Genomic DNA, 111,690 nt, shown 5'->3' with positions numbered 1-111,690 from the left:
TACGGCGATAACGATTCGGTCTGGCCGGGCGATCTCGCGTCGCAGATGTACACGGCGTTCGTCTCGCACGGCGCGCGGTCGAACATGGTCGACTTCGGCACCTACAAGAACGACGCGCACCGGCTCGTCGGCGATCGCGACGGCGTGCAGATCTGGTGGCCGCGCGTGAAGGCGTTCCTCGCGCAAGTCGGCATGCCGACCTCCGTGCAGTATCAGGTCGCCGAGCCGCACGCGCCGAACGCCACGGATTTCGCGAGCCTCGACGCCGTGCAGTCGGTTCCGTTCGTCGATGAAGCCGGCCGCGCCGGGTATCGCAATTTCCTGAGCCAGTATTCGAGCCGCGCGTTCGCCGTGTCCGACTCGGGCGCGTGGTCGTGGGCCGAAGGCGGCGACGATCCGATGGCCGTGGCCATTGCCGGCTGCCAGAAGCAGAGCAGCGATCCGTGCCGCCTCTACGCGGTCGATAACGCGGTGGTCTGGAAGAACAACAGCGCGGACACGCAGACGGCCTCGCGCTGAACGCGCAGTTCACGCTTCCAACGACGCCGGCCGCTGCGCCGGCGTTTTTGCATCTTGAGGCGGCTATCCTACGATTAGCCGTCGCGTTCGGCGAAGTTGCGTGCGAAAGCGCGTTTTCGCACGTCGCATGCGCGCGGCTGCATCGTCCAAATGGTGGGCGAAAAGCGAAGGCCGCGCGCATTTTCGGGATAATTGGAGCGCGCGAAACTCTCGCGCAGTTTCCTCGAAAAGCGCAGGCCGCCGCGCCTGCCCGATGTGCCGGCTCGCGTTCGCGCGGGCCTGGGAGCCGTTTTGAACACAGAAGCCAATCAAGACTGGGTCGCGCGTTCGCTCGCCGCCGTGTGGCACCCGTGTACCCAGATGAAGCATCACGAGCGCATGCCGCTCGTGCCGATCGCACGCGGCAAGGGCGCGTGGCTCTACGATCCGGCGGGCAACCGCTATCTCGACGCCATCAGTTCGTGGTGGGTCAATCTCTTCGGCCACGCGAATCCCGATATCAACCGCGCGCTCAAGGATCAGCTCGACACGCTCGAACACGCGATGCTCGCGGGCTGCACGCACGCGAGCGCCGTCGAACTGGCGGAGCGTCTTTCGGCGCTCACGCAGAAGACGCTCGGCCACGCGTTCTTCGCCTCCGATGGCGCTTCGGCGGTAGAAATCGCGCTGAAGATGAGCTTTCACTTCTGGCGCAATCGCGGCCAGAGCGAGAAGCGCGAGTTCGCGTGTCTCGCGAACAGCTATCACGGCGAGACCATCGGCGCGCTCGGCGTGACGGATGTCGCGCTGTTCAAGGACGCGTACGATCCGCTGATTCGCCACGCGCATGTGGTCGCATCGCCGGCGTCGGCGGGCGTGGATGCGGCGATCGACGCGATGCGCGCGCTCTTCGCCGAACGCGCGGCGCGTCTCGCCGCCGTGATCGTCGAGCCGCTCGTGCAGTGCGCGGCCGGCATGGCGATGTACGACGCGTCGTATCTCACGCGCCTGCGCGCGCTCTGCGACGAGTTCGGCGTGCATCTGATCGCCGATGAGATCGCGGTCGGCTGCGGGCGCACCGGCACCTTCTTCGCGTGCGAGCAGGCGGGCGTGTGGCCGGATTTCGTGTGCCTGTCTAAGGGCATCAGCGGCGGCTATCTGCCGCTTTCGCTCGTGCTCACGCGCGACGAAATCTACGCCGCCTTCTACGACGACGACATCACGCGCGGCTTTCTGCATTCGCATTCGTACACGGGCAATCCGCTCGCGTGCCGCGCGGCGCTTGCAACGCTCGATCTCTTCGAAAGCGCGAACGTGCTCGCCGAAAACCGACGCAAGTCGGCGTTGCTGCGCGAAGCATTGCAGCCGCTCGCGAAGCACGCGCGCACGCGCAACTTCCGTGAGCGCGGCACGATCTTCGCGTTCGACGTCGATACAGAAGATGCCGCGTTCTCGCGCCGCTTCTTTGCCAACGCGTTGCAGCGCGAACTGCTGATGCGTCCCATCGGCAAGACGGTGTACATGATGCCGCCGTACATCCTCTCGGACGACGAACTCGCGCTGCTCGCGCGGCGCACGCTCGATACGCTCGACGCCACGCTCGCGGAGTGCGCCGCATGAACGACACCACGCAGGCGCTCTACGAGACGCTGAATCAGGGTCTCGCTGATATCGACGCGCGCGGCTTGCGCCGCCGTCGCAGGATCATCGACGGCGCGAATTCCGCGCATATGACCGTCGATGGCCGCGCGATGATCGGCTTCGCGAGCAACGACTATCTCGGCCTCGCGGCGCACGAAGCGATCCGCGCGGCGCTCGCCGAAGGCGCTGCGCTTTACGGCGCGGGTAGCGGCGGTTCGCATCTGCTGGGCGGCCATTCGCGGGCTCATGCCCAACTCGAAGACCATCTGGCCGCGTTCTCGGGCGGCTTCGTCGACGATCCTCGCGCGCTCTACTTCAGCACCGGCTACATGGCAAATCTCGCCGTGCTCACGACGCTGGCCGGGCGCGGCACGCTCGTGTTTTCCGACGCGCTGAATCACGCTTCGCTGATCGACGGCGTGCGGCTTTCCCGCGCGCAGACGCAGATTTATCCGCATGCGGACCTCGCCGCGCTCGACGCCATGCTGGATGCCTCGCGCGACGAGACCGCGACGAAACTCATCGTCACCGACACGGTCTTCAGCATGGACGGCGATATCGCGCCGCTCGCGGGTCTCGTCGAACTGGCGGAGAAGTACGGCGCGTGGCTCGTCGTCGACGATGCGCACGGCTTCGGCGTGCTCGGCCCGCAAGGTCGCGGCGCGCTCGCGCACTTCGCGCTGCGCTCGCCGCATCTCGTCTATGTCGGCACGCTCGGCAAGGCGGCGGGCGTCGCGGGCGCGTTCGTCGCGGCGCACGCCACGGTCGTCGAATGGCTCGTGCAGCGCGCGCGTCCGTATATCTTCACGACGGCCGCGCCGCCTGCGGTCGCGCATGCGGTATCGGCGAGCATCGCGCTCATTGCGGGCGATGAAGGCGACGCGCGACGCGCGCATCTCGCTACGCTCATCGACACCACGCGCGCCATGCTCAAGCGCACGCGCTGGCTTCCGGTGGATTCGCAAACGGCGGTGCAGCCGCTCGTGATCGGCGGCAACGACGAGACGCTCGCCATCGCCGCCGCGCTCGACGCACAGGGCCTTTGGGTGCCCGCCATTCGACCGCCGACGGTTCCGTCCGGCACGTCGCGCCTGCGCATTTCGCTTTCCGCCGCGCATAGTCGCGAAGACCTCGACCGTCTCGGCCACGCTTTGAATACGCTTTGAACACGCTATGACCGCTTTATCACTTTTCGTCGCCGGCACCGATACGGAGATCGGCAAGACCTTCGTCTCCTGCGCGCTGCTTCACGGCTTCGCTCGCACGGGCCTTCGCGCCGCCGCGATGAAGCCGATCGCGTCGGGCGCCGTCATGCGCGACGGCATGCTGCACAACGAAGACGCCGATCAACTGGACGCCGCCGCGAGCGTCGCGCTGCCGCCCGACATGCGCACGCCGTTCATGATGCGCGAGCCGATCGCGCCGCATATCGCGGCGGCGCGCGAAGGCATCGCGCTGGATATCGGGCGCATCGTGGATGCGCACCGCGAGGCTTCGACGCGCGCGGATATCGTCGTGGTGGAAGGCGTCGGCGGCTTTCGCGTGCCGCTCGACGAGACGCACGACACCGCCGATCTCGCCGTCGCGCTGAATGTGCCGGTGGTGCTCGTCGTCGGCATGCGGCTCGGCTGCATCAGCCATGCGCTCTTGACCGCCGAAGCGATTGCTGCGCGCGGGCTGACGCTCGCGGGCTGGGTGGCCAATCGCGTCGATCCGACTATGCTGTATCCCGACGAAAACATCGCCACGCTCAAGCAACGCATTGCCGCGCCGCTTCTGGGCGTGATTCCGCATCTCACGTCGCGCGATGCGGCGCGCGCCGCCGATCATCTCGACGTGCCCGCGCTGCTCGACACGCTTCATCTCAAGGACTGAACTCACATGACGCAGACTCTCACTGCCGGCACGGCTCAACACGCCCAAGCACACACGCCGACGCAAGCGCCCGCGCGCTGGCGCGTCGCCGATGTCGTCGCGCTCTACGAACTGCCGTTCAACGATTTGCTGTATCGCGCGCAGACCGTGCATCGCGAGCACTTCGATCCGAACGCCGTGCAGCTTTCCACGCTGTTGTCGATCAAGACGGGCGGCTGCGAGGAAGACTGCGCGTACTGCCCGCAGTCCGTGCATCACGACACGGGCGTGAAGGCCGACAAGCTGATGGAAGTCGATGCCGTGCTGAAGGCCGCCGAAACCGCGAAGGCCAACGGCGCGACGCGCTTTTGCATGGGCGCGGCGTGGCGCAATCCGAAGGACCGTCATCTGGAGCCGATCAAGGAAATGATTCGCGGCGTGAAGGCGATGGGCTTGGAGACGTGCGTGACGCTCGGCATGCTGGAGTCGCATCAGGCGCAGGCGCTGCGCGATGCGGGCCTCGATTACTACAACCACAACCTCGACACGTCGCCGGAGTTCTACGGCCAGATCATCTCGACGCGCACGTATCAGGACCGCCTCGATACGCTGGAGCATGTGCGCGATGCGGGCATCAACGTGTGTTGCGGCGGGATCGTGGGCATGGGCGAATCGCGTCGCGAGCGCGCGGGTCTGATTTCGCAGCTCGCGAACATGGAGCCGTATCCGGAGTCGGTGCCGATCAACAATCTCGTGCAGGTGGCGGGCACGCCGCTGACCGGCACCGAGGCGCTCGATCCGTTCGAGTTCGTGCGCACGATCGCGGTGGCGCGCATCACGATGCCGAAGGCGATGGTGCGTCTGTCGGCTGGCCGCGAGCAGATGAACGAGGCGTTGCAGGCGCTTTGCTTCGCGGCGGGCGCGAATTCGATCTTCTACGGCGATCAACTGTTGACGACGAGTAATCCGCAGGCGGAAGCGGACCGGAAGCTCATCGAGCGGCTGGGAATGCGGGCGGAAGCGGCGCACGAAACGGCGGCGCGGCACTGCGGGGATTGAGCGTTAAGCGCGGGGCTTGCGTCGGTGCTCGCGAGCCCCGCGGGGGTTTTATTTTTTGTCGGCGACGATCTGATCAAACGTCCCGCCGTCCGCAAAATGCGTCTGCTGCGCCTTCTGCCAGCTTCCAAAAACCTGCTCCACCGTAAACGTCTTCAGCGGCTTGAACTCGCTCGCATGCTTTGCGAGCACGTCCGCGTTACGCGGCCGCAGATGATGCTGCGCGATGATCTCCTGCGCCTGCGGCGTGTACAGGAAGTCGAGATACGCCTGTGCCTCCTTGCGCGTGCCCCGCTTGTCCACCACCTTATCGACGATCGAAACCGGCGGCTCCGCGAGCAAGCTCGACGACGGATACACGGCGTCGAAATCCTTCGCGCCCGCGCCCGCTTCTATCAGCCCCACTTCGTTTTCGAACGTCACGAGCACATCGCCGATGCCGCGCTGCGTGAACGTCGTCGTCGCGCCGCGTCCGCCCGTGTCGAGCACCGGCACGTTCGCGAAGATCGCCTTCTCGAAGTCCTGCGCCTGCGCGTCGGTCGCGCCCTGCTGCTTCTTGTAGCCCCACGCCGCGAGATACGTGTAGCGTCCGTTACCCGATGTCTTCGGATTGGCGATGACCGCCTGCACGCCGGGCCGCGCCAGATCGCTCCAGTCCTTGATGTGCTTCGGATTGCCGTGGCGCACGAGGAACACCATCGTGGTGGTGTACGGCGCGCTCCCGTTCGGCAGGCGCGTGCGCCAGTTGGCCGGCACAAGCTGAGCGCGCTCGGCGAGCAGGTCGATGTCGTTCGGCTGGTTCATCGTCACCACGTCCGCCTGCAAGCCCTGCATCACCGACAACGCCTGCGCGCTCGACGCGCCATGCGACTGCCTCACCGATACGGTCTCGCCGGTGCGCTTTTTGTAGTCCGCGACGAAGGCCGCGTCGATGTCCTTGTATAGCTCGCGCGTCACGTCGTAGGAGACGTTGAGCAGCGTGGTGTCCGCGTGCGCGACGCCCGTCGCCATCATCAATGTCGCGAGCGCGATTTGCCTGAATGCCGCCATGATTTCCCCGTAATCAGAAAGCGAAAGGCCGCTCGAAGGCGGCCATGTATGTTATCGGATGCGCTTAAGCAGCATCAGCCATACGCATGTTCACGCTGCAATCGCTCGCGCTCGGCGTTCGCCTCGGGCGGCGCGTAATGCGCGAGCGTATCGACGAGATACTTCGCGTGCGGCCACGGACCGAAGCCCGCCGCCGTGTTGATGTGCCCGGCATCGCCGAAATTCACGAACGCGCTGCCCAGATGCTGCGCGAGATTGCGCGCCCGGTCGATCGGCATCCACGGGTCCGTCTCGCTGCCGACCACGATCGACGGCACGGCAAGTCGCTGTGGCTCGAACCGGCCCGCGAGCCGGAACTTGTCGGGGCTTGCCGGCGCGACCAGCAACACGCCGGTCACCCGCGAGAGTGCGCGGCTACGCGCACGCCTGAACGCATGCGCGACCGCCAGACAGCCGAAGCTGTGCGCGGCGAGCACGGCGGGCCGCTGCAACGCGTCGAGCCGCGCTTCGACGGCGCTTGCCCACTCGTCGAGATGCGGCGCGTCCCAGTCGGCCTGCTCGACGCGCGATGCTTCCATGTATTGCCGCTCCAGCCAGCTCTGCCAGTGCGCGCCTTCGCTGCCGTGCAGTCCGGGCACGGTCACGAGCACAGGCCGCCGCAAGGGTTCGTCGTTCATGTTCATGCGTGCCTCGGCTGCATTCGGTTCAGGCTTCATTCTCGCGTGATGCAGCGCGGCCGCGAACGATTCAATCGTCATTTGGTTATTCGCAGCCGCACGCCGAGCGCGCCGTCACCGTAAAATGTCCCGAATCGCCGCATCGTCGCCACAGGGAGGCCGTATGTCCGATCTACCCGATGAATCCGCCGGCCGCTTCGAGCACGCGGACCATTCGAGGACGCAACGCACGCTGCAGCCGTTCCATCTCGCCTTTCCCGTCACCAGTCTAGAGAACGCCCGCGCGTTCTACGGCGAGTTGCTCGGCTGTCCCGAAGGACGCAGTTCGCCCGAGTGGGTGGATTTCGATTTCTTCGGGCATCAACTGGTCGCGCACCTTTCGCCCGACGAGGCACGCCCCGCCGCGAAGAACGCCGTCGATGGCGACGCCGTGCCGGTGCGCCACTTCGGCGTCGTGCTCTCGATGAGCGACTGGCACGCGCTCGCCGAGCGTCTGAAGGGCGTGGGGACGAAGTTCATCATCGAGCCGCATATCCGCTTCAAAGGCGAAGTCGGCGAGCAGGCCACGATGTTCTTCCTCGATCCGTGCGGCAACGCGCTCGAATTCAAGGCGTTCAACGACATCGGCCAGTTGTTCGCCAAGTGAGCCGCATGAAGATCATCTTCTACGAGCAACACACGGACACGGACGCCTGGCTGCGCGACTTCGCGCGCGAACTGCCGGAAGCGGACGTGCGCGTCTGGCAACCGGGCGACACCGCGCACGCCGACTATGCGGTCGTGTGGCGCGCGCCGCGCGAGCTCTTCGCCGATCGTCCGGATCTGAAGGCCGTGTTCAATCTCGGCGCGGGCGTCGATGCCATCCTCGATGTCGAGCGCAAGGAGCCGGGCACGCTGCCGCCCAACGCCATGCTCGTGCGTCTGGAAGACACCGGCATGGCGCAGCAGATGGTCGAATACGCGACCTATGCCGTGCTGCGCTTCATGCGCCGCTTCGACGAATACGACGCGCTGCAACGCGAAGGCCGCTGGCAGAAACTGCCGCAGCATGCGCGCAAGACCTTCACGGTCGGCGTGCTGGGCTTGGGCGTGCTCGGCGCTGAAGTGGCGCGTGCGCTGGTCGGTCTGGGCGTGCCGGTGCGCGGCTACAGCCGCACGCCGAAGGTCATCGCTGGCGTCGAAGTTTTCGCCGGCCCCCAGCGATTCGATGCCTTTCTCGACGGCGCGAAGGTGCTCATCAACCTGCTGCCGCATACGCCGGATACCGAAGGCATCCTGAATGCTCGCGCGTTCGGCAAGCTCGCGCGCGGCGCGTATCTGGTGAACGTGGCGCGCGGTCCGCATGTCGTCGACGCCGACTTGCTCGCCGCGCTCGACAGCGGGCAGTTGTCCCGCGCGATGCTCGACGTGTTCCATGCCGAGCCGCTGCCCGCCGATCATCCGTTCTGGCGGCATCCGCGCGTCAGCATCACGCCGCACATCTCGGCGGAGACGTTGCGCGAGGAAAGCGTCGTGCAGATCGCCGCGAAGATTCGGGCGCTCGCGCGTGGCGAAGCGATCAGCGGCATCGTGGATTTCGAGCGCGGTTACTGAATCGCGCGAGGGCTTATAACGGAGACAGCCATGCTTCCCACCAAAGTGAAAATCGTCGAAGTCGGACCGCGCGACGGTCTGCAGAACGAGAAGGAATTCGTCTCGACGGAAACAAAGGTCGAGCTCGTGAACCGGCTCGCGCGCGCGGGCGTCGTGAATGTCGAGGCGACGTCGTTCGTATCCGCGAAGTGGGTGCCGCAAATGGCCGACGCCGCCGGCGTCATGGCCCGCATCGAGCGCCGGCCGGGCACCATCTACTCCGTGCTCACGCCGAACATGCGCGGCTTCGAGGGCGCGCTCGAAGCGAAGGCCGACGAAGTCGTCATCTTCGGCGCGGCGAGCGAGGCGTTCTCGCAGAAGAACATCAATTGCAGCATCGCGGAGAGCATCGCGCGTTTCGAGCCGGTCGCGAAAGCCGCGAAGGAAGCCGGCATGCGGCTGCGCGCGAGCATTTCGTGCGCGCTCGGCTGTCCGTATCAGGGCGAAGTGAGCGTGGCGTCCGTAGTGGATGTGGTCGAGCGGATGAAGGCGCTCGGCTGCGACGAGATCGATATCGCCGATACCATCGGCGTCGCCACGCCGAAGCGCACGCGTGAAGTGGTCGCGGCGGCATCGAAGGTGTTTCCGCGCGAGCGTCTGTCGGGCCACTTTCACGATACGTACGGCCAGGCCATCGGCAACATCTATGCGGCGCTGCTCGAAGGCATCGAGATTTTTCATGCGTCGGTGGCGGGGCTCGGCGGCTGTCCGTACGCGAAGGGCGCGACGGGTAATGTGGCGACCGAAGACGTCGTGTATCTGATGAACGGGCTCGGCATCGAGACCGGCGTGAATCTCGATGAACTCGTCGAGATCGGCGATTTCATTTCGCGCGCAATCGGCAAGCCGAGCGCCTCGCGCGCCGGCCGCGCGTTGCTGGCGAAGAAAAAGAGCGGCGAAGTCTGCGTCTAAGCGTGTCACGAAGAGAAACTCCATGATCGAACCGACTCCTATCGAAGCCCTGCCCGACTCCGCGCGCCGCGTCGCGTTGCTGTTGCAGGAGCGCGGTCATCCGCATCCGGTCGTGATGCTGCCCGAGACCGGCAAGACATCGGCGGAAGCGGCGGCCGGGCTCGACTGCTCGATCGCGCAGATCGCCAAGTCGATTCTTTTTCGCCGCCGCGAAGACGATGCGCCCGTGCTCGTGATCGCGAGCGGCGCGAATCGCGTGGACGAAGCGAAAGTCGCGGCGCGCGTCGGCGCACTCGCCCGCGCGGACGCCAAGTTCGTGCGCGAAAAGACCGGCTACGCGATCGGCGGCGTGTGCCCGATCGGGCATGCGGTCGAGCCGGTCACGTTGATCGACGAAGACCTGCTCGCGCTCGACAGCCTGTGGGCCGCGGCCGGGCATCCGCATGCGGTCTTCAACCTGTCGCCGCAAGAGTTGATCGATCTGACGGGCGCGCCGGTCGCCGATGTCGCGCTGCGCGAGACGGCGGCGCAATGAACGGCGTGCCGTCGCCGTGCGTCGACGTCTGCCGCATGAACGCGCAAACGGGCTTTTGCGATGGCTGCTTTCGCACCATCGACGAGATCGCCGAATGGAGCGCGTATGACGACGCCGCGAAACGCGGCGTGCTCGCGCGCATCCCGAGCCGCAGGCAAGGCGCGCGCGTCGTGATGCTGGGCGAATCGTTCGAGGCGACGCTCGCGCTGCCGGCCGATTCCATCCGCGAATTCGCGGCGCTCGTCAACGATACGAACCCGCTGCATCACGACGAAGCCTATGCGCGCGCGAGCCGCTTCGGCGCGCTGATCGCGTCCGGCACGCAGCCGACCGCGCATCTCATGGCGATGATCGCCGACCACTTCGCGCGATATGCGCAGCCGCTCGGCCTCGAATTCGGCATCAAGTTGACGCGCGCCGTGAAAGCCGGCGACGTGCTCACCATGCGCTGGCAAGTCATTGAAGCGAAGTGGAAAGCGAGCCTCGGCGGCGACCTGACGAAGCTCGAAGGCGGCGCCCGCAATCAACTCGGCGAAACCGTGATGAAGGCGACGGCGACCATCGTCGTCATGCCGAAGGAGACCGCGCCTTGAACGCGCTACCCGACTCCATGACCGTTTTCGAGCGCGGCTGGCTCTCGTCGAACAATGTGCTGTTCGTCGGCGACGAAGGCGCGGCGCTCGTCGATACCGGCTACGTTTCGCATGCGCCGCAAACGTTAGCGCTCGTCAGGCAAAAGCTCGGTCCGCGCCGCCAGCTCGATCTGATCGTGAATACGCATCTGCATTCGGACCATTGCGGCGGCAACGCGCTGCTTCAGCAAACGTATGCGTGCGACACGCTGATCCCCGCGAGCGAAGCCGACGCCGTGCGCGAATGGGACGAGCACGCGCTCAGTTTCAACGCCACCGGCCAGCGGTGCGACCGCTTCGGCTTCACGGGCACCATCGCGACGGGCGCGACGCTCATGCTCGGCGGACTCGCATGGTCCGTGCTCGGCGCGCCGGGACATGACCCGCACTCGCTGATGCTCTACTGCGCCGAGACGCGCGTGCTCATCAGCGCCGACGCGCTGTGGGAGAACGGCTTCGGCGTGATCTTTCCGGAGCTCGAAGGCGCAAGCGGTTTCGCCGAAGAACGCGCGGTGCTCGAACTCATCGCGCGGCTCGACGTCGGTCTCGTGATTCCCGGCCACGGCGCGCCGTTCACGGACGTGGCGCGCGCGCTCGATGTCGCCTCGTCGCGGCTCGACTACTTGCAGGCCGATCCCGCCCGCAACGCGAAGAACGCGCTGAAGGTGCTGATCGTCTTCAAGCTGATGGAAGTGCGCGCGATGAGCTTCGACGCGCTCTTTGCGACCACTGCAACGGCGCGCGCCATGCGCGCCGCCGCGAATGCGCTTGCCGCGCCGGGCGAGCGCCGCGCGTTGCTGGAGAGAATCGTCGGGGAACTCGCGCAGGCGGGCGCGGTGAAGGTGAACGCGGGCGTGGTGGCCCTCGCGTGATAAATGCGCGGGCAAAAAGAAAGCCGCTTGTCAGCTACGGCAAGCGGCGAACATAGACGTGATCAACGTCGAGTCGATCGTAACCCGACGATATACCCCGTGCATCGGTGCTTTCCCTACAGATGGTTGACGCTCGCTCGTCATGCGTCTGTGTCGAAAAACGCGAGCATCTCGTCGATCAACGCATCCGGCTGCTCCTCGGGAATGTAATGCCCGCACGGCAGCGCGCGGCCGCTCACGTCGCGGGCCACGCGCCGCCATTCGGCGAGCGCGTCGAAGCATCGCTCGATCACGCCCTGTTCGCCCCACAGCACGCGCAGCGGACACGCGATCTTGAGCCCGCGCTCGCGATCGGCGCGATCGTGTTCCAGGTCGATGCTCGCGGACGCGCGATAGTCCTCGCACATCGCGTAGACCGCGCCCGGCTGCGCGAGCGCATCGCGGTACGCCTGCAACGCATGCGGCGCGAACGGCGCGAGGCCCGCATGGCGATTGCCCATCACGCGGTCGATATACGCGTTCGGATTGCCGCCGATCAGCAGTTCCGGCAGCGGCGACGGCTGAATCAACAGGAACCAGTGGAAATACGCGGTCGCGAACTCGCGGTCGGTCGCTTCGTACATGGCGAGCGTCGGCGCGATGTCGAGCAGCATCAGGCGATCGACGACGCCGGGAAAATCCATCGCCATGCGATGCGCGACGCGCGCGCCGCGATCATGCGCGCACACGAGAAAGCGCTCGTAGCCGAAGTGCCGCATGACGGCGACCTGATCGGCGGCCATCGCGCGCTTCGAATACGGCGCGTGCTGGTCGTCGCTCTCGGGTTTCGCCGACGCGCCGTAGCCGCGCAGATCCGTCGCGATCACCGTGAAGTGGCGCGCGAGAACGTCGGCGCACTTGTGCCAGATCTCGTGCGTCTGCGGATGGCCGTGCAGAAGCAGAAGCGGCGGACCGTTGCCGCCCTTCACGCCCGCGATCGCGACGCCCGCGGCGTCGACGCTAAACGGCTCGTAGGCTGCGAATGACATGGTGAGTTCTTGTTGTCGCGGTGCAGGTCATTGTAGGCGTGGCGCTTGGAATGCTCACTCGACGAACGCCCGAATTGCCTGAAAACCGAGGATTCACTCGGATTTGCCCCGATCAAAAGCAAGCTCGCGCTGCCTATAATCGAACGATCGTTCCTATTCATCGCTTCGAGGCATGCTTACGCTAGCGTCGAACGAGATGACACATCAGGAGACTCGTCTCATGGCCCTTCCCGCCGTCCTGCAGAATCTCGCGCTTCCCGTCATCGGCTCGCCGATGTTCATCGTCAGTTACCCCGAACTCGTGCTCGCGCAATGCAAGGCGGGTATCGTCGGCTCGTTTCCCGCGCTGAACGCGCGGCCGGCCGAACTACTCGACGAATGGCTCACGCAGATTCAGGCGTCGCTCGCCGAGCACAAGGCGGCGAATCCGGATGCAGTGGTCGGACCGATCGCGGTGAACCAGATCGTGCATCAGTCGAACGCGCGGCTCGAACATGACGTGCGCGTGTGCGTCGAGCACAAGGTGCCGATCTTCATCACGAGCCTGCGCGCGCCGGTCAAAGAGATGATCGACGCCGTGCATTCGTATGGCGGCATCGTGTTGCACGACGTCATCAATCTGCGGCACGCGCAAAAGGCGCTGGACGCGGGCGTCGACGGGCTGATTCTCGTCGCGGCGGGCGCGGGCGGGCACGCGGGCACCACGTCGCCGTTCGCGCTCGTCGGCGAAGTGCGGCGCATTTTCGATGGACCGATCGTGCTGTCGGGATCGATCGCCAACGGCGGCTCGATTCTCGCTGCGCAGGCGATGGGCGCGGACCTCGCTTACATGGGCACGCGCTTCATCGCAACGCGCGAGGCGCATGCGCTCGACAGCTACAAGCAGGCAATCGTCGATTCGACCGCGGCGGACATCATCTACACGAATCTTTTCACGGGCGTGCACGGCAACTACATTCGCCGGAGCATCCTGAACGCGGGGCTGGACCCGGACGCGCTGCCCGAATCCGACAAGACCGCGATGAATTTCGGCGATGGATCGAGCAAGGCGAAGGCGTGGAAGGACATCTGGGGCGCGGGCCAGGGCGTCGGCCTGATGCACGACACGCCGAGCGTCGCCGAACTGGTCGCGCGGCTGAAAGAAGAGTATGAGGAGGCGAAGAGGCGGCTGGCGATTCGTTGATTCTCCGCTTCTGGGGTCGTCTGCAAAAAAACACCGCGCACTCGGCGCGGTGTTTTCTTTTGCGGCCTTGGCGCTCCGCTTAAAACTTCGCGCGGATGCCGACGCCGAACGTATCGCCCGAAGACATGCCGGTGTACTTGTCGTTCAGGTACGCGGCGTACACGTCGGTGCGCTTCGAGAGCGGATAGTCGTAGCCGACTGCCCAGCTCTTGTGCGTCTGGTCGAGACCGCCGTTGCTGCGCGAGTACGCGTACGACGCCATCACCGTGCCGGGGCCGACCGGCACCGTCACGCCGCCCTGCCCCGTGTTGACGTGAAACGAGGTCGGTTCGATGTCGTTCTTCGTGTACATGTACTGCGCGAAGAACTTCACGTACTTCATGTCGAACGACGCCCCCAGTTGCCCGACGCTCTGGCTCTTGAAGCCGGGAATCGTGAAGGCATTGGACGTCGGCAGATCGCCCGGCGTGTTGTTGAAGTTCACGTACTGATAGACGCCGGTCGCCGCGAACGGGCCGTGGAAGTACAGGAACTGCGCGCTGTACTTCTTCGAGCGGTTGTCGCCGGCGCTGTTGCCGAACGCGTACATCGCGCTGCCGGAGAGGCCGTTGAAGTCAGGCGTCGTGTACTGCACGGCGTTGTTCCAGCCGGAGTCGCCCGTCACGCCCTGATCCGTCGTGTAGGTCGGGAACGTACCCTGGCCGAGGAAGACGTGAGCGACCATCGGCGAGAACACGTACGAGTCGACGAACGGGTTGAACAGAATCGTCGAGACGAAGAGTTGCGTGGTCAGGCGGCCAGCGGTGAACGTACCGATCGGACCTTGAATGCCGACATACGAGTTACGGGCGAAGAACGTGTCGCCGTCGAAGCGGCCGTAGCGACCGTTCTGCGCGCGGAAGAAGCTCTCGAGCGTGAAGATCGCCTTGTAGCCGTTGCCCAGGTCTTCGGCGCCCTTCATGCCCCAGTACGACGTCGACATGCCGCCGCCGCTGACGTTCCACGCGCGCTGGCCGCCGGGAAACTTGGTGGCGCCGACCCATTCGTCGACCTGGCCGTACAGCGACACGCTGGATTGCGCGTGAGCAGCGCCCGCGGCGAAAAAGCCGATCATCGCTGCGACTGCGGTGGCCCTGACCGCCGCTTTCAGCGTGTTGCGCGGCGCACGGTTGACGGTTGGCATCTTGAACTCTCCTGTCTTTGTCGAAAATTAAAAGCGTGGCGGGCGAGGAACCTGGGGCTCACCTCGTCTGACCGGCGTAATGGGCTTCTGACGAGAGGCATCGCGTGTGGAGCGGCACCATCTTTACGGACCATTTCTCCGGTCAAAAATGTTTATCGTTATTGCGGGTATAGCGTTTCGAGTACTCCGTCATGCGAGCGTCGATCGCGACGCTCATGCTTTTCGCACGCCGCCCGCATCGCACGGCTGCGAACCACGCGATGCGACCCACCGGAAAGCAGGCGCGGCGCGCCTTCCGACGCGATGAAAGGAGTTTCGAAACAAAGGGAAGCGCGCAATGAGCCGAAGGCCGCATTGTCCTTGCGCGGAAAAAAGAGGGGAACGTCTGACAGGAAAAGTGACGCCTTATTGTGGCGAGATTACGTCACCGCGACATGCGGGCTGGACGCGCCAATTGTTTTTCGTTAACCAGGACGAAACAAGACGAGGCATCGGGCCGCGCGATCGAGAGACGCGCGTGGGCGGGGCGGGCCGCTCAGTTGCGGAAGTTCGACGCGGCAGGCGTGCGGCCGTCGTCCGACGGGCGGCCCTGCGGACGGGGCACGTTGCGTTCTTCGTTATAGCGCGTGATGTCGGCGCGGATGGAGCCTGTGCCGTGGAACGGCGCGGCCTGCTCGCCGCGCGGCGTCGGGCGCATCTCGGCGCTCACGGGGGTCAGCCCTTCCTTGGCGGCGATCGGCGTGGCATGCAGAGACTGGCGGCTCGCGGCCGAATCCTCGAACACGGCCGACGACAGCCATTCCGCACGCGGCCCCGCCAGCGCGAGCGATCCTGCCGCCGCGAGCCCAATCAGCGCGGTGGAAGCGAGAAACCGAGTCGTCTTGCGAAAGCCTGTGGGCGCCATGTCAGAACTGCCTGCATCCAGCACGAGTATTCATCCGTTCGAGCGCAGCCATAGCCGCTTACGGAGGCGCGAGCCGTCGTCGATGTCTGCACACCACTATCGACGCGAACGATGAGCCCATCGCCCGACCAGCGCATCCAATAATTTATTAACCTTCGCGCGAGCCGTCGAGCCAAAAAGTGTTAGGTCCGCGCGATGGTTGTAACACCATGTTACGTCAGAGTTTTTTCGCTTCGCCGTCCTTATTTGCGAGCAGATTCATAGGACGATAGCGCCGTTCTCTGCGAGCAGGCGCGGCCTGAAAGTTGCTGCGCTTCGCCACGGCTTCGCCCGTTTTCATGCGAAAGCGGAATCAATCGATCGAAGAAATGAATTTGCCAATTCAATCGACCGCAGGCGAAAATCATGGTTTTCCCTGACGCGACGTTAGCCGGCCAGACTGTCCGGCGCGCCCGAGTGCGAGACTTCCTAGATGGCACGGCCCAAACTCCTTCCTGACAACTTCACGCTTGCGCTGATCGGCACCGTCATCATCGCCAGCTTGCTGCCGTGCCGCGGCAGTGCGGCGGTCGCGTTCAACTGGATCACCGACATCGCCATCGGGCTGCTGTTCTTCCTGCACGGCGCGAAGCTTTCCCGGGAGGCGATCGTCGCCGGCGCGACGCACTGGCGTCTGCATTTGCTCGTGCTGCTCAGTACCTTCGTGATGTTCCCGCTGCTGGCCGTCGCGCTCAAGCCTGTTCTCAGTCCGCTCGTCACCCCGGCGCTGTACACCGGCATCCTCTTTCTCTGCACGTTGCCGTCCACGGTGCAGTCCTCCATCGCATTCACTTCGATGGCGAAGGGCAACGTGCCGGCCGCCGTGTGCAGCGCGTCGGCCTCCAGCCTGCTCGGCATTTTCATTACGCCCGCGCTCGTCGGCGTGCTCGTCAGCAATCACGGCGCAACCACCGGCTCGCCCTGGCACACCGTCGGCAATATCGTGCTGCAACTGCTCGTGCCGTTCATCGCCGGGCAATTGCTGCGTCCGGCCATCGGCAAATGGGTGGACCGCCACAAGCCGGTGCTGAAGTTCGTCGATCAGGGCTCGATCCTGCTGGTCGTCTACGTCGCATTCAGCGAAGCGGTGAACGAAGGCATCTGGCATTCGATTCCTGTCTCGGCGCTGGCGGGCCTGCTCGTCGTGAACATCGTCCTGCTTGCGGCCGCGCTCTTCATCACCGCGTTGAGCGCGAAACGGCTGGGCTTCGGCCGCGCGGACCAGATCACCATCATCTTCTGCGGCTCGAAGAAGAGTCTGGCGTCCGGCATTCCGATGGCGAAGGTCATCTTCGCCTCCCACGCCGTGGGTGCGGTGGTACTGCCGTTGATGCTCTTCCACCAGATCCAGCTGATGGTGTGCGCCGTACTCGCGCAGCGTTGGGGCTCGCGCAGGACTGCCGCCGAGCCCGTGCGCGAAGGCAAAACCGTCGGGGCGCCCGCCCGCCGTTGACCGCTGCATCGTCTTTCTCCGCTTCGAACAGGCCGCCTCGTGCGGCCTCTTTGTCATTTGAGCCGAAGCCTCCTTCGACGTCGACTCGGCCGAACGGCATAGGCAAAACAACCTGATCGTTGGCAGCATCACGCGACAGTCGAATGCCCGAAGTCCGGCGCTTTTGCCTATGCCATTCGGCCGAGTGTCAATCGGGTACATGACTTGCCACACTGCGGTCATAACTCGCATAGGCGAGCACGGGGAAAGCCATGAACAGCACATCACTTATCCATGAACTTCTGCTGCAAGGAGCCGGTTATCGCGGCGATCCGGCATTGCGCGGTCGTGCGCGTCGTCGGGCTCTGTCCGCGCGTCGCATGCCGCGGCTGCGGTGAAGCTGCGCGCGAATGGATAGGGAGAGCATTGAATGGCCGCGCTCAAGACTCGCGTTTCGCCGTCGCAGCACAGCGAGCCCTCCGCTCAAGGCACGCCGGAAGCCACATGGCAGAGTTGGGGACGGCTCGGCGCATTGCCGGAAGTGCATCCGAGCGATCTCGTGCCGCCCGGCGCACGCGCAGTCGTCGTTGCGCCGCATCCTGACGCAGAAGTTCTCGGAACAGGCGGATTGCTCGCGCAGCTATCGGAGACCAGCAGGCACCTTCTGATCGTCGCGGTCACGGACGGTACCGCAAGCCACCCGAATTCCACCGAATGGACGCCGGAGCGCCTCGCCGCCGTTCGCCCGATGGAAACGCGCGAAGCGTTGCAGCGGCTGCATCTGCGAAACGTGCAGGTAGCGAGGCTCGGCCTGCAGCATGGCAGCGCGCAGCACATGGAGCCGGGTTTGTCGGGTTATCTCGCCAGCCACTTGCAACCGGACGACATCGTCTTCGCGACGTGGCGTCACGACGGCCATCCGGATCACGAGGCGGTGGGACGTGCCGCGTTCTCGGCCGCCACGGCGCTCGGCTTGCCCTTCGTGGAAGTGCCGCTTTGCACGTGGGACTGGGCGTCCCCCGACGATACCCGCGTACCGTGGAGCCGTGCCCGCAAGATCGTGCTCGACGAAGCAACGCTTGCGCGGAAGCTGCGAGCGGTGCAGGCTTTCCGCAGCCAACTGGAACCGGATACGGCGACAGGACAGGCGGCGGTGCTACCGGAACATGTGCTTGCGCGGCTGACGCGGCCTTATGAGGTCGTGCTGATTTGAGCGGCACGCGACGGTGCGGAGTTGCGCGAGTCGGGAATCTTGAGCTAACACGACGGATCAGGGCACTCAGGCTGCGCCGCTTTCGACGGCAAGCTCGAGATCGCGTCTTTCGCTCGATCCGGGCGTGGTCAGCGGTCAATGCTGACCTGCGAGCGAGCTTTACGCAGCCCGCTCGGACCGAATGCGGCGCCGACGCAGGCGACGGTTTCGCCGGCACTGTGCCTGCGGCTTGGGGAGCCGTGAACTCATATGGGTCTGACCCGCGCGACGCGTCCGCGAGCAACGCAGGCACGTTCGGATGCCGCGACAAGTCCGCGGTTGCGTCCGTTCGTTCGTACAGCCAAGGCATGACGGCGACTAATGCGCTCACAAGTTGGGTCCGACACGACGCGCGCCACGATGCTGTGTCGCCGGCGAACCGGACATCATGAGCGAACGCGCAGCGCAGAGCACGTCATCGCTGCCGCGTTCAAGGAGCCCTGCAGGCTGACGCGGGCCGCGCGCGACGGTACCGACCCGCAAGCGCACCGCACGCCGCGCCACGCGGTCCGACGACCAAAAACGCTCGCCCTTTTACTAAACAACCCCTTCAACCCCAACGCCCTTTCCCACAAGCCTTAGTGGTTTCCTCTAAGCGCTCCCGCACGCGTCGCGCGGGCACTTTTACTATACAATCCGCCCCCACAAGCGCCGCATATGCCGCGCGCTCTCGCCTCATCCTAGAGAACAACACGATGGCCACTACCATCCGCGATGTCGCACGCGCGGCGAGCGTCTCCATCGGGACGGTTTCGCGTGCGCTGAAGAACCAGCCGGGTTTATCGGAGGCTACCCGCGTGCGCGTCGTCGAAGTCGCGCAACGCCTCGGCTACGATTCCGCGCAGTTGCGCACGCGCATCCGTCGCGTGACCTTTCTGCTGCATCGGCAGCACAACAATTTCGCCGTCAGCCCGTTCTTCTCGCAAGTGCTCCACGGCTTCGAAGAAGCGTGCCGCGAGCGTCGTCTCGTGCCGTCCGTGCTCACCGCCGGACCGACGCAAGACCTCGCGCAGCAAATGCGGCTGCACGCGCCGGACGCCATCGCGGTCGCGGGCTTCGTCGAACCGGAACTGCTCGCGCATCTGCAGTCGCTCGCGCGTCCCATCGTGCTCATCGACTTGCGCGCGCCCGGCTTTCGTTCAGTCGACATCGACAACGCGAAGGGCGCGGCGCTCGCCATGCAGCATCTGTTCGCGCTCGGACGGCGGCGCGTCGCGTTTATCGGCGGGTCGCTCGCGCATCACAGTATCGCGCAGCGGGCGCTCGGCTATCGCAAGGCGTATTTCGACGCGGGCCTGCTCTTCGATCCGACGCTCGAAATCACCGCGCAGGCCGGCGTGCCCGCCGATGTCGCCGCAGCCGACGCGATGGAGCGCCTGATCGCCGAGACGCGCGCAAAATCGAGTGCGCTGCCGGACGCGGTTTTCGCCTATAACGATGCAGCGGCCCTCGCGGCCATGCGCGTCTGTCTCGCGCACGGTTTGCGCGTGCCGGACGACATCGCGTTCGTCGGCTTCGACGACATTCCCGCCGCCGCTCACAGCGCGCCGCCGCTATCGACGGTCGCCGTGGACAAGGAAGCGCTCGGGCGGCGAGGCGTCGAGTTGCTGCTCGACGATCATTCGACCTCGCCGGATCAGGCCGACTCGCTGATGAGCGTGGAATTCATCGCCCGCGCGAGTTCGGGCGCGAAAGAGGAGCACCGCACGCCATGAACATGACCGCTTCAGCCGCCGTCGCCGCCGTCGTCTCGGGCGAAGCGCCGGAAGGTGGAATCGACTTCCGCAGCCGCGACTTCCTGCTTTCGCACGTCCGCGACACGCTGGCCTTCTACGCGCCGACCGGCCGCGATCCGTCCGGCGGCTTCTTCCACTTCTTCAAGGACGACGGCACCGTCTACGACCGCACGACGCGCCATCTCGTCAGCAGCACGCGCTTCGTCTTCAACTACGCGATGGCGTATCGCCACTTCGGCGATGCGCAATTCCTCGACGACGCCCGCCACGCGTTCCGTTTCCTGCGCGACGCGCACTGGGACACCGCGCACGAGGGCTACGACTGGGAAATCGAGTGGCGCGACGGCCAGAAACGCACGCTCGACGGCACGCGGCATTGCTACGGGATGGCGTTCGTGCTGCTCGCGTGCGCGCATGCGGCCATGGCGGGCATCGACGAAGCGCGGCCCATGATCGACGAAACGTTCGCCCTGATGGAACGCCGCTTCTGGGACGCCGAAGCCGGTCTCTACGCAGACGAAGCCACGCCCGACTGGCACCTTTCGGACTACCGCGGGCAGAACGCGAACATGCACGCGACCGAAGCCTTGCTCGCCGCGTACGAGGCGACCGGCCACGTGCTGTACCTCGACCGCGCCGAGAAGATCGCGGGCAACGTCACGCTGCGGCAGGCGCGGCTGTCGAACGGCCTCGTGTGGGAGCATTTTCACCGCGACTGGTCGGTGGACTGGCATTACAACGAATCGGACAGCTCGAACATCTTCCGGCCGTGGGGCTTTCAGGCGGGGCATCAGACTGAATGGGCGAAGCTGCTGCTCATTCTGGAACGGCATCGCGCGCTGCCGTGGCTCGCGCCGCGCGCCATCGAGCTGTTCGACGCGGGCTTTTCCCGCGCATGGGACGACCAGCACGGCGGCCTCTACTACGGCTTCGGCCCCGACGACAGCATCTGCGATCACGACAAGTACTTCTGGGTGCAGGCCGAGAGCTTCGCGGCGGCGGCGCTCCTCGGCGCGCGAACCGGCAGCGAACGCTTCTGGGACTGCTACGACGAACTCTGGCGCTATAGCTGGGCGCATTTCGTCGATCACCGCTACGGCGCGTGGTATCGCATACTGACCTGCGACAACCGCAAGTACGGCGACGAAAAAAGTCCCGCCGGCAAGACCGACTACCACACGATGGGCGCGTGCTACGAAGTGCTGAACGCGCTCGCCTCGCCGCACAACTCACGGTAAGCACGATGGCAACCGATCACACCACTTTTCCGCAGTTCGTCTCGGCCGGCGACATTCTCACTGACCTCATCCGCACCGGCGAGTCGAGCTGGCTGTCGCGCCCGGGCGGCGCGGGCTGGAACGTCGCGCGCGCCGTCGCCCGGCTCGGCCTGCCGACCGCATGCGCAGGCTCGCTCGGCACCGACAATTTCTCCGACGACCTCTGGCAGGCGAGCGTCGCCGCGGGCCTCGACATGCGCTTCATGCAGCGCGTCGAGCGTCCGCCGCTGCTCGCCATCGTCCACAAGACGCAGCCGCCGACCTACTACTTCATGGGCGAAAACGGCGCGGATCTCGCCTTCGATCCCGAGAAGCTGCCGCAAGGCTGGATGGAGCGCGTGAAGTGGGCGCACTTCGGCTGCATCAGCCTCGTGCGCCAGCCGCTCGGCGCGACGCTCGCCGCGCTCGCCGCGAAACTGCGCGAGCACGGCGTGAAGATCAGCTTCGATCCGAACTACCGGAACCTGATGGAGCACGGCTACGAGCCGATCCTGCGCAACATGGCGGGCCTCGCCGATCTCATCAAGGTGTCGGACGAAGACCTGCACATGCTGTTTCGCGGCATTCCCGAGGAAGACGCGCTCGCCCAACTGCGCGCGATGAATCCGCAAGCCACCGTGCTCGTCACCCGCGGCTCGTCGGAGGCGACGCTCTATGCCGGCGATGAAGCGTTCAACGCGCGTCCGCCGGTCATCGAGGTGGCGGATACGGTCGGCGCGGGCGATGCGTCCATCGGCGGGCTGCTCTATAGCCTGATGGCGCGTCACGGCGGCTGGCCCGAGCATCTCAAGTTCGCGCTCGCGGCGGGCGCGGCGGCGTGCCGTCATTCGGGCGCGCATTCGCCGTCGCTCGACGAGGTCGAGGAATTGCTCGGCTAAGGACTCAAGCGCGGACTCAAGCGCAGATTCGGGCGCGCCGCGGTCACACGCGGCGCATGACCGCGTGCTAGCATGAATTTCATGCTTAAGTCCTTGGGCCAGAGGCGAATCCATCATGGAAGACACGACCTACACGAAAGGCATCTACACCGCGACGATCGGCGTGCGCGCCATCGACGGCGGCAAGTTCCAGGGGCTCGTCTCCCTCTCGCGCGACGACGGCGAGCAGCCCGACGCGACGCTCTACGAAGTGGAAGCGGCATCGGAGAACGAGCACGAAGCACTCGACGAAGCGCGCGCGCTTGCGCACCGCATCCTCGGGGAAATCGAACTGTAGCTGGCAGAAAGACGGCGCGGGCGCGCCGTACACTGCATCGGAGGGCGACATGCCGGACCAGGTCTTCCTATATGGCGTCTATTCCATCCACGTGCGGCCGATCGAGCTTCAGGGCCCGCGCTGGGACGCCGAGTACGAGATTCGCCATCTGGACAAAGCCGTGCAGGACTGGAAGACAGTCGGCGGCGACGACGGGCTCCCGACGTCCAACGAAGCCATTCAGCTCGCGCACCTGCGCGCGGTCGCGGACATCGACGCCGGCGCGGGCATTCCGAAGCCCCGCGCGTTTCCCTGACTCTCCGCTCAATCCACCGGCATTTTCGGGTGCGGCCTGAGTCCGAGGCGCTCGGCCTCGCGATGATCGATTGCGGCCGCGCGTTCGTAGCCTTCGCGCGCCACCGCCCGTTCGACGTAATCGAAGAGCACGCCTTGCGGCTCGATCAGCCTCGCGACGAAAGCGATCTGCAACGTACTCGCGAGCAGTATGTCGGCGGCGGTGAACGGCTCGCCGAGCAGCCACGGCCCTTCTTCGAGCGCGCTTTCGATTGCGTGTTCGACGCGCGAAAGATCGCCCCAGCCGAAGCTGAAGGTGTTGCCCTGCGCGCCGGTCAAGCGCTCGGCCATCGCCGGTTCCAGGCATGAGCCGGTGAAGAACATCCATTGCAGGAACCGGCCGCGCGCCGGGTCCGAAAGCGGCGCGCCCAGACGCGCGTCCGGAAAGCGGTCGGCAAGATAGAGCAGCACCGCGCCGGATTCGGCCACGCGCACGCCGCCGTCGTCGAGCGCGGGGAGCTTCGACATCGGGTTCACGCGACTGAACGCGGCTTCGTTCTGCGCGCCCGCGCGGATATTCACGAACGCCAGTTCATACGGCTCGCGCAGTTCTTCGAGCATCCACAGCGCGCGAAACGCGCGCGTCTTCGGCCAGTAGAAGAGTTTCATCGGCGTCGGCCTTCTCTTGTTTTCGGAGCGTTCAGGTTAGTCCTAATCAGCGCCGCCACGCGAGCCGCACGGCTGCGGGTTTACGCCGACGCGCGCCCGGATCGAGCAGATTTCTCCCATTTATCTCGAAAAAGCCTGCGTGGTTTCTCAACGTCTGCCGATTTGCAGCGAGTGCGCAAAAACATTCCGCTTTCGGTGACAAAAAATGACGTATTGCCTCACATACAAAGAACGAGACAACCATGAACGCACGCGTCCCCGCCGATGCCCTGTCGCCTCGCCTCAACGAACCCGCGCTGTCCGACTATCAACTCGCCGACAACCTGAGCGCCACGCGCGGCCGAATCTTCCTGACGGGCACGCAGGCGCTGGTGCGTCTCGTGTTGATGCAGCGCGCGCTCGACCGCGCCGCGCATCTGAACACGGCCGGCTTTATCAGCGGCTATCGCGGCTCGCCGCTCGGCATGGTGGATCAACAACTGTGGAAGGCGAAAAAGCTGCTCGCGTCGCACGACGTGCGCTTTCTCCCCGCGATCAACGAAGAACTCGGCGGCACCGCCGTGCTCGGCACGCAGCGCGTGGAGAGCGACCCGGAGCGCACCGTCGATGGCGTCTTCGCGATGTGGTACGGCAAAGGTCCGGGCGTCGACCGCGCAGGCGATGCGCTCAAGCACGGCAACGCGTACGGCTCGTCGCCGCACGGCGGCGTGCTCGTGGTGGCAGGCGACGACCACGGCTGCGTCTCGTCGTCGATGCCGCATCAGAGCGATCAGGCGATGATCGCGTGGCACATGCCGGTGGTGAATCCGTCGAACGTGGCGGACATGTTGGAATTCGGGCTGTACGGCTGGGCGCTCTCGCGCTTTTCGGGCGCGTGGGTCGGCTTCAAGGCCATTTCCGAGACGGTCGAATCCGGCTCGACCGTCGATCTGGATGCGTTGAAGACCGACTGGACCGCGCCCGATGGCTTCACGCCGCCGCCGGGCGGCCTGCATAACCGCTGGCCCGACTTGCCGAGCCTCACGATCGAAGCGCGCCTGCACGCAAAGCTCGACGCCGTGCGCCACTTCGCGCGGACGAACAGCATCGACAAGTGGATCGCGCCGAGTCCGCGCGCGAACGTCGGCATCGTGACGTGCGGCAAGGCGCATCTCGATCTCATGGAGGCGCTGCGCCGCCTCGACCTGACCGTGGACGACCTCGACGCCGCTGGCGTGCGCATCTACAAAGTCGGGCTGTCGTTTCCGCTTGAAACCACGCGGCTCGATACCTTCGTCGAAGGGCTCGCGGAAGTGCTCGTGATCGAGGAGAAAGGGCCGGTCGTCGAGCAGCAGATCAAGGATCATCTGTACAACCGCGCTCAGGGCGCGCGGCCGGTCGTGATCGGCAAGACGACGCAGGACGGCGCGCCGCTACTCTCCGCGCTCGGCGAGCTGCGGCCCTCGCGCGTGCTGCCGGTGTTCGCGCAGTGGCTCGCGCGCCACAAGCCGGCGCTCGACCGCCGCGACAAAGTGGTCGATCTCGTCGCGCCGAAAATTCTGTCGAATATCGCCGATGCCGTGAAGCGCACGCCCTACTTCTGCTCGGGCTGCCCGCACAACACGTCGACGAAAGTGCCGGAAGGATCGGTGGCGCAGGCGGGCATCGGCTGTCACTTCATGGCGTCGTGGATGGAGCGCGACACGACCGGCCTCATCCAGATGGGCGGCGAAGGCGTGGACTGGGCCTCGCACGCGATGTTCACGAAAACGCCGCACGTCTTCCAGAACCTCGGCGACGGCACGTACTTTCACTCGGGCATTCTCGCGATCCGGCAGGCCGTGGCCGCGAAAGCCAACATCACGTACAAGATTCTCTATAACGACGCCGTCGCGATGACGGGCGGCCAGCCGGTCGACGGCAGCATTTCCGTGCCGCAGATCGCGCGGCAAGTGGAAGCGGAAGGCATCGCGCTGCTCGTCGTCGTGAGCGACGAACCGGAGAAGTACGACGGCCACGAAGACCAGTTCCCGCGCGGCACGACCTTCCATCACCGCAGCGAACTGGATGCCGTGCAGCGCCGCCTGCGCGAAACGGCCGGCGTGACCGTGCTGATCTACGACCAGACGTGCGCCGCCGAAAAGCGCCGCCGTCGCAAGAAGGGCGAGTTTCCCGATCCGGACAAGCGCCTTTTCATCAACGAAGCCGTGTGCGAAGGCTGCGGCGATTGCGGCGTGCAGTCGAACTGCCTGTCCGTCGAGCCGGTGGAAACGGAACTGGGACGCAAGCGCCGCATCGATCAGTCGTCGTGCAACAAGGACTATTCGTGCGTGAACGGCTTCTGCCCGAGCTTCGTCACGCTGGAAGGCGCGAAGCTGAAGAAAGCCGACGGCCACGCGTTCGATCCCGCCGAACTCGCGCGCCGCGTCGATGCGCTACCGCCGCCGCGCGCGCATCTGAATCACGCGCCGTACGACATGCTGGTGACGGGCGTGGGCGGCACGGGCGTCGTGACGGTCGGCGCGCTTATCAGCATGGCGGCGCATCTGGAGGGCAAGAGCGCGTCGGTGCTCGATTTCATGGGCTTCGCGCAGAAAGGCGGCTCGGTGCTGTCGTTCGTGCGCGTGGCGAGCGAGGACGCGCTGCTCAACCAGGTGCGCATCGACACCCAGCAGGCCGACTTGCTGCTCGCGTGCGATATGGTCGTCGGCGCCAGTCCGGAAGCGTTGCAAACGGTGCGGCATGACCGGACGAAGATCGTCGTGAACACGCACGCCATCCCGAACGCGAGCTTCGTGCAGAATCCGGACGCGAATCTGCACGCCGACGCGCTGCTCGACAAGATGCGCCACGCGGCCGGCGCCGATGCCGCCGATGCCCTGCAAACCTGCGACGCGCAATCGCTCGCGACGCGCTTTCTCGGCGATACCATCGGCGCGAACATTCTGATGCTCGGCTTCGCGTGGCAACTCGGCCTCGTGCCCGTGTCGCACGGCGCGTTGATGCGCGCGCTGGAACTGAACAATGTCGCGGTCGCCGCGAACAAGCTCGCCTTCGCGATCGGACGGCTCGCGGCGGCGGATATGAATGCGCTCGATTCGCTCGCGTCCTCGGCGCAGCCAAAGCGCGTCGCGATGGCGGACATGCCGCTTGCCGACCTCATCCGCGATCGCGAAGAGCGGCTGCTCGCGTATGGCGGCGCGAAATATGTCGAGCGATATCGTTCGCTGATCGCGCAGGCATCGGCGAATGAAGAAGTGAAGCGCGCAGTGGCGACTACGTTCTACAAGCTGCTCGCGGTGAAGGACGAATACGAAGTCGCGCGCCTGCACGCGGACCCGGCGTTCCGCGCCGCGCTCGCCGCGCAGTTCGAAGGCGCGCCCGGCGACGCTTACACGGTGAAGTTCAACCTCGCGCCGCCGGCTTTGTCGCACGGCGCGCCGAAGAAGAAAACCTTCGGCCAGTGGATGTGGCCGGTGCTCGGCGGCTTGTCTAAGCTGCGCGCGCTGCGCGGCACGGCGCTCGATCCGTTCGGCAGAACGCTCGAACGCCGCATGGAGCGCCAGCTCGCGAAGGACTACGAAACCACGATGCAGCGCGCGCTCGCGAAACTCGATGCCGCCAACGCCAAGGACGTCGCGGCGCTCGCCGCGCTCTTCGAGCGCGTGCGCGGCTACGGTCACGTCAAGCTCGCGAATCTCGCGATGGTCAAACGCAGCGAGCGCGAACTCGTCGCGCGGCTCGGCATCGAAGCGGCGACGGACGATGCCGTGCGCGCGTCTATCGAAGCGATGAAAGGCGCGTCGTCGCTGAAGGGCATTCCGGTCGTCGTCGCGAAGTGAGCGAAGTCAGTCGGCGTCGTCGTCCGGCAGCCAGTCGATGTCGCCGCACAGCACGCAGCGCTTGCCGCCCGAGCGGGTCTCTACCGAGAGCGTGACGCACGGCATCGCCTCGTTGATCGACAGATACGGCTTCGTCACATGCACGCGCTCGGGGTCGCCGAGCGCCGCGCGAAAGTACGGACGGCGCAGCCAGTTCGCGCCCTGCGCATCGACGAGCGGCAGGAAGCGCGCTTCGTGCGCGGCGCGGTCGGCGCGCAGCACGACATTGCGGCCCGACTGCCGGCCGTTCTGATCGAGCAGAAAGCAGCGCGCGGCGTGATCGAGCGCGAGGAAGTTCCAGCACACTTCGTCGAGCGGTTCGCCCGCCGCGAGCCGCTCCGCCGCGCGCTCGAACGCGCGCACGTATGGCTGAAGCCGCGTCGCGACGCGCCGCTCGCGCGCTTCGGTCTGCAAGCGATACCGCTCCGTCAATTCGCCGATGATGTTCTGCGCATGCACGCCGTCCGCGAGCCCCGGATGCGGCCGCGCGAAGAAAAAGCCCTGCACGAAGTCCGCGCCGCTCGCGAGCGCAAGCTGCGCCTCGTGCTCGGTTTCGACGCCCTCTATCAGCACGAGCTTGCCCGCCTCATGCAGCAGCGAGACGATGCCCGACAGCACCGCTTCCATATTGCGACGCTGCTTGCGCGTGCGCTCCGACAGCGGCGCATGCACGTTGTGGCCGGCGTGCGACAGCATCACGCGGTCGAGTTTGACGATATCCGGATCGAGTTGCCAGATTCGTTCGATGTTCGTATGCCCCGCGCCGAAATCGTCGAGCGCGATAAGGAAGCCCTGATCGCGGAACTGCTGCACGGCCTGCGCAAGACGCTCGATGTCCTCCGCGCTCTGCTCCAGCACTTCGAGCACGACACGGCGCGGCTCGATATGCAGGCGCTTCAGATTGGCGAGCAGCGCGGCCGCGTGATACGGCTCGGTCAGCGCGCCGGGATGCACGTTGAGGAACAGCCATTCGTCCTGCGCGCCGAGCATCTTGAAGTTCTCGAGATGCAGCGCCTGCGCGAGACGGTCGATCTGCAACGCTTCGCCGACGCGCGACGCCTGCGCGAACACATCGACCGGCGGCACGGGACGGTCGAGCGCGTCGTGCGCGCGCAAAAGTCCTTCGTAGCCGACCGCGCGCATGTGCGAGAGGCTGAACACCGGCTGGAAGACGCTGGAGAGCGTCCACTCGCCGTGCTCGACCGAATAGCGGTCCAAGCCCGACATCACGCCGAGCTCGAAGCTGCGCGCGGAGAGCGTCGTCTTTTCGGGATTGGCGATCACCATGTGGATGCCCCCGCGCGCGCGCCGCGCGCTTCATGCTCCGGCCCCGCGCCGGTCCCGCCCGATACCGTTTTCATAAGAACCGCCCTCGATGATCTCGTCGGGAGTCTCGCGTCCCGTGGCTGTCGTTAAAGCAAGGTCCATGCGCGCGAAGCCGCCGCCTTTGTCGGGCGTTTGCAGGGTTCATGCACCGCGAGCGGGCGGCAAACGCATGCACGCGCACCGCGTGGGTGCGTCGCGCAAACATGCCGTGGACGAAGCGTCGGGCTACACTCTCGCGTCGTCTCGAAAATAAACGGACGCCCGCGCGTTCGCATCCGGCATGGAAATCGTCTTCACCGTTCTCATCCTGCTGATGATCGTGGCGCTGTCCGGCGTCGGTCTCAGCCTGCTGCCGGTCAAGCTGCCGCTGCCGCTCATTCAGATCGCCATCGGCGCGATGCTCGCGTGGCCCGGCTTCCGGCTGCACGTCACGTTCGACCCCGAACTGTTCATGCTGCTGTTCATCCCGCCGCTGCTGTTCGCCGACGGCTGGCGCATTCCGAAACGCGAGCTGTATCTCGCGCGCCGCGCCGTTCTCATGCTCGCGCTCGGGCTCGTGTTCATCACCGTGGGCGCGCTCGGCTACTTCCTGCACTGGATGATTCCCGCGATGCCGCTTCCCGTCGCCTTCGCGCTCGCAGCCGTGCTTTCGCCGACCGATGCCGTCGCGCTCACGGGCATCGCCGGGCGCAACCGCATTCCGGCGAACCTCATGCATATTCTGGAAGGCGAAGCGTTGATGAACGACGCGTCGGGTCTCGTCGCGCTGAAGTTCGCCATTGCGGCCGCGCTGACCGGCGTGTTTTCGCTGCACGAGGCGGCCATCAGCTTCGTCGTGATCTCGGTGGGCGGGCTCGCGATCGGCGCGGCGATCAGCTGGATCGTCACCGAGATTCCGGCGCGCGTACTCAAGTTTTCCGAGGACGACGATCCCGCCGCGGGCGTGATCCTGACCGTGCTGATTCCGTTCGCCGCCTATGTGATCTCGGAGCGCGCGGGCTGCTCGGGCATTCTCGCGGCCGTTTCCGCCGGGATGATGATGAACATCCAGAGCCTGCGCGCGACCATTCCGAGCGCGGTGCGCGTGCGCATGACGAGCACGTGGACGATGATCGAGTTCGTCTTCAACGGCATGGTGTTCATCCTGCTCGGCTTGCAGTTGCCGCACATCATCGGGCGCGCGTTGATCGAGGCGCATCAGGACGGCAACGCGCAAGTCGGCCTTCTGATCGGCTATGTGATCGCGACGGTGCTCGCGCTCTACGCGCTGCGCTTCGTGTGGGTGTATTGCCTGCGCTGGGTCGCGAGCCGCAGCGCGGCGAAGGTCGGCATCGAAAGCGCCGCGCCCGGCTTGCGCACGCTGGCGCTGACGACAATCGGCGGCGTGCGCGGCGCGGTGACGCTCGCGGGCGTGCTTTCGCTGCCGGTCACGCTCGATAACGGCGCGGCGCTCGCGGGGCGCGATCTGGCGATCTTCATCGCGTCGGCGGTGATTCTGGCTTCGCTCCTGATTGCGGTCGTCGGCTTGCCGGTGGTGCTGCGCGGCGCGAAGCGCGAGCGCAATCCGCACGCGGCGGAGGAGCGACTGGCGCGTCGGCGCGCGGCGCAGGCGGCGATCCGCGCCATCGACGAAACGCACGCGCTGCTCACCGACGACATGGACGAAGCCGCGTCCGCCCGCTGCGCGGATTCGACGGCGCGCGTCATGGACACGTACCGGCTACGGCTGGAATCGCTCGGCGATGAGGAAGCGCCGCGCGTGGCGGCGAGACGAAGCGAGATCGTGGAAACGCGCCTCAGAATGGCGGCGCTGCGGGCCGAGCGCGCGGAACTGCTGCGGCTGAGAACGGATCAGGCGATCAACGATGAGACGCTGAACAAGCTGATGCGGGAGATCGATCTTTCGGAGACGGCGATTGTGAATCGTAAGCGGGGGATGACGCCGTGAGGGCGTGGCGGCCGCAACCGCCACCATCCATCAAACCACACCCGCCCCGCGCCGGCGCAGGATCGCATAGAAAATGATCGCGCCGAACGTCGCCGTGCCGATGCCGCCGAGCGCGAAGCCGCCGAGCTTCAGCGTGAAATCGCCTGCGCCGAGCACCAGCGTCACGGCAGCGACGATCAGATTGCGGTTATCCGAGAAGTCCACCTTGTTGACGACCCAGATGCGCGCGCCCGTCACCGCGATCAGGCCGAACACGACAATCGACACGCCGCCGAGCACTGGGCCGGGAATCGTCTGGATCAGCGCCCCGAACTTCGGCGAAAATCCGAGCACGATGGCGAACAACGCGGCGATCACGAACACGAGCGTCGAGTAGATCTTGGTGACTGCCATCACGCCGATGTTTTCCGCGTAGGTCGTCACGCCCGTGCCGCCGGCAAAGCCCGAGACGATGGTCGCCAGCCCGTCGCCGATGAACGCGCGGCCGATGTACTTGTCGAGACTGCGTCCGGTCATCGCGCCGACCGCCTTGATGTGGCCGAGATTTTCGGCGACGAGAATGATCGCGATGGGCGCGAGCAGCGTCATGGCCTGCGGCTGGAAGACCGGCGCGGTGAAGTGCGGCAGGCCGAACCACGCGGCGTTCGAGACGATGCCGAAGTCGATCGGCTTGCCCATGCCCATGCCGTTGGTCAGCACCGCATAGATGATGTATGCAATGGCGAGGCCGATCAGAATGAGCAGCCGCTGCGCCATGCCGCGCGCGAACACTGCGACGCCGCCGACGCACAGCACGGTGACGAGCGCCATCCACGAATCGAAGTTGCTGCCGCTCACGCCTTTCACGGCGATCGGCGCGAGATTCAGCCCGATCACGCAGACGATCGAGCCGGTGACGACGGGCGGCATCAGCGCTTCGATCCAGCGCGTGCCGACGGCCGCGACGATCGCGCCGATGACCGCATACGCCACGCCGCACGCGATGATGCCGCCGAGCGCGACCGGAATGTTCGGGTTAGCGCCGTGCCCCGAGTAGCCCGTGACCGCGATCACGAGCCCGATGAACGCGAAACTGGAGCCGAGATAGCTCGGCACGCGTCCGCCGACGAGCACGAAAAACAGCAGCGTGCCGATGCCGGACATGAAGATGCAGAGATTGGGATCGAAGCCCATCAGGAGCGGCGCGAGCACGGTGGAGCCGAACATCGCGACGACGTGCTGAATGCCCATCGCGATCATTTGCGGCCAGGGCAGGCGCTCATCGGGCCCGACGACGCGCCCGCCTTCGGCATTCGGCTGCTCGGGCCAGCGCGGGAAATAGGAATCGGACATGGGCAGCTCTCCTTCTCGGCGATGATGCGCCGGCCACGCGGCGCGCTTGATTCTTCGGACAGGCGCGAGTGTACGGAGTGGGCCGAACCGAGGCAAGCGAGCCGAAAATCGGTGTTGCTTATGCGATGTTGGGCGCGGTTTCGCGGAGGTTGGGGTTGCGTGGCGCTATCGCGTGGTGTTGCCTGCTCGATCGTCCGGCGCTGTGGGGCGGAGTTCGCTTGAGGCGACGACGCCGGCGAACCGGCGACGTCCTGCGGGCGCATACGAACCTTCCCGCGCGCGCCTACACGCGACGTTGCCTGCGCGATCGTCCGGCGCTTCTTCAAGCGGCGTTCGCTGGATGCGACGACGCGCGATCCAGCACCGGCCGGCGGGCGAACGGAAGCCTTTCCGCGCACCTACACGCGACGTTGCCTGCGTGATCGGCGGGCGCTGTTCAAGCGGCGTTCGCTCGATGCGACGACGCACGAACCAGCACCGGCCTGCGGGCGAACGGAAGCCTTTCCGCGCCGCCACACACGACGTTGCCTGCGCGACCGGCGGGCGCTTTTTCAATCGGCATTCGCTTGGCGCGACGACGCGCGAACCGGCGACGTCCTGCGGGCGCATACGAACCTTCCCGCGCGCGCCTACACGCGACGTTGCCTGCGCGATCGTCCGGCGCTTCTTCAAGCGGCGTTCGCTTGATGCGACGACGCGCGAACCGGCACTGCCTTGCGGGCGAACGCGAACCTTTCCGCGCGCCTACACGCGACGTTGCCTGCGCGACCGGCGTGCGCTGCTTCAATCGGCATTCGCTCGATGCGACGACGCACGAACCGCCACCAGCCCGCGCAAGCCCTGCCTCCGCCCGCTGCCGCCCGCTTAAGCGCGCCCTTCCAACTCGAACACCGCCACCGCGCCCTTCAACTGCTCGGCCTGATCCGCCATCGCGCCGGCCGCTGCCGCGGCCTGCTCGACGAGCGCCGCGTTCTGCTGCGTCACCTGATCCATTTGCGCGACCGCGCGATTCACCTGCTCGATGCCCGCGCTCTGCTCGTGCGACGCCGCCGAAATCTGCGCCATGATGCCCGTCACGCGCTGCACGGCTTCCGTGACTTCAGCCATCGTCGCGCCGGCGCGCTCGGCGATCGCCGCGCCGCTGTCCACGCGCGCCGTCGACGCTTCGATCAATTCCTTGATCTCCTTCGCCGACATCGCGCTGCGCTGCGCGAGCGAGCGCACTTCGCCCGCCACGACCGCGAAGCCGCGCCCTTCCTCGCCCGCCCGCGCCGCTTCGACGGCTGCGTTCAACGCGAGAATGTTCGTCTGGAACGCGATGCCTTCGATCACCGCGATGATGTCCGTCATGCGCTTGCTGCCTGACGCCAGTTCGCGCATGTTGTCGACCACTTCGCCGACCAGTTCGCTGCCGCGCGCCGACACGTCCGACGCGCCGCGCGCGAGCGTGGTGGCTTCGTCGGCATTGCTCGCGTTCTGGCGCACCGTCGCGGTGAGCTGCTCCATGCTCGACGCGGTTTCTTCCAGCGACGCCGCCTGTTCCTCCGTGCGCTGCGAGAGGTCGGTGTTGCCCTGCGCGATCTCGCGCGATGCGAACAAAATCGACTCGCTCGCGTGGCGAATGCCGCCGACGATATCCGCGAGCTTGCTGCTCATGTTGCCGAGGCTGTGCAGCATGCTGCTGTCGTCGCCGGGACGGGTCTCGACGCGCGCCGTCAGATCGCCCTGCGCAATGCGGTTGGCGATCTGCGCCGCATACGCCGGCTCGCCGCCGAGCTGCGCGGCAAGACGCCGACCGATGACCACGGCCAGCACCGCGCCCGCCGCCATCGCGCCCAGAACGAGCGCGAGCAACACGACGCGCATGGTGTCGTACTCCGCCGCCGCGCTCGCGCGCGCCGCCGTCGCGCGCGCACGCTTGTAGTCGGCGAGCCGCTCCAGCGCGTCGCGCGCCTTCTCGCTCGCGGCAATCGCGCGTGCAATCAGCCCCATCTGATCGACGTCGATGGGCATGGGCTTCACGCCCATCTGCATCTGCACGATGTCTTCCCACGCGGCGACCGACTGGCTCGCGGCGTCGTAGAGCGCCGAGCCTTGCGGCGTCGAGAGCGTCGGGCGCATGCGCTCGAACGCGCGATGCATCGCGGCGAGCGATTCGCCCATGTCCTGTTTGAGCTTCTGCTTGCCGGCGTCGTCGGCGAAGGTCAGGTTGGCGGCGTCGAGGTCCGTGTTGACCTTGTGCTTGTTGATTTCCTCGGCCCAGTAAAGGCCGTCCATGTGACGGTCGCCGATTTCCTCGACGAGGCTATGCATCTTGGCAAGCGACACCACGCCGGTTCCGCCCACGCACGCCGTGAACAGAATCACGACCGCGAACGACAACAACAGCTTGCTCAAGACCGACAGGCGGTCAAACCCTTTCATCGATGTCTCCGAATGTCGCGAGCGGGCACGTCGGACGCAGCCGGCGCGCACGCGCTCGCTCGCTTCCGGTCCCCGGCTCCTTTTCCGCGCCCCGCAGACGACGCCCGCGGACAGCGCTTCTCGCCGGTGCAATGCCGGCGTTGCGCGATACATGTCACGCACAAGGAGGCTTTACGGCGCTCGCGACGTGTTTCTTGAGCGCGGTATACAGGGTATATGGCGGAAACGTCGCCGCGCGCATGGCGGCTGGGAGACACCTTTCTTGTTGCTAACAAGCAGGCGATTAGGAGACTTCCTACTTTTCGGATTTATCGTATATAAGGGCGCGATGCCGCCACGTATGCTGCGTTCGTGCATATCCCCATGTATATGCACGAAGTCGTTGCAACTCTCCGATTACCGCCCTCGTTCCCCGGCTTGGGCGGTTCTTTTTTGGTTCGTCGTTTTCCTGCGTGGCAGCGGTCGCTTACTGGCGCACCGGCTTCTTCGCCAGCTTGCGCTGCAACGTGCGCCGATGCATGTTGAGCGCGCGCGCCGTCGCCGAGATATTGCCGTTGTTCTCCGCCAGCGCCCGCTGGATATGCTCCCACTCCAGCCGCGCCACCGAAAGCAGCGTCGGATGCTCGATTGCTTCCTCGGCCGTCTGCTCGCTCGCCTCTTCCTGAAGCGCCAGAAGAATCGATTCGACGTTCGCGGGCTTCGCCAGATAGTTGTCCGCGCCGTCTTTCACCGCTTGCACGGCCGTCGCGATGCTCGCATAGCCGGTCAGCACGAGAATGCGCGCATCCGGTTGCAGGTCGCGCAACGGGGCAACGAGGCGCAGCCCGGAATCGTTGCCGAGATGCAAGTCCACCGTGATCTGACCGAACTTGTGCTGGTTCGCGAGCTTCACGGCTTCGTCCGCGTTGTGCGCCTGATGCGCCGTGTAGCCGCGACGCGCCAGCCCGCGCGCCAGAATGCCCGAGAAGACTTCGTCGTCGTCGATGATCAGGAAGTTGTTATCGCTCATGGTTCATTTCTCCTTGTTTCTCTTGGCCAAGCAGGTTCACGCCGCGCCGCTCGATTCCGTTCGCGCCGTCGCAACCGGCGCCGCCGCCGCGCCCCGGTTCGGCACCCTGAGCACGGCGCGCGTGCCGTGCGGCTCGGCCTCCAACAGTTCGATGGAACCGTTGAGCCGCGCCGCCGCCGCGAACGCCAGATAGAGCCCGACGCCGTGGCCGCCCTGCGTGCTGTCGACAGGGCCCGCGCCGAGCGACGCGCGCAGCGCGGGCGGAATGCCGGGGCCGCGATCGCACACTTCGAAGCGCACGTAACGCGCGCCTTCTTCCGCTTCCGCCACGGCTTGCAGCGTCACGAACTCGCTGCTCGCGCGCGCGGCGTTGTCGAGCAGGATCGTGAGAATCTGGCCGACGGCCACCGCGTCGTCGATGGACGCGGTCGCCGGCGCTTCGCCGACTTGCTCGAACTCCACTTGCGGATGCCGCAGCCGCCATTGCTCGATGAAACTCGCGAGCCATTCGTCGAGCGGCTGCCGGTTCGACGGCCCGCTCGCCCGGCTGCGCAGCCGCGCGAGCGCCGACGTGCAGAGCGCCATCTGCTGTTCGAGCAGTTCGAAGTCGTCCGCGTACGGCGCGAGATTGGAGTCGTGCGCGGCGGCATCGCGCAATTCTTCGGAGAGCATGGCAATGGTGGACAGCGGCGTGCCCATTTCATGCGCGACGGTTGCTGCCTGCACGCCGAGCGCGACCGCGCGTTCATCGCGCAGATGACGCTGCTGCGCGTCGGCGAGCGCGGCGTCGCGCAGGCGCAGCGCCCGCGACATGCGCGCGACGAACCAGCCGATCAAGCCCACGCTCACCATGAAGTTGACCCACAGGCCGAGGCGGAAATAATCGAAGAGATTCGCCGGATTCTCGATATTGAGCGGCACGTAGTTGTAGCTGAGAAGCGCGTAACACGCGACGGCGAAGAGCGCGAGGCACGCCATCATGTGCCACGGCAGGATGGCGGCGGCAATGGCGAGCGACGGCAGATACAGCGTGACGAACGGATTGGTCGCGCCGCCCGACAGAAACAGCAACGCCGACAGCGCGCCGAGATCGACGCACATCTGCCCGAAGAGTTCGAGATTCGTCTCGGGCCGCGCCCGCGCGACGCGCAGCCACGTCAGCCCGTTGAACACCATTTCCAGCGCGATCACGAGCAGCATGGCCGGCAGCGGCAGATTCGCGCCCAGCCAAATCTGCACGACGGCGATGGTCGTCAACTGGCCGATGATCGCGAGCGAGCGAAGCCAGAACAGATGGCCGAGGTTGACGCGACCGGTATTCGTTATGCGATGCATGTTCCTTCGAGTGCGCGCCGGCAGCGAAAGCGCGCGCCGGCAAGTCGTGGTTCATGCGGCATTATCCCGCTTGCGCGCGCCGCCGAACCGCCGATGGCGCGATTTGTCGCACCCCGCGCGGCATGCGCTCTGCTAACCCGAAATGCCGGCCTTTTCTATTTCAGCGAGCAGGCACGCCCGGCACAGACACGCTTCGGCCGCGCGCAGGCGCTCCGGGGGCAACGCGGGCAGCGACGCACACCAGCAGGCGGCATCGCCCGAAAGCGAGCCGCATCGGAAAGTCGCGCCGCAGCGGGTGCAGACGGCGGACGGCGCGTCGGTTTGGGACGATGGCTTCGTCATGGTGACGCATTCGTGACATAGAGAAGTTGAACGATGATCGCACGTCGGCGCTGTGCCGGAAAACGCGGGCGGCGTCGCGGCAAAACGTCATATCGCCTCGCATCGGTCCTGTACAATTCCGCCTGTTTAACGCTCTTCGCCTCGACTGCCGCCATGTCCGACCTTCCCGACCTCACGCAGATCGCGCCTACCCTGAAAGCTGAAATCCTGGCCGAGGCGCTGCCCTATATTCGTCAATATCACGGCAAGACGGTCGTGATCAAATACGGCGGCAATGCCATGACCGAAGAGCGTCTGAAGCAAGGCTTCGCGCGCGACGTCATTCTGCTGAAGCTCGTCGGCATCAACCCGGTGATCGTCCACGGCGGCGGCCCGCAGATCGACCAGGCGCTGAAGAAAATCGGCAAGCAGGGCACGTTCATTCAGGGCATGCGCGTCACCGACGAAGAGACGATGGAAGTCGTCGAGTGGGTGCTCGGCGGCGAAGTGCAGCAGGACATCGTCACGCTCATCAATCATTTCGGCGGCCACGCGGTCGGTCTCACCGGCAAGGACGGCGGCCTCATCCACGCGCGCAAGCTGATGATGCCGGACCGCGACAATCCGGGGCAGTTCATCGACATCGGTCAAGTGGGCGAAGTCGAAGCCATCAACCCGGCTGTCGTGAAGGCGCTGCAGGACGACGCGTTCATTCCCGTCATTTCGCCTATCGGCTTCGGCGAAGACGGCCTCTCGTACAACATCAACGCGGATCTCGTCGCGGGCAAGCTGGCGGTCGTGCTGAACGCCGAAAAGCTCGTCATGATGACCAACATTCCCGGCGTGATGGACAAGGAAGGCAATCTGCTCACGGACCTTTCGGCGCGCGAGATCGACGCCCTGTTCGCCGACGGCACCATCTCCGGCGGCATGCTGCCGAAAATCTCGTCGGCGCTGGATGCCGCGAAGAGCGGCGTGCGTTCGGTACACATCATCGACGGGCGCATCGAGCATTCGGTGCTGCTCGAAATTCTGACCGAACAGCCGTTCGGCACGATGATCCGCTCGCATTGAGCTTCATTGAGCCCCGCTCATTTCATGACGACGCCCGCCTCCGCGCGGGCGTTTCTTTTCGCGCAATGAATTCGCATCCCACTTCCCGCCGCCGCCGCGTCGAGCCGCGCGTGCCGGTCTGGCTCTTCGATCTCGACAACACGCTGCATCACGCGTCGCATCAGATCTTTCCGGCCATCAATCGCGCGATGACGCAGTACATCATGGACCGGCTCGGCGTCGATGTGGACGAGGCGAACCGGTTGCGCGTCGGCTATACGGTGCGCTACGGCGCCACGCTGGTCGGCCTCGTGAAGCATCACGGCGTCGATCCGGCCGACTTTCTTCACGTCGTCCACACGTTCGCCGATCTTCCGTCGATGCTGCGCGCCGAGCGCGGCATCGGCCGCACGCTGCGCGCGCTGCCGGGCCGCAAGATCGTGCTGACCAACGCGCCGTCCGTGTACGCGCGGGCCGTGCTCGCGGAACTCGGCATCGAGCGCCTATTCGAGCGCGTGATCGCGATCGAAGACATGCGCGAAGGCGACCGCTGGCGCTCGAAGCCGGACGCGCCGATGCTTCGCCGTGCGATGCGACGCGCGCGCGTGCGGCTCGCCGATGCGATTCTCGTCGAAGACACGCGCGGGCATCTGAAGAGCTATCGGCGGCTGGGCATTCGGACCGTGTGGATCGTCGGGCATCTGCCGGCGGCGCGCACCTCCGCAGGCGCGGCTTCGGTGCGTTTGCCGGGCGTGGGCAGGCCGCATTATGTGGATCGCACCGTGCGGTCGTTGCGCGCGCTGACGCTCGGCATGCGCGGCGGCGCGCTCGGGCGGCCAGCGGCTAGATCCTGAAGAGACGCCGCGCGAGAATATCTTCGAGGTCCGAACGCGTATCGACGACGAGATGCACGTAGATCGTGTCGTCGTCGACCTTATAGATGATTCGGTTCGTCCCGCTAACGACTTCGTAATACCCCGTCATGCGAAAGTCGACGAGTTCCGGCGGCGTCGCGCCCTTGCGCGGCGAAGCCTCGATGTCCGCGACAGCATCCGCTATCTTGTCGCGCGTCGCTTTCCATGCGGTGCCGCCAAACTTGTTGATGACATAGCGCCGGAAGTCCTGCAAATCTTGTCGAACGGGATCGAGAAAGACGGTCTTCATTTGAGGCCCTCTTCCTTGTCGAGCCGCTCGATCTCGGCGAAAAAATCGCCCGCGCTGATGCAATGTCCCGCCTCGATATACTTCTGCCCCATCGCCAGAATCTTGAGCAGCGCGACGGTCTGATGCAGGTCCTCGTAGGACTGAACGTCCTGCACGACAACCTTCGCTTCCCCGTTTTGCGTGATGAGCATCGGCTCGCGGCTTTCCACGACGTTGCGGATCATCTCGGCTGCGCGGCTCTTCAAATGACTCAGCGGTCTGACGCGACTCGGTTTCATGTCGATTCCCGGCAAGGCGCGATGCCTAGACAATATAGACAGAAAACGACGCGCCACCCAAGCCGGCGACCACTTCACGATTAGCGGCTTTATTACGTTTTCCGCTATACTTCATCGCTTGACAGAATTGAACACGCGCCGATTTGCTGACTCGATTGCGGGCGCGCGAACCAGGGCATCATTCGGCATTGCTCCGGTTCACTATAAATGCGGCTAAAGAGGTCGTCAGCCGCGCCTATCTTCCGCTTCTTCGCGCCCAGCCGACACCGTTTAGCCGCCCAGTAAAGGCGGAATGAATGGAATCCATCGGCATCGTCACTCCCCAAACCTTGCGCTTTTCCGAGCCGCTCGTGCTTCAGAGCGGCAGTTCGCTCGGCGACTATGAACTCGTCGTCGAAACGTACGGTGAACTCAACGCCGCGCGCTCGAACGCGGTGCTCGTCTGCCATGCGCTCAACGCGTCGCATCACGTCGCGGGCGTGTACGCCGACAATCCGAAGGACGTCGGCTGGTGGGACAACATGGTCGGGCCGGGCAAGCCGCTCGACACCAATCGCTTCTTCGTGATCGGCGTGAACAACTTCGGCTCGTGCTTCGGCTCGACCGGGCCGATGAGCATCGACCGCGCGACCGGCAAGCCGTACGGCGCGCGCTTTCCCGTCGTCACGGTGGAAGACTGGGTACACGCGCAGGCGCGCGTGGCGGACCGCTTCGGCATCGAGCGATTCGCTGCCGTGATGGGCGGCAGTCTCGGCGGCATGCAGGCGCTCGCGTGGAGCCTCATGTATCCGGAGCGGCTCGGGCATTGCATCGTGATCGCGTCGACGCCGAAGCTCTCGGCGCAGAACATCGCGTTCAACGAAACCGCGCGCTCCGCGATCCTCTCGGACCCCGACTTCCACGGCGGCGACTACTACGCGCACGGCGTGAAGCCGCGCCGCGGCTTGCGCGTCGCGCGCATGATCGGCCACATCACGTATCTCTCGGACGACGACATGGCCGTGAAATTCGGCCGCGCGCTGCGCCGTGCCGAAGGCGCGCTCGACGCGTACAACTTCAACTTCGACGTGGAGTTCGAAGTGGAGTCGTACCTGCGCTATCAGGCGGACAAGTTCGCCGAATACTTCGACGCGAACACGTACCTGCTCATCACGCGCGCGCTCGATTATTTCGATCCCGCCAAAGCCTACGACGGCGACCTCACGCAGGCGCTCGCCCGCACGAAGGCGAAGTATCTGATCGCGAGCTTCACGACGGACTGGCGTTTCGCGCCGGCGCGTTCCCGCGAGATCGTGAAGGCGCTGCTCGACAACAAGCGCACCGTGAGTTACGCCGAAATCGACGCGCCGCACGGCCACGACGCCTTCCTGCTCGACGACGCGCGCTATCACAATCTGATGCGCGCCTACTACGAACGCATTGCCACGGAGATCGGCGCATGAACCAGAACACGCTTGATTCGCTCGCGCTGCGCTCGGACTTCCGGGCGATCGCGCGCTGGGTGGAACCGCGCTCGACCGTGCTCGATCTCGGCTGCGGCGACGGGTCGCTGCTCTCGCTGCTCGCCGAAGAGCTGGAAGTGAACGGCTACGGCATCGAGATCAACGACGCCGGCGTGCTCGCCTGCGCGCAGAAGGGCGTGAACGTGATCCAGCAGAATCTCGAAGACGGCCTGCGCCTCTTCGAAGACGACAGCTTCGATTTCGCTATCCTCTCGCAGACGCTGCAGACCATTCACCAGACCGCCGCGATCCTGCGCGAAACGGTGCGCGTGGGACGCGAATGCATCGTGTCGTTTCCGAACTTCGGCTATTGGCCGCACCGGCTTGCGGTCATTCAAGGGCGCATGCCGGTGTCGAAGTCGCTGCCGTATCAATGGCATAACACGCCGAACGTGCGCGTGCTGACCATCAAGGACTTCGAGGCGCTTGCGCCGGAAGTGGGCATCGAGATTCTGGACCGCGTGGTGCTGCACGGCGGGCAGTCCATCCGTTGGGGCGCGAACTGGCGTGGTAGTCTTGCGGTCTATCGCGTGAAGCGCCGGTGATGCGACCCGGCGCATCAAGCATCGACAACGCTTTTCCAACATCGACATGCCCGACACGCCACACGAGGCGCCCGCTCTAACTGCTCACGAAGAACATCCCCGCTGGCACGCGTTTCTCAACGCGCGCATCCTGATTTGCGTCTTTCTCGGCTTCACGTCGGGATTGCCGCTTTTCACGCTGCTGAGTCTGTTGCAGGCGTGGCTCACGAAAGAGCACATCGACGTCAAGCAAATCGGTCTGTTCGCGCTGCTCGGGCTGCCTTATACGTGGAAGTTCGTCTGGGCGCCGCTGATGGACCGCTACGTGCCGCGTCTGCCGTTCTGGCGGCCGGGTCGGCGCCGCGGCTGGATGCTGGTCACGCAAGTGCTCGTGACGCTGGCCATCGGCGCATTCGGCTTCGTTTCGCCGAGCGAGGACATCTGGACGGTGGCCGCCATCGCCGGTCTGCTCGCGCTGTTCAGCGCGAGCCAGGATATCGCCATCGACGCGTACCGGCGCGAACTACTCGCGGACACCGAACAGGGCCTCGGCAACGCGGTCCACGTCAATGCATACAAAGTGGCGGGGCTCGTGCCGGGCTCGCTCGCGCTGATTCTCGCCGGCTTCCTGCCGTGGAAGACGGTCTTTATCGTGACGGCGTTGTTCATGTTGCCGGGCATCGTCACCACGCTCGTCGTGAAAGAACCGGCCGTTCACGGCACGCCGCCTAAAAGTCTGCGCGATGCGGTCGTCGAACCGTTCCACGAATTCGTCACTCGCGATGGCTGGCGCTCCGCGCTTCTCGTGCTCGGCTTCATCTTTCTCTACAAGCTCGGCGACACCATGGCGACCGCGCTCGCCACCAAGTTCTTCCTCGACCTCGGTTTTACGACGATGCAGCTCGGCGTGATCGCGAAGACGGTCGCGTTCTGGACGAGCCTCGCGGGCGGCATTATCGGCGGCGTGTTTCTGGTGAAGATCGGCATTGCGCGCGGGCTGTGGATTTTCGGCGTGTTGCAGATCGTCGCGACATTCGGCTTCGCGTGGCTCGCGAAGATCGGGCCGTCGCCGGTCGCGCTCGCGGTGCTGTACGGCTTCGAGACGTTCGCCACGGGGCTCACGCTCGCCACGTTCACCGCGTACATCGCGAGCACCACCGACCCGCGCTACACCGCGACGCAATTCGCGCTTTTCACGAGCCTGGCTGCGGTGCCGCGCACGGTCGTGTCCGCGCTGAGCGGCTTTATCGTCGCGCGGACGGGCTGGTTCGAATACTTCCTCGTCTGCATCGCGCTGTCGATTCCGGGCATGTTACTGTTGCCGATCATCGCGCCCTGGAGACCAAAACGATGACGGTGCGCATATCGACTCACCGTGCGGGCCGCGCGCTCGCGCGGACGCTTGTCTGCGCGCTCGCGTGCGCCTTGCTCGCAACGCCGCGCGCGCATGCGCAGGACGAAGAGCGTGTTCCCGCGCCTTACACCGCGCCGAACAACCAGATCCGCTTCGGCAACACCGCGCTCTTTCGCAATCTCATTCCGCCTGCAGCGCTCGAACAGCAATCGGCCGACGCGTACGCCGCGATCATCCACGAGGCCGAGCGCAACAAGCGGCTGCTGCCGAACGACAACGCGCTGGTGAAGCGCGTGCGCGACATCGCGAATCACGAGATTCCGTTCGCGCTCAAGTGGAACGACCGCTCGAAGAACTGGAAGTGGGAAATCAACGTCGTGCGGTCGAACGAGATCCGCATGTACTGTCTGCCGGGCGGCAAGATCGTCGTGTATAGCGGCTTGATCGAGAAGCTGCATCTGAACGACAACGAAATCGGCATGATGTTGGGCCACGAGATCGCGCACGCGCTGCGCGAACACGCCCGCGAGCGGCTCGGCCGCCAGCAGGCCGAGCAACTGACCGCGGGAACGATGCCGCAGCTTTTCGGCTTTGCGGATGTCGGCTCGACACCGCTCGGCATCGGCGATCAGCTGCTCGCCATGCGCTATTCGCCTGCCGACGAGACCGAAGCCGACGTGATCGGCAGCGAGATCGCCTCGCGCGCAGGCTACGATCCGCGCGCCGCCGTCACGCTGTGGAACAAGATCGATACCGCCACGCGCCGTGAGGATAATGGCTTCGTCTGGATGCACCCGTACGGGCCGGACCGCAAGCAGGATCTGGAGAAACGCATGTCGGACATGATGCCGCTGTATGCGAAAGCCGTCGGCAAGAGTATCGATGCGTTGCCGAACTACGCGGGCATGGGGCGGTTCAAGAAGAGCGGGCGGTAATCACTTCCGGCCGACCTTCCAGTCGTAGTCGATCGTCAGCGGCGCGTGGTCGCTGAACTTGATGTCGCGGAAGATGGACGTGCTCTTCGCGGTCGCGGCAACCTCTTTGGTCGCGATCTGATAGTCGATGCGCCACCCGACGTTCTTCGCGTACGCCTGACCGCGATTGCTCCACCACGTGTATTGCTCGGGCCGCTGGTCGAGCGTGCGAAATACGTCGACATAGCCGACTTCATCGAACAGCTTGGTCAGCCACGCGCGTTCCTCCGGCAGACAGCCGGAATTCTTCTGATTGCTCTTCCAGTTCTTGATGTCGATTTCCTTGTGCACGATGTTCACGTCGCCGCACAGAATGACTTCGCGCTCTTTCGAAAGCTCGGCGAGATGCGGCATGAACTCGTCCATGAAGCGGTACTTCGCCTGCTGACGCTCATCGCCGCTCGATCCCGACGGCACATACACCGACACCACCGAAAGCCTGCCGAAGCGCGCTTCCACGTAGCGCCCTTCGGCATCGAACTCCTCGCTGCCGAAACCGATGATCACGTCGTCCGGCTCGTGGCGCGTATAGACGCCCGCGCCGCTGTAGCCCTTCTTGACCGCGTGCTGGAAGTAGCCCTGAAAGCCGTGCGGCGCGAGGAACTCCGGCGTCAGGTCGTCCTGCGAGCACTTGATTTCCTGCACGCAGACGACGTCGGCTGCCTGCTCGCCGAACCAGTCGAAAAAGCCTTTCTTGGCAGCCGAACGAATGCCGTTCAGATTGGCGGTGATCACGCGAAACATACGCTTCCTTTCTTCTTGATTTGATTTACTCGACCTTCACTCCGGTGAGCGACTCCTTCGCCGGCGGGAATTCGAGCTTCATGCCCTGCATCGTGCGCAAGACGAGCTCGGCGACCATCACGTTCCGATGCGTCTTCGAATCGCCCGGAATGATGTACCACGGCGCGTAGTCCGTCGAGGTCGCGCCGAGCGCCACCGAATACGCCTGCTGATAGTCGTCCCACAGCTTGCGGGCCTCGAGGTCCGAGACGTCGAACTTCCAGTGCTTCGTCGGATCGTCGATACGCGCCTGCAGCCGCTTGCGCTGCTCGTCCTTCGAAATGTGCAGAAAGCATTTGACGATGGTCGTGCCCGCATCCGCGAGCAGCGCCTCGAACTCGCGGATATGACGATAGCGCCGCTCGCATTCGTCATCGTCTATTTGCTTCAGCACGCGCGGCACGAGCACGTCTTCGTAGTGGCTGCGGTTAAAGATCGCGAGTTCGCCCGCCATCGGCGCTTGCGCGTGGACACGCCAGAGAAAGTCGTGCGCCATCTCGCGCTCGGTCGGCGCGCGAAACGGCACGATGCGCAGGCCGAGCGGATCGACGTCCTGAAACACGCCGCGCACCGTGCCGTCCTTGCCGCTCGTGTCCATGCCTTGCAGCACGAGCAGCACGCGCTCGCGGCGCTGCGCGTGCAGCTTCTCCTGCAACTCGTTCAGCTGCGCGCCGATTTCAGCGAGGCGCGCGCGGTCGTCGTCTTTCGCGCCTGTCGAGAAAGGCTTCTGAGACGGATCGACTGAAGTGATGTCGAACGCCTTGAGCTTTTTTCCGCCGTCGAAGAACGGAACGCGATAGTCGTCCAGGTCGGATTTCTTGGCCATGTTTTTTTCCGCTTCAGCAATGAAAAACGGGCCGCTGCACAGATCAACCGGCAACAGCCCGTAAGTCTTACGCTCCTGAATCAGCAGACCATGCGCGACATGCGCCGCCGACTCAGCCCAGCTTTTTCTTCAGCAATTCATTGACCTGCTGCGGATTGGCCTTGCCCTTCGTCGCCTTCATGGCCTGGCCGATCAGCGCGTTGAACGCCTTCTCCTTGCCCGCGCGGAATTCATCCACGGACTTCTGATTCGCGGCGAGTACTTCGTCGATGATCGCTTCCAGCGCGCCCGTGTCCGAGATTTGTTTCAGCCCTTTCGCCTCGATGATGCGGTCGGCCGCGGCTTCGTCGGTGGCCTTTTCTTCCCAGATCGACTGGAAGATGTCCTTCGCGATCTTGTTGGAGATGGTGCCGTCCGCGATGCGTTGCAGCACCAGCGCGAGTTGCGCCGCCGACACCGGCGACTGAGCAATATCCAGCGACTCGCGGTTGAGCTGCGCGGAGACGTCGCCCATGAGCCAGTTCGCGGCAATCTTCGCCTGCGCCGCACCCGCCTTCTCGACGACCGCTTCGAAGTACGCGGCCATCGCCTTCGACGAAGTGAGCACGCCGGCGTCATAGGACGTCAGGCCGTAGGTATCGACGAAGCGCTTCTGCATGTCCGCGGGCAGTTCCGGCATCTCGGCCCGCACGCGCGCCACCCAGCTTTCCTCGATCACGAGCGGCATCAGATCGGGATCGGGGAAATAGCGGTAGTCGTGCGCGTCTTCCTTGCTGCGCATGGAGCGCGTTTCACGCTTGTCCGGATCGTACAGACGCGTTTCCTGCACGACGGTGCCGCCATCTTCGATCAGCTCGATCTGACGGCGCACTTCGTACTGAATGGCTTCTTCGAGGAAGCGGAACGAGTTCAGGTTCTTGATCTCGGCGCGCGTGCCGAACTCCTTCTGGCCGACCGGACGCACCGAGACGTTCGCATCGCAGCGGAACGAGCCTTCCTGCATGTTGCCGTCGCAGATGCCGAGCCACACGACGAGACCGTGCAGCGCCTTCGCATACGCGACCGCTTCGGCGGCGCTGCGCATTTCCGGCTCCGTGACGATTTCGAGCAGCGGCGTGCCCGCGCGGTTCAGGTCGATGCCCGTCATGCCCGCGAAGTCTTCGTGCAGCGACTTGCCGGCGTCTTCTTCCAGATGCGCGCGCGTCAGGTTGACGGTCTTCTCGTACGCTTCCTTGCCGGCCTTTTCGTTGGCGGGCACGTGGATCGTGATCTTTCCGCCCTGCACGACCGGAATCTCGTACTGGCTAATCTGATAGCCCTTCGGCAGATCCGGGTAGAAGTAGTTCTTGCGCGCGAAGATGCTGCGCGGCGCGATGTGCGCGCCGATGGCGAGCCCGAAGCGAATCGCGCGCTCGACAGCGCCGCGGTTCATGACCGGCAGCACGCCCGGCAGCGCGAGATCGACGGGACTTGCCTGCGTGTTCGGCGCCGCGCCGAACTGCGTGGGCGCGCCCGAGAAAATCTTGGAGACGGTGGAAAGCTGCGCGTGCGTTTCCAGACCGATGACGACTTCCCACTGCATGTTCACACTCCCGATGCCGATGGTGCCTTGCGGTGCCAGTCGGTCGCGCGCTGGAACGCGTCGGCGACCTGGAGCATCCGGGCTTCGTTGAAATAGTTGCCGACGATCTGCAGACCGACCGGCCGATTCGCATTCGCGCCCGCGCCGAAGCCGCACGGCACGCTCATGCCCGGTAGGCCCGCGAGGCTCACGGAGAGCGTGTAGATGTCGGCGAGGTACATCTGCACGGGATCGTCGGTCTTCTCGCCGAGATTCCAGGCCACCGACGGCGCGACCGGTCCCATGATGACGTCGCACTGCTTGAACGCTTCCTGGAAATCCCGCGCGATGATGCGGCGAATCTTCTGCGCCTGCAGGTAGTACGCGTCGTAATAGCCGTGCGACAACACGTACGTGCCGACCAGAATCCGGCGCTTCACTTCCGGCCCGAAGCCTTCGGCGCGCGACTTCTTGTACATGTCGAGCAGGTCGCGGTACTCGGCCGCGCGATGCCCGTAGCGCACGCCGTCGAAGCGCGACAGATTGGACGACGCTTCCGCCGGCGCGATGATGTAGTACACGGGAATCGAAAGCTCGGTCTTCGGCAGCGAGACTTCGACGAGCGTCGCGCCGAGGGCTTCGTATTGCTTCAGCGCAGCGTCGATGGCGGCGCGCACGTCGTCGGCCAAGCCCGCGCCGAAGTACTCCTTCGGCATGCCGATGCGCAGGCCTTTCAACGGCTTGTCGGCATCTTCAGTCCAGTTCTTGCCGAGATACCGCGTGTAGTCTTCATTCTCCCGTTGCAAGCTCGTGGAGTCGCGCTCGTCGAAGCCGCCCATCGCATTCAGAAGCAGCGCGCAGTCGGCGGCGGTTTGCGCCATCGGCCCGCCCTGATCGAGCGACGACGCGAACGCGATCATCCCGTAGCGCGACACGCGGCCGTACGTCGGCTTGATGCCGGTGATGCCGGTAAACGACGCGGGCTGACGGATGGACCCGCCCGTGTCGGTGCCGGTCGCGGCGGGCGCGAGGCGCGCGGCGACGGCCGCTGCCGACCCGCCCGACGATCCGCCCGGCACGGCCTTCAGGTCCCACGGGTTCTTCACCGCGCCGAAGAACGAGTTCTCGTTGGACGAGCCCATGGCGAACTCGTCCATGTTCGTCTTGCCGAGACACACCATGCCGGCGCGGTTCAGGCGCTCGACGACGGTGGCATCGAACGGGCTCGCGTAGTTCTCCAGCATGTGGGAACCCGCCGTCGACGCCCAGCCGCGCGTGACGAACACGTCTTTATGCGCGACGGGCAGGCCGGCGAGCGGACCGGCATTGCCCTGCGCGATGAGGGCGTCGGCGGCCTTCGCCTGTTCCAGCGTGAGCTCCGGATTCACGCCGATGAACGCGTTCAGTTCTTTCGCGGCTTCGATGCGTTGCAGGTACGACTGCGCCAGCTCGACGGCGGAGATCGCCTTCGAGTCGAGCGCGGCGCGCAGTTCGGTCAAGCTTTTCTGATGCATTGCAGTTCCCTGATGAGCGCGGCGCGTCACGCCGCGCGCGAGATCGTTGTTCCGATGAGTCGATGCGCCACGCTCACTCGATCACCTTCGGCACGAGATAGAGCCCGTCCTGCACGGCCGGCGCGCAACGCTGGAACTCTTGGCGCTCGATCCGCTCTGAGACTGCGTCGTCGCGCAGTCGCAGGGCGACTTCCTCGATCGCGTCGATAGGATGCGCGAGCGGCTCGATGCCGGCGGTATCGACCGCCTGCATCTGCTCGACGAGACCGAAGAAGTCGTTGAGCCGCGCAAGCGTCGGTTCGGCCTCGTGGTCGGGCAGTTCCAGCCGCGCGAGATGCGCGATGCGTTTAACGTCGGTCAGGGTCAATGACATGGGATCACCGGAGAAAAACATGAACAACTCCCGCGCCAAAAAGGTTCGCTGCAACAGTCAGTTACGATCCTGGCGGAAAGCCGTCGAAGCGGGGCCGAGGATGGCAAAAAGTGCCGTCCTTTTCCTATAGAAACCCCCAAATTATAAGGTATCATTACACGTTCGACCCACATCCGGATCGACCTGTCAGCGGCTTTCTCCCTGGATCATCCCTCGTCGAGAAACGTTTGCGTGGCATGTTCAATTCCGCGGTAGATTTCTGCTCGGATTTGCATTCACGGCGGCCCGTTTCGCCGTCCCGGCAAACCGTTATTTTTTCCGCTGCCGTCCCCGGCGCTCTTAGCGAGGCACGGCTACCCAGCGAGACAGGATTTTTGAATGTTCGGCTTTTTGCGCAGCTATTTTTCCAACGACCTGGCGATTGATCTCGGCACCGCCAACACGCTGATCTACATGCGCGGCAAGGGCATCGTCCTCGACGAGCCGTCAGTCGTCTCCATCCGTCAAGAAGGCGGCCCGAACGGCAAGAAGACCATTCAGGCTGTCGGCAAGGAAGCGAAGCAAATGCTCGGCAAGGTGCCGGGCAACATCGAAGCCATTCGGCCGATGAAAGACGGCGTGATCGCCGACTTCACCGTCACCGAACAGATGATCAAGCAGTTCATCAAGACTGCACACGAATCCCGCATGTTCTCGCCGTCGCCGCGCATCATCATTTGCGTGCCGTGCGGCTCCACGCAAGTCGAGCGCCGCGCCATCAAGGAAGCGGCACACGGCGCGGGCGCTTCGCAGGTGTATCTCATCGAGGAACCCATGGCCGCGGCAATCGGCGCGGGGCTGCCGGTCTCGGAAGCCACGGGCTCCATGGTCGTGGACATCGGCGGCGGCACGACCGAAGTCGGCGTCATCTCGCTCGGCGGCATCGTGTACAAAGGCTCGGTGCGCGTGGGCGGCGACAAGTTCGACGAAGCCATCGTCAATTACATCCGTCGCAACTACGGCATGTTGATCGGGGAACAAACGGCTGAAGCCATCAAGAAGGAAATCGGCTCCGCGTTCCCCGGCTCGGAAGTGAAGGAAATGGAAGTCAAGGGCCGCAACCTGTCCGAAGGCATTCCGCGCAGCTTCACGATTTCGAGCAACGAAATCCTCGAAGCCCTCACCGATCCGCTAAACCAGATCGTCTCGTCGGTGAAAATCGCGCTGGAACAGACGCCGCCGGAACTCGGCGCGGACATCGCCGAGCGCGGCATGATGCTGACGGGCGGCGGCGCGCTCCTGCGTGACCTCGACCGCCTGCTCGCGGAAGAAACCGGCTTGCCGGTGCTCGTCGCCGAAGATCCGCTGACCTGCGTGGTGCGCGGTTCCGGCATGGCGCTCGAGCGCATGGACAAGCTCGGCAGCATCTTCTCTTACGAGTGATCGCAGGCTTCGGCGTGCGCGCGTTTCGTATCGAACGCATTGCCGAAGCAGACACTCGAGCATCCCGCGTAACGCGACGCGCGCACGGCCCGGCATCAGTCCGGGCCTTTGTCGAAACAGCGTAGGGCAGGTCCCGCCACAAGCGAAACAGCCTGCAGCATCATCCACCCGCTCACGCCCTCGGCGCTGACCATGGAATACAGTCCGCCGCCACTTTTCAAGCAAGGCCCTTCGGCGCTCGCACGCCTCATTTTCTTCGTGGTGCTGGCCATCGCGCTGCTGGTGTCGGACGTCCGCTTCAACACACTCGAAATCGTGCGCGGCATTCTCGGCGCCGGGCTCTATCCGTTGCAGCGCGCGGCGCTGGTTCCGCGCGACATCTTCATGGGGGCAGCCGATCTCGCCGTCACGAGCGCCACGCTACGCAGCGAAAACCGCAAGCTCGCCGACAAGAATCTCGAACTGTCCATCAAGGCCGGCGACGCCGCGCAACTGAACATCGAGAACGCGCATCTGCGGGCACTGCTGAACCTTCAGTCGCGCGCCACCACGCAAACCACGCCCGCCGAAATCCAATACGACACGCGCGATCCTTTCACGCAGAAGGTCGTCATCGGCAAGGGCTCGCAGCAAGGCATACAGGACGGCGCGCCTGTCGTGGACGAAGAAGGCGTAATCGGGCAAGTCACACGCGTTTTCCCGATGCAGTCGGAAGTCACGCTGCTCACCGACAAGGATCAGGCCGTGCCGGTGCAAATCGCGCGCACGGGGCTGCGCAGCGTCATCTACGGCACGCCGAAGGGCGACACGCTCGACTTGCGCTTCGTGCCGATCAGCGCTGACGTGCAAGTCGGCGACCAGCTCGTGACGAGCGGTCTCGACGGCGTGTATCCGCCGGGGCTCGCGGTCGCCAAGGTGCTGCGCGTCGACAAGCAGGCGGACACGGCATTCGCCCGCGTCGTCTGCGTGCCGGTCGCGGCGGTGCGCGGCGCGCGCCAGTTGCTCGTGCTGCATTACAACGTCAATGTGCCGCCCAATCCGGTCGAAGTCGAAGCCGCCGCTGCCGCCAAGGAAGCGAAGGAAAACAAGGGCAAGAAGAAGCCCGCGGCCAAAGCAGCGGCGGGCGCGAGCGCACCGGCTGCCGCGTCGGCGCCGGCGAGCGCGTCGGCGGCTGTTGCTGCGTCGACGCCTGCCGCGAATCCCGCGGCGAAGGCGACAGCGCCGAAAGCGGCATCGAGCGCAGCGGCCAAATCGGGCAAGAAGGCGCACGCGCCGAAACCCGCTTCGTCGGGAGCCGCGCGATGAATCGTCCGCAGTACATTCTTCAGCCGGTCAATCCGTACTTCATCACGTTCAGCCTGGCCGCCGCGTTTCTGCTGAATCTCGTGCCTTGGGGACGGCTCGTCGGCGTGCCGGATTTCGTCGCGCTCGTGCTGCTCTTCTGGAACGTGCAGCAGCCGCGCAAGGTGGGCATGGGCATCGCGTTCCTGCTCGGGCTGTTGATGGACGTCCATAGCGCGAACCTGCTGGGCGAACACGCGCTGGCGTACACGCTGTTGTCCTACGGCGCGATCACCATTCACCGGCGCGTGCTGTGGATGTCGCTGCCGGTGCAGACGTTCGTCGTCGCTCCGCTGCTGGTCGGCGCGCATCTCGTGCCGTTCATCATCCGTCTGATGACGGGCGCCGCGTTTCCCGGCTGGAGCTATCTTGTCAACGGATTCGTCGAGGCGCTGCTTTGGCCGATCGCGAGCTTCCTGCTTCTGATGCCGCAACGGCGCGCAGCCGATCCCGACGACACGCGCCCGATCTGAGCGCCGCGCGCGACACGGCGCCGATAAACGCCCGCGCGCCGACTACACTTGAATCGCGAAAGAATCGCGAACCACTCGCGAAACCCGCATGACCGAAATCAAGAACACCGAGCAACAGTTGTCGAAGTTCCGCCTGCGCGTCGCGGCGGCGGGACTGTTCGTGTTCGTCTGCTTCGGGTTGATCGGCCTGCGTTTTCTTTATTTGCAGGTCTGGCACTTCAGCAAGTACTCGTTGCAGGCCAACGAGAACCGCATCTCGGTCGCGCCGATCGTGCCGAACCGCGGCATCATTACGGACCGCAACGGCATCGTGCTGGCGAAGAACTATTCCGCCTACACGCTGGAAATCACGCCGTCGAAGATCAACGGCACGCTCGATGAAGTCATCGACGCGCTTTCGCAAGTCATCCCGATCGATTCGCGCGACCGCCGGCGTTTCAAGAAACTGCTCGAGGACTCGAAGAATTTCGAGAGCCTGCCCATCCGCACGCGCCTCACCGACGAAGAAGTCGCCAAGTTCACCGCGCAACGCTTCCGCTTTCCCGGCGTGGAAGTGCGCGCGCGGCTGTTCCGGCAGTACCCGCTCGGCACGACGGCAGCGCACGTGATCGGCTATATCGGCCGCATTTCGCAGCGCGATCAGGAACGCATCGACGATGCAAGCGACGCGAACGACGCGAACTCGGATCACTACGATCCGCGCCTCGACGCGAATAACTACAAGGGCACGGATTACGTCGGCAAAATCGGCGTCGAGCAGAGTTACGAGACCGAGTTGCACGGCCTGACCGGTTTTGAGGAAGTGGAAGTCACGGCGGGCGGCCGCCCGGTCCGCACGATGTCGCGCACGCAGGCGACGCCGGGAAACAACCTCGTGCTGTCGCTGGATATCGGCTTGCAGCAGGTCGCCGAGCAGGCGTTCGCGGGCAAGCGCGGCGCGCTGGTCGCCATCGAGCCATCCACGGGCGACGTGCTCGCGTTCGTCTCCGCGCCGAGCTTCGATCCGAACTCCTTCGTCGATGGCATCGACCAGCAGACGTGGGACGCGCTCAACAATTCGCCGGACCATCCGCTTCTGAACCGTCCGCTGCACGGCACGTATCCGCCGGGATCGACGTACAAGCCGTTCATGGCGCTCGCCGCGCTCACGCTGCACAAGCGCACGCCCGGCTGGGGCTTCCAGGACCCCGGCTATTTCACGTTCGGCGGCCACACGTTCCGCAACGACGTGCGTTCGGGTCAGGGCTGGGTGGACATGAATCGCGCGATCGTCGTGTCCAACGACACGTATTTCTACATGCTGGCGCGCGACCTGGGCGTGAACGCGATGGCCGGTTTCATGAAACCGTGGGGCTTCGGGCAGATTACGGGCATCGACATCGCGGGCGAGGCGCGCGGCATTCTTCCGTCGACGGAATGGAAGCGCAAGGCGTATCGCAAGCCCGAGCAGCAGCGCTGGTACGAAGGCGAGACCATCAGCCTCGGCATCGGCCAGGGCTACAACTCGTTCACCATCCTGCAACTCGCCCACGCGACGGCGACGCTCGCGAACAACGGCGTCGTGATGAAGCCGCACCTCGTGCGCGATGTCGAGAACCCGATCAGCAAGGCGATACGCCCGGTCGTGCGCGACCCGAGCGACAAGATCGCCGTGCGTCAGCAAGACATCGACGTCATCAAGCGCGCGATGGGAGGCGTGGTCACGAACGGCACGGCGGCGAAGGTGTTCGCGGGCGCGTCGTATCTCGCGGCCGGCAAAACGGGCACGGCGCAGGTCTATTCGCTGCAAGGCGCGAACTATCACGGCCACGCGACAGCCGAGCATCTGCGCGATCACGCGCTCTTCATCGCGTTTGCGCCTGCGGAGAATCCGAAGATCGCGCTGGCGCTGATCGTCGAAAACGGCGGCTGGGGCGCGGAAGCGGCCGGCCCGATCGCGCGAAAAGTGCTCGACTATTACCTCGTGGACCGGATGAAGCCGGGCGCCGAAGCGGCCGCCGTGGCCGCCGCGGCATCCGCGACGGAAGACGCTGGCCTGCCCGTGATCGGCGGCACGCAACCGCCGGCTGCGGCTGCGCTCCCTGCATCGGTGGCTAACCAGTCGCCGGCGTTCTCGCCGTCGGCTGCGTCTAATCCCGATGTCGCGAAGGCAGCTTCCGCGCCCGCTCTGCCGGCTGGCCGCCCGGCGTCCGCGCCCGCAGCGGCGCTGCCGGCGTCGGCCGCGCCGGCCCGCAAGCGCGGCCAAAAGAGCGCGCCGACCGAGCCGACGCCCACGATGGTGCGCGGCAACGCGGAGAACGGCGTGCGCACGTTCGCGCCGACCGGCGGCATCGACGAATAAGGAAATCGGCATGCAAGTGCATCTGCAATTCGACAAGCACGTGTGGATAGAGCGCGCGAAGCGCATGTTCGCGGGCTTCGACCGGCCGCTCGCGCTGATCGTTTTTCTGCTGCTGTGCGTCGGGATCGTGACGCTCTACAGCGCGAGTCTCGATGTGCCGGGCCGCGTGGAGGACCAGCTGCGCAACATCATGCTGACGTTCGGCCTGATGTGGGTTCTCGCGAACATTCCGCCGCAGACGCTCATGCGCTTCGCCGTGCCGCTTTATACGGTGGGCGTGGCGCTGCTCGTCGCCGTGGCCGCGTTCGGGCTCACGCGCAAGGGCGCGAAACGCTGGCTGAACGTCGGCGTCGTCATTCAGCCGTCCGAGATCATGAAGATCGCGATGCCGCTCATGCTCGCGTGGTACTACCAGCGGCGCGAGAGCAATATTCGCTGGTGGGACTACATCGTCGGCTTCGTGATTCTGATGCTGCCCGTCGGCCTGATCGCGAAGCAGCCGGACCTCGGCACGGCGGTGCTGGTGTTCGCGGCGGGCGTGTTCGTCATCTATTTCGCCGGGCTCAGTTTCAAGCTGATCGTGCCGGTGCTCGCGGCGGCGGTGGTCGTGGTGGCGAGCGTCGCGGTATTTCAGGACCGCATCTGCCAGCCCGAAGTCAACTGGCCGCTGATGCACGATTATCAAAAGCACCGCATCTGCACGCTGCTCGATCCGACATCCGATCCGCTGGGCAAGGGCTTTCACACCATTCAGGCGGTGATTGCAATCGGCTCGGGCGGCACGCTGGGCAAGGGCTGGCTCAAGGGCACGCAGGCGCACCTCGAATTCATCCCTGAAAAGCACACGGACTTCATCTTCGCGGTGTTTTCGGAAGAGTTCGGGCTGGCGGGCGGGCTCGTGCTGCTCTTTCTCTACATGGCGCTGATCGCGCGCGGGCTGTACATCGCGGCGAACGGCGCGACCTTCTTCGGGCGATTATTGGCCGGATCGCTCACGCTCGCGTTCTTCACCTACGCGTTCGTCAACATCGGCATGGTGAGCGGCATTCTGCCGGTCGTGGGCGTGCCGCTGCCGTTCATGAGTTACGGGGGCACGGCGTTGACCACGCTGGGCGTCGCGGTCGGGCTCATCATGAGCGTCGCGCGACAGAAACGGCTGATGCAAAGCTGACGCCGCGAGCGATTACTGCGGCTGCGCCTGTGGCGGCGGCTTCTGCTGCTCTATCTCGGCGCTCAGCTGCAGGTATTTGAGCTTCGCAGCCGGATCACCCTGCGCCGCGGCCGCCGCGTAGTACGCGCGCGCGACGTTGAGATTGCGCTCGACGCCATCGCCGCCGCGCTCATAGAACGATCCCGCGACGTACTGCGCCGTCATGTCGCCGCCCTGCGCGGCCTTCTTGTACCAGGTGAACGCCTGCGTGTTGTCGCGAGCGGTGCCGCGGCCGTCCAGAAACTGATTCGCGAGCGCCAATTCCGCCTGCACGTGCCCCTGATTCGCGGCGCGCAGGAACCATCGGTGCGCTTCCGCCGGGTCTTTCTCTACGAACTCGCCGTCGTCGTACATCTTGCCGTAGACGTACTGCGCGTGCGTCATGTTCGCATCGGCCGCGCGGCGCAGCCACTTCTTGCCTTCGGGCACGTCGGCGGCGCCGCCTTCGCCGTTGAGCAGCATCATCGCGTAATTGAACTGCGCGAGACGGCTGCCCTTCTCCGCCGCGCGACGAAACTCCGAGCGCGCGGCGACGAGGTTGCCCGCGTTGTAATCGGCGACGGCGTTTTGCGTCGCCAGATCGGTCGGCTTCGGCATGCCTTGCGCGTGCGCGCCGCCCGCCGTCATCAAGACGAGCGCAGCCGTTGCCGCCGCCACGCCGCCACGCCAAGCGCCCTTCATGCTCGGGCCTCCTGCAACGCCTGCCGCGTCGCCTTCAAGAGCCACATCACGTCGGCGGCAATCGAAACGAGCTTGATGCCCGCTTCCGCGTACTGCCGCGCGCTCGCGACATCGAGCGCGAAAATGCCGCTGCACTTGCCCGCGCGCTTCGCGGCGTCCGCGATTTTGGTGATGGCCGCGTGCACGTCCGGATGCTTGCTATCGCCGAGATGGCCGAGGCTCGCGGCGAGATCCGCGGGGCCGATGAACAGGCAATCGACGCCTGGCGTCGCGGCGATCTCATCGACGGCGGCGAGCGCCGCCACGGACTCGATCTGCACGATGGTCGCGATCTGATCGTTCGCGCCGGACACGTAGTCGCGCCGCATGCCGTATGCCGCCGCGCGCACCGCGCCCGCGACGCCGCGCAGTCCTTCGAGCTGCGCCTCGGTCGGATAGCGCGTGAGCCGCACGATGCGCGCCGCGTCTTCCGCCGACTGCACGTTGGGGAACATGAGCGTACGCGCGCCTGCATCGAGCACGCGCTTGACGAGCCAGCCTTCGGCGAACGGCACGCGCACGACCGGCTCGGTCGGCAAGTGCGCGGCGGCGATCGCGCGAAGCTGCTCGACCACATCGCGACTATCGTTCGGCGAGTGTTCCATGTCGATGCACAGCCAGTCGAAACCGGCATGCGCGAGCGCTTCGGCGGCATCGGCGCTGCACAGCGACAGCCACAGGCCGAAGAGCGGACCCGGATCGGCGAGACGTTGCTTGAGGGGATTCGTGAAGGTGCTCATCGCGCGGCTCCGTGGGAGCGCACCCTGCGCAATGTGAGGAAGGGACACGACTGGATGACTAACGGCATGTTGCGCTCCGGATGATCGACATGCACTGCGCGGCGTCGGCCAGAGTTGGCCGACTCACCGAGCGATCATACCGTGACAACGGCGCGGACGTTCGCCGCGCCTTCGACGCGCAAGCGCTTACGCCCGCTCGACGTCCGCCCAGCAGTTCGGCGTTTCGTACAGCCGCACGCGCTTGAGCTTGAGATCGACGCCGTAGTGGGCGTCATAGACATCCGCAAGAATGCGAAACGCGACCGCCGCCATGTTCTCGACGGTCGGAATGCGGTCGAACACGACGGTCTTGTGATCGGTCATCGATTGCAGGAATTCGCGCACTTTCACGTCGCCTTCGTAGACGATGAACGCGTGATCCCACTTGCTGACGAGATGTTCCATTGCGAGCGACTTCACGTCGGCGAAGTCCATCACCATGCCGCGATCCGGCGCGCCTTCCGTATCGACGAGTTCGCCTTGCAGCGTGATTTCGAGCACGTAACGATGCCCGTGCAGATTGCGGCACTGGCTGCGGTGATCGGGAATGCGGTGGCCCGCATCGAATTCGAGTTTTCGGGTAATCGTCTGCACGTCGGCTCGATCGTCTCTCAGGGGATGTTCAGGTATTTGTGCGTCTGCATCGACAGCCGCCATTTCGGATGCCGCTTGCACCAGTCGATCGCGAGCTTCGTATTGATGTCGCGCGACGGGCCATCCATCGGCTGCACGAGGAAGTACTCGAAGTCGAGCTTTTCGTACTCCGCGAGCCGTTGATTGTCCTGCGGCACGACGACCTTAAGCTCGTTGCCCTTTGTCACGACCAGCGGCGCGTCGGCCTTCGGGCTTACGCAAATCCAGTCGATGCTCTCCAGCACGGCCATCGACCCGTTCGTTTCGATCGCAATTTCGAAGCCCGCCGCGTGAAGCGCGTCGACGAACGGCTGGTCGATCTGCAACATCGGCTCGCCACCCGTGCACACGACGAACTTGTGCGCCGCGCCCTCGGGCCACAGCGACGCGATCTTCGCGACGAGTTCCGCCGGCGTCTTGTACTTGCCGCCGTTCTCGCCGTCCGTGCCGACGAAATCCGTGTCGCAGAAGCGGCACACCGCGTCCGCGCGATCTTCCTCGCGGCCCGACCACAGATTGCAGCCGGCGAAGCGGCAGAACACGGCCGGACGCCCGGCGTTCGCGCCCTCGCCCTGCAACGTGTAGAAGATTTCCTTTACCGCGTACGTCATGACTGCTCTGTAGTCCGTGTGATCTGGCTGTGGTCTGTCTTCGGAATCAGACCGGTTCGATGGTGACCTGCTCGCCCGCGCGATACGCCTCGTAGCCGCGCTTGCGCAGCTTGCACGCCGGGCATTGGCCGCAGCCGAAGCCCCAGTCGTGCAGTTCCGAACGCTCGCCCACATAGCACGTATGCGTTTCCACGCGAACCAATTCGACGAGCGCCTCGCCGCCGAGCGTTTCCGCGAGACGCCAGGTGTCGGCCTTGTCGAGCCACATGAGCGGCGTTTCCAGCGCGTAGCGCGTTTCCATGCCGAGATTCAGCGCCACCTGCAACGCTTTCATGGTGTCGTCGCGGCAATCGGGATACCCGGAGAAATCCGTCTCGCACATGCCACCGACGAGCACTTTCAATCCGCGCCGATACGCGAGCGCCGCCGCGATAGTCATGAACAGCAGGTTGCGCCCCGGCACGAAGGTGTTCGGCAGGCCGTTCGCTGTCGACTGAATCTCGATCTCGCGGGTCATGGCCGTATCGCTGATCGCGCCGAGCACCGACAAGTCGATCATGTGGTCTTCGCCGAGCCGATCGGCCCAATGCGGGAACTCACGCGCAACCGCTGCGCGAAACCCGTCGCGGCATTCCAGTTCAACGCGATGCCGCTGGCCATAATCGAAGCCGAGCGTCTCGACGGTCTTATAGCGTTCGAGCGCCCATGCAAGGCACGTGGCCGAGTCCTGTCCGCCGGAAAACAGCACGAGAGCGCTGTCCTTCGCGTCTATCCGAGTCACCGTGAAAACTCCGTGTATGAGATTGGCGTCGTGCGCCGCATGGCCGGTGGAATGACCGGCGTCGCGTTGAACGCGCGCTGCGGCGATCTGCGAATCCAGTATAGGCCGGTGGCGTTTTGTCGGACGCAGGCGGCCTTTATGCCTCCGATAGCAATCTGCGAGGTGATTCGCCGATGCTTTTCGGGCATCGAAAAGAAAAGGACTTGCGGTCCGAGGACGAGGCAAGTCCTTAATTCGACGCGGATTTTATCACGCTGAACGATTGTTCGCCGGGGTTGCCGTCCGGCGCTTTCGGCGCATGAGCGCGCCGCCCGACGACACAAATGAAAAAGCCCGAGAGCGAAAACACTCTCGGGCTTCTTGCATTCTGGTGGCCTGGGGCGGAATCGAACCACCGACACGCGGATTTTCAATCCGCTGCTCTACCAACTGAGCTACCGGGCCAACGAAGAAGTGAGACTATATCAGAGACAGGCACGGTGCTCAAGCCTTTCACCGAATTTTTCACGCTTTCGTCCGGATCGGCTCCAGCATGCCGCTCAAACTTCGCTCTTGTTCTTTCCGAGATCGACGCCGAGCTGCTTCAGCTTCCGATACAGGTGCGTGCGCTCCAGCCCCGTCTTTTCCGCGACGCGCGTCATGCTGCCGTTCTCGCGCGCGAGGTGATATTCGAAGTACGCGCGCTCGAAGGCGTCGCGGGCATCGCGCAGAGGAATGTCGAACGAGATCGACGCCGTCTGCCCCGCCTGACTCTGCCCCGCGCTGCCCGTGCCCGCATCGCCCGACGATGCGTTCAGCGCCGAAGCCGTCGGCAACGCCGCCGCGATCGGCACGCCCGATGAGCCCGCGTTCAGCGCGGGCTTGGCCGCCGCCACCGCAGCCGGCGCGGCCGTGCCGTGCGCGAGTCCCTGCTCGACCGCCTTCAAGAGCTTCTGCAGCGCGATCGGCTTCTCGAGAAAGTTGAGCGCGCCGATCTTCGTCGCTTCGACGGCCGTGTCGATGGTCGCGTGGCCCGACATCATGATGACCGGCATCGTGAGCTTGCCCTGCGCGGCCCATTCCTTCAGAAGCGTGACGCCATCGGTATCGGGCATCCAGATGTCGAGCAGGACGAGATCGGGTGTCTGCTGCAAGCGGTACTCGCGCGCGTGCTGCGCGTTCTCCGCCACGTCCACCACGTGCCCCTCGTCGCTCAGGATCTCGGAGAGCAGTTCCCGGATCCCCATTTCATCGTCTACCACCAGGATGGTTGCCATTTAAGCTGCCCTTGTCTGCACTGTTGCTTTTGTCGTTCCGTGTTTCGCGGCCGCCGGAGTCGAAGGCGCTGCGCCATCGGCGGCGGTCTCGTCCGCGAGTTGAAGAAACAGAATCGAGATTTGCGCGCCTTCCACCACGTCGCCTGTTTTCGACCGATTGCGAATGTCGATGCGCGCGCCATGCTCGTCGACGATCTTCTTCACCGTTGCAAGTCCCAGACCCGTGCCCTTCGCCTTCGTGGTCACGTAAGGCTCGAACGCCCGCGACAGGATGCGCGCGGGAAAGCCCGCGCCGTTATCCGAAACGCTCAGACGAACCGCGACGCGCGCATGACCCGAGGCATCGGGCTCGCCATATTCTACTGTCCTCGTTTCGAGCAGCACGCGCGGCTCGGGCACATCGGCGACGGAGTCCTGCGCGTTCTGCAGCAGGTTGTGGATGACCTGGCGGATCTGCGTCGCGTCGCCCCGGATCACGGGCAGCTTCGCGAGGTCCACCTTGATCGGGCTCTTGCCTTCTTCGATGCCGTAAAGCGCCAGCACTTCGCCGACGAGATCGTTCAGTTGCAGATTGCCGAGCACCGCGGGCGGCGTGCGCGCGTATTCGCGGAAGTCGTCGACCATGTGCTTCATCGCCTGCACCTGATTCACGATGGTCGTCGATGCGCGCTTGAGCACTTCGGCATCTTGCGGCGCGAGCTTGTCGGCGAGCTTCATTTGCAGGCGCTCGGCGGAAAGCTGAATAGGCGTGAGCGGATTCTTGATCTCATGCGCGAGACGCCGCGCCACTTCGCCCCACGCCACGGAACGCTGCGCGGAAATGACGTCGGAGATGTCGTCGAACACGACGACATAGCCGGTGGTCTCGGCGTCTTCCGTGTCGCTCTCGGTGGCGCTCAGCAATTGCGTGCCGCGCACGAGCAGCGTCAGCGGATCGTTCTCGCCGGGCACGGTCACGGCCACCTGCTGCTGCCAGTGCCCGCGATCCCCCGTCGGATGCCCGCTGCCGATAGCCGCCGCATCGCGCTCGGCGAACGCTTTCTTGACCATCGCGCCGAATTCAGCGAGCACGTCGATCTGATCGAGCGAATGGCCCTGCAACGCGCGAAACGACTGCCGGAAGATGCGCTCCGCGCCGCGATTCGCGGTGGTGAGCCGGAACTGCCGGTCGAACACGAACACGCCCGCCGTGAGGTTCGCGAGAATGCTTTCGAGATACGCCTTCGAATGTTCGAGCGCGATGCGGTTGTTTTCGACCGCCGCCCGCGCTTCCGAAAGCTGGCGCGTCATCGCATTGAAGGACTGCGTGAGGAAGCCGAGTTCATCGCGCGAATTGATCTCGCGCTTGGGCGTGTAGTCGCCTTCGGCCACTTCCTTCGTGCCTTGCGCGAGCAGGAAGAGCGGCCGCGCAAGCTGATTGCCGAGCGCGAGCGCGAGCATCATCGCGATGAAGGTGGCGAGAAAGAGCGCAAGCGTCAGCGTGCCGATATACATCTTGCGCAAGCCCGTGCGCCCGAGCCGCTTTTCCTGATACTCGCGATAGGCGCGCTGCACGGCGTCGGCATTGCGCGCGAGTTCCTGACTCACCGGCTGCTCGATCTGCAAGAAGCGGTCGACGTGCTGGAATTCGGTGGTCGTCGTCGGGTCCGGAATCTTCGTGATGACGCGCAGCCGCAGCGCGCCCTTCGGCCCGTTCGATTTCGGATCGCCGTCGATTTCGCCTTCTATCGCGCCGAACGGACGATCCTGCGCTTCCTTCAGCATGGAGCTGGTCGGCTCGTTCGTGGGCAAGAGCGAATAGTAATTCCCCGACGCCTGCGCGATGGTCCGCAAGCCCGCCACGCGCTGCAACGGTCCGCCTGCGTTCAGGTCTTCCCGGTTGTACTGATCGCGCGGACGCTCGAACACGACGGCGTCCTGCACACCGAACTGATCGCGCAGGCGCAAGAGCGTCAGCGTGAGGCTCGACGGATCGGCGCTCGCGAGTTGATCGCTCATTTGCCGGCCGCGATTCTTGAAATCCGCGAGCGACGTTTCGAGCATGCCGCGCCCGAGCGTCAAGCCCGACGTGAGCGCGGTTTCCACGTTCACGTCGAACCACGACTCGATACTTCGGGACACGAACTGATACGACACGACGTAGATGATCGCGCCCGGCAGCACGCCCACGAGCGCGAAGATCAACGCGAGCTTGGCGAGCAGCCGCGTGCCGAAGCGCCCCTGCCGCACGCGCGACACGATAATCAGCGTCAGGCTGATGACGATCAGCATAAAGATGAGCGCCACCGCCACATTCGCCGCGTAGAGCCAGCCGTAATAGCGGTCGAAGAATTCCGTATTCGCGCTCGCGAGCGCGAGCATCACGAGCAGCAGAACCGCCGTGAGCGCGACTGTGGTGACCAGCAACCGAACCACGAAACTCTTCATGTCCGTGCGGCCGCGTCGAAATCTATTTCGCACGTTCCGCCGCCGTAAAAGTGAACCGCTTCCAATCCGAGGACAGGTTCCAGTCGCGGTTGTTGACCGCGTCGATCTGGAACGGCTTGGGCATCAGCGCGATATCCAACTGCATGCGCACCGATGCGGTGTACGTTTCTCCGCCATGCACCTGATTACGGTCGATCACATGCCACGACGCCACATGCTTGATGACCGCGAGCGCCTCATTGAGCGATGCGAAGCGCAATTGCAAGCCGCCCGTCGAGACGCGGTACTCGTTCGTGAGCGGCTGAAAGGAGAGCCGAATGCTTTGCGAGACATTGACCGGCTCTTCGTCGAACCAGTACCAGCGCGGCCGTGAAAGCGTGAAGTCGATGGTGAAGTAGAGCGGCACGCTGCGATTCACGGCTTCTTCGAGACTGCTGTTGAGATCGAAGTCGAAATGCGCATCGAGGCTCCAGCCGTTGTTATCCGCCTGCAAGGACGCGCGCTGCACCGAGATGGTCTCGGCGAAGGCGGGCGCAGCCGGCATGAAACTCAGCCAGAGCGTCAGCGCAGTCCAGATGACGGCCGCGAGCCGAAGCGGAAAAAAGCGTTTGATCGTCACCGTTTCTGAAAGCGCGCGTAGAAGAATCCGTCGTGATCCGCGAAGGTTTCCGCGTTGACACTCGACGGCGGACCTGCGTTCTCTGCCTCGCCGGAACCGGCGCGTTCGGCATGTGTACCATCCGGTGACGCTTGAACCGCACCCGCGCTTGCGCGCGCCGCTGTCGGCAACAGTTGCCCCGGCGCGTCCAATCGTACCGCATCTTCATGCGACGCTCCAAACCAGCGGGCTTGTTCCTCGCCCTCCTCCGGGAAGATGGAGCACGTCACGTAGAGCAGTTCGCCGCCTTTCGCGACGAGCGGCCACAGCGCCGCGAGAATGCGTCTTTGTTCAGCGACGAGCGCGGCAATGTCGGACGAGCGACGCAGCCAGCGAATGTCCGGATGCCGCCGCACGATGCCCGACGCCGAACACGGCACGTCGGCAAGAATGCGATCGAACGGCGCGCCGTCGAACCACTGCGAAGGATCGCCGGCATCGCCCACGCGAATGTCCGCGTGCAGCTTCAGGCGCTCCAGATTCTGCGCGATGCGGCCCGCTCGCGTCGCATCGCTTTCCAGCGCGACGAGTTCGACGTTCGCCAGCTCCAGAATGTGGCCGGTCTTGCCGCCGGGCGCGGCGCAGGCGTCAAGCACGCGCATGCCGTCGCGAACATCGAGCAACTGCGCGGCGAGCTGCGCGCCGGCGTCCTGCACGGACACGACGCCGTCCGCGAAGCCGGGAATGCGATCGACCGGCATCGGCGTGTTTAGCCGAACCGCGTGCTGCCCCGCTGCGCGCGCTTCGATACCTTCGGACTTCAGAACGTCCAGATACGCGCTCACGCTCATGTGCCGCGCATTGACGCGCAACGTGAGCGGCCCCTGCACGTTGCCCGCCGCGAGAATGCGCTCCCATGCGTCGGGCTGGGCGCGCTTCACAGCGTCGTTCCACCACTGCGGATAGTTCCAGCGCGCGACGGGGCTTTGCATCGCTTCGGCGATGAGCGCGTCGCGTTCGCGCAGGAAGTTGCGCAGCACCGCGTTCACGAGCCCCTTCGCGAAGGAAAATTCGCGCCGCGCGGCGATCGAACTCACCGCCTGGTCGACCACGGTGAACGGCGCGTATGCCGCGTGCGCCTCGTCGTCCGCGAGCAAAGCGAACGCGCACGCGAGCACGTTGCTCACATGCGGCGGCGGCGCCTTGCGCACGAGCTTGTGCAGGAGCGCATCGGCGAGGGCAAGCCGGCGCATCGTGCGATACGCGATGTCCTGAATCGCGCCACGCGCCGCCGCGTGCTTGCCCGACGCCGCGACCGTCTGGATGGCCGCGGGCAACGCCGAACCTGCCCGGACCGCGCCGACGGCTTGTGCCGCGCCGTCGAGCGCGAACGCGAGCGAATCGGGCGCGAGATGCAGCGCGCTCATGCGAGCGTGCGCGTGCGGCGGGTGCGCGGCGGCGGATCGCCGGGAAGGCTTGTCTGTCATGTCGAGATGGGGTCTTGCGGCTGGCGCGAGCATATCAAACGACGATTGTAACGTGCGCCACAAAGGCGACCGATGCGCCGGGAGTAAAGAAAAAGGCCGCTCCGGACATGCCGGAGCGGCCTTGCTTTCGACTACCGATGCGACGCGCTTACATGCGCCCGGTCCGCGCCATTTCCATGAGACGCGCGACGCGCTCTTCGGTGGCCGGGTGCGTCGAGAACAGATTCGCGATGCTGCCACCCGACAGCGGATTCATGATCATCATCTGCGCGGTGGCAGGATGCGCTTCCGCCGTCGGGAACGGCACGCCGGACGCGTACGCGTGAATCTTCTCCAGCGCGCTCGCGAGCGCCTGCGGATCGCCCGAGATCTGCGCGCCGCCGCGGTCCGCCTCGAATTCGCGCGCGCGGGAAATCGCCATCTGGATCATCGCGCCCGCGATAGGCGCAAGAATCGCCACGGCAATGCTCGCGATCGGATTGGCCGGACGGCCTTCCTCGTCGCGCCCGCCGAAGAACATCGCGAAATTCGCGAGTGCGGAAATCGCGCCGGCCATCGTCGCGGAGATGGTCGAGATGAGAATGTCGCGATGCTTCACGTGCGCGAGTTCGTGCGCCATCACGCCGCGCATCTCGCGCTCGGACAGCACGCGCAGGATGCCGGTCGTCGCCGCGACCGCCGCGTGCTCCGGATTGCGGCCGGTGGCGAACGCGTTCGGCGCGTCTTCGTTGATGAGATAGACGCGCGGCATCGGCAATTGCGCGCGCGTGGCCAGCTCGCGCACCATGCGATAGAACTGCGGCGCGGTGGTTTCGTCGACTTCCTGCGCGTTGTACATGCGCAGGACCATCTTGTCCGAGAACCAGTACGAGAAGAAATTCATGCCGAGCGCCACGACGAGCGCGAGCATCATGCCCTTCGACCCGCCGATCATGCCGCCGATCAAGACGAAAAGGGCCGTGATCGCTGCCATCAGCATCGCGGTTTTGACCCAGTTGAACATATGCGGAGCTCCTTCTCCCTAAACACGGTGCGCCATCTGCGCGGTGGTCCCGGCCACGTCGGCCGGGACGCTCATTGTAAGCAAAACGTTAGATAGGGGCATCCGCAAAAAATTCAACTATCGGTGCGAAGTGGCCAGTTTGATGCCGAGACCGACGAACGCGCCGCCCACGCCGCGATCCAGCCACTTCTTCACGCCCGGTTTGCCGGAGAAGCGTTCCGTGACGCTGCCCGCGATCCACGCGACGAAGCTGTTCCAGACGGTGCTCATCGCGATGAACACGAGGCCGAGCGTGAGAAACGCGAGCGTCTTGTGCTGGCTGTCCGCCGCGACGAACTGCGGGAAAAACGAGACGAAAAAGAGCACGACCTTCGGGTTGAGGACGTTGGTGACGAAGCCCTGCGTGAAAAGCTGGCGCAGCGACTTCGGCGCGCCCTTGGCGCTGGCTTTGGCGGATGCCACGTCGCTCGCGGCCTCGTGCTTCGTGAAGATCAGCCGAACGCCGAGGTAGATCAGATAGATCGCGCCCGCGATCTTGACGACGGTAAACGCCGCCGCCGATGCCGCGAGAATCGCCGTGAGGCCGAACGCGCAGGCAAGCGTGTGCACGACGCATCCCGCCGAAATGCCGAGCGCCGAGACAATGCCGGCTCCGCGCCCTTGCGCGACGCTGCGCCCGACGATATACGCGGTGTCCGGCCCCGGCGTGACGTTCAGCAGGAACACGGCGACGAGAAAGAAGGCGAAACCTGTGATGCCGAGCATGGGGAAACCCGAAAAACGTGAGCGACTTTTTATTCTATGCTGCGCGCGTCGTCGTGAACGGCGAAACGTTGCCCCTTCGACAGAGGCGTTCCCGCCAGAAATTCGCGCGCCGCGAGCCGCTTGCCGCCCGGCTTCTGTAGCTGCGTCAGCCTGAGCGCGCCATAGCCGCAAGCCACGACGATGCCTTCCGCGGAGACGTCCAGGATGATGCCCGGCTGCTGCCCGTGCGCTTTGTCGAGCGGCTGCGCCGACCAGATTTTGATCGCCGTGTCGTCGAGCGTGCTGGACGCGCCCGGGAACGGATCGAACGCGCGGACCTGTCGCGCGAGTTCGTCCGCCGGGCGACGCCAGTCGAGCGCCGCCTCGTGCTTCGCAATCTTTTCGGCGTAGGTGGTGCCGTCTTCCGGCTGAGGCGTGGCGGAAAGCGTGCCGTCGCGTTCGAGATCGCGCAGGGCCGCGACGATAAGTTCCGCGCCCATCTGCGCGAGCCGGTCGTGCAACGTAGCCGTGGTGTCGTCCGGAAGGATGGGCGTGCGGACTTCGCGGATCATGGCGCCGGTGTCGAGACCTGCGTCCATCTGCATGAGCGTGATGCCCGTTTGCGCGTCGCCGGCTTCGATCGCGCGATGGATCGGCGCGGCCCCGCGCCAGCGCGGCAACAGCGACGCGTGGATATTGATCGCGCCGCGCGGCGGGATATCGAGCACTTCCTGCGGCAGGATCAGCCCGTAGGCCGCGACCACCATCACATCGTGCGGCGTGGCGCGCAACAAGTCGATGGCTTGCGCCGCCTCTTGCGGGTATTTGCCCGCGCGCCTGAGCGACGTCGGCTGCGCGACCGGAAGACCGTGCTCGACCGCGAAACGCTTGACCGGACTGGCGGTCAGTTTCATGCCGCGGCCGGCGGGGCGATCGGGCTGCGTGAGAACGAGAGGAACCGGAAAGCCAGCCGCATGGATGGCCGCGAGCGCGGCGGCGGCGAATTCAGGCGTACCGGCGAAAACGACACGCAGCGATTGAGTCATCGGAGAAAGCGCCGTTCGGCGCGCCTGCAAAAACGTGAATCGTACCGCCGGTTACAGCGCCTTTTCGAGCTTTTTCATCTTCCCGCGAATGCGCGTCTGCTTGAGTTGGGACAGATACTCCACGAACACGTGCCCGTCGAGGTGATCGATTTCGTGCTGCACGCATACGGCGAGCAACCCTTCGCAATCGAGCTCGAACGTCTCGCCCTTCTCATTCAGCGCCCTCACGCGAACCCGCTCCGGCCGCTCGACGACGTCGTAAATACCCGGCACGGACAGGCAGCCTTCTTCCCAGTCCTTCTTAACCTCGCTCGCCCAGACGATTTCCGGATTGATGAAGACCATCAGTTCGTCGTGCGCGTCCGAAACGTCGATGACGATCACCCGCTCGTGCACGTCTACCTGCGTGGCCGCGAGGCCGACGCCGGGCGCGGCGTACATCGTCTCGGCCATGTCGGCGACGAGCTTGCGGATGCGGTCGTCCACCACGGCGACGGGCTTCGCCACCTTGTTCAGCCGCTTGTCCGGGTAGTTGAGTATCTTGAGCAGAGCCATGATTCGGATTATCTACGCGCGCCACGACGCGGTGAAGTCGGCCATTCGGCCAGGTTGCGGGGGCCTTGCGGCTTGCCGAAGATATGCGGGCGAATCCACGGGATTCAACGCCGCCGGCAAGCGGCAGACAGCGTCGCTACGGACCGGCAGCGCGGCCGGGCGACGATTCTTGATTTATACGGGATCAAAAATCTTAACATGACGACCGACACCCTGCCGACCGACCCGGCGCCCCTTGCTGAAAGCGCCGCGCCGGCAACCGAATCCGACGAGTTTCGCGCGTGGCTGCGGCTCGCGCACGCGAAAGGCTTGCGCCCGCTCGCGCTGCGCACGTTGCTCGGCGCGTTCGGCGGGCCGCTCGAAGTGCTGTCGGAGAGCTTCGCCGCGCTCGCCCGCGCCACCGACGAAAGCGCGGCGAAAGCCGTGACCGCGCCGCCAGCGGACATCGAAGGCGTTCCCTTCGATGACTATATTGAATGCGTGCGCGATTGGGCGTCCGAGCCGGGCAATCATCTGCTCACGCTGGCGGACGCCGACTACCCGCAGGCGCTCTTGACCTTGCCTGACCCGCCGCCCGTGCTCTACGCGAAAGGGCGGCTCGACGTGCTTCAGTCACGGGCTGTGGCGATCGTCGGCAGCCGGAACGCGACGCCGCAAGGCGCAGAAGACGCGCGGCGCTTCGCGCGGGCGCTTTCGGATGCCGGGCTCGCCGTCGTATCGGGGCTTGCCCTTGGCATCGACGCCGCCGCGCATCGCGGCGCGCTCGACGGCCGCGCGGGGACCATCGCCGTCATCGGCACGGGCGCGGATCTCGTGTATCCCGCTCAGAACCACACGCTCGCGCACGAAATCGCTCGCGACGGTGCGATTCTGTCGGAATGGCCGCTCGGGACGCCCGCGCGATCCGCGAACTTCCCGCAGCGCAACCGACTGATCGCGGGATTGTCGAGCGGCGTACTAATCGTCGAAGCTGCGATGCGCTCGGGTTCGCTCATCACCGCGCGCCTGGCCGCCGAGATCGGGCGCGATGTCTTCGCCATTCCCGGATCGATTCACGCGCCGCTGTCGCAGGGCTGCCACCGGCTCATCAAGCAGGGCGCGAAGCTCGTCGAGACGCCGGAAGACGTGCTCGAAGAGTTCGGCTTCCCGGCCGCTCAGGCGCCCGCGTCGGGCCGGCGCGGCAAGCCGCGAGCGCCGAGCGCGTCGTGGGCGTCCGCCCGCGTGCCTGCCGACGCCCCGACGGACGACGCCGAACGCGTGCTGGCCGCGCTCGGTCACGCGCCCGCGACGCTTGAAATTCTGGCCGAGCGCACCGATCTCGACGGCGCGGCGCTTCAAGGCGCGCTGCTTCAGCTCGAACTCGCCGGGCTGGCGGCGGCGCTGCCGGGCGGCCGGTACGGGGCGCTCGAACGCTCCTGAGCCCGCCTCGTGCTACATTCGCGAGAAATTGCGCCGCACGGCTTTGCCATAAGAAAGGATCGTCTCCACCCCATGTCCGCGTTCAATCTCGATACCGACGCCGAACAAATCGCCGAACGCCTCGCCGTGCCGGGCACGCTGTTCGTCGCCTGCCTGTGCGCGGAGTGGTGCGGAACGTGCCGGGATTATCGCGAAGGTTTCAATAAGCTGGCCGACGCGCATCCGGACATCTGCTTCGCGTGGATCGACATCGAAAACCAGGCGGACCGCTTCGATGACCTGGACGTCGAGAACTTCCCGACCATTCTGATCGAGGATTCCGCCACGACCCGATTTTTCGGCACGGTGCTGCCGCAGGTCTCAATCGTCGAGCGCATGCTCACGGACCTCACCGCCCTGCCCGACATGACCGGCGCGCCCAAGCTGCGCCCGGCGCTTGCTATAGCGTAGACAAAACGGATCGGCGCCACCCGATTGCGCCTTCCGAAACGCGCCCGGACGCGGGTTCGGCGGGCGTCGTTATCGAAACCGCGACGCTCACGGCCTAAACCGTGTGCTATAAAGCGGTCGTTAAAGCGGTCCAAACGGGGCCGCTGCCAGTTCCCAACCATATTGAGTCATGTCCAAAGCCCTGATCATCGCTGAGAAGCCCTCCGTCGCGAACGACATCGCGCGCGCGCTGGGCGGCTTCACCAAGCATGACGAGTATTACGAGAGCGACGACTACGTGCTCTCGTCCGCGGTCGGCCACCTGCTGGAAATTGCCGCGCCGGAGGAATACGACGTCAAGCGCGGCAAATGGAGCTTCGCGAATCTGCCGGTGATTCCGCCGCATTTCGACCTGAATCCCATCGCGAAGAGCGAATCGCGGCTGAAAGTGCTGACCAAGCTGCTGAAGCGCAAGGATATCGACCGGCTCATTAACGCATGCGACGCGGGGCGCGAGGGCGAGTTGATTTTCCGCCTCATCGCGCAGCACGCCAAAGCGAAGCAGCCTATCCAGCGTCTGTGGCTTCAGTCGATGACGCCCGCCGCCATCCGCGAAGGCTTCGCGAATCTGCGCAGCGACGCGGACATGCAGCCGCTCGCGGACGCCGCGCGTTGCCGCTCGGAGGCGGACTGGCTCGTCGGCATCAACGGCACGCGGGCGATGACCGCGTTCAACAGCAAGGGCGGCGGTTTCTTCCTGACGACCGTCGGCCGCGTTCAGACGCCAACGCTGTCGATCGTCGTCGAACGTGAAGAGAAGATTCGCCGTTTCGTGCCGCGCGACTACTGGGAAGTGCGGGCGGAATTCATCGCGGCGAAGGGCCTCTACGAAGGTCGCTGGTTCGACCCGAAGTTCAAGCGCGTCGAGAACGATCCCGAGCAGCGCGACTCGCGTCTGTGGAGTCTCGCGGCGGCGGAATCGGTCGTGGCTGCGTGCCGCGGCAAGACCGGCACGGTGACGGAAGAATCGAAGCCGTCCACGCAGATGTCGCCGCTGTTGTTCGACCTGACGAGCCTTCAGCGCGAAGCCAACAGCCGCTTCGGCTTCTCGGCGAAGAACACGCTCGGGCTCGCGCAGGCGCTGTATGAAAAGCACAAGGTCCTGACCTACCCGCGTACGGATTCGCGCGCGCTGCCAGAGGACTATCTGGGCACGGTCAAGGAAACGCTGACCATGCTCAAAGAGAGCAACAACTACTTGCCGTTCGCCAAGCAGGTGCTCGACAAGGGCTGGGTGAAGCCGAACAAGCGCATCTTCGACAACTCGAAGATCAGCGACCACTTCGCCATCATCCCGACGCTGCAAGCGCCCAAAGCGCTGTCCGAGCCCGAGCAGAAGCTGTATGACCTCGTCGTGAAGCGCTTCCTGTCGGTGTTCTTCCCGGCGGCGGAGTACCTCGTCACCACGCGCATCACCGAAGTCTCGGGGCATCACTTCAAGACCGAAGGCAAGGTGCTCGTGGAGCCGGGCTGGTTGCAGGTCTACGGCCGCGAAGCCGCAGGCGAGGAAGGCAATCTGGTGCCGGTGCAAAAGGGCGAAACGGTCGATGTCGAGAAGGTCGAGGCGCATGGGCTCGTGACCAAGCCGCCCGCGCGTTACAACGAGGCGTCGCTGCTTTCCGCGATGGAAGGCGCGGGCAAGCTCGTCGAGGACGAGGAATTGCGCGAGGCGATGGCCGCGAAGGGCCTGGGCACGCCGGCCACGCGCGCCGCCATCATCGAAGGGCTGCTCGGCGAGAAGTACATGGTGCGCGAGGGCCGCGAGCTGATTCCGACCGCCAAGGCGTTCCAGTTGATGACGCTCTTGCGCGGGCTCGGCGTCGAGGAACTGACCGCGCCGGAGTTGACCGGCGAATGGGAGCACAAGCTCTCGCAGATGGAACGCGGCAATCTGCATCGCGACGCGTTCATGCAGGAAATCGCGCGTATGACGCAGACCATCGTGAAGCGCGCGAAGGAATACGACTCCGACACGATCCCCGGCGATTACGCGACGCTGGAGACGCCGTGCCCGAATTGCGGCGCGCAGGTGAAGGAGAACTACCGGCGCTTTGCCTGTACGAAGTGCGAGTTTTCGATTTCGAAGATTCCGGGCGGGCGTCAGTTCGAGATCCCGGAAGTCGAGGAACTGCTGCGCGAGAAGACCATCGGTCCGCTGTCGGGTTTCCGCAGCAAGATGGGGCGTCCGTTCTCGGCCATCCTCAAGCTCGCGTTCGACGACGAGATCAAGAACTTCAAGCTGGAGTTCGATTTCGGTCAGGACACCGGCGGCGAGGACGGCGAACCGCCCGATTTCTCCGAGCAGACGCCGGTCGGCGCGTGTCCGAAGTGCCAGTCGCGCGTGTTCGAGCACGGCATGAGTTTCGTGTGCGAGAACTCGGTCGCGAATCCGAAGACTTGCGATTTCCGCTCGGGCAAAGTCATCCTGCAACAGGAGATCGCGCGCGAGCAGATGGAGAAGCTGCTGAACGAAGGCCGAACCGATTTGCTGACGAACTTCAAGTCGTCGCGGACGGGGCGCAACTTCAAGGCGTATCTGGTCAAGCAACCGGACGGCAAGATCGGCTTTGAATTCGAGAAGAAAGAGGCCAAGCCGGGCGCGAAGACAGCGGCCGCGAAGCGCGGCGCGACCGCCGATGCCCAGACCGACAGCGCGGACGAAGGCGATAGCGACGTCGCCGTAGCCGCGAAGACGACGCGGAAGGCGGCCACGAAGACGGTCGCGGCCAAGAAAGCCCCGGCAAAGAAAGCGGCGGCGAAAAAGTCGGCGGCGCGTAAAGCGAGTTAATCCGCCGCGCCGGCCTAAAAGCAAAAAAGCCCGCGAAGCGATTCGCGGGCTTTTTTTCGTCCGATGCGCGCTACGACGCGCGCAGCCGATCAGAACGGCGACGCTGCCGGCACGCGCCCTCGCGTTCGCGAAGGCTTCGCCAGCTTCGGGCCCAGTTCGCCGTCCATCGAGCGGGAACGCGGCGCGGGCGGCGGCGCTTTGGCTTCATCGGCGTGAGCGTAGTGAGCTTCCGCGCTGCTCGCGGCCGCCGGCTTGCCAATGCCATCCCGAATCCACTGCTCGCCGAGCTGATGATTCGGCGTCTGGCTGAAGTGCTCGACGAGATGATCGATGAACGTGCGAACTTTCGCGGGCAAGTGCCGCCGGCTCGGATACGCGACGTTGATTTCGACTTGCGGCAACTGATAGTCGCCGAGCAGGCGCACCAGTTGATTGCGGTTCATGTCGTTGCCGATCAAATAGCTCGGCAAGATCGCGATGCCCATGCCGAGCAACGCGAACTGCCGCAGCATTTCGGTATTGTTCGCGATGATCACATTCTGCGGACGCACGCGCACTTCGCCGTCCGGACCCGTGAACACGCGCTCGTCGCCCCAATACTCGGACGGCAGGCTGAGGCACGGATGCTCCAGCAGATGTTCCGGCCGCGTCGGCGTACCGTGCTTTTCGAGGTATTCGGGCGTCGCGCACACGGTCATGCAGCCCGTGGTCAGGCGTCGCGTCACGACGCTCGCGCTCTTCACCTGCCGCGCGATGACGATGCCGACATCGAACCCTTCTTCCACGAGATCGACCTGACGGTCCACCAGCGTCACGTCGGGCACGACTTTCGGATAGCGCTGCGCGTACGTCTGCAACACGGGCGCGAGGTTGTGCAGGCCGAACACGACCGGCGCGACGATGCGCAGCGAACCCAGCGGCTCGTGATTGCGCGCGACCACCATCTGTTCGACATCTTCGAGTTCATCGAGAATCTGGCGCGCCCGCTCCAGATACACCTGACCGGATTCCGTGAGCGAAAGGCTGCGCGTCGTGCGGTTGAGCAGACGCGTGCCGAGACGACTTTCCAGATCGGCGACGTGGCGCGTCGCCACCGCGTTCGAGATGTCCATCGCGCTTGCGGCCCGGGCAAAACTGCCGAGATCGGCCACGCGAACGAACACCTTCATCGACTGCAAATGATCCATGGGACAACTCCTGCCGCCACGCGGCTATAAATCCTGCTGCAAGGCAATTCAGAATTATCCTAGGACTCGAAGATTCGTGCAGAAGTTGCGGACGCGCCGTGGTTTTTGGAAAAAAATCGTGGAGAAACGCGTGGGCGGAGAAAGATGACCGTTCGGTCATCTTCTTGAAGGGAACACGCCCGGCAGCGTCAGTCACCGGGCGATGCAACGCAGAGACGATCAGGCAGCGAGACGCTTTTCCATGTCCGCCTTGGCTTCCGGAAGCGCGTCCGGCAGCCCTTGCTGAAGCTTCGCGAACAACTCGTCATGCAGGGTGAGTTCGTCGCGCCACGCGGCGTCGTTCACCGAGATGACCTGCTGGAACTGCTCGCGCGTGAAATCGAGCGCGCCCCAGTCGATGTCTTCATAGCGCGGCGAGATGCCGAACGCGTGTTCCTCGCCGCTCGCCGTGCCTTCGATGCGTCCGACCATCCAGTTCAGCACGCGCATGTTCTCGCCGAAGCCTGGCCACACGAACTTGCCGTCCTCGCCCTTGCGGAACCAGTTGACGCAGAAGAACTTCGGCGGCTTCGCGTTCTGCGCTTGCAGGCGCTCGCCCATCTTGAGCCAATGGCCGAAGTAGTCGCTCATGTTGTAGCCGCAGAACGGCAGCATCGCAAACGGATCGCGGCGCACGACGCCCTGCTGGCCCGCCGCGGCGGCCGTGGTTTCGGAGCCCATCGTCGCGGCCATGTAGACGCCTTCCTTCCAGTCGCGCGCTTCGGTCACGAGCGGCACCGTGTTCGAGCGCCGTCCGCCGAAGACGAACGCGTCGATCGGCACGCCGGCCGGGTTCTCCCAGTCCGGATCGATCGACGGACACTGCGACGCGGGCGCCGTAAACCGCGCGTTCGGGTGCGCGGCCTTCGCGCCGGTCTCCTTCGCGATTTGCGGCGTCCAGTCGCGGCCCTGCCAGTCGATCAGATGCGCGGGCGGCGCGTCTGTCATGCCTTCCCACCAGACGTCGCCGTCGTCGGTCAGCGCGACGTTGGTGAAGATCACGTTCTCCTTGAGCGTCGCCATCGCGTTGAAGTTGGTTTTTTCGCTCGTGCCCGGCGCGACGCCGAAATAGCCCGCTTCCGGGTTGATCGCGTAGAGACGGCCGTCGCGGCCCGGCTTGATCCACGCGATATCGTCGCCGATGGTTGTCACTTTCCAGCCGTTGAGGTCGGAAGGCGGAATCAGCATCGCGAAGTTGGTCTTGCCGCACGCGGACGGGAATGCCGCCGCGACGTGGTACTTGCGCCCTTGCGGCGACGTGACGCCCAAAATCAGCATGTGCTCGGCGAGCCAGCCCTCGTCGCGGCCCATGGTCGATGCAATGCGCAGCGCGAAGCACTTCTTGCCGAGCAGCGCGTTGCCGCCGTAGCCGGAGCCGAAGCTCCAGATCTCGCGCGATTCGGGGAAATGAACGATGTACTTCGTGTCGTTGCACGGCCACGGCACGTCCTTGCGACCGTCCGCGAGCGGCGCGCCGACCGAGTGAACGCACGGCACGAACTCGCCGTCCGCGCCGAGCACGTCGTACACCTCGCGGCCCATGCGCGTCATGATCCGCATGTTCGTGACGACGTACGGACTATCCGACAGTTCCACGCCGATATGCGCGATAGGCGAGCCCAGTGGACCCATCGAAAACGGCACGACGTACATCGTGCGGCCGCGCATGGCGCCGTCGAAGAGGCCGTCGAGCGTCGTGCGCATTTCCTGCGGATCGATCCAGTTGTTCGTCGGGCCGGCGTCTTCGCGACGCTGCGAGCAGATGAACGTGCGGTCCTCGACGCGCGCCACGTCCGACGGATCGGAGCACGCGAGATACGAGTTCGGGCGTTTTTCGGGATTGAGCTTCTTCATGGTGCCGGCGGCGACCATCTGTGCGCAGAGCCGGTCGTATTCCTCCTGCGAGCCGTCGCACCAGACGATGCGTTCCGGCTTGGTGAGCGCCGCGACGCGTTGAACCCATTCGATCAGTCTTGCGTGCCGGACGTAGGCCGGCGCTTCGACGTCGATGGCATTGTTATTGTTTTGTTCGACTACTGCGGGCTGGTTCATCGAGCTGTCTCCGTTCTTCTGCAATGAAAAACCGTGCGCCCGGACGCTGCGTGCGAGAGGCGTTTCGACGGGACCGCGGGCGCTTCACACAAGCGCGCTCACGCAAATGCGGTCGACCAGCCGAGTGCGGCGTCCTCGGGGCGTGACTCTTGCTGACCTTCGGGCGCTTCCTGCCGTGGCTTGCGCCGCAAAGGAACAAACTGTTAAAAAGAGATACTAATCGGCCTGTCCCCTTGCTGATTACCGTGTTTTCCGCAATGGGCGCCGCGATTTTCGCTTTTCGACGCGGACCTTTATCCGCCGCCGATTGAGGGGAATCAAGCGGGAATCAAGCATAACACCGCATGGCAGCGAGACATTGACGCTGCGCATAAAGCACAGGTTTCGGCGGATTAGCACGGATTTATCGGTAATTACCCGAAGTTAATCCGCGCTTCCTTCAATCGCCGGTTAGACGACGCAGCAGGTTTAATGCCCAACAATACGCAATCACATTCCATGAAAATCGCCATTCTCGACGACTACCAGGACGCCGTCCGGAAGCTCGACTGCTTCCATCTGCTCGATGACCATGAGGTGAAGGTCTTCAATAACACGGTGCGTGGGCTCGGACAGTTGGCTAGCAGACTGTCGGAAGTGGACGCGCTGGTGCTCATTCGCGAACGCACGCGCATTAGCTCGCAGTTGCTCGATAAATGCCCGAAGTTGCGCATGATTAGTCAGACCGGCCGCGCGGGCGGCGGCCACATCGACATCGACGCGTGTACGGAGCGCGGAATCGCGGTACTGGAAGGAACCGGTTCACCCGTCGCGCCGGCCGAACTGACGTGGGCGCTCATCATGGCGGCGCAGCGGCGCATTCCGCAGTACGTCGCGAACCTGAAGCAGGGCGCGTGGCAACAGTCGGGATTGAAGACGTCCGCGCTGCCGCCGAACTTCGGGCTCGGGCAAGTGCTGCGCGGCCAGACGCTCGGCATCTGGGGCTACGGAAAGATCGGCAGGCTCGTGGCGGGCTACGGCAAGGCGTTCGGCATGAACGTGCTCGTCTACGGCCGCGAGCACTCGCAGGAGGCGGCGCGCGAGGACGGCGTGGCGATCGCGGAAAGCCGTGAGATGTTGTTCGAGCAGAGCGACGTGCTCACCGTGCATTTGCGTCTGAACGACGAAACGCGCGCCATCGTCAAGACGGACGATCTCATGCGCATGAAACCGACCGCGCTTTTCGTCAACACGAGCCGCGCCGAACTGCTCGAAGAGAACGCGCTGCTGAATTCGCTGCATCACAACCGGCCAGGCATGGTCGCGGTGGACGTCTACGAAAGCGAGCCGATTCTGCAAGGCTACGGGCTCTTGCGCATGGAAAACGTGATCTGCACGCCGCACATCGGCTATGTGGAGCGCGAAAGCTACGAGCTTTATTTCAGCGCGGCGTTCAAGAACATTCTCGCGTTCGATGCCGGCGATATGTCGAGCGTGGCGAATCCGGAGGCGCTTCAGCACGCGCGCCGCCGTTGACGTTCAGAGCGTCGACACGTCGATAGCCGGCTCGCAGCGCACCGGGAAATTCACCGAATTCGCGATGAAGCAGTTCCGGTGCGCTTCCTCATGCAGCCGCGCGGCGAGCGCCGCGTCGCCGCCCGCGCCGATGGTCACTTTCGGGCGCAGCAGCACATCGACGAAGCGCCCGCTGCCGCCCGGCTCTTCCTGCATCGTGCCGATGGCTTCATCGACATAGCCGGTGACGACGACCTTGTTCGTCGCGCACAGGTGCAGATACCAGAGCATGTGGCACGACGAGAGCGACGCCACGAACAACTCCTCCGGATTGTGACGCGCGGCGTCGCCGCGAAACGCCGGATCGCTCGATGCCTCGATTGCGGGCTTCGTGCCGACCCGCACGAGATGATCGCGCGAGTACGCGTCGTAGGCGGACGTGCCGGAGCCGAGATCGCCGGTCCACGCGACGGTCAGTTCATAGCGATGCAGCTTCGACACGGCATGCCTCCATGCACACTCAGGCGAGATGCGACGCGGCGTCAAGAAGACGCGGCAGGCGTTCCAGGAAGTCTTCGCCGTCCGCGCGACCCAGGTCGTAAGCATGCTCCATCTGCGACGGGCTCGTATAGTCCCAGCTCGAAATCGGCACCTTACGCGACGGCTGCACGTAAAGACGCCGCTGCTCGCCGTGCGGCACGACGAACGTGCGCTCGCGCGGATACAGCCGCGTGACCATCACGAGCACCATGCCCGGCGACGCGTCGAGCGCGGAAACCGGCACGTTGTCGACCATGCCGCCGTCGAGCACCGGACGCCCGTTGCGACGCAGGATCGGCGTGAACGGCGGCGTGCTCGACGATTGCAGAATGAGGTCGGCCAGGTCTTCGATCGTCGCGCATTCCTGCGCCGTCACGAACTCGGGATGGAAGCCGAGCGCCTGACCGAGCGTCGGATGCAGCGTCTTGCGCACGTATTTTTCGATGTTATAGGCGATCAGGCCCGCCGCGACGGCGCTGCGCGCGCCGAGCCAGCGCGGCAGATGCGACACGCCGATGCGAATTTCCGGCGCCGATGCCAGTTCGTGGAAGCGATCCGCGAAGATGTCGAGCAGCGCCTGCCGGTAGATGCGGTAATGCGGAAACACCGACTGGCGCCGCAACAGATTGCCCCAGTAAGCGTTCTTCGTGTTGCCGCGTAGGACGTCCGCGTAATAGCGCATGACCCAGCGCGCGTCGTTGGTGTAGAGCATGCAGGCGGTGGCCGCGCCCGCCGAGATGCCCGCGATGATCCGCGGCCGCAGGTCCAGCTCCGGCTGCACGACGTTCCAGAATCCGGCTTGCCACCAGCAGCGGTTGCCGCCGCCGGCGAATACGACTTGATCGAACATTGCTTACTGGTCTTTGTTGATGAGCGCGTAGGTGGTCGTGGCGTGAGCGGCGAGCTCGCCTTTGTCGTCGTGCATGTCGATTTCGCCGAAGACGAGATTGCGCCCGCGCCGCATGACGCGCGCCGTGACGAGCACGTCGCCGGACTTCACCGGGCGCATGAACGTGGTGTTGAGCGAGACGGTGGTCATCGGCGAGAAACCGCCCATGACGTGCGATATGGCGACGACCATCGCGGTATCCGCGGCGGCCATGAACACCTGACCGCAGATGACGCCGCCCGCGTGCCGCACATGGTCCGAGTACGGCAGACGCAGCGTGACGGAGTCGGTCCCGATGGCTTCGGGCGCAAGCGACAACTCGCGGACCCACGGCGCGAGAATGCTGTCCAGCAACGCGCGGATGGCGGCTTCGTCCATGTCTTCCTGTTCCGTGATGAGTTGACGAATCGAACGATGGTTCGGCGATGCGTCATGATAACGGCTGTTGTGGCGCGCGATGTTCGGCGGGCGGCTTGTTGCGGCGTCGAATTTTCGCGCGGGGGGCTTGCGCTTTTCGAAATTTTGCCGCTATAATTTCGCTTCTGTTGGGGCGTTAGCTCAGTTGGTAGAGCAGCGGACTCTTAATCCGTAGGTCGAGTGTTCGAGTCACTCACGCCCCACCAAGATTCTCAAGGCCGGTCTAGCGAAAGCTGACCGGCCTTTCCTTTTGCGCGTTCCACTGCGCGCGCAGCGCTGGCACAGCCTCGCCAGCATGACAAGCCCTTCGAACTTTCGGACCGCTCCGAAAAACCCGCTCCCCGAATGGCTTAACAATTTGCCTCCCTTTTCCGCCGTCCGACCATTCTGTCGCAGTCAGACAGACACGAGACAACGACGGCGCATTCCCGGAGGCAAATCATGAAATTCCCCAAAGCCCGCACGGCGCTCGTCGCTGCGTCCGTCGCCGCCGTCCTGTGCGGATGCGCGACCGAAGCATCGCGCTCACTGCCGGTACCCGAAGTCAGCAGCGCCCGCACGCCTTACGCCGGCAAACCGGTCGCCGTATCCGTCGGCAAGTTCGACAACCGTTCGAGCTACATGCGCGGCGTGTTCTCGGACGGCGTCGATCGCGTCGGCAGTCAGGCGAAGACCATTCTGCTCACGACGCTGCAGCAGAGCGGCCGCTTCACCGTCCTCGAGCGCGACAACCTGAACGAACTCAAGCAGGAAGCCACGTTCGCCAACAAGAACCAGGCGCTCAAGGGCGCGAGCTACGTCATCACCGGCGACGTCACGGAGTTCGGCCGCAAGGACGTCGGCGATCGCGAACTCTTCGGCGTGCTCGGAAGCGGCAAGACGCAAGTGGCGTACGCGAAGGTCAGCCTCAACATCGTCGATACCACGACCTCCGAAGTCGTCGCATCCAGCCAGGGCGCGGGCGAATACAGTCTGTCGAACCGCGAAGTGATCGGCTTCGGCGGCACCGCCAGCTACGACTCGACGCTCAACGGCAAAGTGCTCGATCTGGCGATTCAGGAAGCCGTCAACCACCTCGTCGAAAAGGTCGACGCGGGCGCGTTGCAAGCCGCGAAGTAACAGCATCAACACTCATCAGCAGGTCTTATCATGTATTTCAAGAAGCATTTCCTGACCGGCCTCGCGCTGCCGATCGCGGCAGCGTGCGCGCTGCTGACCGGTTGCGCCACCCAAGGCACGCCGCCGCTCTACCAATGGGACGGCTATCAGCCGCAGGTGTACGAATACTTCAAAGGCCAGAAGAGCCCGGCCGAGCAGATCGACGCACTCGAAAAAGCGCGCCAGCAGATTCTCGCGAAGGGCAATGCGTTGCCGCCGGGATTCCATGCGCATCTCGGTACGCTGTACGCAAGCGTCGGGCAAATCGATTCCGCCCGGCAGGAACTGAATGCCGAGAAGCAATCCTTTCCCGAGTCGTCCGTTTATATGGACTTTCTGTTGAGCCATCTCAAATAAGCGCCGGCCATGAACATGAATTTTTATCGCAAGCTCTTCACGATGCTCTCCGCTCTGCTGATGCTGAGCGCCTGCGCCTCGCGCGCGCCGCACCAGACGGACTACACGGCGTTCCGCAATAGCAAGCCGCATTCGATTCTCGTGCTGCCGCCGATCAACGACACTTCCGACATCGGCGCGACGCACGGCATGTTGGCGCAAATGACGATGCCGCTCGCCGAAGCCGGCTACTACGTCGTGCCGGTCGCCGAGATGGACGAAACGTTCAAGCACAACGGCCTCACCACGCCCACCGACATCCAGAACGTCGCGCCCGCGAAGCTCCGCGAAATCTTCGGCGCGGACGCCGCGCTGTACACGACGGTCACGAGCTACGGCACGAAGTTCATCGTCGTCGACAGCAAGACGGTCGTGTCGGCGAACGCGAAGCTCGTCGACCTGCGCTCGGGCGACGAACTGTGGAAAGGTTCCGCCTCGGCCAACGGCAACGAAGTCGGCTACAACGTCGGCGTGGGCAACGGCAGCCTGATCGGCATGGTGGTCGGCGGCATCGCCAAACAGGTCACCCACTCGCTGACGGATAAATCGTTCGACGTCGCGGGCCTGACGAGCCAGCGCCTGCTCGCGACGGGCGACAAGACCGGCCTGCTCTACGGCCCGCGCTCGCCGAAATTCGGCACCGACTGAAGCATTCGCGATAGACGTCCTCACGGGCGTCTATCGCGCCTAGACCACCTCCGCGCCGCGCTTTAGCAAAAGCTCTCGCAGCACCGACCGGTGACAGCGCGCCTCGTTCTCGCAGTAGCACCCGACTGACAGATTGGTCGTATGCGAGAGCGCCGCGAGCAGGTCGAGCGACCTGCTCGCCTCCGGCGTCGCCATCTCCGCTTTATATTTCCGCACGAAGGCGCTCCACTCCTTCTCCGTCTGCGCGCTCAGCGCCTCGGCCACCCGCTCCGCCGATGGCGCCAGGTTCGGGTACCACACGTCGTAGAAGTTGCGACTCGCGAATTCGGCTTTCGGCACGCCGCGCGGCGGCCGGCGAACGGTGCCGATGCGCAAGCCTTCGTTTTCGCTGCGCGGTGAGCCGAGCCGCACGATTCGAATGGCCATACTCCGTCTCCCTGTTTTGCTCGTCACAGCATAACCGCCGCCGATGTGTTCGAGCGCGATCCGTCGCGTTCCCGTATCGTTTCGGATTATTCTTTGTCCGCTTACTTCCGGAACACGACGTGCCCGCCGATCCCGCCCAATCCGCCCCCCGCGACCCCGATGCGCCGATGACCTCCCGCGAGCGGCGTGGCATGGCCGCCATTCTGCTGGCCGTCGCGCTGGCGACACTCGATACCGCCATCGCGAATACCGCGCTGCCTGCGATCGCCGCCGATCTCGGCTCGACGCCCGCGGCCTCCGTCTGGATCATCAACGCGTACCAGCTCGCGATGGTCGCCACGCTGCTGCCGTTTGCGGCGCTCGGCGGCATCGTCGGGCATCGGCGCGTATATCTGGGCGGCCTCGTCGTGTTCACGATCGCATCCGCGATATGCGCGTTCTCGTGGTCGCTGCCGACGCTCGTCGCCGCGCGCCTGCTTCAAGGGCTCGGCGCGAGCGCGATCATGAGCGTCAATACGGCGCTGATCAGCGCGCTGTTTCCGCTACACCGGCTCGGGCGCGGCGTGGGACTGAACGCGCTGATTGTCGGCATTGCGTTCGCGGTCGGGCCGACGGTCGCGTCCATCGTGCTGTCGCTCGGGACGTGGCCGTGGCTCTTCGCGGTGAATCTGCCGGTCGGCGTGCTCGCGCTTTTCATCGCGTGGCCCTCGCTGCCGCAGACGAAGCGCAGCGCGCACGGCTTCGATCGCGTGGCCGCGGCGCTCAACGTCGTCACGTTCGCGTCGCTCATCTTCGCGCTCGGCGAAGCGGCGCAGCGCGCGCCGTCGCGCACGGTGCTCGCGGCGCTGGCCGTTGCGCTCGTCGCGGGCGCGCTGATGCTTCGACGCGAACGCGGCCATCCCGCGCCGATGCTGCCCGTCGATCTGTTTCGACGCCCGATGTTCGCGCTGTCCACGATGACCGCCGTCTGCTCGTTCGCCGCGCAAGGACTCGCGTTCGTGTCGCTGCCGTTTTACTTCGAGACCGTGCTCGGCCGCACGCAGGTGGAAACCGGCTTTCTGATGACGCCGTGGTCGGTGCTCGTCGCGTTGATGGCGCCCATCGCGGGGCGCTTGTCCGACCGCTACGCGCCGGGGCTGCTCGGCGGCATCGGGCTCGCCATTCTGTGCGCGGGCATGGTGTCGCTCGCGGCGCTGCCGGCGAATCCGCATGCGCTCGATATCTGCATCCGCATGTCGATTTGCGGCGCGGGCTTCGGGTTCTTTCAGTCGCCGAACTTGAAGGCGTTCATGGCCAGCGCGCCGCGCGAGCGGAGCGGCGGGGCGAGCGGCGTGGTCGCGACCGCGCGGCTCGTCGGGCAGGCGACGGGCGCGGCGCTCGTCGCGTTGTGCTTCGGCATCGCGGGAAAACACGGTCCGGCGCTCGCGCTTTCGCTGGGTGCGGGCTTTGCCGGAGCGGCGAGCGTCGCGAGTGGGTTAAGGCTGGTGACGCGTGATGCCGGCTCGGCGGCGGGGATGGCGCAGGAGTGAACCGAAGGCGCGCAGATGCCCCGCTCGTGACGTGCAATACCGGCACCGCCTCGGCTTGCGTCGCGCTGGTCTAGATCAGAGGCGCTCCGACTCGCCGCTCGTCACGCGACGCAAGAGTGAACGACGGCGCTCAACCGTGATCGCGACGCGACGTCCGCGACCGTGGCACGCGGGTAACTCAAAAGCGCTCAACCGCGATGCGCGCGCCATCTCGCTGACACGGCACGCGACCACGTCGAAAGGCCCGCCGCTCAAATCCGCCGCACCTTCACCTTGCGCCCCTTCAGCTTCCCGGCGCCGAGCCTGCGGATGGCGTCATCGGCGATGCCGCGCTCTACCGCCACATAAGTCACCATATCCATCACATTGATCTTGCCGATCTGCGTGCCGTCGAACCCCGCTTCGCCGGTGAGCGCGCCCAGCACGTCGCCCGGGCGGATCTTGTCCTTACGTCCGCCGAGAATCTGCAACGTGGCCATCGGCGGCTTCAGATGCCCCGGCTCGGCCGACGTCAATTCCGACAGCGGATGCCACTCCACTTCCGCGCGCTGCGCCTCTTCGATCGCGCCCACGCGCCCCATCTCGTCCATGCTCGCGAGCGACAGCGCCCAGCCCTCCTCGCCCGCGCGCCCCGTGCGGCCGATGCGATGCACATGCACTTCCGGGTCCGGCGTCACGTCGACGTTGATGACCGCTTCCAGTTGCGCGATGTCGAGTCCGCGCGCCGCCACATCGGTCGCGACGAGCACGGAGCAACTGCGATTGGCGAACTGCACGAGCACCTGATCGCGTTCGCGCTGCTCCAGCTCGCCATGCAGCGTGAGCGCCTCGAAGCCTTGCGCGCGCAACACATCGAGCAAGTCGCGGCACTGCTGCTTGGTATTGCAGAACGCGAGCGTGCTTACCGGACGATAGTGATCCAGCAGCAGCCCGACGGCGTGCAGGCGCTCGTGGTCTTCCACCTGATAGAACCGCTGCTTGATCTTGGCATTGCTGTGCTGCTCGGTGAGCTTGATTTCACGCGGATTGCGCAGGAACTGCTGGCTCAGCTTCGCGATGCCTTCGGGATACGTCGCGGAAAAGAGTAGCGTCTGCCGATCCTTCGGGCACTGCCGCGCGACGGACGCGATATCGTCGAAGAAGCCCATGTCGAGCATGCGGTCGGCTTCGTCGAGGACGAGCGTGCGGACCCCGGCGAGCGAAAGCGTTTCGCGCTGCAGATGATCCATGATGCGCCCCGGCGTGCCCACGACGATATGCGCGCCGTGCTCGAGACTCGCGATCTGCGGACGCATGGGCGTTCCGCCGCACAGCGTCAGCACCTTCACGTTTTCTTCCGCGCGCGCGAGGCGGCGGATTTCCTGCGTGACCTGATCGGCGAGCTCGCGCGTCGGGCAGAGCACGAGCGCCTGCACGGCGAACTGCTTCGCGTCGAGCCGCGAGAGCAGCGGCAGAGTGAAGGCGGCGGTCTTGCCGCTGCCGGTTTTCGCCTGCGCGATGAGGTCGTGCCCGGCGAGCGCATGCGGCAGGCTGGCCGCCTGAATCGGCGTCATCGACGCGTAGCCGAGTTGTTGCAGGTTCGCCTGCATCGCCGGGGAAAGCGGCAGGTTGGCGAAGGAGGTGTCGGTGGTCATGGCGTTAATGCGAGCCTCGCGGCGGGATGTCGCTGACTTGTTCGTAGGAGACGGCGCCCTCCGGCGACTCGTGGCGCGTCACGTAGTTACGCGCGCCGCACATCGGGCAGCGGAACAGCAGACCCTGGCCTTCGTTTTTGATGACGACGTCCGAGGGCTGCCATTCTGCTTGGCAGGACTGGTTTCGGCAGGTGAACATGGGGGAAGTTCTCTTGATTGCGATCCGCGCGGGTGGGCCCGCGCAAGATGGATTGGCTCGAAGCGGAAGTGTACGCGGGTTGGGGCGGGGGCTTCGGGGATTAAAGCGGGCGGGGTTGTCCACGGAAGACTTGGGCGCGATGCCAGGCGACGAACTGGCTCGACGGGTGATGCTCCGCTCTGACCGGCGCGTTCAGCAGACTGCCGTGATGCCGCAACAAAATGTGGTCGAACTGGTCGGTGCCGTGCGCTTCTTCGGAGACCAGCACGCGACGCTCATCGCCAAGCGTGAAAGCGCCGATATCGAAGAGCTTGTGATGCAGGCAGCACAGCGCGATGCCGTTTTCCACGACGTCCGGTCCTTCGAACTGGAACCATTTGATGTGCGCGGCCTCTAGGCCAATCGTGCGGTTGCTGATGCGCATGTCGAGATTGCACAGCGCGCAGCGGTACTGGTACGCCCTGAGTACGTCGTCGCGAAAGTCTGGACTGCGACGCGTTCTGGCTGTCAGCGGTGCGTGAAGCGTGAGGCCGACGGCGGCGAGAATGTCCTCGTGCATGCTGTCGGGGAAATGCGCGTCGAGTAATATGCGCGCGACGTCGCGGATGGATTGCGGATTGCTGTCGAAGGTGCGTTGGACGTCATCGGACAAGCGGCCGGTCGCCTCGATGCTGCGCAGCTGCGTCTTGGTCAATGCCGCGTTGGACGCGAGCGCAACGCCCGAGCCGTGCGCCGCGACGCGCCACACGTCGTCGCTTTGCAGGCGAAGAAACGGCATCTCCGGATACAGCGTGCGCCGCCAAGGGCCGAACTCGCGCAAGAGTTCGTTCAGCTTGCTTTCGTACTGATTGAACGGCACCTCGCGGACTCCGCGGCTGTACAAGCCGAGCGCGAGCAATGCCAGTAAGGGCTTATGAGGCGCGCGCTCGTCACCGCGTTGCCAGACCTTCAACGCCTCGAAGCGCCGAAGGATGTCGAGCGGGTGACGGCGCTGCATGCTGCGATTCAAATGCGGGCGACGGGGTTGGCCCCGCTCCCCTCAAACATCAATATTCCCCGCCCGCAACGCATTGCTCTCGATAAACGCCCGACGCGGCTCGACATCATCGCCCATCAGCGTGGTAAAGATGCCATCCGCCGCGATCGCGTCTTCGATCTGCACGCGCAGCAGCCGCCGCACGTTCGGATCCATCGTCGTTTCCCAAAGCTGCTCGGGATTCATCTCCCCGAGCCCCTTATAGCGCTGCTTCGACACGTTGCGTTCCGCGTCCGCGATCAGCCACTTCATCGCGCTCTTGAAGTCCGACACGGCCATCGACCGCTCGCCGCGCTTGATCAACGCGCCTTCGCCGATCAAGCCCTTGAACGTATCCGCCGTCGAAACCAGTTGCTTATAGTCAGCGGTCAGTTGCAGGTCTTCGTCGAACACGGAAACCTTCACGTTGCCGTGATGGCGCCGCTTGATATGCAGCGAGCGTACTTCGCGCACCTGATCGTAGGCCGGCTCCACCGTGACTTCCGGCTTCAGCGGATCGGCGCGCAGCCGGGCCTCGAGCGCCTTCGCCGATGCAGCCGCCGCTTCTTCCGTCGACAGGTCGATCACGACGCCATCCATCACGGCTTCCAGCGCCGCTGCGTCGTAGATGCGGCTGATGCGATCCACCACCGCCTGCGCCAGCAGATACGCACGCGCCAGTTCGCCGAGCGCATCGCCCGAAATCGGGTCCGCGCCTTCGCTCGGAATCAGTTCAGAACCCTGTAGCGCGAGCTTCAGCATGTGCTGGTTGAGCTCGTGCGCGTCCTTCATATACCGCTCGTCCTTGCCCGCCTTGATCTTGTAGAGCGGCGGCTGCGCGATGTAGATATACCCGCGCTCGACGATCTCCGGCATCTGCCGGTAGAAGAACGTCAGCAAGAGCGTGCGGATATGTGCGCCATCCACGTCCGCATCCGTCATGATGATGATGCGGTGATAGCGCAGCTTGTCGAGGTTGTAATCGTCCTTGCCGATGCCGCAGCCAAGCGCCGTCACGAGCGTCACGATCTGCTCCGACGAGATCAGCTTGTCGAAGCGCGCCTTCTCCACGTTCAGCACCTTGCCGCGCAGCGGAAGAATCGCCTGGAACTTGCGGTCGCGGCCCTGCTTCGCCGAGCCGCCCGCCGAGTCGCCCTCGACGATATAGATCTCCGACTTCGCCGGGTCTTTCTCCTGGCAGTCCGCGAGCTTGCCCGGCAGGCCGATGCCATCGAGCACGCCCTTGCGCCGCGTCATCTCGCGCGCCTTGCGGGCCGCGTCGCGCGCGCGCGCGGCATCGACGATCTTGCTCGTGATGATCTTCGCGTCGTTCGGCGTTTCCTGCAGGTAGTCTTCCAGCGCCTTCGCGACGATCTCTTCAACCGGCGCGCGCACTTCGGACGACACCAGCTTGTCCTTCGTCTGCGAACTGAACTTCGGCTCCGGCACCTTCACGGAGAGCACGCACGACAAACCCTCGCGCATGTCGTCGCCGGTGGTTTCCACCTTCGCCTTTTTCGCGATGTCGTTGTCCGTGATGTACTTGTTGATAACGCGCGTCATCGCGGCGCGCAAGCCGGTCAGGTGCGTGCCGCCGTCGCGCTGCGGAATGTTGTTCGTGAAGCAGAGCACGCTTTCATTGAAGCTGTCGTTCCACTGCATGGCCACTTCGACGGTCACGTTCTCGCGCTCGCCGGTCGCGTGGAAGACGGTCGGATGCAGCACCTGCTTCTGCTTGTTGATGTATTCGACGAAGCCCTTCACGCCGCCCGCAAACGCGAAGTCGTCTTCCTTGCCGGTGCGCAGGTCCGTCAGCCGGATACGCACGCCGTTGTTCAGGAAGGACAGTTCGCGCATGCGCTTGGCGAGAATGTCGTAATGGAATTCGACATTGCCGAAGATCGTCGCGTCCGCGAGAAAGTGCACTTCCGTGCCGCGCTTTTCGGTGTCGCCGACGACGGGCATCGGCGAATACTGCACGCCGTCTTCCTCGACGATCTCGCGGTTCTGCACCACGCCGCGCGCGAATTCCATGAAGTGCTTCTTGCCGTCGCGGCGCACCGTGAGGCGCAGCCATTCCGACAGCGCGTTCACGCACGAGACGCCCACGCCGTGCAGGCCGCCCGACACCTTGTAGCTGTTCTGGTCGAACTTGCCGCCCGCGTGCAGTTCCGTCATCACGATTTCGGCGGCGCTGCGCTTCGGGTCGTGCTTGTCGTCGCGCTTCAGTCCCGTGGGCACGCCGCGGCCGTTGTCCGTCACGGAAATGGAGTTGTCCGCGTGAATCGTCACGTGGATGTCGTCGCAGTAGCCGGCCAGCGCCTCGTCGATGGAGTTGTCGAGCACTTCGAACACGAGGTGATGCAGACCGGTGCCATCCGACGTATCGCCGATATACATGCCCGGACGCTTGCGCACCGCCTCCAGCCCTTCGAGGATCTGAATGGAGGATGCGCCGTAGCTGTTGTCGGGTTGCGAATGTGTGTTTTCAGTCATGGATTTCTTCCGGTTCTGCGTCACTGCTTCGACACTACTTCGATAACTGCTCGTAAATGCTCGAACTTTTCAAAACACCTTAAAAACGCCAAAGGGGCGCGCCGCCCCTTGGAGTGTGATCGGTGTCGTATGCGTCAGATGCGCATCGGCATCACCACGTATTTGAATTCCTCGTTCTCCGGAATGGTGATCAGCGCGCTGGAATTCGCGTCGCCGAGCGCCACCTGGAGCGTGTCGACCTTCAGATTCGCGAGCACGTCGAGCAGATACGTGACGTTGAATCCGATATCGACGGTATCGCCCTGATACGCGATTTCGAGTTCTTCTTGCGCTTCTTCCTGGTCCGCGTTCGTGGACATGATCTTGAGCTGGCCCGGCTCGACGAGGCAGCGCACGCCCTTGAACTTGTCCGAAGTCAGAATGGCCGCGCGCTGGAGCGAACGCTGCAGTTCTTCGCGGCCGATCTCGAACGTGTTCTTGTGCGACTTCGGAATCACGCGCTGGAAGTCGGGGAACTTGCCTTCGACGAGCTTGGACACCAGTTCCACCTGACCGAACGTGAACTTCACCTGCGTCGCGGCGATGTCGATCTTCAGCGTGTCGTCGATGTCTTCCAGCAGGCGCTGCAATTCGAGAATGGTCTTGCGCGGAATGATGACTTCCTGACGCGGGAACGCGCCTTCGATCTTCATGGACGAGAACGCGAGGCGGTGGCCGTCGGTGGCGACCGCCATCAGCTGGTCGCCGTCCACTACCAGCAGCATACCGTTCAGGTAATAGCGAATGTCCTGCTGCGCCATCGCGAAGTACACCATGCCGAGCAGCTGGCGGAACGTCTTTTGGGGAACCGACAGGCTCGCGCCGAAGTCAGTAGCCTGGTTGACCGTGGGGAACTCGTCCGCGGCGAGCGTCTGCAAGTTGAAGCGGCTCTTGCCCGAGCGCACGGTGAGGCGCTTGTCGGAGAGGTCGAGCGCGACTTCGCCGGCCGGCATGGCGCGCAGGATGTCGAGCAGCTTGCGCGCGGCGACGGTGGTGGCGACCTGATCGCCGCCGACGCCGAAATCGGCGCGCGTGGTGATCTGGAGTTCGAGGTCCGTCGAAAGGAACGACACATCCGCGCCGTTCTTGGTGATGAGCAGATTGGCGAGGATAGGCAACGTATGGCGGCGTTCTACGATACCGCTCACGGTTTGCAGCGGCCTTAGAAGATTATCTCGTTCGGTCTTGACCAGTTGCATAGAGTTCCTTCATTGATGTGACGGCCTGTCCGGGCGGTTCGCCACCGTAGCGCCACCGTTCGCCCGCCGGACAACCTCGTAACACGCGTTGCCGGCCCCCCGCCGGTCACTCGCGAAAGCTTGCGCTTCAGAACCGTCCAGGCCAGCGGACGGCAAACCTGTATTGTGCCTGAAAACAGCACGGCTCCCCAGAAATTGGGGGCGTTTTCGCCAATAAACAGGCCCGCACGCGCAACAATCGACGCCTGCCGCCGCGCGCCGCCCGGCGGCTTCATCAGCCCTTCAGCGTCTGTTCCAGCACGTGCAGTTCGTGGTTCAGCTGCGCGTCGTTGCCGCGCTCGGCGGCAATCTTGCGCACTGCGTGCAGCACCGTCGTGTGGTCGCGGCCGCCGAAGAGTTCGCCGATTTCGGGCAGGCTTTTCTGCGTCAGTTCCTTCGCCAGATACATGGCAATCTGACGCGGACGGGCGATATTGGCCGGTCGCTTTTTCGAGTACATGTCGGCGACCTTGATGTTGTAGAAATCGGCGACCGTCTTCTGGATGTTCTCGACCGAGATCTGCCGGTTCTGCACCGTCAGCAGGTCTTTGAGCGCCTCTTTGGTCAACTCGATGGTGATGTCGCGGCCGTGAAACTTCGAGTACGCCAGAATCTTGCGCAGCGCGCCTTCGAGTTCGCGCACGTTCGAGCGCAAATGCTTGGCGACGAAGAACGCCACGTCTTCCGACAGGCTCACGCCTTCGGAGATCGCCTTGCGCATCAGAATGGCGACGCGCATTTCCAGTTCCGGCGGCTCGATGGCGACCGTCAGACCCGAGTCGAAGCGCGAGATAAGGCGATCGTCGATACCGGAGATTTCCTTCGGATACGTGTCGCTCGTGATGATGACCTGCGCCTTGTTGGCGACGAGCGCCTCGAACGCGTAGAAGAATTCTTCCTGCGTGCGCGACTTGCCCGAGAAGAACTGAATATCGTCGATCAGCAGCAGGTCGAGCGAGTGGTAGTAACGCTTGAAGTCGTCGAACGCCTTGCGCTGGTACGCCTTCACCACGTCGGACACGTACTGTTCCGCATGGATGTAGCGGATGCGCGCGCCGGCCTTGTCCATCAGCAACTGATTGCCGATGGCGTGGATCAGGTGCGTCTTGCCGAGGCCCACGCCGCCATACAGAAAGAGCGGGTTGTACGAGATGCCCGGGTTGTCCGCGACCTGAATGGCCGCCGCGCGGGCAAGCTGGTTCGCCTTACCGGTCACGAAGTTGTCGAACGTGAGCACCGGATTGAGCTTCGAACGTTCGTAGGCGGAATCGGTTTCACCGCCCGCCGACGGCGCGCCGCCCGGCCGCCACGTGCGCCGGCCAGCGGCGGCTTCGTTGGCGTCGAGGCTCGGCAGGTCGAGATCGACTTGTTCTTCCTGCGTGGCCTGCGCCTGCTGCGCGGCTTCGGCAGCGAGCGCGTTGACGTGCGCCGTTGCGTTCGCGTGCGCCACCACCGAAGGCGCGGCGGGCGCCGCCGCCGGCGCGGGCGGGCGCGGCGGCGTGACGCTCACGCGCGGCGCGGCGTTCGGCGCGCCGCCGACGGCGCTGCGAGCGGTCGCTTTCGGATCGAGAACGAATTGCACGTCGATAGGCGCGCTGAAGAACTCGCGCGCCACGTCCGCGATGCGTCCGGAGAACTGGCTCTTCACCCAGTCGAGCTTGAAGCGGTTCGGCGCGGCGATGCGCAGCGTGCTCGCGTCGGCATCGAAGTCGACCGGGGTCAGCGGCTTGATCCACGTGACGTACTGCTGAGGCGTGAGCTCGCGCTCCAGCAGTGCGGAACAGTGTTCCCAGAAATCGTTCATCGAGTGCGGTCGTTATGGTTGCTGCGCGCCACCTGCGGCCATGCTTGCCGAATGCGTCCACTTACGTCGGATGGTTCGGCAAGTCCCGGCACGGCCAAGCAGGCATGCTCCGGAGGCTTACGCCGCAAGGGTTTGCGGGCGAACGGCGGGCCGAAGCAGCGGGCGGATATTTGGGAGTAAGGCGAGATTCTAACGCCAAACCCTCGCGGCGCGCGAGTTATCCACAGGGTCAAATCACCGCGCCGAAAGAGGACGAAACACGCGGGTTGCACCGTCGATGGGCGCTAAACTATTGACGGTCAATAGGAAAACGGTTTAAATAGCGGGTTCCGCGAAAACAGAATTCCTGAACCTCCGGCCATCGTGCTTGCAGTGACCACACTGGAGCCAAGCCCGCGCGGTCATTCAACTCAAGTGAGAGCACCATGAAACGTACTTACCAACCTTCCGTGACGCGCCGCAAGCGCACCCATGGCTTCCGCGTTCGCATGAAGACCGCCGGCGGCCGCAAGGTCATCAACGCTCGCCGCGCGAAGGGCCGCAAGCGCCTGGCCATCTAAGACAGGCACGTGCTGCTCGCAGCCGCGTCGCGTTCGGAGACGGATGCATCGGAAGGTGGCGAGCCGCTTGCCGAGCGCCGCACAGAAGTCTTGAAACAGGACATCGTCGAGTTGCCGGCGTCGGCCGCGTTCCCCAAGGCCGCAAGGCTGCTGAAAACGGATGAGTTCTCATCCGTTTTTCGTTTGCGCCCCTGGCGGCGTTCGCCGCACTTCGTTCTGTACGGCAAGCCCACGGGCAACGAAGCGCGGCTCGGGCTCGTCATCGGTAAAAAGCAGGCGCCGCGCGCCGTCACGCGCAATCTGATCAAGCGGCTTGCGCGCGAAGCGTTCCGGCTGCGTCGAGAGCAGTTGCGTGGATTCGACATCCTCGTGCGGCTGCACGCGAAAATCGACCGCAAGGCGATGCCGAGCGCCAGTTCGCCGCCGCTCGGCGCGCTGTGCCGCGGCGAACTGGAAGTACTTTTCGACCGTGCCGTGCGCGAAGCAGCGCGCCGCGCGGCCGAACCCGTGGCGGCGCCGCCTTCGGCGCCCGCCGTCGACGATTCATCCGGCCCTTCCGGGTCATGAAGCGCGGGCCGCGTCGGTTTGCCTCTCACCGCAAACCGGGGCGCGCAGCGCGAAGCTTATGCAAACGGCACTCATCGCGTTGTTGCGCTTCTACAAGGTTGCGATCAGCCCCCTGCTCGGCAACCGGTGCCGCTTTTACCCTTCCTGTTCCGACTACGCGCGCGAGGCAATCCAGTATCATGGCGCCGCGCATGGCACGTATCTCGCCGCAAAACGGCTCTGCCGCTGCCATCCCTTTTCGGCGGGCGGCGTCGATCTCGTGCCGACACCGTCCCGTGCTCCCGGTTCTTCGTCCGCTTCCACGCAGGCGGATAGCCCGGCTGCAGGTTCCGCTCAAGAAAAGCATTCACCACTAAACGGCGCAAAAGCGCTTACCGATCGACACTGAGACAACGCATGGATATCAAACGCACCGTCCTATGGGTCATCTTCTTCGTGTCAGTTGTCATGCTGTTCGACAACTGGCAGCGCGACCATGGGCGCCCGTCGATGTTCTTCCCGAGCGCGACGCAGCCGGCCAAGACCGCCAGCAATCCGGCACCGGGCTCGGCCACGCCGGGCGCGCAGCCCTCCGAACTGACGAACGCGCCGGCCGGCGCCGCGCCGGGCACCTCGACGCCGCCCGCCACGGCGGCTTCGCAGCTCGTCAAGTTCACGACGGACGTGTATTCCGGTGAGATCGACACGCGCGGCGGCACGCTCTCGAAGCTCTCGCTGCTCAAGGAAGGCGACGGCAAGCAGCCAGACCTTTACATCACGCTTTTCGATCACACCGCGAACCACACGTACCTCGCGCGCACCGGCCTGCTCGGCGGCGACTTCCCGAATCACAACGACGTCTTCACGGCGGTGCCGGGCCAGACGTCGCTGTCGGGCGACGCGAAAACGCTGACGCTCGCGTTCGAATCGCCGGTGAAGGGTGGCGTGAAGGTCGTGAAGACGTACACGTTCACGCGCGGCAGCTACGTGATCAACGTCGATACGAAGATCGAGAACGTCGGCAATGCGCCGGTCACGCCGAAGCTCTACATGGAACTCGTGCGCGACAACACGCCGGTCGAGACGCCGCGCTTCTCGCACACGTTCATCGGGCCGGCTGTCTACACCGATCAGAAGCACTTCCAGAAGATCGATTTCAGCGACATCGACAAGAACAAGGCCACGTTCGAGCCGTCGGCGAACAATGGCTGGATCGCAATGGTGCAGCACTACTTCGCGTCGGCGTGGATTCCGAAGGAAGGCGCGCAGCGCGATATCTACGTCCAGAAGATCGATCCGGACCTGTACCGCGTGGGCGTGCAGCAGCCGGTGCAGACCATCGCGCCGGGACAAAGCGTGACGGTCGATGCGCGTCTTTTCGCCGGTCCGGAAGAAGAGCGCATGCTGGAAGGCATCGCGCCGGGTCTGGAACTGGTGAAGGACTACGGCATGGTGACGATCATCGCCAAGCCGCTTTTCTGGCTGCTCGAAAAGATCCACGGTTTCGTCGGCAACTGGGGCTGGGCGATCGTGCTCTTGACGCTGCTGATCAAGGCGGTGTTTTTCCCGCTGTCGGCGGCGAGCTACAAGTCGATGGCGCGCATGAAGGAAATCACGCCGCGCATGCAGCAGATTCGCGAACGCTTCAAGAGCGATCCGCAGAAGATGAACGCGCAGTTGATGGAGCTGTACAAGACCGAGAAGGTGAATCCGTTTGGCGGCTGTCTGCCGGTGGTGATTCAGATTCCGGTGTTCATTTCGCTGTACTGGGTGCTGCTGTCGTCGGTGGAAATGCGCGGCGCGCCGTGGATCGGCTGGATTCACGATCTGTCGCAGCAAGACCCGTATTTCATTCTGCCGGTGCTGATGGCCGTGTCGATGTTCCTTCAGACGAAGCTGAACCCGACGCCGCCGGACCCCGTGCAAGCCAAGATGATGATGTTCATGCCGATTGCGTTTTCGGTCATGTTCTTCTTCTTCCCGGCGGGTCTCGTGCTGTATTACGTGGTGAACAACGTGCTGTCGATCGCGCAGCAGTACTACATCACGCGGATGATGGGACAGCGTAAGAAGAAGGTGGCTTGAGGTTCTTGGCTGCTGGTTTTGGATGTGGAAACGCCCGGCTTTGCCGGGCGTTTTTTTGCGCTGTTTGGACCGCTTATCTCACCGCTTCTTTCACGACTGCGTCTTTCCTCGTGATGCGCTGCCGGAAAGATGCTCGCTGAGTCGTTCGTCTAGCCTGTTCAGCTTGGCCAGAATAAGGTGCGCGGCGGCCGTTGCCTCACGAATATCGCGACGAAAAGCGTCCTCGTGTTCATAGCCTTGGAACGCCGGTACGGTTTCAGCCGCCTCCAGCCGGGTCGAGACATACGGCGTAATGTCCTCACCGTCCAACAGCATCGTTCCCCGGTGGCCGAGCAGCATGGCCAACGACGTCCGATTCTTTCCCCGCGGCATCGTCTTTGCATCGAACCAGTTTTTCACGGTCGTAGGCGTTACGCTTGCGTCCGGGTCCGCATGCGCGAGTGCGTGAACGAGGTCGTCCGGATGTCCGACGCGGAAGAGCTTCTGCTTGAAGTAGGGAACGTCACGCTGGATGGTGTCGGCCACATCTGCAACCAGCAGCCGTAAGCCGCGCGCGAAAGCCTGTTTTGTACGATTGGTCGCCATGCAGGTAGTGTCTTGGACATTCCAGTCCGCGTCTTCAAACTCGAATTTGCAATCTCGAATTCGAATTTGTATCCGCGGCTGGACCGAGCCGAGCCCCTTGCGCCGCAAGGCTTTCCGCCCTCAACGGCGCAAGATAAATCTCGCGAATCAGAATTGGAAAATTTGGTCGCAGCCGGAAGTCGCTACCGCTTCATCGCCCCATAAAACTGGTCGATAAGCTCCTCGAGCAAATACCGATGATGCGGCGACAGCGCCTCTATCTTCGACGCAAGTTCCAGCGTGTCCTCGGACGCCGGGTACTTCTCGTCGCGCGCGAGCGGTTTGGGGGCGGTCTGCGCGCCGCCGCTCGGCGGCGGGCCGTAATGCAGCCAGTGCAGATCCACCTTCAGCCATTCGGCGAGCGTCTGAAGCTTGTCACTCGTAGGGATCGACCGGCCGGTGAGCCACTTGTGCGCCGTTTGCGGAGACACCGGCTCGCCCTGGTACCGCAGATTGAATTTGTTCGCGAGATCGGTCGCGCCTCGCATCTTCTCGGGCGACCGGGCCATGGAAAATTTGAGCCGTTCTGAGAAATCGGCCTTCTCTTGCTGTGTTGGCATGCGTTCAATTGTGCAAGGCAATCGCTGCCTTTACGTCAACCAACTGCGCTAGATCTGGCGCGTATCAGACGTCGTTTATCCTGTCCGAGTGACTGAATGCTTGCCTGATGTCAGCCGTGCGACGGCTGGCTGGCCATGCTCGACGAGCGTTAGCTCGTTAGCCAATCAATACGCTGCTGCACAGCGCGATCTGGAATCGTATCTTGTTTAAGATAATGCAAGAATTGTCCTAGCAAATCGGACCGATATCCCCGCGATACAATGCCGGCTCCTCCCGACGCCTCCGCTCCGACCGCCGCCATGCTGACCAACGACACCGATCCCATCGTCGCTATCGCCACCGCGCCGGGACGCGGCGGAATCGGCGTCGTGCGGCTTTCGTTCGGGCGAGCAGGCGAGGCGGCCGCGCAGCAGGCGATGCATGCGCTCTGCGGCCAGCCGCTCACGCCGCGCCACGCGAGCTACGTGCCGTTCATCGACGGCAACGGTGAAGCGCTCGACCGCGGCATCGCGCTGTACTTTCCCGCGCCGCATTCGTACACGGGCGAGCACGTGCTGGAATTGCAGGGCCACGGCGGGCCGATCGTGCTCCAGCTCTTGCTGCAACGGGCGATCGAGGCCGGACGCGACTTCGGCCTGCGGCTCGCGGAGCCCGGCGAATTCACGCGCCGCGCGTTTCTCAACGACAAGCTCGATCTCGCGCAGGCCGAAGCCGTCGCCGACTTGATCGAAGCGAGTACGGAAGCCGCCGCGCGTTCAGCTGGCCGCTCATTGGAAGGCGCGTTCTCGCGCGAGATTCACGCGCTCGTCGAGGACGTGATCACGCTGCGCATGCTGGTCGAGGCGACCCTCGATTTCCCGGAAGAAGAGATCGACTTCCTCGAAGCCGCCGACGCGCGCGGCAAGCTCGCGCGTATCCGCGAACGGCTGGATCGCGTGCTCGCCGATGCCCGGCAAGGCGCGCTGCTGCGCGAGGGGATGTCGGTGGTGCTGGCAGGGCAGCCGAACGTCGGGAAATCGTCGCTATTGAATGCGCTCGCCGGTGCCGAACTGGCGATCGTCACGCCGATTGCGGGCACCACGCGCGACAAGGTCGCCCAGACGATCCAGGTCGAGGGCATCCCGCTGCATATCATCGATACCGCCGGCTTGCGCGAGACCCAAGACGAAGTGGAGCGCATCGGCATCGAGCGCACGTGGGGCGAGATCGAGCGCGCGGACGTCGTGCTCCACTTGCTCGACGCTCGCACTGGGATGACTGACGACGACGAGTCGATTGCTGCCCGCTTTCCGCAAGGCGTGCCGATCGTCCGCGTTCTGAACAAGACTGATCTCGCGGGCGCGCCCGCCGCCGTGCGAGAAGGCGACGACCAAGCGCGCGAAGTGAACCTGTCCGCCAAGACGGGCGACGGCATCGCGCTGCTGCGCGAGCAGTTGTTGAAAACCGCCGGTTGGCAGGCGGGCGCCGAAAGCGTGTACCTCGCGCGCGAACGGCACCTCATTGCGCTGCGCACGGCGCGCGAGCATCTCGCGCTCGCCGCGGATCATGCGAGCCAGCAATCGCAGGTGCTCGACCTTTTCGCCGAAGAATTGCGGCTCGCGCAGGACAGCCTGAACGCGATCACCGGCGAGTTCACTTCCGACGATCTGCTCGGCGTCATCTTCAGCCGCTTCTGCATCGGGAAGTAAAGCGGTCAAGCCGCGCGCGGCGGCCCCAACTCACGCAATTCGGCCGTGAGCTTTTCGGCTTCCTCGGGTCGTCCGTGAAATGCTGCCGGCGTGTTCTGGAACATCTCGATCGCGTACGCTCCGTCGCAAAGGGAAAGCACGAGCGTCTGCACGGCATTGAAGCGCGGATCGAGCGCGTCCTGTCCGCGCGGCCACATGCCGGCCACCGCCCGCAGCAACAGCGTCTGCCCGGCCGCCATGCGCCTGACCTCGCGCACTTTTGCGACAAAAAGCGGCGTCGGATGCGCCGCGAAAATCGGCGTCAAATGCGCCTGGATGCATGCCCTACCGTCGATGGCGCTACCGTCAAAGCCGACCAGGCTGCCTCGCTCGGCAAAGCGCCCGGCCATGGCGGCGGCGTCCTGCCGGTTCCAGTCGTCCAGCAGCGCGAAAAACACGCGCCGCGCGCTGGCGGTCCAATCGTCGATGCCGTTCATGCTGCCCTCTTCCAAGCCGCGGCGAACACGCCCGCGCCCATCAGCAACGCGCCGCCGGTGCGGTTCACGGCGCGCTGCACCGAAGTCTTGCGGATCGCGCGGCGCGCTCCGGATGCGAGCAGCGCATAGGCGAACGCGTTTGCCGCCGCGATGCCCACGAACGTGGCTTCCAGAATAGCGATCTGCGAGACGGACGCCGCGTGCGGATCCACGAACTGCGGCACGAAGGCGACAAAGAAAATGATGCTTTTGGGATTGAGCGTGGTGACCGCGTAGGCGTGCGCCATGATGCGGCTCGTGCGCAGCTCGCCGGCCGGCTTGACGGCATCCGCATCGACGACCGGCGCGCGCCACAGCTTCACGCCGAGATAGAACAGATAAGCCGCGCCGATCCATTTCACAGCCATAAAAAGCTCCGCCGATGCCGCAAGCACGACGCCCAGACCGAGCATCGAAGCAGTCATGGCGGTGAGGTCGCCGAGCGCGACGCCGACCGTCGTCGCGAGCGCGTATTTGCGGCCGTGACCGAGTGCGTACGAGACGACAAGCAGGACTGTCGGCCCGGGAATCGCCACGAGAATCGCCGAAGCGATTGCAAACGGCAGCCATTGAGCGAGCGTCATTCCGAATTCTCCTTGAGTAATGCCGTCGATTTATCCACGAACCGGCGTGCGTGACAATAGGCCGTTCGGCTAGCTTCCGCCACTGACGATCGGCTGCTATGCGCGTTGTCGCGGCCCGACAAGAACCGCTTCTGCGGCGCACCAAAAGCGCAACGAGACAAATCGCCGCACCGACACATTGCTGCTGGTGAATTCATTTTCGATTCGCCCTTCAATCGGCCGGTTCGTCGTACAGGTGAGGGCAACTAATCTCCGGGATAAATACTGCGACATTGCGTCTTGTTGCAATCGCACACAACATATGCTTGCAACGCGACGCCGCTCATTTAGCATGAGTTCACGCAACCGGTTTTATATACGTTGCTAATGTCGCGGCTCGAGTCCGGAGGCTCTATTCATGAAGAAACGCGCCAGTGCTGTCTTCACCGTGGTGAGCTTGGTCGTCGCGGTTTCCGCGGCGTACGCGCAGGACAACGCCATCCAGCCACAGCAGACGTTCAAATTCAGGCCGAATTCGTACGGCTGCTTGTCGAAAGATAAATTCGATTCAGCGGATCAGCACGCAAAAGCCGGCGAGCATCAGCAAATGCAGCAGTTCTTTGAAGGCTTCGAGTGCATATCGACGCCGGTGGATTCGCATTTTCGCGTGCTGCGCGTGGTGGGCCACGACATCGAATTCGTGAATGCCGCCAATAGCGACACGCAAGGCATGTGGACCGCCGACCGCTTTATCGATCAATAAGCGGTCGCATCAAAGCGCGCCTTGAATACGGCGCGGTCGCCCGCTCAGGCTGACCGCGCGATCCGCACTTCCAATTCCACATCGATTCGCCGCACAATGTCGGGCTCATCGCGTCCGATGTGCGGCTTTCGCCGTTGCGCCGTGCCGCTTTCCAACTTCTTATGAATCGCCGGTCGCGAGCGCCGGCGTCATCGCTGCATGGCTCTGAAATCCACCATCTATAAGGCCGATCTCCAGATCGCCGACATGGACCGTCATTACTATGGCGACCACTCCTTGACCATTGCGCGGCATCCGTCCGAGACGGACGAACGCATGATGATCCGCGTCGCGGCGTTCGGCCTCTTCGCCAACGAGCGACTCGAATTCTGCAAGGGCCTCTCGGATACCGACGAGCCCGATCTCTGGCAAAAGGACCTCACCGGCCAGATCGAGTTGTGGATTGAAGCGGGCCAGCCGGACGAGCGGCGCATTGCGAAGGCGAGCGGGCGCGCGGACCGCGTGGTCGTGATCGCGTATGCGGGAAAGACGGCGGACATCTGGTGGCAGGGCGTGCGCGCGAAGGTGGAGCGCCTGCAGAACGTGACGGTATGGTCGCTCGCGGACGGCGTGGCGGAAGCGCTCGGCAAGCTGGCCGAAAGGACGATGCGCCTGCAACTGACGGTGCAGGATGGCGAGGCATCGCTCGGCAGCGCGACGGTCGACCCGGTGGCGATTCGCTGGAACGTGCTGAAGGCGCCGGGCGCGTGAGCGTCAGGCTTCTGGCGGCCCTTTGAGCTCGATCATGTTGCCTTCGGGATCGAACAGATAAAGCGACGGACCGAAACCTTCGGCGCCGTAACGCCGCGCTTCTTCGCCGATGCGCGCGCCGTGCGTCTCGAGATGCGCGCGCAGGGCTGCGGCATCGAAGGGTTCGACGCGCAGGCACAGGTGATCCATGTTGCGGCCCGCGCCCGGCTGACCGCTTTCGGGTCGGTCGATGGATGCGCCGACAGCGAGCAGATCGATCAGCGAGCGGCCGGCGCGCATCTGCACGAGACCGATATCGCGCTGCTCTTTCTCGACCGCGCAGCCGAGCGCGGTGCGATAGAAGTGGATCATCGCGTCGAGGTCGATGCAGCGAATCACGACGTGATCGATTTCGCGGATGTGGATGGGCATGGTGCGTTGCTCGCTCGCGGGGTCATTGACGAGCAGTGTACGCGGGATGCGGACTGCGGGAGACGCGGAAAAGACAAAGGGCTCGGTGTGATACCGAGCCCTTTGGGATTCGTGGTGGAGAGGAGGAGGATCGAACCCTCTCCACCTGATCACGCATACCCATTGACTTGTCAACGCCCGGACCAAAGGCTTGTATGCTGCGTCGTCCCGTCTCGGGACACCGGAGCGGGAGTCTACCAGATGCCGCACAAGACTACCGGTTCTCGGCAATGCAAACCCGACGGTCGGTGCCCAACACACGTGTAGACTACGCTCTAACTTGTCAGCGGTTGGAATTCTGGGTAAGGAGCCAGATTGAACGTCGCGTCGAGCGAAAGGACGCGATCTACAACTTGCTTATGGTCGCTCCAGGCCGCTCGTCGATTGTAAGTCTGGTCGTTTTTCTCCACGCATTTCATCAGGTGAACGAGGTCATCGAGGGTATATGCAGGCAGCGATGGACGAATGGCCTCATTGAAACGGTTGTCGGCTTCGTCGAAAGACCAACTTTTCGCGTAATATTTGTTCGCTAGGCGCCTGACTTGGGCAGACCATTCAGGTGCTTCAGAGAATTCGTTAAGAGCGGTCCAAACATATTTGTCGATCGCAGGGTGTCCGTCCTCGTCCAACCATGCAGACAGCATCGTGATGTGAGATGCGAGACTGTCTGCCAGGAACCATGCTAAGCATCTTGTAAGACCATCGGATGCTGCATCTTTCTGAAGGGCGATCTTCACGTGCTCGTTGAGCAACGGATACATTTGCGGATTCTTGGATAAACAGCCGGTGAGATAGATCAGCATTACATGAGTCAATGAGATCTGACTGAAGTGATCTGGATCTTCACGAATCAATGCTTCGAATCGCGCAGGATTTCGCTTGATCAATAACATCAACGTCCGATAGTTGATATATCTGTTCGCCTCGAAGTCGTCGCCTTCTTTCTTAAAAACGAATAACCAAAGATCTCTGAAGACTCGTTTTTCAACTGCCGCATTGAACCGCTTGAAATATTTTTGCTCTACGTAGGTCGCGAGAGCTGCATCATCGATCAATATTTTCTGGTGCTTGGCGATGTCAGCAACCAGCTCGGAGGTGACTTTCGTCGCCAAAATCGGGGGCTTGATTAAAACATCGTCGAGCGTATTTCGAATCAACGCACGAACTTCGTCACGGTTGGGGCGATGAAGTTCCGAATGGTCATCGATCAAAGGATGCGCCGCGAGATGCCTCTGCTGCTGGAGATGCTCAAGAGCCTTCATCTCGACAACGCCGATCAGCTGCGTTCGCTCGACCACCGCCTTGACAAGATCCATTTCCCATGCCGACGAGGTTGGATTCTTGAGTTTCTTAGCGGAGATCTCCAACAAAATATTCTGTGCCGTCTGATCTTGATAGGTTTGCGCAAGATTCTCCAACTTGAATATCAAGTCGCAAATGGCAACCGACCAGAGCATTACAACTGCGGACCGGTAGTTACCAATCGTATAGCTGGAATAAACTTCCGCAAAATATTCGCGCGTTCGCGAGTCGAATATCTTTCCCGCCTGATGATCGATAGAATACTCGTCTAACATGTAGACCCTTAACAATTGAATGGCCGGTGTAAAAACACCTTAGGGGCTTCGCAAGTTCTCAGAAACGCGCGATCCGACGATATTGCAACGCTTCGTTATTCTAGACTGCAAGGCTCGATCGGCAATACTTCGATCGCCGGTATCGATCTCGAAGCGTCCTCGTGCGGGATTGAGTATGTGGCGGCGAGTTGGCGAAGCTTCGACAAAGCGATCAGGCTCTTGTTGTCTCGCTCAGACCGACGCGACGCGTCAGCGATAGGCGCGAACGGACCGTAGTATATTTCAGTCCATGTGCCGTCATCTTTTACGGCGAGGACAAGCAGAAGATCCGCTTGTCCGCGAAAGCCCACTTGGCTCGCGGCAAAGTTCGCTTTTATTTGCACCGTTCGGCCATCCGGATCGACTGCATCATAGCCACTGGAGCCTGCGGGCGCCTTGGTGAGTCCGTAGGCTTCGATTGCCACCAATTCTCCAAAGTCACCCAGCAAGTTTCCCAGACCGGCCCACTTGAACTCTGGGGCCAGCACACGTAGCGTTCGCTGCGACGCGAATATGCCAGCCAGAATATGTTGTATTGCTCGAGTCCGCTGAGACGATGCTGCCACTTGATCCATGGTCTTCTATTTCTTTGGCTGCTGGTCGGGGCCCAGCACGTGGTGAGACGCTGGAAACGCGATCGAGTTGAAGTAGTTCTCGACGTCACGCATAACCTGCTCTTGATTTTCATCGCGAACTCTACACTTGTCGGCCCATGTGCGGCCCGGATGCAATAGGTCCCACCGCGGACGAAGACCGTTGTAACGGCCAGCCCCGGGATCATGATTGCCGAATCCGTCAATGAGCGCGTTCCAAAGCGGCGCAAATTTCGCGATCAGCAGTGACTCGCCAAGCGGGATCCAAATGTCGTCGACAACAAGGAAACGGCAGAAAAAATCACAGAGGTTAAGATTATTTGCCAGGTTAACGCTTTCGGCATGCTCCCGTAGCCGATCAAAAAGAGCGCGGCTTTTTATTTCTCCGACGCCGCCGCCCTTCCTTGCCCCTTTGGGCACCGCCTTTCCGACATAGATAGGTGCGGTGAATCTGCCCTCGCGATTGCGCTCTGCGAGCGGCGCGTATGGTGCGAAGTCGCCCGTGTAGTAGATCGCATAGATTCCAACACCCATGAATTGCTTCAACTCACCAAGCGGCTGCGCCGCTTGTTCCAGCATTGCCTCCGCTACGCTTGCGCCAAGATTCTTCTTATCTAGAGGGTTGAATGGAATGATGTGGCCCGTCATGCAGCGCCCCGCTCGCTGACACGCTGGCTAGACGCTTTCTCCAGTTGCACCCGGATCAAACGCTCTGCAACGCTGCGCGCGACCGCATGCCCTAGTGCGACAGGGACGGCGTTACCCAATTGCCGCATAGTTTCAGTCCACGATCCATGAAAAACGAAGCCATCGGGAAACGTCTGCACACGTGCCGATTCACGGACCGAAAAATAGCGGACCGTGCCGTCCGGATTCACCAACATATTCTCCCCGCCCGGCACGCCATGATCCCCTGCTTTGAGCGTCTTAGCGGGAAGGTCGAGTGGGCTCCCTGTATGACCCGGATAGACCCTCGCACCAGGCTGGAACCGATGATCGGCATATGCACTGGCCGCACGTGACTGTGGACTTGGCAGCCCAGCGACTGCATCTCGGACCGTCCGCCAGGGCAACGTCTCAAGCGGTAGCAATGACAATGCGAGCTTTCGAACCCTTGATTCCAATACCTGCGGCATGGTCGGTCTGTTCTTCCTGGATACCGCGTGGCGTTCCCAATATTCGCCGGTCACCCACTGCGTGTGCAGTAGCGCGTCATAACTGTGTGTGGCTCGAGGGAAACTCCATTCGACGCCAAGATCGGAGCGAAATCCGACGATGAAGACGCGTTCGCGTTTCTGCGGCACCCCATAGTCGGCCGCGTTCACTAGTGTCGGGACGACGTTGTAGGTCAACCGGCGCCCTTTACTGCGGCCGCTCGTGCGCTCGGCCTGGAGTCGGAGCAAATGATCGAACCACTCCTCGGATTTTCGGCGCGGCACCTCGGGGAATTCGAGCTGAAGAAGAATGTATTGGTAATAGTTAGCGAAAGTAGAGCGTGTCAGCCCCTTGACGTTCTCAACGATGAACGCCTTCGGCCGCAGGCGCCGGACAATATCGACAGTTGCGGGAAACATGTCGCGCGTATCATCGTGCGCTTGGTGCTTGCCGCCCATGGAGAACGGTTGGCACGGCGGTCCACCAGCCAGCAAGTCAATATCTTGGGGAACCGCAGACCAGTCGAAATGCCGGACATCGCCTTCGTGGAGCGGCCAGTCCGCGACGAGCGGAAATCCGCGACGCTGATTCTCTCGAATGGTGTCGCACGCCCATCTATCCCACTCGACAACAGCTAGCGGCTTAAACCCCGCCAGACTAACGCCCATCGCCAAACCGCCAGCACCTGCATAGAGCTCAACCGCTTTCATTTTGTTGTTCTCCGTTCCTCAAGGAACTCTCTGATCCTCGTCGAGAGCGCACCCTTGTCTTTCAACTCGCACTCCCATACCACCAGGCTCCGCCAGCCCATCGCGTCGAGCTCATGAAGGACGCGTTGATCCCGCAACCTGTTTCCCTCTAACTTGGGTCCCCAAAAGTCCAATCGAGATTTCGGCAAACGCGCGAGGGCACACTCTGTATGCCGATGCCAGAAACAACCATGAACGAAAATCACTTTTTTTCGCCCTGGGAACACCAGGTCTGGTCTGCCGGGGAGCTTCCGACCATGCAAGCGGTATCGGAAATCCATGCTAAACACGAGCTTCCGGACGATCAGTTCAGGCTTGCTGTCGGTCGCCCTGATGCGCCCCATTCGCTCGCTTCGTTCCGTCGGACTCAATGAGTCCATCTGCCCCCCCCAATCCTAGCCGCCGAGTCACTGGTGCGCGCCATCTTTGGCTCGGAATTGTATCGTGGATGGAACGTGCTGCGATCCCCGGCCGCGAACGCTACGATGAGGGGCATCTCCTCAAACGGCCCTCGCGTTCGTGGTTAAGCGTTCAGCGTCGTCTCGTCAGCGATTCGTGCGAAAACGCCGTTCTCAAAGACGAGGGTCACGCGATACAGCCCAGCGCCGGGGAGCGGCGAGGTTCCCCATGTGCAAACGGCAATCGCGCCGGACGTGCTTCGTGCATTGGGCGCCCCGACTATCGATACAATCTCGTCGTAGGTCTTGCCCCCCATGTTGCCCAGAGACACGAACTTTTCGTTCAACGATCTCGCTTGGGACTGTCCGGTCATTCCGTTTAGCACTCCGCCTATGACCAACACGACGAATGCAATTCCCATGAATATCAAGTAGCTCTCGGCCATCTATCGCCCGGTGCGCGGTATAAGATTTTTTTGTGGCGTGCAAAAAATTTTTAACGACCCCCCACGCCACCACTCAATTTTTCTAAGACTACCGACATGCCAGACCGGCGGTTGTCTAGCTGGGTCAGGGTGCCTCTCTTAAGCCGGGTTGTTTGTCCACCTCTGAACGAGAGCCCGAAGTTACTAACTGCGGAGTCAAACGCTTGCCTGCTGCGGCTGCGAAGATGACTTGCGGGAAACGCTCAAGGGCCACTTGTCGCATTTGTTGATCGCCTTCTGCGACTGATCTTTGTTATTTCGTGCTGGTTTCTCATGAGGCTGAAAAAGCGCTGCAATGTCAATGAAACTTACGCGGCTTTCGTCTGATTATAGCGGCGCCTAACCCAAGTGCGTGCATGGCAGCGCGAAGAACGAGGCGAACGATGAGGCCACGCTTGCGGGCCTGCCGGCTTTCCGGTGGGACGCCTGATATGCAGCGGCAACTGAAGACTAACAGTAGTAAATATAGTCTTTAGCGCCGCATCGCAGCTCTCTTTCAATTCAAAGACTTAGGCCGATTGAAAAGTCGCAAAATCCGCCGCCGCTCATACTCAGACATCGGCGCCAGCATCTGCCCAGTGAGCCGATCTAGTGCTTTCCACGCCCTGCTGTTCAATGCGCTGTCGGCGCGCGTCATGCTTGAATACATGCGCGTGCTCCTATCCGATTGGCGACGACGCGACGCCCGCTCGCCAATTTGCGGTGCCGCGTCGGCAACGATCGCTTGAACGGGATGAAGGCCGCCCCTGAGCGTTCGAAACTTGAAGTATGAAGCCAGCGCCGTAAAATCAAATTCACGCGCCGCCTGGAGCGTGGCGAATGGCATCGCACCGCCCTTCAGCGTCAGCTCCATGCGTGCGCGGTGCTCGGTCGTTGGCAGCAATTGCTTATCGTCTACAGTCTTGAAATAGACTCGCTGGCTTAGGTCATCGGTATTGTTGCCGATGTTCAATACCCGATCGGCGGCGATAAGGACTCGAGTGCGCCGATGCCGGGTGATGCTCGTCACATCTCCCTTGAACCGTCCGCCAAAACGCCGGTTTGCGCTAACAACGCTGGCGCTGAACTTATAAAAATTGGCGGCAAGATCGATCAATTCGTCTCTCGTGGCAGTCCGAGCCCTAGCGTCGAAACTCACTTCTATGCCGACCAAAATCGGGCCTTTGGCGAGTGGGAACTCTCTCTCAATGCACGCCATCCGCACTTCGGCGTCTTCCCAGCTCTGCACATCTTGCAGAGTCACAATGAAGCGTGTTGCCGCGCCGCCGTCTGCTCTATCTAATGGTTCGACATAGTTTTTCAATTGGAACCGGCGATAGATGGCGTCGCCCTTCGTTGGGTTGGTCGTTTCGATAAGAAAGCTCACCCAATCCACCACGGCGCGAAACTTGAACTTGCTGTGTTCCATCCCCGCACCATTAACGCGGAGTTGCCACGACCGTGCGCACTCGCCACGGGCAATGGAGCGTCGGATCGATCTCGATTTCGAAGGCGTCGATCTCGGCAGGCTTGCTTGGAGGCGTCGCCAACTCACGCGCTCGGCAAATGAATGCGAGCACGTCCCGAAGCAAGTAAACCGGGCGAGGGTAGCCCTGGCGCTGCATTCGGCCATACGGCTCTAGCCGCAGTCCAAGGTAGTTGGCGCTCTCATTTCGTCGCATCTCCTCCAGCGCGCCGTCCCATGCTCGCACAGGTCCAAGGAACTTTCGCACCATGTGCGCGGCCTCGCTTGAGCTAACAGCCTTATCTTTCATCACCCGACCTCGCCATAGGACAGCGAATAGGTGATCTTTTCGACGACTGCCCTAGCCTGCTCGCGAGTGAGTCTCAGCGAAACGCCGTCTGTGATTTCCACCTCGATTGTTCCATCGCTTATCGCCTGGTGGTGCTTATTCATCGCCGCCATGCTCGAGGTCAGCCGAAGGAGGCCAAGGGTCGCGAAGAAACGAAGCGCCCCGGCCCGGTTCACGGAGGTGAGCTTTTCAGGGTCAATTTCCTCCTTCACCTGCTCCCACACATGCCGCACCCATTCATCCCAATCGCAGCATGAATGCAAGGCCAGCATGTCGATAGCCTTCCATGTGGCCGAATCCAGCCGAATGAAGGTCTTTTTCCCGTCGAGTTCAAGTGCCCGCGCCTTAGCGTCGCTATCGAGGTCGGTTTCGTTTTGCTTCTCGTTCGTCACGTCGAATCCGTTAAAGGTCTTAAGTAACGTGACAATAGCAATCGTTGCCGATAAAGTCAATTATTGCCTTTATTGGCAATTGATATATCATTGACCGCACATTGGACGATCGTCCTTCAACGAGGTCAGAGAATGGCAAATGGAAAGTTCGTCGCCTACTACCGTGTGTCGACGGCACGCCAAGGCGTAAGCGGACTAGGTTTGGATGCGCAGCGCGAAGCGGTTGCGCGCTACCTGAACGGCGATGCGTGGGAGCTGGTAGGCGAGTTCACCGAGACGGAGACCGGCAAGGGTGCGGACGCGCTGACGAAGCGGCCTCAACTGCGCGCCGCCATCGAGCTTTGCCGAAAGATGGGCGCCCGGCTGTTGATCGCCAAGCTCGACCGCCTTGCACGGAACGTGGCCTTCATCGCGGGAATGATGGAAAGCAAGGTAGGGTTCGTCGCGTGTGACATGCCGGAGGCGAACGAGTTGACCATACACATCATGGCAGCTTTCGCGGAGCACGAGGCGAAGCGCATCAGCGAGCGCACACGCGATGCGCTCGCGGCTGCTAAAGCTCGCGGCGTCGTGCTCGGTGCGACCGGTCCGGCCAACCTGAAACGAAACATAGAGGACCGTCAGCGCACCGCTGATCAATTCGCGGCGAACCTTGCCCGCACCATCGCGAGCTACCGCACGGCCGGTCTGACACAGCGTCAGATCGTTGAAGAACTGAACAGGACCGGAGTCACCGCTGCGCGTGGCGGTCGGTGGACCCTTGGGCAGCTACAACGCGTCTTGGCGCGGCTACCATCGTCCGCCCCGATCTAATTCGAAGACTGCACGACGGTCACTTGCTCGACCGCAGGAAGTAGCGGTGCAATCTCCTCAGGCACGGCCAGCAGCCGCACGACCTCACGACGCGCACGCGCGTCGCGCTTGTTCCAATAGGTATTTCCGGTGATGAGCTTTTCACCATGACCGACGATCGGGGCAAGCTGACTCAAGTTTCCGCCCGCATCCATGATGCGCGTGATGAACGTGTGGCGAAAAGAATGGAATGGTGCCTCAACTCCCGTGACGCCGCAGCGCACGCGGTAACGGCCAAACCATTTCGACGCAACATGGCTAGCGCTGATGCTGAGATCGATCTCCGGAAAGAGGCGAACCTGCCCCTCACGCTTAGCTTTTTCGACGTGCCGCACGAGTCCCATCTCGATCAACTTGTCGTGGAGAGGGACAAGTCTTTTCGAGTTGCGATTTTTTAGGGCTTGTTCCTCGCCAGCATCCGTTATCTCGATGCAGCAAACGTCGTCTACATAGACGAAATTTGCTAGCTCAAGCTGGCACAGTTCGCCGAGCCTAGCGCCAGTGAATAGGGCCATCGGTATTAGCCAGAACGAATACCAATTGGGGAACCGGCGCTCCAGAAACTCTTTCGAACTGAGGAGCCGCGTCAGTTGTTGATCTGAGAACGGCAGCCGCTCAGTGCTTCGGGGGCTGCCGAGAGCTAGGCCATCGGCGGGACTGCGTTCGAGCCCACAGTCGCCGCGCTCGACGCACCATTTGAAGAACGCGATTACCGCGTCCAACCGATCCACCACAGTCTTTTCAGAGACGGGTGGCAACGCCAGCGCGGCGATTTCGTGTAGCGGTTTGCCCTCCATCGCCTTCATCTTCTGAAGGTTCGGCGGTAGACGACGCAGCAACTCAAGAAATTCGACAACCTTTGGCTGTCCGATATGGCTTAGGGGCTGGTCACCGACCGCACGTAGGAACAGACCGAGCGCCGCTCGCATTTTTCCTTCCGTCTTGCCTCGCCATTCTTTCTTTGCCAGTTTGAAGCGAGCAAACTCTTCGATTGCAATCGACAGCATGACGCGAGGCTGCTCGCGCTGCTTCGGTTCGGCGGACAGGGCAGCCGACGCAAGAGCCTGCACAACAGTCCGGGCATGAGCAGCTTGCGCCGCCTCCAACACACGGCGGTGCTCAGCTTCTACGCGGAACTGGTCGGACTTCATCTGGGAAATCCGCTGCTCCAGGTCTTCCCGCGCTTCCATGTCGCGCGCTCGCCGCCTTCGACTCTCAATGACTGCGCGCAGCGCTGCTTGGACGCTCTCGCTCACCCCTTCCTCGCTCATTCCCTTCAACTCCTCGAAAAGCCGCTGTAGCGCGATTCTGAGGGTCTGAGCGCTATCGGCGGCATGCCGAACGCTGGCCGTGCCCAGACTGCGGTAAATCTCCGCCTGTCCGATTAATGGGCGCAAGTCTACCGGAACGGTCAGCCGGAAATACAGCGTGCCGTAGCGGTTGCGGTGAAGATGTGCAGGAAGTTTGAAGGCCATTCGCCGGATCGTTTTGGGACACCCATTCGGGACACCAAGCCAAATCCGGCGACGACTCGGGCAAGATTGCCTTGCCCTTCAATGAGATAAGAATTCGTGGTGGAGAGGAGGAGGATCGAACTCCCGACCTTCGCATTGCGAACGCGACGCTCTCCCAGCTGAGCTACCCCCCCAACGAAGTGCGATTCTACCACAGCGAAGCAGCCTTCGAGCAAGCCCCTCCGCTACGCCACAACATGTTACTTCTGCGGCGCCCCGGCGAGCACCCACTCGACGACGGTCTTGATGTCGCCATCGTTCATCGCGGGGTGCGAGGGCATCGGGATCGAGCCCCAGACGCCGGCGCCGCCGTCCTTCACTTTCCTGGCGAGCTTGGCGCTCGCCTGAGCATCGCCCTTATACTTCTGCGCGACCTGCTGGAACGACGGCCCCACGAGCTTGCGATCCACCGCATGACAGCCCATGCACGCATTACTGCGCGCAATCGCCATCGCGCTCGCAGAGGAAACCGACGCAACCGGCTGATCCGCCGCCACCGCATAACCCGATGCCGCCAATAACGCAGCCACGACAAACCTTGCTTCAACCATCTTCACGCACCATTACTTCGCTGAACTGGAACTGCCCGGACGCACATCAGAATTCTTGACGGGCGCCGGAGACTGCTGATCGAGCGGCCGCGACGTCACCGACGAATCCGGCACCGTGCCGACCGTCGCTTCCGCAGGCGCGGGCGTCGCCGC

At 63.9% G+C, this 111,690-nt stretch carries 107 protein-coding genes, 3 tRNA genes and 1 pseudogene (2 of these 111 running past the window's edge); 49 read left to right on the top strand and 62 right to left on the bottom strand.

Going from position 1 to position 111,690, the window contains the following annotated elements; translation table 11 throughout:
- The 5 genes from NCR34_RS01340 to bioB form a co-directional block, all read left to right on the top strand.
- Positions 1–519 carry the end of a dienelactone hydrolase family protein gene (locus NCR34_RS01340; RefSeq protein WP_248320904.1) on the top strand. The gene continues 726 nt to the left of window position 1, outside the view, so only the last 519 of its 1,245 coding nucleotides appear in the window; the start codon falls outside the window, past its left edge; it ends in the stop codon at positions 517–519.
- 291 nt (positions 520–810) lie between these two features.
- A complete protein-coding gene (locus NCR34_RS01335) occupies positions 811–2,118 on the top strand; it encodes an adenosylmethionine--8-amino-7-oxononanoate transaminase (protein ID WP_250498906.1) in 1,308 nt (435 codons plus the stop codon).
- The gene (gene bioF / locus NCR34_RS01330) at positions 2,115–3,305 is read left to right on the top strand and encodes an 8-amino-7-oxononanoate synthase (RefSeq protein ID WP_248320902.1); all 1,191 of its coding nucleotides are present in this window, start codon (positions 2,115–2,117) and stop codon (positions 3,303–3,305) included. The genes NCR34_RS01335 and bioF overlap by 4 nt, the downstream gene beginning before the upstream one ends.
- A gap of 7 nt (positions 3,306–3,312) precedes the next feature.
- Entirely contained in the window at positions 3,313–4,014 is a 702-nt protein-coding gene (bioD, locus tag NCR34_RS01325) for a dethiobiotin synthase (RefSeq protein ID WP_248320901.1), read from the top strand.
- Between the two features lie 6 nt (positions 4,015–4,020).
- Entirely contained in the window at positions 4,021–5,052 is a 1,032-nt protein-coding gene (gene bioB / locus NCR34_RS01320; RefSeq protein WP_248320900.1) for a biotin synthase BioB, read from the top strand.
- Positions 5,053–5,100: 48 nt separating this feature from the next.
- On the opposite strand, the gene NCR34_RS01315 is transcribed toward bioB, so the two are convergent.
- Positions 5,101–6,099: a sulfate ABC transporter substrate-binding protein gene (locus NCR34_RS01315; RefSeq protein WP_175938987.1), complete on the bottom strand. Its 999-nt coding sequence runs from the start codon at positions 6,097–6,099 to the stop codon at positions 5,101–5,103.
- A 74-nt stretch (positions 6,100–6,173) separates the two neighbouring features.
- A complete protein-coding gene (locus tag NCR34_RS01310; RefSeq protein ID WP_248322374.1) occupies positions 6,174–6,782 on the bottom strand; it encodes an RBBP9/YdeN family alpha/beta hydrolase in 609 nt (202 codons plus the stop codon).
- A gap of 157 nt (positions 6,783–6,939) precedes the next feature.
- Here NCR34_RS01310 and NCR34_RS01305 point away from each other — a divergent pair, with 157 nt between their 5' ends.
- From NCR34_RS01305 to NCR34_RS01280, 6 genes are read left to right on the top strand one after another with little or no spacing between them, the layout of a single operon-like run.
- Positions 6,940–7,422: a VOC family protein gene (locus tag NCR34_RS01305; protein WP_206467350.1), complete on the top strand. Its 483-nt coding sequence runs from the start codon at positions 6,940–6,942 to the stop codon at positions 7,420–7,422.
- A gap of 5 nt (positions 7,423–7,427) precedes the next feature.
- Complete coding sequence (locus NCR34_RS01300; RefSeq protein WP_248320899.1) at positions 7,428–8,369, top strand: 2-hydroxyacid dehydrogenase; 942 nt, start codon at positions 7,428–7,430, stop codon at positions 8,367–8,369.
- Between the two features lie 30 nt (positions 8,370–8,399).
- A complete protein-coding gene (locus NCR34_RS01295) occupies positions 8,400–9,320 on the top strand; it encodes a hydroxymethylglutaryl-CoA lyase (protein WP_248320898.1) in 921 nt (306 codons plus the stop codon).
- A gap of 22 nt (positions 9,321–9,342) precedes the next feature.
- Positions 9,343–9,855, top strand: coding sequence for a YbaK/EbsC family protein (locus NCR34_RS01290; RefSeq protein WP_175938982.1), 513 nt, complete (start codon positions 9,343–9,345; stop codon positions 9,853–9,855).
- A gap of 35 nt (positions 9,856–9,890) precedes the next feature.
- The gene (locus NCR34_RS01285) at positions 9,891–10,448 is read left to right on the top strand and encodes a DUF1289 domain-containing protein (RefSeq protein ID WP_248322373.1); all 558 of its coding nucleotides are present in this window, start codon (positions 9,891–9,893) and stop codon (positions 10,446–10,448) included.
- Entirely contained in the window at positions 10,445–11,359 is a 915-nt protein-coding gene (locus tag NCR34_RS01280) for an MBL fold metallo-hydrolase (protein ID WP_250498905.1), read from the top strand. The genes NCR34_RS01285 and NCR34_RS01280 overlap by 4 nt, the downstream gene beginning before the upstream one ends.
- Before the next feature lie 140 nt (positions 11,360–11,499).
- Here the strand turns inward: NCR34_RS01280 and NCR34_RS01275 are convergent, their stop codons facing one another.
- Positions 11,500–12,387: an alpha/beta fold hydrolase gene (locus tag NCR34_RS01275; protein ID WP_250498904.1), complete on the bottom strand. Its 888-nt coding sequence runs from the start codon at positions 12,385–12,387 to the stop codon at positions 11,500–11,502.
- Between the two features lie 220 nt (positions 12,388–12,607).
- Between NCR34_RS01275 and NCR34_RS01270 the strand changes: the two genes are divergently transcribed.
- Positions 12,608–13,570, top strand: coding sequence for an NAD(P)H-dependent flavin oxidoreductase (locus NCR34_RS01270; RefSeq protein ID WP_250498903.1), 963 nt, complete (start codon positions 12,608–12,610; stop codon positions 13,568–13,570).
- A gap of 79 nt (positions 13,571–13,649) precedes the next feature.
- Here the strand turns inward: NCR34_RS01270 and NCR34_RS01265 are convergent, their stop codons facing one another.
- Entirely contained in the window at positions 13,650–14,753 is a 1,104-nt protein-coding gene (locus tag NCR34_RS01265) for a porin (RefSeq protein WP_206467342.1), read from the bottom strand.
- Between the two features lie 535 nt (positions 14,754–15,288).
- Positions 15,289–15,657 carry a hypothetical protein gene (locus NCR34_RS01260; protein WP_250498902.1) on the bottom strand — a complete coding sequence of 123 codons (369 nt, stop codon included), beginning with the start codon at positions 15,655–15,657 and terminating at the stop codon, positions 15,289–15,291.
- Between the two features lie 472 nt (positions 15,658–16,129).
- On the opposite strand from NCR34_RS01260, the gene NCR34_RS01255 reads away from it, so the two are divergent.
- From NCR34_RS01255 to NCR34_RS01225, 7 genes are all read left to right on the top strand, one after another.
- Positions 16,130–17,149: a bile acid:sodium symporter family protein gene (locus NCR34_RS01255; protein ID WP_250498901.1), complete on the top strand. Its 1,020-nt coding sequence runs from the start codon at positions 16,130–16,132 to the stop codon at positions 17,147–17,149.
- 409 nt (positions 17,150–17,558) lie between these two features.
- On the top strand, positions 17,559–18,341 hold the full coding sequence (locus tag NCR34_RS01250) for a PIG-L deacetylase family protein (protein WP_250498900.1): 783 nt from the start codon (positions 17,559–17,561) through the stop codon (positions 18,339–18,341).
- 734 nt (positions 18,342–19,075) lie between these two features.
- On the top strand, positions 19,076–20,095 hold the full coding sequence (locus NCR34_RS01245) for a LacI family DNA-binding transcriptional regulator (protein ID WP_250498899.1): 1,020 nt from the start codon (positions 19,076–19,078) through the stop codon (positions 20,093–20,095).
- 2 nt (positions 20,096–20,097) lie between these two features.
- Entirely contained in the window at positions 20,098–21,354 is a 1,257-nt protein-coding gene (locus tag NCR34_RS01240) for an AGE family epimerase/isomerase (protein ID WP_502800034.1), read from the top strand.
- A 5-nt stretch (positions 21,355–21,359) separates the two neighbouring features.
- Positions 21,360–22,271, top strand: a complete 912-nt coding sequence (locus NCR34_RS01235) for a carbohydrate kinase family protein (protein ID WP_248320888.1) — start codon at positions 21,360–21,362, stop codon at positions 22,269–22,271.
- 115 nt (positions 22,272–22,386) lie between these two features.
- On the top strand, positions 22,387–22,608 hold the full coding sequence (locus NCR34_RS01230) for a hypothetical protein (RefSeq protein WP_159837620.1): 222 nt from the start codon (positions 22,387–22,389) through the stop codon (positions 22,606–22,608).
- A gap of 49 nt (positions 22,609–22,657) precedes the next feature.
- Positions 22,658–22,903: a hypothetical protein gene (locus tag NCR34_RS01225; RefSeq protein ID WP_248320887.1), complete on the top strand. Its 246-nt coding sequence runs from the start codon at positions 22,658–22,660 to the stop codon at positions 22,901–22,903.
- An 8-nt stretch (positions 22,904–22,911) separates the two neighbouring features.
- Here NCR34_RS01225 and NCR34_RS01220 read toward each other — a convergent pair whose 3' ends face one another.
- Positions 22,912–23,550: a glutathione S-transferase family protein gene (locus NCR34_RS01220; protein WP_248320886.1), complete on the bottom strand. Its 639-nt coding sequence runs from the start codon at positions 23,548–23,550 to the stop codon at positions 22,912–22,914.
- Positions 23,551–23,792: 242 nt separating this feature from the next.
- Between NCR34_RS01220 and NCR34_RS01215 the strand changes: the two genes are divergently transcribed.
- Positions 23,793–27,371: an indolepyruvate ferredoxin oxidoreductase family protein gene (locus NCR34_RS01215; protein WP_250498897.1), complete on the top strand. Its 3,579-nt coding sequence runs from the start codon at positions 23,793–23,795 to the stop codon at positions 27,369–27,371.
- A 6-nt stretch (positions 27,372–27,377) separates the two neighbouring features.
- Here the strand turns inward: NCR34_RS01215 and NCR34_RS01210 are convergent, their stop codons facing one another.
- Positions 27,378–28,697, bottom strand: a complete 1,320-nt coding sequence (locus tag NCR34_RS01210; RefSeq protein ID WP_248320884.1) for a sensor domain-containing phosphodiesterase — start codon at positions 28,695–28,697, stop codon at positions 27,378–27,380.
- A gap of 319 nt (positions 28,698–29,016) precedes the next feature.
- On the opposite strand from NCR34_RS01210, the gene NCR34_RS01205 reads away from it, so the two are divergent.
- Positions 29,017–30,684 carry a Na+/H+ antiporter gene (locus tag NCR34_RS01205; RefSeq protein ID WP_250498896.1) on the top strand — a complete coding sequence of 556 codons (1,668 nt, stop codon included), beginning with the start codon at positions 29,017–29,019 and terminating at the stop codon, positions 30,682–30,684.
- A 30-nt stretch (positions 30,685–30,714) separates the two neighbouring features.
- On the opposite strand, the gene NCR34_RS01200 is transcribed toward NCR34_RS01205, so the two are convergent.
- The 5 genes from NCR34_RS01200 to NCR34_RS01180 all read right to left on the bottom strand — a co-directional run bounded on the left by NCR34_RS01200 (position 30,715) and on the right by NCR34_RS01180 (position 37,126).
- Positions 30,715–32,016: a solute carrier family 23 protein gene (locus NCR34_RS01200; RefSeq protein WP_175938951.1), complete on the bottom strand. Its 1,302-nt coding sequence runs from the start codon at positions 32,014–32,016 to the stop codon at positions 30,715–30,717.
- An 864-nt stretch (positions 32,017–32,880) separates the two neighbouring features.
- Positions 32,881–34,440, bottom strand: a complete 1,560-nt coding sequence (locus tag NCR34_RS01195; RefSeq protein ID WP_250498895.1) for a methyl-accepting chemotaxis protein — start codon at positions 34,438–34,440, stop codon at positions 32,881–32,883.
- A gap of 466 nt (positions 34,441–34,906) precedes the next feature.
- Positions 34,907–35,449 (bottom strand): response regulator transcription factor, encoded by a 543-nt coding sequence (locus tag NCR34_RS01190; protein WP_159837606.1) that lies wholly within the window; start codon positions 35,447–35,449, stop codon positions 34,907–34,909.
- A gap of 36 nt (positions 35,450–35,485) precedes the next feature.
- Positions 35,486–36,784 (bottom strand): ATP-binding protein, encoded by a 1,299-nt coding sequence (locus NCR34_RS01185; RefSeq protein ID WP_250498894.1) that lies wholly within the window; start codon positions 36,782–36,784, stop codon positions 35,486–35,488.
- 132 nt (positions 36,785–36,916) lie between these two features.
- The gene (locus tag NCR34_RS01180) at positions 36,917–37,126 is read right to left on the bottom strand and encodes a cysteine-rich CWC family protein (RefSeq protein ID WP_248320879.1); all 210 of its coding nucleotides are present in this window, start codon (positions 37,124–37,126) and stop codon (positions 36,917–36,919) included.
- A gap of 153 nt (positions 37,127–37,279) precedes the next feature.
- Here NCR34_RS01180 and argB point away from each other — a divergent pair, with 153 nt between their 5' ends.
- Complete coding sequence (argB, locus tag NCR34_RS01175) at positions 37,280–38,179, top strand: acetylglutamate kinase (protein WP_159837600.1); 900 nt, start codon at positions 37,280–37,282, stop codon at positions 38,177–38,179.
- 65 nt (positions 38,180–38,244) lie between these two features.
- Positions 38,245–39,012, top strand: a complete 768-nt coding sequence (locus tag NCR34_RS01170; RefSeq protein ID WP_250498893.1) for a pyrimidine 5'-nucleotidase — start codon at positions 38,245–38,247, stop codon at positions 39,010–39,012.
- On the opposite strand, the gene NCR34_RS01165 is transcribed toward NCR34_RS01170, so the two are convergent.
- Positions 39,002–39,322, bottom strand: coding sequence for a type II toxin-antitoxin system RelE/ParE family toxin (locus tag NCR34_RS01165; protein ID WP_159837596.1), 321 nt, complete (start codon positions 39,320–39,322; stop codon positions 39,002–39,004). The genes NCR34_RS01170 and NCR34_RS01165 overlap by 11 nt on opposite strands.
- Positions 39,319–39,600: a type II toxin-antitoxin system Phd/YefM family antitoxin gene (locus tag NCR34_RS01160; protein WP_175938940.1), complete on the bottom strand. Its 282-nt coding sequence runs from the start codon at positions 39,598–39,600 to the stop codon at positions 39,319–39,321. Before NCR34_RS01160 ends, NCR34_RS01165 begins: the two co-directional genes overlap by 4 nt.
- A gap of 296 nt (positions 39,601–39,896) precedes the next feature.
- Here NCR34_RS01160 and metX point away from each other — a divergent pair, with 296 nt between their 5' ends.
- Genes metX through NCR34_RS01140 form a run of 4 tightly spaced genes read left to right on the top strand, consistent with a single transcriptional unit; the run spans position 39,897 to position 43,915 of the window.
- Positions 39,897–41,042 carry a homoserine O-succinyltransferase MetX gene (gene metX / locus NCR34_RS01155; protein ID WP_175938938.1) on the top strand — a complete coding sequence of 382 codons (1,146 nt, stop codon included), beginning with the start codon at positions 39,897–39,899 and terminating at the stop codon, positions 41,040–41,042.
- Complete coding sequence (metW, locus tag NCR34_RS01150) at positions 41,039–41,647, top strand: methionine biosynthesis protein MetW (RefSeq protein WP_175938937.1); 609 nt, start codon at positions 41,039–41,041, stop codon at positions 41,645–41,647. Before metX ends, metW begins: the two co-directional genes overlap by 4 nt.
- A 46-nt stretch (positions 41,648–41,693) precedes the next feature.
- Positions 41,694–42,980, top strand: a complete 1,287-nt coding sequence (locus NCR34_RS01145; protein ID WP_250498892.1) for an AmpG family muropeptide MFS transporter — start codon at positions 41,694–41,696, stop codon at positions 42,978–42,980.
- Positions 42,977–43,915, top strand: a complete 939-nt coding sequence (locus tag NCR34_RS01140; RefSeq protein WP_250498891.1) for a M48 family metallopeptidase — start codon at positions 42,977–42,979, stop codon at positions 43,913–43,915. The genes NCR34_RS01145 and NCR34_RS01140 overlap by 4 nt, the downstream gene beginning before the upstream one ends.
- On the opposite strand, the gene NCR34_RS01135 is transcribed toward NCR34_RS01140, so the two are convergent.
- The 5 genes from NCR34_RS01135 to gatC form a co-directional block, all read right to left on the bottom strand.
- Entirely contained in the window at positions 43,916–44,698 is a 783-nt protein-coding gene (locus NCR34_RS01135; protein WP_248320873.1) for an exodeoxyribonuclease III, read from the bottom strand.
- Between the two features lie 25 nt (positions 44,699–44,723).
- Positions 44,724–45,563 carry a PPK2 family polyphosphate kinase gene (locus NCR34_RS01130; RefSeq protein WP_248320872.1) on the bottom strand — a complete coding sequence of 280 codons (840 nt, stop codon included), beginning with the start codon at positions 45,561–45,563 and terminating at the stop codon, positions 44,724–44,726.
- Between the two features lie 112 nt (positions 45,564–45,675).
- Positions 45,676–47,145 carry an Asp-tRNA(Asn)/Glu-tRNA(Gln) amidotransferase subunit GatB gene (gatB, locus tag NCR34_RS01125; RefSeq protein WP_248320871.1) on the bottom strand — a complete coding sequence of 490 codons (1,470 nt, stop codon included), beginning with the start codon at positions 47,143–47,145 and terminating at the stop codon, positions 45,676–45,678.
- Positions 47,146–47,147: 2 nt separating this feature from the next.
- Positions 47,148–48,638 (bottom strand): Asp-tRNA(Asn)/Glu-tRNA(Gln) amidotransferase subunit GatA, encoded by a 1,491-nt coding sequence (gene gatA / locus NCR34_RS01120; protein WP_248320870.1) that lies wholly within the window; start codon positions 48,636–48,638, stop codon positions 47,148–47,150.
- 73 nt (positions 48,639–48,711) lie between these two features.
- The gene (gatC, locus tag NCR34_RS01115) at positions 48,712–49,011 is read right to left on the bottom strand and encodes an Asp-tRNA(Asn)/Glu-tRNA(Gln) amidotransferase subunit GatC (RefSeq protein WP_244847644.1); all 300 of its coding nucleotides are present in this window, start codon (positions 49,009–49,011) and stop codon (positions 48,712–48,714) included.
- 378 nt (positions 49,012–49,389) lie between these two features.
- Here gatC and NCR34_RS01110 point away from each other — a divergent pair, with 378 nt between their 5' ends.
- The 5 genes from NCR34_RS01110 to rodA all read left to right on the top strand — a co-directional run bounded on the left by NCR34_RS01110 (position 49,390) and on the right by rodA (position 55,759).
- On the top strand, positions 49,390–50,433 hold the full coding sequence (locus NCR34_RS01110; protein WP_004189550.1) for a rod shape-determining protein: 1,044 nt from the start codon (positions 49,390–49,392) through the stop codon (positions 50,431–50,433).
- Between the two features lie 192 nt (positions 50,434–50,625).
- Positions 50,626–51,738 (top strand): rod shape-determining protein MreC, encoded by a 1,113-nt coding sequence (gene mreC, locus NCR34_RS01105; protein ID WP_248320869.1) that lies wholly within the window; start codon positions 50,626–50,628, stop codon positions 51,736–51,738.
- Positions 51,735–52,247 carry a rod shape-determining protein MreD gene (gene mreD, locus NCR34_RS01100; protein ID WP_175938922.1) on the top strand — a complete coding sequence of 171 codons (513 nt, stop codon included), beginning with the start codon at positions 51,735–51,737 and terminating at the stop codon, positions 52,245–52,247. Before mreC ends, mreD begins: the two co-directional genes overlap by 4 nt.
- Positions 52,248–52,335: 88 nt before the next feature.
- Complete coding sequence (mrdA, locus tag NCR34_RS01095; RefSeq protein WP_250498890.1) at positions 52,336–54,588, top strand: penicillin-binding protein 2; 2,253 nt, start codon at positions 52,336–52,338, stop codon at positions 54,586–54,588.
- Positions 54,589–54,598: 10 nt separating this feature from the next.
- The gene (gene rodA, locus NCR34_RS01090; RefSeq protein WP_371747360.1) at positions 54,599–55,759 is read left to right on the top strand and encodes a rod shape-determining protein RodA; all 1,161 of its coding nucleotides are present in this window, start codon (positions 54,599–54,601) and stop codon (positions 55,757–55,759) included.
- Positions 55,760–55,771: 12 nt separating this feature from the next.
- Here the strand turns inward: rodA and NCR34_RS01085 are convergent, their stop codons facing one another.
- The 14 genes from NCR34_RS01085 to def form a co-directional block, all read right to left on the bottom strand.
- On the bottom strand, positions 55,772–56,479 hold the full coding sequence (locus NCR34_RS01085) for a tetratricopeptide repeat protein (RefSeq protein ID WP_371747359.1): 708 nt from the start codon (positions 56,477–56,479) through the stop codon (positions 55,772–55,774).
- Positions 56,476–57,258, bottom strand: a complete 783-nt coding sequence (locus tag NCR34_RS01080; protein ID WP_248320867.1) for an HpcH/HpaI aldolase family protein — start codon at positions 57,256–57,258, stop codon at positions 56,476–56,478. The genes NCR34_RS01085 and NCR34_RS01080 overlap by 4 nt, the downstream gene beginning before the upstream one ends.
- 186 nt (positions 57,259–57,444) lie before the next feature.
- Positions 57,445–57,891, bottom strand: coding sequence for a 6-carboxytetrahydropterin synthase QueD (gene queD, locus NCR34_RS01075; protein ID WP_248320866.1), 447 nt, complete (start codon positions 57,889–57,891; stop codon positions 57,445–57,447).
- A gap of 17 nt (positions 57,892–57,908) precedes the next feature.
- The gene (gene queE / locus NCR34_RS01070; protein ID WP_248320864.1) at positions 57,909–58,541 is read right to left on the bottom strand and encodes a 7-carboxy-7-deazaguanine synthase; all 633 of its coding nucleotides are present in this window, start codon (positions 58,539–58,541) and stop codon (positions 57,909–57,911) included.
- A 46-nt stretch (positions 58,542–58,587) separates the two neighbouring features.
- On the bottom strand, positions 58,588–59,322 hold the full coding sequence (queC, locus tag NCR34_RS01065; RefSeq protein WP_248320863.1) for a 7-cyano-7-deazaguanine synthase QueC: 735 nt from the start codon (positions 59,320–59,322) through the stop codon (positions 58,588–58,590).
- A 368-nt stretch (positions 59,323–59,690) separates the two neighbouring features.
- Positions 59,691–59,766 (bottom strand) — tRNA-Phe (locus tag NCR34_RS01060).
- 95 nt (positions 59,767–59,861) lie between these two features.
- Positions 59,862–60,578: a response regulator gene (esaR, locus tag NCR34_RS01055; RefSeq protein WP_248320862.1), complete on the bottom strand. Its 717-nt coding sequence runs from the start codon at positions 60,576–60,578 to the stop codon at positions 59,862–59,864.
- Positions 60,579–63,005 carry a sensor histidine kinase gene (locus NCR34_RS01050; protein WP_284506434.1) on the bottom strand — a complete coding sequence of 809 codons (2,427 nt, stop codon included), beginning with the start codon at positions 63,003–63,005 and terminating at the stop codon, positions 60,579–60,581.
- Between the two features lie 22 nt (positions 63,006–63,027).
- On the bottom strand, positions 63,028–63,624 hold the full coding sequence (locus NCR34_RS01045) for a DUF4390 domain-containing protein (RefSeq protein ID WP_248320860.1): 597 nt from the start codon (positions 63,622–63,624) through the stop codon (positions 63,028–63,030).
- A complete protein-coding gene (gene rsmB, locus NCR34_RS01040) occupies positions 63,621–65,090 on the bottom strand; it encodes a 16S rRNA (cytosine(967)-C(5))-methyltransferase RsmB (RefSeq protein WP_248320859.1) in 1,470 nt (489 codons plus the stop codon). The genes NCR34_RS01045 and rsmB overlap by 4 nt, the downstream gene beginning before the upstream one ends.
- Before the next feature lie 148 nt (positions 65,091–65,238).
- Positions 65,239–66,093, bottom strand: coding sequence for a zinc metalloprotease HtpX (gene htpX, locus NCR34_RS01035; RefSeq protein WP_250498888.1), 855 nt, complete (start codon positions 66,091–66,093; stop codon positions 65,239–65,241).
- A gap of 117 nt (positions 66,094–66,210) precedes the next feature.
- Positions 66,211–66,858 carry a LysE family translocator gene (locus tag NCR34_RS01030; protein ID WP_248320858.1) on the bottom strand — a complete coding sequence of 216 codons (648 nt, stop codon included), beginning with the start codon at positions 66,856–66,858 and terminating at the stop codon, positions 66,211–66,213.
- 29 nt (positions 66,859–66,887) lie between these two features.
- Positions 66,888–67,883: a methionyl-tRNA formyltransferase gene (fmt, locus tag NCR34_RS01025; RefSeq protein WP_248320857.1), complete on the bottom strand. Its 996-nt coding sequence runs from the start codon at positions 67,881–67,883 to the stop codon at positions 66,888–66,890.
- Positions 67,884–67,934: 51 nt separating this feature from the next.
- Complete coding sequence (gene def / locus NCR34_RS01020; protein ID WP_248320856.1) at positions 67,935–68,438, bottom strand: peptide deformylase; 504 nt, start codon at positions 68,436–68,438, stop codon at positions 67,935–67,937.
- 198 nt (positions 68,439–68,636) lie between these two features.
- On the opposite strand from def, the gene dprA reads away from it, so the two are divergent.
- The 3 genes from dprA (at position 68,637) to NCR34_RS01005 (ending at position 73,134) form a co-directional block, all read left to right on the top strand.
- The gene (dprA, locus tag NCR34_RS01015; protein ID WP_248320855.1) at positions 68,637–69,857 is read left to right on the top strand and encodes a DNA-processing protein DprA; all 1,221 of its coding nucleotides are present in this window, start codon (positions 68,637–68,639) and stop codon (positions 69,855–69,857) included.
- Between the two features lie 72 nt (positions 69,858–69,929).
- Entirely contained in the window at positions 69,930–70,307 is a 378-nt protein-coding gene (locus NCR34_RS01010; RefSeq protein WP_248320854.1) for a thioredoxin family protein, read from the top strand.
- A gap of 169 nt (positions 70,308–70,476) precedes the next feature.
- Positions 70,477–73,134: a DNA topoisomerase III gene (locus NCR34_RS01005; protein ID WP_248320853.1), complete on the top strand. Its 2,658-nt coding sequence runs from the start codon at positions 70,477–70,479 to the stop codon at positions 73,132–73,134.
- An 89-nt stretch (positions 73,135–73,223) separates the two neighbouring features.
- On the opposite strand, the gene NCR34_RS01000 is transcribed toward NCR34_RS01005, so the two are convergent.
- Positions 73,224–74,321 carry a transcriptional regulator GvmR gene (locus NCR34_RS01000; protein WP_175938889.1) on the bottom strand — a complete coding sequence of 366 codons (1,098 nt, stop codon included), beginning with the start codon at positions 74,319–74,321 and terminating at the stop codon, positions 73,224–73,226.
- A 219-nt stretch (positions 74,322–74,540) separates the two neighbouring features.
- Entirely contained in the window at positions 74,541–76,412 is a 1,872-nt protein-coding gene (locus NCR34_RS00995; protein ID WP_248320852.1) for a phosphoenolpyruvate carboxykinase (GTP), read from the bottom strand.
- Positions 76,413–76,910: 498 nt separating this feature from the next.
- Here NCR34_RS00995 and NCR34_RS00990 point away from each other — a divergent pair, with 498 nt between their 5' ends.
- Positions 76,911–77,927 carry a D-2-hydroxyacid dehydrogenase family protein gene (locus NCR34_RS00990; protein WP_175938885.1) on the top strand — a complete coding sequence of 339 codons (1,017 nt, stop codon included), beginning with the start codon at positions 76,911–76,913 and terminating at the stop codon, positions 77,925–77,927.
- A 3-nt stretch (positions 77,928–77,930) separates the two neighbouring features.
- Here the strand turns inward: NCR34_RS00990 and NCR34_RS00985 are convergent, their stop codons facing one another.
- From NCR34_RS00985 to NCR34_RS00975, 3 genes are read right to left on the bottom strand one after another with little or no spacing between them, the layout of a single operon-like run.
- On the bottom strand, positions 77,931–78,407 hold the full coding sequence (locus NCR34_RS00985) for an OsmC family protein (protein WP_248320851.1): 477 nt from the start codon (positions 78,405–78,407) through the stop codon (positions 77,931–77,933).
- Positions 78,408–78,426: 19 nt separating this feature from the next.
- Positions 78,427–79,296 carry a patatin-like phospholipase family protein gene (locus tag NCR34_RS00980; protein WP_248320850.1) on the bottom strand — a complete coding sequence of 290 codons (870 nt, stop codon included), beginning with the start codon at positions 79,294–79,296 and terminating at the stop codon, positions 78,427–78,429.
- A 3-nt stretch (positions 79,297–79,299) separates the two neighbouring features.
- Positions 79,300–79,713, bottom strand: a complete 414-nt coding sequence (locus NCR34_RS00975) for a PaaI family thioesterase (RefSeq protein WP_248320849.1) — start codon at positions 79,711–79,713, stop codon at positions 79,300–79,302.
- Positions 79,714–79,882: 169 nt separating this feature from the next.
- Between NCR34_RS00975 and NCR34_RS00970 the strand changes: the two genes are divergently transcribed.
- From NCR34_RS00970 to NCR34_RS00955, 4 genes are all read left to right on the top strand, one after another.
- Positions 79,883–79,958 (top strand) — tRNA-Lys (locus tag NCR34_RS00970).
- Positions 79,959–80,193: 235 nt separating this feature from the next.
- Entirely contained in the window at positions 80,194–80,871 is a 678-nt protein-coding gene (locus tag NCR34_RS00965) for a CsgG/HfaB family protein (RefSeq protein WP_248320837.1), read from the top strand.
- A gap of 30 nt (positions 80,872–80,901) precedes the next feature.
- Positions 80,902–81,267, top strand: a complete 366-nt coding sequence (locus NCR34_RS00960) for a DUF4810 domain-containing protein (RefSeq protein ID WP_248320836.1) — start codon at positions 80,902–80,904, stop codon at positions 81,265–81,267.
- A gap of 9 nt (positions 81,268–81,276) precedes the next feature.
- On the top strand, positions 81,277–81,954 hold the full coding sequence (locus NCR34_RS00955) for a DUF799 domain-containing protein (protein ID WP_248320835.1): 678 nt from the start codon (positions 81,277–81,279) through the stop codon (positions 81,952–81,954).
- 39 nt (positions 81,955–81,993) lie between these two features.
- Here NCR34_RS00955 and NCR34_RS00950 read toward each other — a convergent pair whose 3' ends face one another.
- Positions 81,994–82,380, bottom strand: coding sequence for a DUF488 domain-containing protein (locus NCR34_RS00950; protein ID WP_248320834.1), 387 nt, complete (start codon positions 82,378–82,380; stop codon positions 81,994–81,996).
- A gap of 167 nt (positions 82,381–82,547) precedes the next feature.
- Between NCR34_RS00950 and NCR34_RS00945 the strand changes: the two genes are divergently transcribed.
- Positions 82,548–83,909, top strand: coding sequence for an MFS transporter (locus NCR34_RS00945; protein WP_248322371.1), 1,362 nt, complete (start codon positions 82,548–82,550; stop codon positions 83,907–83,909).
- Positions 83,910–84,160: 251 nt separating this feature from the next.
- On the opposite strand, the gene dbpA is transcribed toward NCR34_RS00945, so the two are convergent.
- From dbpA to dnaA, 6 genes are all read right to left on the bottom strand, one after another.
- The gene (gene dbpA, locus NCR34_RS00940) at positions 84,161–85,543 is read right to left on the bottom strand and encodes an ATP-dependent RNA helicase DbpA (protein WP_248320833.1); all 1,383 of its coding nucleotides are present in this window, start codon (positions 85,541–85,543) and stop codon (positions 84,161–84,163) included.
- 4 nt (positions 85,544–85,547) lie between these two features.
- Positions 85,548–85,742, bottom strand: coding sequence for a hypothetical protein (locus tag NCR34_RS00935; RefSeq protein ID WP_244847619.1), 195 nt, complete (start codon positions 85,740–85,742; stop codon positions 85,548–85,550).
- 100 nt (positions 85,743–85,842) lie between these two features.
- Positions 85,843–86,739: a phosphorothioated DNA-binding restriction endonuclease gene (locus NCR34_RS00930; protein ID WP_248320832.1), complete on the bottom strand. Its 897-nt coding sequence runs from the start codon at positions 86,737–86,739 to the stop codon at positions 85,843–85,845.
- Between the two features lie 42 nt (positions 86,740–86,781).
- Positions 86,782–89,253 (bottom strand): DNA topoisomerase (ATP-hydrolyzing) subunit B, encoded by a 2,472-nt coding sequence (gene gyrB / locus NCR34_RS00925; protein WP_206467309.1) that lies wholly within the window; start codon positions 89,251–89,253, stop codon positions 86,782–86,784.
- Positions 89,254–89,387: 134 nt separating this feature from the next.
- Complete coding sequence (gene dnaN / locus NCR34_RS00920; protein ID WP_244847616.1) at positions 89,388–90,491, bottom strand: DNA polymerase III subunit beta; 1,104 nt, start codon at positions 90,489–90,491, stop codon at positions 89,388–89,390.
- Positions 90,492–90,765: 274 nt separating this feature from the next.
- Positions 90,766–92,334, bottom strand: a complete 1,569-nt coding sequence (gene dnaA / locus NCR34_RS00915) for a chromosomal replication initiator protein DnaA (RefSeq protein ID WP_248320831.1) — start codon at positions 92,332–92,334, stop codon at positions 90,766–90,768.
- A gap of 425 nt (positions 92,335–92,759) precedes the next feature.
- Here dnaA and rpmH point away from each other — a divergent pair, with 425 nt between their 5' ends.
- The 4 genes and pseudogenes from rpmH to yidC all read left to right on the top strand — a co-directional run bounded on the left by rpmH (position 92,760) and on the right by yidC (position 95,525).
- Positions 92,760–92,894 (top strand): 50S ribosomal protein L34, encoded by a 135-nt coding sequence (gene rpmH, locus NCR34_RS00910; RefSeq protein WP_004198824.1) that lies wholly within the window; start codon positions 92,760–92,762, stop codon positions 92,892–92,894.
- Positions 92,895–92,984: 90 nt separating this feature from the next.
- Entirely contained in the window at positions 92,985–93,461 is a 477-nt protein-coding gene (gene rnpA, locus NCR34_RS00905; protein ID WP_248322370.1) for a ribonuclease P protein component, read from the top strand.
- A gap of 58 nt (positions 93,462–93,519) precedes the next feature.
- Positions 93,520–93,735: pseudogene (gene yidD / locus NCR34_RS00900) on the top strand (membrane protein insertion efficiency factor YidD); the annotation flags it as partial.
- A 122-nt stretch (positions 93,736–93,857) separates the two neighbouring features.
- On the top strand, positions 93,858–95,525 hold the full coding sequence (gene yidC / locus NCR34_RS00895; RefSeq protein WP_206467306.1) for a membrane protein insertase YidC: 1,668 nt from the start codon (positions 93,858–93,860) through the stop codon (positions 95,523–95,525).
- A 90-nt stretch (positions 95,526–95,615) separates the two neighbouring features.
- Here the strand turns inward: yidC and NCR34_RS00890 are convergent, their stop codons facing one another.
- Positions 95,616–96,110: a hypothetical protein gene (locus tag NCR34_RS00890; RefSeq protein ID WP_250498887.1), complete on the bottom strand. Its 495-nt coding sequence runs from the start codon at positions 96,108–96,110 to the stop codon at positions 95,616–95,618.
- Positions 96,111–96,292: 182 nt separating this feature from the next.
- A complete protein-coding gene (locus tag NCR34_RS00885; protein ID WP_175938858.1) occupies positions 96,293–96,709 on the bottom strand; it encodes a transcriptional regulator in 417 nt (138 codons plus the stop codon).
- Between the two features lie 300 nt (positions 96,710–97,009).
- On the opposite strand from NCR34_RS00885, the gene mnmE reads away from it, so the two are divergent.
- Positions 97,010–98,398, top strand: coding sequence for a tRNA uridine-5-carboxymethylaminomethyl(34) synthesis GTPase MnmE (gene mnmE, locus NCR34_RS00880; protein ID WP_250498999.1), 1,389 nt, complete (start codon positions 97,010–97,012; stop codon positions 98,396–98,398).
- 5 nt (positions 98,399–98,403) lie between these two features.
- Here mnmE and NCR34_RS00875 read toward each other — a convergent pair whose 3' ends face one another.
- Together NCR34_RS00875 and NCR34_RS00870 are read right to left on the bottom strand one after the other, a co-directional pair.
- On the bottom strand, positions 98,404–98,874 hold the full coding sequence (locus NCR34_RS00875; RefSeq protein ID WP_250498886.1) for an SgcJ/EcaC family oxidoreductase: 471 nt from the start codon (positions 98,872–98,874) through the stop codon (positions 98,404–98,406).
- Positions 98,871–99,497, bottom strand: coding sequence for a LysE family translocator (locus NCR34_RS00870; protein WP_248320827.1), 627 nt, complete (start codon positions 99,495–99,497; stop codon positions 98,871–98,873). The genes NCR34_RS00875 and NCR34_RS00870 overlap by 4 nt, the downstream gene beginning before the upstream one ends.
- 397 nt (positions 99,498–99,894) lie before the next feature.
- On the opposite strand from NCR34_RS00870, the gene sap1 reads away from it, so the two are divergent.
- Together sap1 and NCR34_RS00860 are read left to right on the top strand one after the other, a co-directional pair.
- Positions 99,895–100,239 (top strand): surface attachment protein Sap1, encoded by a 345-nt coding sequence (sap1, locus tag NCR34_RS00865; protein WP_248320826.1) that lies wholly within the window; start codon positions 99,895–99,897, stop codon positions 100,237–100,239.
- A 198-nt stretch (positions 100,240–100,437) separates the two neighbouring features.
- Positions 100,438–100,989 carry a YaeQ family protein gene (locus NCR34_RS00860; RefSeq protein WP_248320825.1) on the top strand — a complete coding sequence of 184 codons (552 nt, stop codon included), beginning with the start codon at positions 100,438–100,440 and terminating at the stop codon, positions 100,987–100,989.
- A gap of 3 nt (positions 100,990–100,992) precedes the next feature.
- On the opposite strand, the gene NCR34_RS00855 is transcribed toward NCR34_RS00860, so the two are convergent.
- The 9 genes from NCR34_RS00855 to NCR34_RS00815 form a co-directional block, all read right to left on the bottom strand.
- Positions 100,993–101,400 (bottom strand): VOC family protein, encoded by a 408-nt coding sequence (locus NCR34_RS00855; RefSeq protein WP_248320824.1) that lies wholly within the window; start codon positions 101,398–101,400, stop codon positions 100,993–100,995.
- A gap of 314 nt (positions 101,401–101,714) precedes the next feature.
- Positions 101,715–103,016, bottom strand: a complete 1,302-nt coding sequence (locus NCR34_RS00850; protein WP_250498885.1) for a hypothetical protein — start codon at positions 103,014–103,016, stop codon at positions 101,715–101,717.
- A 95-nt stretch (positions 103,017–103,111) separates the two neighbouring features.
- Positions 103,112–103,630, bottom strand: coding sequence for a DUF6998 domain-containing protein (locus NCR34_RS00845; RefSeq protein WP_250498884.1), 519 nt, complete (start codon positions 103,628–103,630; stop codon positions 103,112–103,114).
- Between the two features lie 6 nt (positions 103,631–103,636).
- The gene (locus tag NCR34_RS00840) at positions 103,637–104,296 is read right to left on the bottom strand and encodes an Eco29kI family restriction endonuclease (RefSeq protein WP_250498883.1); all 660 of its coding nucleotides are present in this window, start codon (positions 104,294–104,296) and stop codon (positions 103,637–103,639) included.
- On the bottom strand, positions 104,293–105,513 hold the full coding sequence (locus tag NCR34_RS00835; RefSeq protein WP_250498882.1) for a DNA cytosine methyltransferase: 1,221 nt from the start codon (positions 105,511–105,513) through the stop codon (positions 104,293–104,295). Before NCR34_RS00835 ends, NCR34_RS00840 begins: the two co-directional genes overlap by 4 nt.
- Positions 105,510–105,932 carry a very short patch repair endonuclease gene (locus tag NCR34_RS00830; RefSeq protein WP_284506433.1) on the bottom strand — a complete coding sequence of 141 codons (423 nt, stop codon included), beginning with the start codon at positions 105,930–105,932 and terminating at the stop codon, positions 105,510–105,512. Before NCR34_RS00830 ends, NCR34_RS00835 begins: the two co-directional genes overlap by 4 nt.
- Before the next feature lie 143 nt (positions 105,933–106,075).
- Positions 106,076–106,396, bottom strand: coding sequence for a hypothetical protein (locus tag NCR34_RS00825; protein WP_250498880.1), 321 nt, complete (start codon positions 106,394–106,396; stop codon positions 106,076–106,078).
- Between the two features lie 535 nt (positions 106,397–106,931).
- Positions 106,932–107,843 carry a hypothetical protein gene (locus tag NCR34_RS00820; protein WP_250498879.1) on the bottom strand — a complete coding sequence of 304 codons (912 nt, stop codon included), beginning with the start codon at positions 107,841–107,843 and terminating at the stop codon, positions 106,932–106,934.
- A 345-nt stretch (positions 107,844–108,188) separates the two neighbouring features.
- Positions 108,189–108,620 (bottom strand): hypothetical protein, encoded by a 432-nt coding sequence (locus NCR34_RS00815; RefSeq protein ID WP_250498878.1) that lies wholly within the window; start codon positions 108,618–108,620, stop codon positions 108,189–108,191.
- A gap of 132 nt (positions 108,621–108,752) precedes the next feature.
- Between NCR34_RS00815 and NCR34_RS00810 the strand changes: the two genes are divergently transcribed.
- The gene (locus NCR34_RS00810; protein WP_250498877.1) at positions 108,753–109,433 is read left to right on the top strand and encodes a recombinase family protein; all 681 of its coding nucleotides are present in this window, start codon (positions 108,753–108,755) and stop codon (positions 109,431–109,433) included.
- On the opposite strand, the gene NCR34_RS00805 is transcribed toward NCR34_RS00810, so the two are convergent.
- From NCR34_RS00805 to NCR34_RS00790, 4 genes are all read right to left on the bottom strand, one after another.
- Entirely contained in the window at positions 109,430–110,947 is a 1,518-nt protein-coding gene (locus tag NCR34_RS00805) for a site-specific integrase (RefSeq protein ID WP_250498876.1), read from the bottom strand. The two genes, NCR34_RS00810 and NCR34_RS00805, sit on opposite strands and share 4 nt — an antisense overlap.
- 97 nt (positions 110,948–111,044) lie before the next feature.
- A tRNA-Ala gene (locus NCR34_RS00800) sits at positions 111,045–111,120 on the bottom strand.
- Positions 111,121–111,186: 66 nt separating this feature from the next.
- A complete protein-coding gene (locus tag NCR34_RS00795; protein ID WP_248320812.1) occupies positions 111,187–111,537 on the bottom strand; it encodes a c-type cytochrome in 351 nt (116 codons plus the stop codon).
- A 12-nt stretch (positions 111,538–111,549) separates the two neighbouring features.
- Positions 111,550–111,690 carry the 3' portion of a BON domain-containing protein gene (locus tag NCR34_RS00790; RefSeq protein ID WP_248320811.1) on the bottom strand. The gene runs 654 nt beyond the window's last position, so 141 of the gene's 795 nt are visible here — the last part of the coding sequence; its start codon lies beyond the right edge, outside the window; it ends in the stop codon at positions 111,550–111,552.

Origin of the sequence: Caballeronia sp. GAWG1-5s-s (assembly GCF_023631445.1) — a bacterium.
Taxonomy (GTDB): domain Bacteria; phylum Pseudomonadota; class Gammaproteobacteria; order Burkholderiales; family Burkholderiaceae; genus Caballeronia.
Note: the sequence above shows the minus strand (reverse complement) of the source record. Positions and strands in the feature narration are given on the sequence as shown.

Excerpts from the sequence above, each read along its gene's own strand:
- NCR34_RS01080 (WP_248320867.1), bottom strand. The coding sequence starts at position 57,258 with ATGAGCACCTTCACGAATCCCCTCAAGCAACGTCTCGCCGATCCGGGT.
- NCR34_RS01240 (WP_502800034.1), top strand. The coding sequence starts at position 20,098 with ATGACCGCTTCAGCCGCCGTCGCCGCCGTCGTCTCGGGCGAAGCGCCG.
- NCR34_RS01030 (WP_248320858.1), bottom strand. The coding sequence starts at position 66,858 with ATGCTCGGCATCACAGGTTTCGCCTTCTTTCTCGTCGCCGTGTTCCTG.
- NCR34_RS00935 (WP_244847619.1), bottom strand. The coding sequence starts at position 85,742 with ATGTTCACCTGCCGAAACCAGTCCTGCCAAGCAGAATGGCAGCCCTCG.
- htpX (WP_250498888.1), bottom strand. The coding sequence starts at position 66,093 with ATGTTCAACTGGGTCAAAACCGCGATGCTGATGGCAGCGATCACGGCC.
- bioD (WP_248320901.1), top strand. The coding sequence starts at position 3,313 with ATGACCGCTTTATCACTTTTCGTCGCCGGCACCGATACGGAGATCGGC.
- NCR34_RS00890 (WP_250498887.1), bottom strand. The coding sequence starts at position 96,110 with ATGGCGACCAATCGTACAAAACAGGCTTTCGCGCGCGGCTTACGGCTG.
- NCR34_RS01295 (WP_248320898.1), top strand. The coding sequence starts at position 8,400 with ATGCTTCCCACCAAAGTGAAAATCGTCGAAGTCGGACCGCGCGACGGT.
- NCR34_RS01190 (WP_159837606.1), bottom strand. The coding sequence starts at position 35,449 with ATGAGCGATAACAACTTCCTGATCATCGACGACGACGAAGTCTTCTCG.
- NCR34_RS01220 (WP_248320886.1), bottom strand. The coding sequence starts at position 23,550 with ATGAAACTCTTCTACTGGCCGAAGACGCGCGCGTTTCGCGCGCTGTGG.
- NCR34_RS01185 (WP_250498894.1), bottom strand. The coding sequence starts at position 36,784 with ATGCATCGCATAACGAATACCGGTCGCGTCAACCTCGGCCATCTGTTC.
- def (WP_248320856.1), bottom strand. The coding sequence starts at position 68,438 with ATGGCTCTGCTCAAGATACTCAACTACCCGGACAAGCGGCTGAACAAG.
- sap1 (WP_248320826.1), top strand. The coding sequence starts at position 99,895 with ATGAAGAAACGCGCCAGTGCTGTCTTCACCGTGGTGAGCTTGGTCGTC.
- NCR34_RS01195 (WP_250498895.1), bottom strand. The coding sequence starts at position 34,440 with ATGAAAGGGTTTGACCGCCTGTCGGTCTTGAGCAAGCTGTTGTTGTCG.
- NCR34_RS01230 (WP_159837620.1), top strand. The coding sequence starts at position 22,387 with ATGGAAGACACGACCTACACGAAAGGCATCTACACCGCGACGATCGGC.
- NCR34_RS01005 (WP_248320853.1), top strand. The coding sequence starts at position 70,477 with ATGTCCAAAGCCCTGATCATCGCTGAGAAGCCCTCCGTCGCGAACGAC.
- dprA (WP_248320855.1), top strand. The coding sequence starts at position 68,637 with ATGACGACCGACACCCTGCCGACCGACCCGGCGCCCCTTGCTGAAAGC.
- mnmE (WP_250498999.1), top strand. The coding sequence starts at position 97,010 with ATGCTGACCAACGACACCGATCCCATCGTCGCTATCGCCACCGCGCCG.
- rpmH (WP_004198824.1), top strand. The coding sequence starts at position 92,760 with ATGAAACGTACTTACCAACCTTCCGTGACGCGCCGCAAGCGCACCCAT.
- fmt (WP_248320857.1), bottom strand. The coding sequence starts at position 67,883 with ATGACTCAATCGCTGCGTGTCGTTTTCGCCGGTACGCCTGAATTCGCC.
- NCR34_RS01310 (WP_248322374.1), bottom strand. The coding sequence starts at position 6,782 with ATGAACATGAACGACGAACCCTTGCGGCGGCCTGTGCTCGTGACCGTG.
- NCR34_RS00945 (WP_248322371.1), top strand. The coding sequence starts at position 82,548 with ATGACCTCCCGCGAGCGGCGTGGCATGGCCGCCATTCTGCTGGCCGTC.
- NCR34_RS01315 (WP_175938987.1), bottom strand. The coding sequence starts at position 6,099 with ATGGCGGCATTCAGGCAAATCGCGCTCGCGACATTGATGATGGCGACG.
- NCR34_RS00810 (WP_250498877.1), top strand. The coding sequence starts at position 108,753 with ATGGCAAATGGAAAGTTCGTCGCCTACTACCGTGTGTCGACGGCACGC.
- NCR34_RS00960 (WP_248320836.1), top strand. The coding sequence starts at position 80,902 with ATGTATTTCAAGAAGCATTTCCTGACCGGCCTCGCGCTGCCGATCGCG.
- metX (WP_175938938.1), top strand. The coding sequence starts at position 39,897 with ATGGAATCCATCGGCATCGTCACTCCCCAAACCTTGCGCTTTTCCGAG.
- mreD (WP_175938922.1), top strand. The coding sequence starts at position 51,735 with ATGAATCGTCCGCAGTACATTCTTCAGCCGGTCAATCCGTACTTCATC.
- NCR34_RS01140 (WP_250498891.1), top strand. The coding sequence starts at position 42,977 with ATGACGGTGCGCATATCGACTCACCGTGCGGGCCGCGCGCTCGCGCGG.
- NCR34_RS00965 (WP_248320837.1), top strand. The coding sequence starts at position 80,194 with ATGAAATTCCCCAAAGCCCGCACGGCGCTCGTCGCTGCGTCCGTCGCC.
- NCR34_RS00975 (WP_248320849.1), bottom strand. The coding sequence starts at position 79,713 with ATGGACGAAGCCGCCATCCGCGCGTTGCTGGACAGCATTCTCGCGCCG.
- NCR34_RS00820 (WP_250498879.1), bottom strand. The coding sequence starts at position 107,843 with ATGGAACACAGCAAGTTCAAGTTTCGCGCCGTGGTGGATTGGGTGAGC.
- NCR34_RS01165 (WP_159837596.1), bottom strand. The coding sequence starts at position 39,322 with ATGAAGACCGTCTTTCTCGATCCCGTTCGACAAGATTTGCAGGACTTC.
- NCR34_RS00995 (WP_248320852.1), bottom strand. The coding sequence starts at position 76,412 with ATGAACCAGCCCGCAGTAGTCGAACAAAACAATAACAATGCCATCGAC.
- esaR (WP_248320862.1), bottom strand. The coding sequence starts at position 60,578 with ATGGCAACCATCCTGGTGGTAGACGATGAAATGGGGATCCGGGAACTG.
- NCR34_RS01210 (WP_248320884.1), bottom strand. The coding sequence starts at position 28,697 with ATGGTGATCGCCAATCCCGAAAAGACGACGCTCTCCGCGCGCAGCTTC.
- NCR34_RS00875 (WP_250498886.1), bottom strand. The coding sequence starts at position 98,874 with ATGAACGGCATCGACGATTGGACCGCCAGCGCGCGGCGCGTGTTTTTC.
- NCR34_RS00885 (WP_175938858.1), bottom strand. The coding sequence starts at position 96,709 with ATGCCAACACAGCAAGAGAAGGCCGATTTCTCAGAACGGCTCAAATTT.
- gatB (WP_248320871.1), bottom strand. The coding sequence starts at position 47,145 with ATGCAGTGGGAAGTCGTCATCGGTCTGGAAACGCACGCGCAGCTTTCC.
- NCR34_RS00980 (WP_248320850.1), bottom strand. The coding sequence starts at position 79,296 with ATGTTCGATCAAGTCGTATTCGCCGGCGGCGGCAACCGCTGCTGGTGG.
- dbpA (WP_248320833.1), bottom strand. The coding sequence starts at position 85,543 with ATGACCACCGACACCTCCTTCGCCAACCTGCCGCTTTCCCCGGCGATG.
- NCR34_RS00845 (WP_250498884.1), bottom strand. The coding sequence starts at position 103,630 with ATGGATCAAGTGGCAGCATCGTCTCAGCGGACTCGAGCAATACAACAT.
- NCR34_RS01215 (WP_250498897.1), top strand. The coding sequence starts at position 23,793 with ATGAACGCACGCGTCCCCGCCGATGCCCTGTCGCCTCGCCTCAACGAA.
- argB (WP_159837600.1), top strand. The coding sequence starts at position 37,280 with ATGTCCGACCTTCCCGACCTCACGCAGATCGCGCCTACCCTGAAAGCT.
- NCR34_RS00795 (WP_248320812.1), bottom strand. The coding sequence starts at position 111,537 with ATGGTTGAAGCAAGGTTTGTCGTGGCTGCGTTATTGGCGGCATCGGGT.
- NCR34_RS00930 (WP_248320832.1), bottom strand. The coding sequence starts at position 86,739 with ATGCAGCGCCGTCACCCGCTCGACATCCTTCGGCGCTTCGAGGCGTTG.
- NCR34_RS01050 (WP_284506434.1), bottom strand. The coding sequence starts at position 63,005 with ATGAAGAGTTTCGTGGTTCGGTTGCTGGTCACCACAGTCGCGCTCACG.
- NCR34_RS01130 (WP_248320872.1), bottom strand. The coding sequence starts at position 45,563 with ATGGCCAAGAAATCCGACCTGGACGACTATCGCGTTCCGTTCTTCGAC.
- NCR34_RS01290 (WP_175938982.1), top strand. The coding sequence starts at position 9,343 with ATGATCGAACCGACTCCTATCGAAGCCCTGCCCGACTCCGCGCGCCGC.
- NCR34_RS01085 (WP_371747359.1), bottom strand. The coding sequence starts at position 56,479 with ATGAAGGGCGCTTGGCGTGGCGGCGTGGCGGCGGCAACGGCTGCGCTC.
- NCR34_RS01180 (WP_248320879.1), bottom strand. The coding sequence starts at position 37,126 with ATGACGAAGCCATCGTCCCAAACCGACGCGCCGTCCGCCGTCTGCACC.
- NCR34_RS01245 (WP_250498899.1), top strand. The coding sequence starts at position 19,076 with ATGGCCACTACCATCCGCGATGTCGCACGCGCGGCGAGCGTCTCCATC.
- NCR34_RS00830 (WP_284506433.1), bottom strand. The coding sequence starts at position 105,932 with ATGGACTCATTGAGTCCGACGGAACGAAGCGAGCGAATGGGGCGCATC.
- NCR34_RS01255 (WP_250498901.1), top strand. The coding sequence starts at position 16,130 with ATGGCACGGCCCAAACTCCTTCCTGACAACTTCACGCTTGCGCTGATC.
- NCR34_RS00855 (WP_248320824.1), bottom strand. The coding sequence starts at position 101,400 with ATGCCCATCCACATCCGCGAAATCGATCACGTCGTGATTCGCTGCATC.
- NCR34_RS00950 (WP_248320834.1), bottom strand. The coding sequence starts at position 82,380 with ATGGCCATTCGAATCGTGCGGCTCGGCTCACCGCGCAGCGAAAACGAA.
- NCR34_RS01270 (WP_250498903.1), top strand. The coding sequence starts at position 12,608 with ATGGCCCTTCCCGCCGTCCTGCAGAATCTCGCGCTTCCCGTCATCGGC.
- dnaA (WP_248320831.1), bottom strand. The coding sequence starts at position 92,334 with ATGAACGATTTCTGGGAACACTGTTCCGCACTGCTGGAGCGCGAGCTC.
- NCR34_RS01275 (WP_250498904.1), bottom strand. The coding sequence starts at position 12,387 with ATGTCATTCGCAGCCTACGAGCCGTTTAGCGTCGACGCCGCGGGCGTC.
- mreC (WP_248320869.1), top strand. The coding sequence starts at position 50,626 with ATGGAATACAGTCCGCCGCCACTTTTCAAGCAAGGCCCTTCGGCGCTC.
- NCR34_RS01110 (WP_004189550.1), top strand. The coding sequence starts at position 49,390 with ATGTTCGGCTTTTTGCGCAGCTATTTTTCCAACGACCTGGCGATTGAT.
- NCR34_RS01235 (WP_248320888.1), top strand. The coding sequence starts at position 21,360 with ATGGCAACCGATCACACCACTTTTCCGCAGTTCGTCTCGGCCGGCGAC.
- NCR34_RS01170 (WP_250498893.1), top strand. The coding sequence starts at position 38,245 with ATGAATTCGCATCCCACTTCCCGCCGCCGCCGCGTCGAGCCGCGCGTG.
- NCR34_RS00870 (WP_248320827.1), bottom strand. The coding sequence starts at position 99,497 with ATGACGCTCGCTCAATGGCTGCCGTTTGCAATCGCTTCGGCGATTCTC.
- yidC (WP_206467306.1), top strand. The coding sequence starts at position 93,858 with ATGGATATCAAACGCACCGTCCTATGGGTCATCTTCTTCGTGTCAGTT.
- NCR34_RS01250 (WP_250498900.1), top strand. The coding sequence starts at position 17,559 with ATGGCCGCGCTCAAGACTCGCGTTTCGCCGTCGCAGCACAGCGAGCCC.
- NCR34_RS00850 (WP_250498885.1), bottom strand. The coding sequence starts at position 103,016 with ATGTTAGACGAGTATTCTATCGATCATCAGGCGGGAAAGATATTCGAC.
- NCR34_RS01160 (WP_175938940.1), bottom strand. The coding sequence starts at position 39,600 with ATGAAACCGAGTCGCGTCAGACCGCTGAGTCATTTGAAGAGCCGCGCA.
- NCR34_RS01000 (WP_175938889.1), bottom strand. The coding sequence starts at position 74,321 with ATGGATCATTTGCAGTCGATGAAGGTGTTCGTTCGCGTGGCCGATCTC.
- NCR34_RS01300 (WP_248320899.1), top strand. The coding sequence starts at position 7,428 with ATGAAGATCATCTTCTACGAGCAACACACGGACACGGACGCCTGGCTG.
- NCR34_RS00840 (WP_250498883.1), bottom strand. The coding sequence starts at position 104,296 with ATGACGGGCCACATCATTCCATTCAACCCTCTAGATAAGAAGAATCTT.
- mrdA (WP_250498890.1), top strand. The coding sequence starts at position 52,336 with ATGACCGAAATCAAGAACACCGAGCAACAGTTGTCGAAGTTCCGCCTG.
- NCR34_RS01225 (WP_248320887.1), top strand. The coding sequence starts at position 22,658 with ATGCCGGACCAGGTCTTCCTATATGGCGTCTATTCCATCCACGTGCGG.
- metW (WP_175938937.1), top strand. The coding sequence starts at position 41,039 with ATGAACCAGAACACGCTTGATTCGCTCGCGCTGCGCTCGGACTTCCGG.
- gatC (WP_244847644.1), bottom strand. The coding sequence starts at position 49,011 with ATGTCATTGACCCTGACCGACGTTAAACGCATCGCGCATCTCGCGCGG.
- NCR34_RS01305 (WP_206467350.1), top strand. The coding sequence starts at position 6,940 with ATGTCCGATCTACCCGATGAATCCGCCGGCCGCTTCGAGCACGCGGAC.
- NCR34_RS00835 (WP_250498882.1), bottom strand. The coding sequence starts at position 105,513 with ATGAAAGCGGTTGAGCTCTATGCAGGTGCTGGCGGTTTGGCGATGGGC.
- NCR34_RS00860 (WP_248320825.1), top strand. The coding sequence starts at position 100,438 with ATGGCTCTGAAATCCACCATCTATAAGGCCGATCTCCAGATCGCCGAC.
- rsmB (WP_248320859.1), bottom strand. The coding sequence starts at position 65,090 with ATGACAGACAAGCCTTCCCGGCGATCCGCCGCCGCGCACCCGCCGCAC.
- bioB (WP_248320900.1), top strand. The coding sequence starts at position 4,021 with ATGACGCAGACTCTCACTGCCGGCACGGCTCAACACGCCCAAGCACAC.
- queE (WP_248320864.1), bottom strand. The coding sequence starts at position 58,541 with ATGACGTACGCGGTAAAGGAAATCTTCTACACGTTGCAGGGCGAGGGC.
- NCR34_RS00825 (WP_250498880.1), bottom strand. The coding sequence starts at position 106,396 with ATGGCCGAGAGCTACTTGATATTCATGGGAATTGCATTCGTCGTGTTG.
- rodA (WP_371747360.1), top strand. The coding sequence starts at position 54,599 with ATGCAAGTGCATCTGCAATTCGACAAGCACGTGTGGATAGAGCGCGCG.
- gatA (WP_248320870.1), bottom strand. The coding sequence starts at position 48,638 with ATGCATCAGAAAAGCTTGACCGAACTGCGCGCCGCGCTCGACTCGAAG.
- NCR34_RS01205 (WP_250498896.1), top strand. The coding sequence starts at position 29,017 with ATGGAAATCGTCTTCACCGTTCTCATCCTGCTGATGATCGTGGCGCTG.
- NCR34_RS00990 (WP_175938885.1), top strand. The coding sequence starts at position 76,911 with ATGAAAATCGCCATTCTCGACGACTACCAGGACGCCGTCCGGAAGCTC.
- bioF (WP_248320902.1), top strand. The coding sequence starts at position 2,115 with ATGAACGACACCACGCAGGCGCTCTACGAGACGCTGAATCAGGGTCTC.
- NCR34_RS01010 (WP_248320854.1), top strand. The coding sequence starts at position 69,930 with ATGTCCGCGTTCAATCTCGATACCGACGCCGAACAAATCGCCGAACGC.
- NCR34_RS01260 (WP_250498902.1), bottom strand. The coding sequence starts at position 15,657 with ATGGCGCCCACAGGCTTTCGCAAGACGACTCGGTTTCTCGCTTCCACC.
- NCR34_RS01135 (WP_248320873.1), bottom strand. The coding sequence starts at position 44,698 with ATGTTTCGCGTGATCACCGCCAATCTGAACGGCATTCGTTCGGCTGCC.
- gyrB (WP_206467309.1), bottom strand. The coding sequence starts at position 89,253 with ATGACTGAAAACACACATTCGCAACCCGACAACAGCTACGGCGCATCC.
- NCR34_RS01285 (WP_248322373.1), top strand. The coding sequence starts at position 9,891 with ATGAACGCGCAAACGGGCTTTTGCGATGGCTGCTTTCGCACCATCGAC.
- dnaN (WP_244847616.1), bottom strand. The coding sequence starts at position 90,491 with ATGCAACTGGTCAAGACCGAACGAGATAATCTTCTAAGGCCGCTGCAA.
- NCR34_RS01200 (WP_175938951.1), bottom strand. The coding sequence starts at position 32,016 with ATGTCCGATTCCTATTTCCCGCGCTGGCCCGAGCAGCCGAATGCCGAA.
- NCR34_RS01145 (WP_250498892.1), top strand. The coding sequence starts at position 41,694 with ATGCCCGACACGCCACACGAGGCGCCCGCTCTAACTGCTCACGAAGAA.
- NCR34_RS00805 (WP_250498876.1), bottom strand. The coding sequence starts at position 110,947 with ATGGCCTTCAAACTTCCTGCACATCTTCACCGCAACCGCTACGGCACG.
- NCR34_RS01265 (WP_206467342.1), bottom strand. The coding sequence starts at position 14,753 with ATGCCAACCGTCAACCGTGCGCCGCGCAACACGCTGAAAGCGGCGGTC.
- NCR34_RS00955 (WP_248320835.1), top strand. The coding sequence starts at position 81,277 with ATGAACATGAATTTTTATCGCAAGCTCTTCACGATGCTCTCCGCTCTG.